Origin of the sequence: Streptomyces sp. NPDC058579 (assembly GCF_042718575.1) — a bacterium.
Taxonomy (GTDB): Bacteria; Actinomycetota; Actinomycetes; order Streptomycetales; family Streptomycetaceae; genus Streptomyces.
Window position 1 is genome coordinate 113,999 of record NZ_JBHXPI010000005.1, and the last position, 110,598, is coordinate 224,596.

At 72.0% G+C, this 110,598-nt stretch carries 105 protein-coding genes and 2 pseudogenes (2 of these 107 only partly in view); 58 read left to right on the forward strand and 49 right to left on the reverse strand.

The window, feature by feature from the left end; all coding sequences use genetic code 11:
• Window positions 1-1,919, forward strand: partial view of a hypothetical protein gene (locus ACFWRO_RS09290; RefSeq protein WP_384506610.1) — the 3' portion only. It extends 1,000 nt beyond the left edge of the window; only the last 1,919 of its 2,919 coding nucleotides appear in the window; its start codon lies beyond the left edge, outside the window; the stop codon is at window positions 1,917-1,919.
• A 31-nt stretch (window positions 1,920-1,950) separates the two neighbouring features.
• On the opposite strand, the gene ACFWRO_RS09295 is transcribed toward ACFWRO_RS09290, so the two are convergent.
• The gene (locus ACFWRO_RS09295; protein WP_384506612.1) at window positions 1,951-2,676 is read right to left on the reverse strand and encodes a PIG-L deacetylase family protein; all 726 of its coding nucleotides are present in this window, start codon (window positions 2,674-2,676) and stop codon (window positions 1,951-1,953) included.
• A gap of 172 nt (window positions 2,677-2,848) precedes the next feature.
• Between ACFWRO_RS09295 and asnB the strand changes: the two genes are divergently transcribed.
• The 6 genes from asnB to ACFWRO_RS09325 all read left to right on the forward strand — a co-directional run bounded on the left by asnB (window position 2,849) and on the right by ACFWRO_RS09325 (window position 9,974).
• A complete protein-coding gene (gene asnB, locus ACFWRO_RS09300; RefSeq protein WP_384506614.1) occupies window positions 2,849-4,696 on the forward strand; it encodes an asparagine synthase (glutamine-hydrolyzing) in 1,848 nt (615 codons plus the stop codon).
• The gene (locus ACFWRO_RS09305; RefSeq protein WP_384506616.1) at window positions 4,693-5,631 is read left to right on the forward strand and encodes a PrpF domain-containing protein; all 939 of its coding nucleotides are present in this window, start codon (window positions 4,693-4,695) and stop codon (window positions 5,629-5,631) included. The genes asnB and ACFWRO_RS09305 overlap by 4 nt, the downstream gene beginning before the upstream one ends.
• Before the next feature lie 92 nt (window positions 5,632-5,723).
• Entirely contained in the window at window positions 5,724-6,470 is a 747-nt protein-coding gene (locus ACFWRO_RS09310; protein ID WP_384506618.1) for an SDR family oxidoreductase, read from the forward strand.
• A 57-nt stretch (window positions 6,471-6,527) separates the two neighbouring features.
• Entirely contained in the window at window positions 6,528-8,093 is a 1,566-nt protein-coding gene (locus ACFWRO_RS09315) for a class I tRNA ligase family protein (protein ID WP_384506621.1), read from the forward strand.
• 143 nt (window positions 8,094-8,236) lie between these two features.
• The gene (gene mshA / locus ACFWRO_RS09320; RefSeq protein ID WP_384506624.1) at window positions 8,237-9,526 is read left to right on the forward strand and encodes a D-inositol-3-phosphate glycosyltransferase; all 1,290 of its coding nucleotides are present in this window, start codon (window positions 8,237-8,239) and stop codon (window positions 9,524-9,526) included.
• Window positions 9,527-9,770: 244 nt separating this feature from the next.
• Window positions 9,771-9,974, forward strand: a complete 204-nt coding sequence (locus tag ACFWRO_RS09325; RefSeq protein WP_384506627.1) for a hypothetical protein — start codon at window positions 9,771-9,773, stop codon at window positions 9,972-9,974.
• A 129-nt stretch (window positions 9,975-10,103) separates the two neighbouring features.
• Here the strand turns inward: ACFWRO_RS09325 and ACFWRO_RS09330 are convergent, their stop codons facing one another.
• From ACFWRO_RS09330 to ACFWRO_RS09360, 7 genes and pseudogenes are all read right to left on the reverse strand, one after another.
• Window positions 10,104-11,201, reverse strand: coding sequence for a LuxR C-terminal-related transcriptional regulator (locus ACFWRO_RS09330; RefSeq protein ID WP_384506630.1), 1,098 nt, complete (start codon window positions 11,199-11,201; stop codon window positions 10,104-10,106).
• 107 nt (window positions 11,202-11,308) lie between these two features.
• Window positions 11,309-12,400, reverse strand: coding sequence for a LuxR C-terminal-related transcriptional regulator (locus ACFWRO_RS09335; RefSeq protein WP_384506633.1), 1,092 nt, complete (start codon window positions 12,398-12,400; stop codon window positions 11,309-11,311).
• Between the two features lie 88 nt (window positions 12,401-12,488).
• Window positions 12,489-12,908 (reverse strand): Fur family transcriptional regulator, encoded by a 420-nt coding sequence (locus ACFWRO_RS09340; RefSeq protein ID WP_384506635.1) that lies wholly within the window; start codon window positions 12,906-12,908, stop codon window positions 12,489-12,491.
• A 90-nt stretch (window positions 12,909-12,998) separates the two neighbouring features.
• A complete protein-coding gene (locus ACFWRO_RS09345; protein ID WP_384506638.1) occupies window positions 12,999-13,883 on the reverse strand; it encodes a class I SAM-dependent methyltransferase in 885 nt (294 codons plus the stop codon).
• A 175-nt stretch (window positions 13,884-14,058) separates the two neighbouring features.
• Entirely contained in the window at window positions 14,059-14,544 is a 486-nt protein-coding gene (locus tag ACFWRO_RS09350; protein WP_384506641.1) for a GNAT family N-acetyltransferase, read from the reverse strand.
• A gap of 136 nt (window positions 14,545-14,680) precedes the next feature.
• Window positions 14,681-15,592, reverse strand: coding sequence for a M56 family metallopeptidase (locus ACFWRO_RS09355; protein WP_384506644.1), 912 nt, complete (start codon window positions 15,590-15,592; stop codon window positions 14,681-14,683).
• Window positions 15,593-15,870: 278 nt separating this feature from the next.
• Window positions 15,871-16,227: pseudogene (locus tag ACFWRO_RS09360) on the reverse strand (BlaI/MecI/CopY family transcriptional regulator); the annotation flags it as partial.
• A gap of 102 nt (window positions 16,228-16,329) precedes the next feature.
• On the opposite strand from ACFWRO_RS09360, the gene ACFWRO_RS09365 reads away from it, so the two are divergent.
• On the forward strand, window positions 16,330-16,485 hold the full coding sequence (locus ACFWRO_RS09365; protein ID WP_384506647.1) for a hypothetical protein: 156 nt from the start codon (window positions 16,330-16,332) through the stop codon (window positions 16,483-16,485).
• A 19-nt stretch (window positions 16,486-16,504) separates the two neighbouring features.
• Here the strand turns inward: ACFWRO_RS09365 and ACFWRO_RS09370 are convergent, their stop codons facing one another.
• From ACFWRO_RS09370 to ACFWRO_RS09380, 3 genes are all read right to left on the reverse strand, one after another.
• Window positions 16,505-16,786, reverse strand: a complete 282-nt coding sequence (locus tag ACFWRO_RS09370) for a metal-sensitive transcriptional regulator (protein ID WP_250766246.1) — start codon at window positions 16,784-16,786, stop codon at window positions 16,505-16,507.
• Between the two features lie 53 nt (window positions 16,787-16,839).
• Window positions 16,840-19,107 (reverse strand): heavy metal translocating P-type ATPase, encoded by a 2,268-nt coding sequence (locus ACFWRO_RS09375; protein ID WP_384506650.1) that lies wholly within the window; start codon window positions 19,105-19,107, stop codon window positions 16,840-16,842.
• 88 nt (window positions 19,108-19,195) lie between these two features.
• Window positions 19,196-19,486: a heavy-metal-associated domain-containing protein gene (locus tag ACFWRO_RS09380; RefSeq protein ID WP_384506653.1), complete on the reverse strand. Its 291-nt coding sequence runs from the start codon at window positions 19,484-19,486 to the stop codon at window positions 19,196-19,198.
• 212 nt (window positions 19,487-19,698) lie between these two features.
• Here ACFWRO_RS09380 and ACFWRO_RS09385 point away from each other — a divergent pair, with 212 nt between their 5' ends.
• Together ACFWRO_RS09385 and ACFWRO_RS09390 are read left to right on the forward strand one after the other, a co-directional pair.
• Window positions 19,699-20,634, forward strand: a complete 936-nt coding sequence (locus ACFWRO_RS09385) for a hypothetical protein (RefSeq protein WP_384506655.1) — start codon at window positions 19,699-19,701, stop codon at window positions 20,632-20,634.
• A gap of 77 nt (window positions 20,635-20,711) precedes the next feature.
• Window positions 20,712-21,401, forward strand: coding sequence for a copper homeostasis protein CutC (locus ACFWRO_RS09390; RefSeq protein ID WP_384506658.1), 690 nt, complete (start codon window positions 20,712-20,714; stop codon window positions 21,399-21,401).
• A gap of 58 nt (window positions 21,402-21,459) precedes the next feature.
• On the opposite strand, the gene ACFWRO_RS09395 is transcribed toward ACFWRO_RS09390, so the two are convergent.
• Complete coding sequence (locus ACFWRO_RS09395; protein ID WP_384506660.1) at window positions 21,460-21,864, reverse strand: ATP-binding protein; 405 nt, start codon at window positions 21,862-21,864, stop codon at window positions 21,460-21,462.
• Window positions 21,865-22,407: 543 nt separating this feature from the next.
• On the opposite strand from ACFWRO_RS09395, the gene ACFWRO_RS09400 reads away from it, so the two are divergent.
• From ACFWRO_RS09400 to ACFWRO_RS09440, 9 genes are all read left to right on the forward strand, one after another.
• Window positions 22,408-23,259, forward strand: coding sequence for a helix-turn-helix domain-containing protein (locus tag ACFWRO_RS09400; RefSeq protein ID WP_384506661.1), 852 nt, complete (start codon window positions 22,408-22,410; stop codon window positions 23,257-23,259).
• 28 nt (window positions 23,260-23,287) lie between these two features.
• On the forward strand, window positions 23,288-23,494 hold the full coding sequence (locus ACFWRO_RS09405) for a DUF397 domain-containing protein (RefSeq protein WP_384506664.1): 207 nt from the start codon (window positions 23,288-23,290) through the stop codon (window positions 23,492-23,494).
• Between the two features lie 92 nt (window positions 23,495-23,586).
• Window positions 23,587-23,814 (forward strand): hypothetical protein, encoded by a 228-nt coding sequence (locus tag ACFWRO_RS09410; protein ID WP_384506666.1) that lies wholly within the window; start codon window positions 23,587-23,589, stop codon window positions 23,812-23,814.
• Window positions 23,792-24,319, forward strand: coding sequence for a DUF6879 family protein (locus ACFWRO_RS09415; protein ID WP_384506669.1), 528 nt, complete (start codon window positions 23,792-23,794; stop codon window positions 24,317-24,319). Before ACFWRO_RS09410 ends, ACFWRO_RS09415 begins: the two co-directional genes overlap by 23 nt.
• Before the next feature lie 20 nt (window positions 24,320-24,339).
• Window positions 24,340-25,194 carry a helix-turn-helix domain-containing protein gene (locus ACFWRO_RS09420; protein WP_384506671.1) on the forward strand — a complete coding sequence of 285 codons (855 nt, stop codon included), beginning with the start codon at window positions 24,340-24,342 and terminating at the stop codon, window positions 25,192-25,194.
• Between the two features lie 223 nt (window positions 25,195-25,417).
• Window positions 25,418-25,651: a DUF397 domain-containing protein gene (locus ACFWRO_RS09425; protein ID WP_384506674.1), complete on the forward strand. Its 234-nt coding sequence runs from the start codon at window positions 25,418-25,420 to the stop codon at window positions 25,649-25,651.
• A 75-nt stretch (window positions 25,652-25,726) separates the two neighbouring features.
• On the forward strand, window positions 25,727-26,194 hold the full coding sequence (locus ACFWRO_RS09430; RefSeq protein WP_384506677.1) for a hypothetical protein: 468 nt from the start codon (window positions 25,727-25,729) through the stop codon (window positions 26,192-26,194).
• Between the two features lie 18 nt (window positions 26,195-26,212).
• Entirely contained in the window at window positions 26,213-27,115 is a 903-nt protein-coding gene (locus ACFWRO_RS09435) for a JmjC domain-containing protein (protein WP_384506679.1), read from the forward strand.
• Window positions 27,116-27,336: 221 nt separating this feature from the next.
• Entirely contained in the window at window positions 27,337-28,134 is a 798-nt protein-coding gene (locus ACFWRO_RS09440) for a VOC family protein (RefSeq protein ID WP_384507188.1), read from the forward strand.
• Here ACFWRO_RS09440 and ACFWRO_RS09445 read toward each other — a convergent pair.
• Window positions 28,103-29,365: a PucR family transcriptional regulator gene (locus tag ACFWRO_RS09445; RefSeq protein WP_384506682.1), complete on the reverse strand. Its 1,263-nt coding sequence runs from the start codon at window positions 29,363-29,365 to the stop codon at window positions 28,103-28,105. The two genes, ACFWRO_RS09440 and ACFWRO_RS09445, sit on opposite strands and share 32 nt — an antisense overlap.
• A gap of 199 nt (window positions 29,366-29,564) precedes the next feature.
• Here ACFWRO_RS09445 and ACFWRO_RS09450 point away from each other — a divergent pair, with 199 nt between their 5' ends.
• A complete protein-coding gene (locus ACFWRO_RS09450) occupies window positions 29,565-30,089 on the forward strand; it encodes a DUF6328 family protein (protein ID WP_384506684.1) in 525 nt (174 codons plus the stop codon).
• A gap of 15 nt (window positions 30,090-30,104) precedes the next feature.
• Here the strand turns inward: ACFWRO_RS09450 and ACFWRO_RS09455 are convergent, their stop codons facing one another.
• Window positions 30,105-30,854 carry an SDR family NAD(P)-dependent oxidoreductase gene (locus tag ACFWRO_RS09455; protein ID WP_384506687.1) on the reverse strand — a complete coding sequence of 250 codons (750 nt, stop codon included), beginning with the start codon at window positions 30,852-30,854 and terminating at the stop codon, window positions 30,105-30,107.
• A gap of 86 nt (window positions 30,855-30,940) precedes the next feature.
• Between ACFWRO_RS09455 and ACFWRO_RS09460 the strand changes: the two genes are divergently transcribed.
• Together ACFWRO_RS09460 and ACFWRO_RS09465 are read left to right on the forward strand one after the other, a co-directional pair.
• The gene (locus ACFWRO_RS09460; protein ID WP_384506690.1) at window positions 30,941-31,894 is read left to right on the forward strand and encodes an aminoglycoside phosphotransferase family protein; all 954 of its coding nucleotides are present in this window, start codon (window positions 30,941-30,943) and stop codon (window positions 31,892-31,894) included.
• Between the two features lie 160 nt (window positions 31,895-32,054).
• Window positions 32,055-32,699 (forward strand): esterase/lipase family protein, encoded by a 645-nt coding sequence (locus ACFWRO_RS09465; RefSeq protein ID WP_384506693.1) that lies wholly within the window; start codon window positions 32,055-32,057, stop codon window positions 32,697-32,699.
• A gap of 29 nt (window positions 32,700-32,728) precedes the next feature.
• Here the strand turns inward: ACFWRO_RS09465 and ACFWRO_RS09470 are convergent, their stop codons facing one another.
• Together ACFWRO_RS09470 and ACFWRO_RS09475 are read right to left on the reverse strand one after the other, a co-directional pair.
• Window positions 32,729-33,058, reverse strand: coding sequence for a hypothetical protein (locus tag ACFWRO_RS09470; protein WP_384506696.1), 330 nt, complete (start codon window positions 33,056-33,058; stop codon window positions 32,729-32,731).
• Between the two features lie 386 nt (window positions 33,059-33,444).
• Complete coding sequence (locus tag ACFWRO_RS09475; protein WP_384506699.1) at window positions 33,445-35,484, reverse strand: HelD family protein; 2,040 nt, start codon at window positions 35,482-35,484, stop codon at window positions 33,445-33,447.
• Between the two features lie 289 nt (window positions 35,485-35,773).
• On the opposite strand from ACFWRO_RS09475, the gene ACFWRO_RS09480 reads away from it, so the two are divergent.
• The gene (locus ACFWRO_RS09480; protein WP_384506702.1) at window positions 35,774-35,959 is read left to right on the forward strand and encodes a hypothetical protein; all 186 of its coding nucleotides are present in this window, start codon (window positions 35,774-35,776) and stop codon (window positions 35,957-35,959) included.
• A 230-nt stretch (window positions 35,960-36,189) separates the two neighbouring features.
• Window positions 36,190-37,533 (forward strand): hypothetical protein, encoded by a 1,344-nt coding sequence (locus ACFWRO_RS09485; RefSeq protein WP_384506704.1) that lies wholly within the window; start codon window positions 36,190-36,192, stop codon window positions 37,531-37,533.
• 70 nt (window positions 37,534-37,603) lie between these two features.
• Here ACFWRO_RS09485 and ACFWRO_RS09490 read toward each other — a convergent pair whose 3' ends face one another.
• A complete protein-coding gene (locus ACFWRO_RS09490; protein WP_384506707.1) occupies window positions 37,604-39,256 on the reverse strand; it encodes a DNA repair helicase XPB in 1,653 nt (550 codons plus the stop codon).
• A 112-nt stretch (window positions 39,257-39,368) separates the two neighbouring features.
• On the opposite strand from ACFWRO_RS09490, the gene ACFWRO_RS09495 reads away from it, so the two are divergent.
• Complete coding sequence (locus tag ACFWRO_RS09495; RefSeq protein ID WP_384506710.1) at window positions 39,369-39,947, forward strand: Uma2 family endonuclease; 579 nt, start codon at window positions 39,369-39,371, stop codon at window positions 39,945-39,947.
• A 21-nt stretch (window positions 39,948-39,968) separates the two neighbouring features.
• On the opposite strand, the gene ACFWRO_RS09500 is transcribed toward ACFWRO_RS09495, so the two are convergent.
• Entirely contained in the window at window positions 39,969-42,515 is a 2,547-nt protein-coding gene (locus tag ACFWRO_RS09500; RefSeq protein WP_384506712.1) for a helicase-associated domain-containing protein, read from the reverse strand.
• 62 nt (window positions 42,516-42,577) lie between these two features.
• Here ACFWRO_RS09500 and ACFWRO_RS09505 point away from each other — a divergent pair, with 62 nt between their 5' ends.
• Complete coding sequence (locus ACFWRO_RS09505) at window positions 42,578-43,582, forward strand: hypothetical protein (RefSeq protein ID WP_384506715.1); 1,005 nt, start codon at window positions 42,578-42,580, stop codon at window positions 43,580-43,582.
• 7 nt (window positions 43,583-43,589) lie between these two features.
• On the opposite strand, the gene ACFWRO_RS09510 is transcribed toward ACFWRO_RS09505, so the two are convergent.
• The 4 genes from ACFWRO_RS09510 to ACFWRO_RS09525 form a co-directional block, all read right to left on the reverse strand.
• Entirely contained in the window at window positions 43,590-45,053 is a 1,464-nt protein-coding gene (locus tag ACFWRO_RS09510) for a hypothetical protein (protein WP_384506718.1), read from the reverse strand.
• Between the two features lie 85 nt (window positions 45,054-45,138).
• Window positions 45,139-45,951, reverse strand: coding sequence for an ABC transporter ATP-binding protein (locus ACFWRO_RS09515; RefSeq protein WP_384506720.1), 813 nt, complete (start codon window positions 45,949-45,951; stop codon window positions 45,139-45,141).
• Window positions 45,948-46,997 carry a FecCD family ABC transporter permease gene (locus ACFWRO_RS09520; protein ID WP_384506723.1) on the reverse strand — a complete coding sequence of 350 codons (1,050 nt, stop codon included), beginning with the start codon at window positions 46,995-46,997 and terminating at the stop codon, window positions 45,948-45,950. The genes ACFWRO_RS09515 and ACFWRO_RS09520 overlap by 4 nt, the downstream gene beginning before the upstream one ends.
• A complete protein-coding gene (locus tag ACFWRO_RS09525) occupies window positions 46,994-47,998 on the reverse strand; it encodes a FecCD family ABC transporter permease (protein WP_384506726.1) in 1,005 nt (334 codons plus the stop codon). The genes ACFWRO_RS09520 and ACFWRO_RS09525 overlap by 4 nt, the downstream gene beginning before the upstream one ends.
• A gap of 117 nt (window positions 47,999-48,115) precedes the next feature.
• Here ACFWRO_RS09525 and ACFWRO_RS09530 point away from each other — a divergent pair, with 117 nt between their 5' ends.
• On the forward strand, window positions 48,116-48,763 hold the full coding sequence (locus ACFWRO_RS09530) for an HAD family hydrolase (RefSeq protein WP_384506728.1): 648 nt from the start codon (window positions 48,116-48,118) through the stop codon (window positions 48,761-48,763).
• Here ACFWRO_RS09530 and ACFWRO_RS09535 read toward each other — a convergent pair.
• The gene (locus ACFWRO_RS09535; protein WP_384506730.1) at window positions 48,760-49,032 is read right to left on the reverse strand and encodes a hypothetical protein; all 273 of its coding nucleotides are present in this window, start codon (window positions 49,030-49,032) and stop codon (window positions 48,760-48,762) included. The two genes, ACFWRO_RS09530 and ACFWRO_RS09535, sit on opposite strands and share 4 nt — an antisense overlap.
• A gap of 201 nt (window positions 49,033-49,233) precedes the next feature.
• Between ACFWRO_RS09535 and ACFWRO_RS09540 the strand changes: the two genes are divergently transcribed.
• Window positions 49,234-49,617, forward strand: coding sequence for a cold-shock protein (locus ACFWRO_RS09540; protein WP_308354918.1), 384 nt, complete (start codon window positions 49,234-49,236; stop codon window positions 49,615-49,617).
• A 24-nt stretch (window positions 49,618-49,641) separates the two neighbouring features.
• Here ACFWRO_RS09540 and ACFWRO_RS09545 read toward each other — a convergent pair whose 3' ends face one another.
• The 4 genes from ACFWRO_RS09545 to ACFWRO_RS09560 form a co-directional block, all read right to left on the reverse strand.
• Complete coding sequence (locus ACFWRO_RS09545) at window positions 49,642-50,529, reverse strand: 1,4-dihydroxy-6-naphthoate synthase (protein WP_384506733.1); 888 nt, start codon at window positions 50,527-50,529, stop codon at window positions 49,642-49,644.
• Entirely contained in the window at window positions 50,526-51,347 is an 822-nt protein-coding gene (locus tag ACFWRO_RS09550; protein WP_384506735.1) for a futalosine hydrolase, read from the reverse strand. Before ACFWRO_RS09550 ends, ACFWRO_RS09545 begins: the two co-directional genes overlap by 4 nt.
• Window positions 51,348-51,354: 7 nt before the next feature.
• Window positions 51,355-51,837, reverse strand: coding sequence for a DUF2771 domain-containing protein (locus ACFWRO_RS09555; RefSeq protein ID WP_384506738.1), 483 nt, complete (start codon window positions 51,835-51,837; stop codon window positions 51,355-51,357).
• Between the two features lie 77 nt (window positions 51,838-51,914).
• Window positions 51,915-53,303, reverse strand: coding sequence for an MFS transporter (locus ACFWRO_RS09560; protein WP_384506740.1), 1,389 nt, complete (start codon window positions 53,301-53,303; stop codon window positions 51,915-51,917).
• A 309-nt stretch (window positions 53,304-53,612) separates the two neighbouring features.
• Here ACFWRO_RS09560 and ACFWRO_RS09565 point away from each other — a divergent pair, with 309 nt between their 5' ends.
• Complete coding sequence (locus tag ACFWRO_RS09565) at window positions 53,613-54,533, forward strand: DUF3027 domain-containing protein (protein WP_384506743.1); 921 nt, start codon at window positions 53,613-53,615, stop codon at window positions 54,531-54,533.
• Window positions 54,534-54,653: 120 nt separating this feature from the next.
• Complete coding sequence (locus tag ACFWRO_RS09570; RefSeq protein ID WP_384506746.1) at window positions 54,654-57,968, forward strand: sacsin N-terminal ATP-binding-like domain-containing protein; 3,315 nt, start codon at window positions 54,654-54,656, stop codon at window positions 57,966-57,968.
• Window positions 57,969-57,984: 16 nt separating this feature from the next.
• Here ACFWRO_RS09570 and ACFWRO_RS09575 read toward each other — a convergent pair whose 3' ends face one another.
• A complete protein-coding gene (locus tag ACFWRO_RS09575) occupies window positions 57,985-58,557 on the reverse strand; it encodes a dihydrofolate reductase family protein (protein WP_384506748.1) in 573 nt (190 codons plus the stop codon).
• 211 nt (window positions 58,558-58,768) lie between these two features.
• Here ACFWRO_RS09575 and ACFWRO_RS09580 point away from each other — a divergent pair, with 211 nt between their 5' ends.
• Entirely contained in the window at window positions 58,769-60,043 is a 1,275-nt protein-coding gene (locus ACFWRO_RS09580; protein ID WP_384506750.1) for a glycosyltransferase 87 family protein, read from the forward strand.
• A 15-nt stretch (window positions 60,044-60,058) separates the two neighbouring features.
• On the opposite strand, the gene ACFWRO_RS09585 is transcribed toward ACFWRO_RS09580, so the two are convergent.
• Together ACFWRO_RS09585 and ACFWRO_RS09590 are read right to left on the reverse strand one after the other, a co-directional pair.
• Window positions 60,059-62,467: an HAD-IC family P-type ATPase gene (locus tag ACFWRO_RS09585; RefSeq protein WP_384506752.1), complete on the reverse strand. Its 2,409-nt coding sequence runs from the start codon at window positions 62,465-62,467 to the stop codon at window positions 60,059-60,061.
• A 105-nt stretch (window positions 62,468-62,572) separates the two neighbouring features.
• On the reverse strand, window positions 62,573-62,848 hold the full coding sequence (locus ACFWRO_RS09590; protein WP_384506755.1) for a DUF2530 domain-containing protein: 276 nt from the start codon (window positions 62,846-62,848) through the stop codon (window positions 62,573-62,575).
• 140 nt (window positions 62,849-62,988) lie between these two features.
• Between ACFWRO_RS09590 and ACFWRO_RS09595 the strand changes: the two genes are divergently transcribed.
• Entirely contained in the window at window positions 62,989-64,440 is a 1,452-nt protein-coding gene (locus ACFWRO_RS09595) for an NCS2 family permease (protein ID WP_384506757.1), read from the forward strand.
• A 3-nt stretch (window positions 64,441-64,443) separates the two neighbouring features.
• Here ACFWRO_RS09595 and ACFWRO_RS09600 read toward each other — a convergent pair whose 3' ends face one another.
• On the reverse strand, window positions 64,444-64,653 hold the full coding sequence (locus tag ACFWRO_RS09600; RefSeq protein WP_384506759.1) for a ribbon-helix-helix protein, CopG family: 210 nt from the start codon (window positions 64,651-64,653) through the stop codon (window positions 64,444-64,446).
• A gap of 132 nt (window positions 64,654-64,785) precedes the next feature.
• Between ACFWRO_RS09600 and ACFWRO_RS09605 the strand changes: the two genes are divergently transcribed.
• Both ACFWRO_RS09605 and ACFWRO_RS09610 read left to right on the forward strand, forming a co-directional pair.
• The gene (locus ACFWRO_RS09605; protein ID WP_384506762.1) at window positions 64,786-65,229 is read left to right on the forward strand and encodes a MarR family winged helix-turn-helix transcriptional regulator; all 444 of its coding nucleotides are present in this window, start codon (window positions 64,786-64,788) and stop codon (window positions 65,227-65,229) included.
• 52 nt (window positions 65,230-65,281) lie between these two features.
• Window positions 65,282-66,619 carry an MFS transporter gene (locus tag ACFWRO_RS09610; RefSeq protein WP_384506764.1) on the forward strand — a complete coding sequence of 446 codons (1,338 nt, stop codon included), beginning with the start codon at window positions 65,282-65,284 and terminating at the stop codon, window positions 66,617-66,619.
• A gap of 70 nt (window positions 66,620-66,689) precedes the next feature.
• Here the strand turns inward: ACFWRO_RS09610 and ACFWRO_RS09615 are convergent, their stop codons facing one another.
• Window positions 66,690-67,205: a GNAT family N-acetyltransferase gene (locus tag ACFWRO_RS09615; RefSeq protein WP_384506767.1), complete on the reverse strand. Its 516-nt coding sequence runs from the start codon at window positions 67,203-67,205 to the stop codon at window positions 66,690-66,692.
• Window positions 67,206-67,316: 111 nt separating this feature from the next.
• Between ACFWRO_RS09615 and ACFWRO_RS09620 the strand changes: the two genes are divergently transcribed.
• Together ACFWRO_RS09620 and thpR are read left to right on the forward strand one after the other, a co-directional pair.
• A complete protein-coding gene (locus ACFWRO_RS09620; RefSeq protein WP_384506770.1) occupies window positions 67,317-69,530 on the forward strand; it encodes an FG-GAP repeat domain-containing protein in 2,214 nt (737 codons plus the stop codon).
• Window positions 69,531-69,589: 59 nt separating this feature from the next.
• Window positions 69,590-70,171: an RNA 2',3'-cyclic phosphodiesterase gene (thpR, locus tag ACFWRO_RS09625; RefSeq protein ID WP_384506772.1), complete on the forward strand. Its 582-nt coding sequence runs from the start codon at window positions 69,590-69,592 to the stop codon at window positions 70,169-70,171.
• Window positions 70,172-70,324: 153 nt separating this feature from the next.
• On the opposite strand, the gene ACFWRO_RS09630 is transcribed toward thpR, so the two are convergent.
• Together ACFWRO_RS09630 and ACFWRO_RS09635 are read right to left on the reverse strand one after the other, a co-directional pair.
• The gene (locus ACFWRO_RS09630) at window positions 70,325-71,314 is read right to left on the reverse strand and encodes an aldo/keto reductase (RefSeq protein WP_384506774.1); all 990 of its coding nucleotides are present in this window, start codon (window positions 71,312-71,314) and stop codon (window positions 70,325-70,327) included.
• An 83-nt stretch (window positions 71,315-71,397) separates the two neighbouring features.
• On the reverse strand, window positions 71,398-71,913 hold the full coding sequence (locus ACFWRO_RS09635; RefSeq protein ID WP_384506777.1) for a MarR family winged helix-turn-helix transcriptional regulator: 516 nt from the start codon (window positions 71,911-71,913) through the stop codon (window positions 71,398-71,400).
• A 79-nt stretch (window positions 71,914-71,992) separates the two neighbouring features.
• Between ACFWRO_RS09635 and ACFWRO_RS09640 the strand changes: the two genes are divergently transcribed.
• A complete protein-coding gene (locus ACFWRO_RS09640; RefSeq protein WP_384506780.1) occupies window positions 71,993-72,463 on the forward strand; it encodes a carboxymuconolactone decarboxylase family protein in 471 nt (156 codons plus the stop codon).
• Window positions 72,464-72,540: 77 nt separating this feature from the next.
• On the opposite strand, the gene ACFWRO_RS09645 is transcribed toward ACFWRO_RS09640, so the two are convergent.
• The 3 genes from ACFWRO_RS09645 to ACFWRO_RS09655 are packed head-to-tail and all read right to left on the reverse strand — an operon-like array spanning window position 72,541 to window position 74,322.
• Window positions 72,541-73,137 carry a hypothetical protein gene (locus ACFWRO_RS09645; protein ID WP_384506782.1) on the reverse strand — a complete coding sequence of 199 codons (597 nt, stop codon included), beginning with the start codon at window positions 73,135-73,137 and terminating at the stop codon, window positions 72,541-72,543.
• Window positions 73,138-73,175: 38 nt separating this feature from the next.
• A complete protein-coding gene (locus tag ACFWRO_RS09650; protein ID WP_384506785.1) occupies window positions 73,176-73,880 on the reverse strand; it encodes a GDSL-type esterase/lipase family protein in 705 nt (234 codons plus the stop codon).
• A gap of 7 nt (window positions 73,881-73,887) precedes the next feature.
• Window positions 73,888-74,322, reverse strand: coding sequence for a DUF6083 domain-containing protein (locus ACFWRO_RS09655; RefSeq protein ID WP_384506788.1), 435 nt, complete (start codon window positions 74,320-74,322; stop codon window positions 73,888-73,890).
• Window positions 74,323-74,488: 166 nt separating this feature from the next.
• Here ACFWRO_RS09655 and ACFWRO_RS09660 point away from each other — a divergent pair, with 166 nt between their 5' ends.
• Window positions 74,489-75,502 (forward strand): WD40 repeat domain-containing protein, encoded by a 1,014-nt coding sequence (locus tag ACFWRO_RS09660; RefSeq protein WP_384506790.1) that lies wholly within the window; start codon window positions 74,489-74,491, stop codon window positions 75,500-75,502.
• Here the strand turns inward: ACFWRO_RS09660 and ACFWRO_RS09665 are convergent.
• The gene (locus tag ACFWRO_RS09665) at window positions 75,465-76,256 is read right to left on the reverse strand and encodes a TetR/AcrR family transcriptional regulator (RefSeq protein WP_384506793.1); all 792 of its coding nucleotides are present in this window, start codon (window positions 76,254-76,256) and stop codon (window positions 75,465-75,467) included. The genes ACFWRO_RS09660 and ACFWRO_RS09665 overlap by 38 nt on opposite strands.
• A gap of 76 nt (window positions 76,257-76,332) precedes the next feature.
• Here ACFWRO_RS09665 and ACFWRO_RS09670 point away from each other — a divergent pair, with 76 nt between their 5' ends.
• Entirely contained in the window at window positions 76,333-77,382 is a 1,050-nt protein-coding gene (locus ACFWRO_RS09670; RefSeq protein WP_384506796.1) for an ATP-binding cassette domain-containing protein, read from the forward strand.
• The gene (locus ACFWRO_RS09675; protein WP_384506799.1) at window positions 77,379-78,200 is read left to right on the forward strand and encodes an ABC transporter permease; all 822 of its coding nucleotides are present in this window, start codon (window positions 77,379-77,381) and stop codon (window positions 78,198-78,200) included. The genes ACFWRO_RS09670 and ACFWRO_RS09675 overlap by 4 nt, the downstream gene beginning before the upstream one ends.
• Window positions 78,201-78,288: 88 nt before the next feature.
• On the opposite strand, the gene serC is transcribed toward ACFWRO_RS09675, so the two are convergent.
• The gene (serC, locus tag ACFWRO_RS09680) at window positions 78,289-79,407 is read right to left on the reverse strand and encodes a phosphoserine transaminase (protein WP_384506802.1); all 1,119 of its coding nucleotides are present in this window, start codon (window positions 79,405-79,407) and stop codon (window positions 78,289-78,291) included.
• A gap of 50 nt (window positions 79,408-79,457) precedes the next feature.
• On the opposite strand from serC, the gene ACFWRO_RS09685 reads away from it, so the two are divergent.
• Entirely contained in the window at window positions 79,458-82,202 is a 2,745-nt protein-coding gene (locus tag ACFWRO_RS09685) for an FAD-binding and (Fe-S)-binding domain-containing protein (protein ID WP_384506805.1), read from the forward strand.
• A gap of 25 nt (window positions 82,203-82,227) precedes the next feature.
• On the opposite strand, the gene ACFWRO_RS09690 is transcribed toward ACFWRO_RS09685, so the two are convergent.
• The 5 genes from ACFWRO_RS09690 to ACFWRO_RS09710 form a co-directional block, all read right to left on the reverse strand.
• On the reverse strand, window positions 82,228-83,196 hold the full coding sequence (locus tag ACFWRO_RS09690; protein ID WP_384506808.1) for a GlxA family transcriptional regulator: 969 nt from the start codon (window positions 83,194-83,196) through the stop codon (window positions 82,228-82,230).
• 299 nt (window positions 83,197-83,495) lie between these two features.
• Window positions 83,496-84,032 carry a DUF4240 domain-containing protein gene (locus tag ACFWRO_RS09695; protein ID WP_384506811.1) on the reverse strand — a complete coding sequence of 179 codons (537 nt, stop codon included), beginning with the start codon at window positions 84,030-84,032 and terminating at the stop codon, window positions 83,496-83,498.
• A gap of 347 nt (window positions 84,033-84,379) precedes the next feature.
• Window positions 84,380-85,645, reverse strand: coding sequence for a multidrug effflux MFS transporter (locus tag ACFWRO_RS09700; RefSeq protein ID WP_384506813.1), 1,266 nt, complete (start codon window positions 85,643-85,645; stop codon window positions 84,380-84,382).
• A gap of 3 nt (window positions 85,646-85,648) precedes the next feature.
• Window positions 85,649-86,293 (reverse strand): NAD(P)-dependent oxidoreductase, encoded by a 645-nt coding sequence (locus ACFWRO_RS09705; RefSeq protein WP_384506816.1) that lies wholly within the window; start codon window positions 86,291-86,293, stop codon window positions 85,649-85,651.
• A gap of 23 nt (window positions 86,294-86,316) precedes the next feature.
• A complete protein-coding gene (locus ACFWRO_RS09710) occupies window positions 86,317-87,069 on the reverse strand; it encodes an MBL fold metallo-hydrolase (RefSeq protein WP_327387315.1) in 753 nt (250 codons plus the stop codon).
• An 81-nt stretch (window positions 87,070-87,150) separates the two neighbouring features.
• On the opposite strand from ACFWRO_RS09710, the gene ACFWRO_RS09715 reads away from it, so the two are divergent.
• The 5 genes from ACFWRO_RS09715 (at window position 87,151) to ACFWRO_RS09735 (ending at window position 92,134) form a co-directional block, all read left to right on the forward strand.
• Window positions 87,151-87,780, forward strand: coding sequence for a helix-turn-helix domain-containing protein (locus ACFWRO_RS09715; protein WP_328965562.1), 630 nt, complete (start codon window positions 87,151-87,153; stop codon window positions 87,778-87,780).
• 670 nt (window positions 87,781-88,450) lie between these two features.
• A complete protein-coding gene (locus ACFWRO_RS09720; protein WP_384506819.1) occupies window positions 88,451-89,599 on the forward strand; it encodes a helix-turn-helix domain-containing protein in 1,149 nt (382 codons plus the stop codon).
• A gap of 96 nt (window positions 89,600-89,695) precedes the next feature.
• Window positions 89,696-90,112, forward strand: a complete 417-nt coding sequence (locus tag ACFWRO_RS09725; RefSeq protein WP_384506822.1) for a hypothetical protein — start codon at window positions 89,696-89,698, stop codon at window positions 90,110-90,112.
• Window positions 90,113-90,459: 347 nt separating this feature from the next.
• Entirely contained in the window at window positions 90,460-91,053 is a 594-nt protein-coding gene (locus ACFWRO_RS09730) for an MBL fold metallo-hydrolase (protein ID WP_384506825.1), read from the forward strand.
• 49 nt (window positions 91,054-91,102) lie between these two features.
• Window positions 91,103-92,134, forward strand: a complete 1,032-nt coding sequence (locus ACFWRO_RS09735) for a hypothetical protein (protein ID WP_384506828.1) — start codon at window positions 91,103-91,105, stop codon at window positions 92,132-92,134.
• Window positions 92,135-92,157: 23 nt separating this feature from the next.
• Here the strand turns inward: ACFWRO_RS09735 and ACFWRO_RS09740 are convergent, their stop codons facing one another.
• The gene (locus tag ACFWRO_RS09740) at window positions 92,158-93,033 is read right to left on the reverse strand and encodes a LysR family transcriptional regulator (RefSeq protein WP_384506831.1); all 876 of its coding nucleotides are present in this window, start codon (window positions 93,031-93,033) and stop codon (window positions 92,158-92,160) included.
• Between the two features lie 145 nt (window positions 93,034-93,178).
• Between ACFWRO_RS09740 and ACFWRO_RS09745 the strand changes: the two genes are divergently transcribed.
• Both ACFWRO_RS09745 and ACFWRO_RS09750 read left to right on the forward strand, forming a co-directional pair.
• Window positions 93,179-94,156: a DMT family transporter gene (locus ACFWRO_RS09745; RefSeq protein WP_384506834.1), complete on the forward strand. Its 978-nt coding sequence runs from the start codon at window positions 93,179-93,181 to the stop codon at window positions 94,154-94,156.
• Between the two features lie 93 nt (window positions 94,157-94,249).
• Window positions 94,250-94,618, forward strand: a complete 369-nt coding sequence (locus tag ACFWRO_RS09750) for a hypothetical protein (RefSeq protein ID WP_384506838.1) — start codon at window positions 94,250-94,252, stop codon at window positions 94,616-94,618.
• A 31-nt stretch (window positions 94,619-94,649) separates the two neighbouring features.
• Here ACFWRO_RS09750 and ACFWRO_RS09755 read toward each other — a convergent pair.
• A pseudogene (locus tag ACFWRO_RS09755) lies at window positions 94,650-94,844 on the reverse strand (hypothetical protein); the annotation flags it as partial.
• Window positions 94,845-95,002: 158 nt separating this feature from the next.
• On the opposite strand from ACFWRO_RS09755, the gene ACFWRO_RS09760 reads away from it, so the two are divergent.
• The 8 genes from ACFWRO_RS09760 to ACFWRO_RS09795 are packed head-to-tail and all read left to right on the forward strand — an operon-like array spanning window position 95,003 to window position 105,342.
• Entirely contained in the window at window positions 95,003-95,794 is a 792-nt protein-coding gene (locus ACFWRO_RS09760) for a TIGR03084 family metal-binding protein (RefSeq protein ID WP_384506841.1), read from the forward strand.
• Window positions 95,791-97,548, forward strand: a complete 1,758-nt coding sequence (locus tag ACFWRO_RS09765) for an acyclic terpene utilization AtuA family protein (RefSeq protein WP_384506843.1) — start codon at window positions 95,791-95,793, stop codon at window positions 97,546-97,548. The genes ACFWRO_RS09760 and ACFWRO_RS09765 overlap by 4 nt, the downstream gene beginning before the upstream one ends.
• Window positions 97,549-97,567: 19 nt before the next feature.
• Window positions 97,568-99,178 carry an acyl-CoA carboxylase subunit beta gene (locus ACFWRO_RS09770; protein ID WP_384506845.1) on the forward strand — a complete coding sequence of 537 codons (1,611 nt, stop codon included), beginning with the start codon at window positions 97,568-97,570 and terminating at the stop codon, window positions 99,176-99,178.
• A gap of 8 nt (window positions 99,179-99,186) precedes the next feature.
• Window positions 99,187-101,142, forward strand: coding sequence for an acetyl/propionyl/methylcrotonyl-CoA carboxylase subunit alpha (locus tag ACFWRO_RS09775; RefSeq protein WP_384506848.1), 1,956 nt, complete (start codon window positions 99,187-99,189; stop codon window positions 101,140-101,142).
• Window positions 101,139-102,275, forward strand: coding sequence for an acyl-CoA dehydrogenase family protein (locus tag ACFWRO_RS09780; protein WP_384506851.1), 1,137 nt, complete (start codon window positions 101,139-101,141; stop codon window positions 102,273-102,275). Before ACFWRO_RS09775 ends, ACFWRO_RS09780 begins: the two co-directional genes overlap by 4 nt.
• Before the next feature lie 46 nt (window positions 102,276-102,321).
• Entirely contained in the window at window positions 102,322-103,899 is a 1,578-nt protein-coding gene (locus ACFWRO_RS09785; protein ID WP_384506853.1) for a 4-coumarate--CoA ligase family protein, read from the forward strand.
• A gap of 22 nt (window positions 103,900-103,921) precedes the next feature.
• Window positions 103,922-104,629, forward strand: a complete 708-nt coding sequence (locus ACFWRO_RS09790; RefSeq protein ID WP_384506856.1) for an enoyl-CoA hydratase family protein — start codon at window positions 103,922-103,924, stop codon at window positions 104,627-104,629.
• Window positions 104,617-105,342 (forward strand): TetR/AcrR family transcriptional regulator, encoded by a 726-nt coding sequence (locus tag ACFWRO_RS09795; RefSeq protein ID WP_384506858.1) that lies wholly within the window; start codon window positions 104,617-104,619, stop codon window positions 105,340-105,342. The genes ACFWRO_RS09790 and ACFWRO_RS09795 overlap by 13 nt, the downstream gene beginning before the upstream one ends.
• On the opposite strand, the gene ACFWRO_RS09800 is transcribed toward ACFWRO_RS09795, so the two are convergent.
• Window positions 105,294-106,955 (reverse strand): FAD-dependent monooxygenase, encoded by a 1,662-nt coding sequence (locus ACFWRO_RS09800; protein WP_384507190.1) that lies wholly within the window; start codon window positions 106,953-106,955, stop codon window positions 105,294-105,296. The two genes, ACFWRO_RS09795 and ACFWRO_RS09800, sit on opposite strands and share 49 nt — an antisense overlap.
• A gap of 298 nt (window positions 106,956-107,253) precedes the next feature.
• Here ACFWRO_RS09800 and ACFWRO_RS09805 point away from each other — a divergent pair, with 298 nt between their 5' ends.
• Complete coding sequence (locus ACFWRO_RS09805; protein ID WP_384506860.1) at window positions 107,254-108,348, forward strand: isopenicillin N synthase family dioxygenase; 1,095 nt, start codon at window positions 107,254-107,256, stop codon at window positions 108,346-108,348.
• Window positions 108,349-108,483: 135 nt separating this feature from the next.
• Here the strand turns inward: ACFWRO_RS09805 and ACFWRO_RS09810 are convergent, their stop codons facing one another.
• A complete protein-coding gene (locus tag ACFWRO_RS09810) occupies window positions 108,484-109,593 on the reverse strand; it encodes a citrate synthase 2 (RefSeq protein ID WP_384506863.1) in 1,110 nt (369 codons plus the stop codon).
• Between the two features lie 228 nt (window positions 109,594-109,821).
• Between ACFWRO_RS09810 and pdxH the strand changes: the two genes are divergently transcribed.
• The gene (gene pdxH, locus ACFWRO_RS09815; protein ID WP_384506866.1) at window positions 109,822-110,493 is read left to right on the forward strand and encodes a pyridoxamine 5'-phosphate oxidase; all 672 of its coding nucleotides are present in this window, start codon (window positions 109,822-109,824) and stop codon (window positions 110,491-110,493) included.
• On the opposite strand, the gene ACFWRO_RS09820 is transcribed toward pdxH, so the two are convergent.
• Window positions 110,485-110,598, reverse strand: partial view of a winged helix-turn-helix transcriptional regulator gene (locus ACFWRO_RS09820; protein ID WP_384506869.1) — the 3' portion only. Its footprint extends 765 nt past the window's final position; 114 of the gene's 879 nt are visible here — the last part of the coding sequence; the start codon falls outside the window, past its right edge — the gene reads right to left on this strand; the stop codon is at window positions 110,485-110,487. The two genes, pdxH and ACFWRO_RS09820, sit on opposite strands and share 9 nt — an antisense overlap.

Consider the following 110,598-nt stretch of genomic DNA (forward strand, 5'->3'; position numbering starts at 1 on the left):
CACAGCCCAACTGCGTGAACATCCTGAACGCCAAGCGCCTGGTGTACCGCTACATGCTCTTCGGCGACAGCTACGCCGAGTACCCCACGTCGGGGGGGATCGCGGAGTACGACGGCGACACTCGGCGGGGTGGCAACGACTTCGTGGTGACGCTCGGCTCCTTCCGCGGCTCCACGATCGACGAGGCCGGTGGGTGGAGGCCCGCCGAAGCCTCCACGTTCATGCACGAGCTCGGACACACCCTGGGCCTGGGACACGGTGGCGGCGACTCCATCAACTGCAAGCCCAACTACCTCAGCGTCATGAACTACACGCTCAATTTCGCGGTCCTGGACAAGACCAGACCCCTGGACTTCACCAGCGCCGCCAGGGGCACCGCCCTCGGCCTGACGGCCGACACACAACTCGACGAGTTCCGTCTCAACGAGAACAACGGGCTCTACGGGACGCCCGGCCCACCCGCCCGGAACACCGTGTACGGAGTCGAAGGCAGGACCAGGGTCCGTCCCGCGACGAACGGCAACATCGACTGGAACGAGTTCAACGGGGACCGGGAGACCTCGGCCATCTCCGACGTCAACTACGTCCAGTCCGCCTGCAATTACCGGGAACCGGGGCAGATCCTCAACGGATACGACGACTGGGCCAACATCCAGTACAACCCCCGTCTCGACGTCGCGTTCTTCGGCAACGGCCCGCGCGGCGAGCTGCCGGTGGAGCTGACCGAGGCGTTGGTCCTGGCCATGTCCCAGAAGGCCGACCTGAAGATCACCAAGTCGCCCGACCGGACCGACGCGGTCGGCGGGGACGCCATCACGTACACCACGACCGTGACCGACCTCGGGCCCGGTACCGCCACCGCCGTCAACGTCACCGACACGCTGCCGGACGGCACCACGCAGCAGCGGGCGCTGCCCGACCTGGCCAACGGCGAGAGCATCACCGTCACACCGGCCTTCACCTACAACGTGCCGTGCGACACCAAGGACGGCACGGTCCTCGCCAACCGCGTCACCGTCACCGGAACCGACACCAACGGCGTGCCCGACCCGTACACCGACGACAACACCGCGCAGGCCACGACCACCGTCCACGCCCCCGCGCTTACGGTGGACAAGACGGGGCCCGCGACGGCCGCGGCCGGCGAGGCCATCACGTACACCCTCACGTACGAGAACACCGGCAGCGGCGCCGCCTCCGGCGTCACCGTGACCGACACGCTGCCGGCCGGCCTCCACTACAGCCCGGAGCTCGACAGCGGCGCCGGGCCGAAGCCGAGCACGGTCACGGTCAACGCCGACGGCTCCCGCACGCTCGTCTGGAACGTCGACGACCTGCCCGGCCGTTCCGGCGCCCAGAAGATCGTCTTCAGCGCCCGGTCGTCGCTCCTGGCCCCCTCGGGCACGGCCTACACGGACACGGTGTCCGTCAGCTACGGGAACGCCGGCGGGTCCTGCGCCTTCACCCCGGTCACGGCCTCGGCCCGGACGACGGTCACGGCCGAGCCGCCGACCCGGAACCCGCTGCCGTACGAGTTCTGGCAGGCCCACCCGGCGATGTGGACCGCCGAACTGCTCGCGCGGATCCAGGCCACCGACCAGCGCTACGACACCGACCGGGACGGGGCCCTGTCGGCCGCGGAGATCCGGGCGGCGTTCGCGGAGGACATGCTGCGTGGGAGCGAGCTGAGGAAGCAGCTCCTGGCCACCTACCTCAACCTGGCCGAGCGGCGCATCAACGCCGGCACGGTCATCAGCCCGAAGCCGGCCCACGACCCGGTGCTCGGCACCGTGCGGGCCGCGGCCCTCTACGCGCAGGAGACCCTGGCGCTGCCGGCGGACCAGCCGGACCTGTCGCGCTACGGGGACATCGTCCACGTCATGCTCGGCATCAACACCAATGTGATCGAGGTGTACTGACGGAACTGACGGAATAGCGGACAGCTGCCGCTCAGTCGATGTGGACGATCTGGAAGGCCTCCGCCATCCGGCCCGGCGGCAGGCCTCCAGCCGTGGCGTGTTCGGCCAGCCAGGTCCGTAACAGGCCCGACAGGTCGTCGAAGTGGGCCGTCTGCGAGGTGTGGATGCGCAGGGCCTCCACCTTGCGGTCGAAGACCGTGGTGACGTCCACGTACTGATTGGGCGTCGGTCCTGTCATCAGCCACAGCTCGTGGACGGTCCACGGCTCCAGGCCCTCCTCCTTGAGGAGGGAGGGGTGCGCGAAGGGGTTGCGGGCCTCCGGGTAGACCGCGCGGAGGCCCGCGTCGCCGACCGCGCGGTGGTCCGGGTGGAGGTCCGCCGCGCGGGCCCAGTTGATCTCGGGGGACGGGATGACCACCCGCTGCGGGCGTACCTCGCGGATGACCCGGCACAGGTCGCGGCGGAGTTCCACGCTCGGCTCCACGAAGCTGTCGGGGTAGCCGAGGAAACGGACGTCCGCGACGCCGCTGAGCTTCGCGGAGTGGACCTGCTCGGCACGGCGCAGGTCCGCCATCGCCTGGCGCGGGAGCCGCGCGTCGTAACCGCCCGCGTCGCCGTCCGTGACGATGCAGTACGTGACGCGGGTGCCGTGCTCGATCCACCGCATGACCGTGCCGCTGACGCAGAACTCGATGTCGTCCGGGTGCGCGGCCACCACCAGCAGGGACTCGGGGGGTGTGCGGTTGAAGTCCTCCATGGGGCCAGCGTGTTGGTGGGGGCGGGGGCGTCGCAAGGCCAAGCCGTGGCGTGAACTGGACATGGCACTTACGCGCCATTCAAAAACTTGGTACGTTCAAATAAGTGGGTGGGACAGGGGTGCATTCCGTGCATGGGATGCATGGGATGCAGACGACCCGGAGGCGACCGTCATGTGCAGGATCTTCGGCTCCTTCGCCGCAGGCGCAGGGGCAGGGGCAGGCGGCGCCGGGGCGGGTGCCGCCATCGCCCGAGCCGCCCGGCCCGACGCGGCCGAACTCGCCGCCGTCTCCGCGCGCCAGCGCCACGGCGGCCCCGACGAACACCAGGTGCTCAGCGGGGCCGGCTGGTCCCTCGGCTGCGACCGGCTCGCCGTCACCGAGCCCTGCGGCGGACAGCAGCCGTACCGGCTTCCGCACCTGCCCGGCATCCTCGCCGTCCTCAACGGCGAGATCTACAACCACACCGAGCTGCGCCCGCACCTCGCCGCCCGGGGCCACCGCTTCCCCGACCGCTGCGACGGCACGGTGCTTCCCGCGCTCTACGCCGAGTACGGCCCGGCGTTCGCCGAGCACCTGGAGGGCATGTTCGCCGTCGCCGTCCTCGACCTCAGGCCCGGCCGGACCCAACTCGTCCTCGCCGTCGACGACATGGGCATGAAACCGGTCCACTGGCACCACGACCCGGCAGACGGCTCCACACGGTTCGCCTCCGAGATCCCGGCCCTGCTCGCCTTCGAGGGCGTACGGATCGCCCCGCGCGAGGACTCCCTCGACACGGTCCTCGCCACCCGTACCTCCTTCTCCTCCCGGACCGCGCTCGACGGCATCGAGGTCCTGGCGCCGGGCGCCACCGCCGTCGTACGGCCGGGCTGCCGCCCGCTCGTACGGCGCCGGGCCCCGCACCGGGGCTCTGTGGACAGTGGGTTCGGTACGGAGGACGTGCTGCGGCGGGAGGTGCGCAGGCTCGCCGAGTCCGAGCTGCCCGTGTGCGCGATCACGAGCGGCGGGCTCGACTCGGGGCTCGTCACGGCCCTCGCCGCCGAGTACGCCCGCGAGACCGACGCGCCGCCGCTGCACACCTTCCACCTCACCTACCGCGGCCGCTGGCCCGACTCCGAGGCCGCCCACGCCCGCTCCGTCGCCCGCCGCGCGCGTACGGTCCACCACGAAGTCGCCCTGGATCCGGACGAGTTCGGCTCGCTCCTGACCCGTACGGTCCGCCATCTCGGGCAGCCCAACGCCGACCCGATCGCCCTCTCGACGTACGCCCTGTTCCGCGCCGTACGGGAGGCCGGCTTCACGGTCGCGCTCGCCGGGGACGGGGCGGACGAGCTGTTCGGCGGGTACGAGCGGATGCGGGCCGCCCTGGAGGCGCCCGAGGGCGAGTGGGTCGGAGGCTACGTCGACGCGCTCTCGGCCGCGCCCCGGCTGCTGCGCGAGCACCTCTACACGCCCGCGTACCGCGCCTACATCGCCGAACACGGCTCCGCCGCCGACCGGATCGAGCAGGAGCTGCGCGCGTGCGGCCCCGACCGGGCCACGGCGCTGACCGCCTTCGAGACGCGCTGGCGGCTGCCCGCGTACCACCTGCGGCGCGTCGACCACCTGTCGATGGCCTGGGCCGTGGAGACCCGGCTGCCGTTCTGCCAGCCCGGGGTCGTCGCGCACGCGCGCGCACTGCCCCCGGGGGCGCTGCGCGGCAAGCGGGCGCTGTACGAGGCGGGGCGCGAGCTCCTGCCGGCGTCGGTGCTCGCCCGGCCCAAGCAGCCGTTCACGCTCCCCGTCGCGGCGATGCTGACCCCGGGCAGCCCGCTCCTCGACACGGTCCGCGACCTCCTCTCGCCGGCCCGCCTCGTCCTCGGCGGGAAGCTCCGCGCCGACCGCGTGCGGGGGCTCCTCGCGCGCCAGCTGGAACGCCCCAACCAGCGGGACGCCCAGGCCCTTTGGGCGCTCGCCGTCCACGAGCTGTGGACGGACGTGGTGCAGGGGATGCGGATCCCGGTGGGTTGCGTGGCGTGAGAGCGGGCCTTTCGTACGGTTCCTCGCTCGTCGAGGTCGCCGTCGTGCGCGCCGAGGATGCGCCCGGCCCGACGCTCGTCGTCGAGGTCGAGCGCCTGCCGCCGGGCGCGCTGGCGGTCACCCGCGAACTTGCTGCCCTGCGGGCCGTTCTGGCCGGCACGCCGTACGCGCGCGTGGACAAGATCGCGCTGTACGGCCCCTCGGTCCGCCCCCGCCCGGGCGCCGACCTCGACTACCGCTTCGTGCAGGCCCTCCCCGGCGGCGGCTTCGACTTCCGCGCCGGGTGCGGCCACTCCCTCCTCGCCTGCGTGGTGGCCGCAGCCCGCCCCGGCCCGGTCACAGTCCATGCGCTGACGACGGGCGACCTCGTCCGCTGCACCCCTGAAGGGCCCGGGGAGACCACCCTCGCCTTCCTCCGCGCCCCCACCGCCCCCGGCACGCTCCCCACCGGCCGCCCGGTCGACATCGTCGGCGGGTTGCCCGTGTCCGTCGTCCGGTACGGGAACCCGTACGTCTTCGTGGACGCCCGGCACCTCGGCGTCCCGACCGGCCGCGCGCTCTTCCGGGCCGGGGAAGACGTCCGCCACGCCCTGCTCGCGCTGCGCGCCCACGCGGCCCGGCTCCTCGGGTACGACGAGGGTTCCGCGCTGCCCAAGGTCGCCGCGTTCAGGGCCGAGGAAAGCGCGCTCGCCGTCCGCGCCCTCACCGTCGGCGGCTGGCACCCCCGCCTCGCGCTCACCGGGGCCGCCGCCCTCGCCGCCGCCGGGGCGCTGCCCGGGACCGTCGTACCCGACCTCGCCGGACGGCCCGTGCGGACGCCCGGCGGGCGGACCGTCAGCGTCTCCGCCGGGGTCGGCCACGTCGCCGTACGGCACAAGCGCGCCACCGTGCTCGAACGGCTCGAACTGCCCTGGCGTATCCACGCAACGGCGTGAATGCGCACCCCTCTCACCGGGCCCGCGCCGCCTTTCCTCTGCCACGCTGAATGACGACCGGAAATCGGTATTCATGGGGAGAGCGGACCAGAATGAAATTCGAGAACCTGCGTGTCGTCGTGACCGGAGCCTCCCGCTATTTCGGCCGCGCCCTCGCCGTCGGATTCGCCCATCTCGGCGCCGAGGTCTATGTGTCGGCCCGTACCGTCGAGGCCGCCGAGCGCACCCGTACGGAAGTCATGGGGTCCGCCCGCGACCGCATCCACGCCTTCGGCTGCGATCTGAGCCGGCCCGCCGAGATCCGCGCGTTCGCCGCCCAGGTCGGCGAGCGCACCGACCGCGTGGACCTGCTCGTCAACAACGGCGCCCGCTGGCTCGACGCCATGGACCTGGAGGCGGCGGGCGACGAGGAGATCGTCGAGACGATCGAGTCGACGGCGGGCGGCACGGTCCTGATGGTCAAGCACTTCCTGCCGCTGCTCCGCGGCTCGCACCGGCCCGACATCGTCAACATGGTGGCCGTCCGCGACGCCGAGGGCGCCTCGGCGGCCACCGGCGGCGCGCACGAGGCGTTCTGGGCGGCGAAGAGCGCGCAGGCGGGCTTCGCCGACATTCTCGCGCGCCGACTGCGTCCCTCCGGCGTCCGCGTCTTCTCCCTCTACCCGCCCGACTTCTCCACCTCGGACCCGAGGTTCGCGGAATGGGAGGGAGTGACATCGGCGGACGGAATAGGCCCCGACGAGAAGCTCACCACGCAGGCCCTTTTCGAATGCGTCGTCTACGCCGTCGAGCAGCCCCGTGACTGCTTCATCCGCTCCTTCCATTTCGAACCCCGCTGAACCGCTGAACCCCGCTGAGCCTCGGAGCAGCACCCAGCAGCTCATCAAGGAGGTCCCATGACCACCCCCGTCTGGATCACCGCGACCCCTCCGGCCACCCACGGCGAACTGCACATCGGTCATCTCGCGGGGCCGTACGTCGCCGCCGACGTCCTCACCCGGTTCCTGCGCGCCGAGGGCGAGCCCGTGCGGTTCACCACCGGCACCGCCGACCACGCCAGCTCCGTCGAGGTCCGCGCGCTGCGGCTGCACCGCAAGCCCGAGGAGGTCGCCGAGGGCTACCGCTCCGCGATCACCGCCGACTGGCTGCGCTCGGGGGTGGAGTTCGACCACATCGTGCGCCCGCGCCGCGACCGGGGCTACGGCCGCTGGGTGCAGGAGCTCTTCAGCCGGCTGTACGCGCAGGGGGTCATCGCGCCCCGCACGCGCCTGCTGCCCTACTGCGAGCCGTGCGAGCGCTGGCTGCACGGCGCCCACGTCACCGGCACCTGCCCGCACTGCGGCGCGGTCAGCGGCGGCGGGATGTGCCACGAGTGCGCGCGCCCCAACGACGGCGGCGACCTGATCCAGGCCCGCTGCTCGCTCTGCGAGACGCCCGCCCTGTCGCGCCGCTGCCGCCGGCTCTACGTCCCCCTCGAACCGTTCCGCGAGGCGCTCGCCGACTACTGGGCCACCGCCGGCCTCCCGCCCCGGCTCGCGGCGCTGTGTGAGTCGCTCGTGGAGGACGGGCTGCCGGACATCGCCGTCGGCCACCCGGCCGAGTGGGGGCTCCAGGTGCCCGTCGAGGGCTTCCCGGAGCACCGGATCGACGGCTGCTTCGAGGCCGCCGCCATGCACCTCTTCGGCTACGACACCAAGGGCCCGCTGCCGCGCCGCACCATCCACTTCTGCGGCTTCGGGCACGCCTTCTGCCACGCCGTGCTGCTGCCGGTGCTGCTCCTGGCCCAGGACATCAAGCTGCCGCAGGACTTCTGCGTCAACGAGTCGTACGTCGTCGAGGAGGGCGTCCAGGAGGGCAACGTCTGGGCGCTCGACCTGCTCACCGAGTACGGCTCCGACACCCTGCGCCGGCACGTGCTCCAGGCCCGCCCGCTGGGCCGCCGAACGGTCTTCCACCGGGACCGCCTCGCCGCGGCCCGCCACGAGCTCGACGAGAGCTGGAACAGCTGGCTCGCCCGGCTCTTCACCGCCGTACGCGAGGAGTGCGCCGGTCTCACCCCGCAAGCGCTGCCCGGCGGCACCGGCTGGGAGGTCCTGGAACGGCGGCTGCGCCGGGCGGTGGAGGACCTGCGCGAGGCGTACGGCCCCGATGCCTTCGACCCGCGCCGCGCGGTCGCCGTCCTCGACGAGATGGTCCGCTCGGTCGCCGACTTCGGCCACGTCAACGCCCACGAACGCTGCCGGCCCAGCACCACGTGCCCCCATCTTCCCGCCCTCGCCGCCCAGTTGGCGGTCGCAGCGGCGCTCTCGGCCTGGGCGCGTCCGGTGATGCCGGAGGGCGCCGACCGACTGGCCGCCGCGCTCAAGACCGAGCCGGGCGGCCCGATCGACGCGACGGCGCTCACCCCACCCGCGCCCGGTACGCGTCTCGCCCCGCCGTCGGGACCGGTCTTCGGCTTCTGACGGCTCACCCGAGTTCCCCAAGCGCCCCCAAGGCAATCCCCTCAAGCGCCCCCCACCCCAGCGCCGTCCCACCCATCCCTGCCGCGTGGACCGTGCGCGCGCGACGCGCGGGGGCACGTGGCCCGCCTCCCCAGGAGCCCCACGTGTCCCTGCGCGTCGCCATGCTCAGCGTCCACACCTCCCCGCTGCACCAGCCGGGCACCGGGGACGCCGGTGGCATGAACGTCTACATGGTCGAACTCTCCCGAGCACTCGCCGAACAGGGCGCCCAGGTCGACCTGTTCACCCGCTGCCGGGGCGAGGGCCGGCCCCCGCTGGTCGAGCTCGCCCCCGGGGTCCGGGTCCGGCATCTGCACGCCGGGCCGCGCCGGGCGCTCCCCAAGGAGGCCATGCCCGGGCTCGTCGTACCGTTCTCGCTCGCCCTGCTCAAGGAGAGCGCCCGCTACGACATCGTCCACTCCCACTACTGGCTCTCCGGGCAGGCCGGGCGCATCGCCTCGGCCGGCTGGCGGATACCCCTGGTCCACACCGCGCACACCCTGGCCCGGGTGAAGAACGCGGCGCTCGCGGCGGGCGACACCCCCGAGCCCGAGCTGCGGATCCGCGGCGAGCACCAAGTGGTGGAGTCCGCCGACCGGTTGATCGCCAACACGGCCGACGAGGCGGCCGCCCTCGCCTCGCTGTACGGGGCGGCGGTACCGCGCACGGAGGTCGTACGGCCAGGCGTCGATCTGCGGACGTTCGGACCCGCCCCGGGCGGCAGGGCCGCCGCCCGGGCGCGTCTCGGGCTGCCCGCCGACGCCTTCGTACCCCTCTACGCCGGCCGCATCCAGCCCCTGAAGGGCCCGGACGTCCTCGTACGGGCCGTGGCGGAGCTGCTGTTCCTCGCCCCGGAGCTGCGCCGCAGGCTCCTCGTCCCGGTGGTCGGGGGTCACTCGGGGGCGTCCCGGGAGGGTTCGGCCTGGCGGCTCGCGCGGGAGCTCGGGGTCGCCGATGTGCTGCGGCCCAGCCCTCCCGTACCGCAGGAGCGGCTCGCGGACTGGTACCGGGCGGCCGATGTGCTCGTGGTGCCCTCGCGCAGCGAGTCCTTCGGCCTGGTGGCCCTGGAGGCGCAGGCGTGCGGGACGCCGGTGCTCGCGGCGGCGGTCGGCGGGCTGCCGACGGCGGTGTGGGACGGGGTGACCGGACTGCTCGTACGCGGCCACGACCCGCTGGAGTACGCCCGCCGGCTGCGGTGGCTGGCGGAACATCCCCGGGCGGGGGCGACGATGGGGGAGGCGGCGGTGGCGCACGCCCGGGGGATGAGCTGGCGGGCCTCGGCCGCGCGGACGGTCGAGGTGTACGAGGCGGCGGTGGGGCAGGGGCGGCGGCACGCCCCTGCCCCGGCGGCCCCTCTCTCCTGGAGGAACGAGAAGGCCGTCGCACGAGTCTAGCATTTGTTTTGGTTGGACCAAAGGTGTGGATAGATCTGGATCGCTCTGGATCGCTCCGGATTCTTCAATTCCGATACGGCGAGCGCGTATTGGCACTTTGACGCATCCACGCCATGGCGGATCCACGCATGGAGAAACTCTGGATCCCTTTCACGGTGCGGGCCAATATGGAGATGTCTTCAGGGAGCTCCCGGCGGCACGGGCCCCCGAAGTCGGAATTCGCATTCCAACTCCTGGAGGAAACATGTCTGCTGCGCGTATAGCGGGTATTCGGAAGACGGTCCGCCAGTTCGCCGTCGCGATCGTGGCCTGTACGGCCGTCGCCGGCGGCGCGGCGCTGGTCGCGGCCCCCGACGACACCGCGCCCGTCGGCCCGCGCATGGTGGCCGACGGTCAGGACAACGGCTGGCCCGTCCCGCCGCCGTCCCCGGCCCCGACCGTCAACTGACCAACCGGCCCACTGATCAACTCAGCACCTGCTGAACGGAATTCGTACCGGGGAGTCGAATCGGGCCCCGCGATCGCCGCGCGCGATTGCGGGGCCCGACCCGTGTCCGGGCCCGCGTAATTTCCTCGGTCAGTCCAGCCAGCCGAGGCGAACCGCGCGCGCACCCGCCTCGAATCGGCTCGACGCGCCCAGTTCCTGCATGAGTTCGGAGATCATCCGGCTCACCGTCCGCAGCGAAACCCCGAGCGTGCGGGCGATCTTCTCGTCCTTCATTCCCGAGGCGAGCATGTGCAGCGCCGCCCGCTGCTGCTCCGAGAGCCCGTCGCCGCCCCGCTCGGGAGCCGCGTCGTCGCCGTACGGCGTGGCCGTGTGCCAGCAGTGCTCGTACAGGCTCAGATACGGCCGTACGAGCGCACTGCCCCGGGCCAGGATCGCGCCCTCGCCGGGGTCCTCCGGGCGGATGGGCACGAGGGCGAACTGCCGGTCGGCGATGATCAGGTTCAGCGGGACGGACGGGGCGAGCCGGATCTCGACCCCCAGCTCGGCGCGCCGGCCGAGGAACTCCGCCATCTCCGGCAGCGCCGCCTCCTGTCGACCGTAGATGGCGCGGACCCGCACCCCGTTGCCGATCTGCCGGCGGTCGCGGTCGAGCATCCGCTCCGGGTTCTGGCGCCCGGGCGTCCCGGGGTGCAGGGAGGCCGAACTCTCCTGCATCACATCGGTGATGTCCTCGATCGCCTGCTGGATGCGGCGGTAGTCGGTGAGCGCCTCGACCTCCGCCTCCGCCCGGGTCAGCGCGTCGGCCCGCAGGAAGGTGCCGGCCAGGGTCTCCAGGGTGCTGTACGCCCGGTCGGCCTCGGCGAGGTGCTCGCGCAGCCGCTCCCGCTCCCGTTCGAGGAGCCGTAGCAGCGCGATCTCGGGGTCGACCGCGGCGACGACATCGGTGTCGGAGCGCCAACTGCCGTCCTGGACGGCGGTGACGGTGGCGTGCGCGGCGCCGGTCGGGACGATCAGGCCCAGCGAGACGAGGGCGTCGCGACATCGCTCGTACTCCTCGGGCGCGAGCCGTAAGTCCGCGTACGCCTCGCCGAAGCCGGACACCCCGCGCCTGCGCAGTTCCTGATAGAGGGTCAGGACGTTGTCATCCCGCCCGGGCGCGTCGATCGCGCTGTCCGCCGCGCCGGTGCCAGTGCCGGCGCCTGTGCCGATGCCCGCGTCCGTGACCATGGCGAAGTGACCCCCTCTTCGTCCTCTTCGTCCGAGTCGCCGCCCCGCCTCACCCTGTCACAGGGCCCGGCGACGAGCCGAGATGCCGATCTTGGATGTGTCCTGCGTCACGCATCGCCCTCGCCGTCGAGCAGCCCGAGCCTGGCCGCCTTCACCCCGGCCTCGAAGCGGCTGGCGGCGCCCAGTTCGTGCATGACCTCGGAGAGCAGCCGGCTGACCGTCCGTAGCGACACCCCGAGGTTCTTCGCGATCTGCTCGTCCTTGATGCCGGAGGCGAGCATCCGCAGGGCCGCCCGCTGCTGCTCGGAGAGCCCGTCGCCGCCGCGCTCGGGCTTCTCCTCGTCGCCGTACCGGCCGGCGGCCTGCCAGCAGTACGCGTAGAGGGCGAGGTACGAGCGGACCAGGCCGGGCCCGCGCGCCAGGAGGCTGGCGGAGTCCGGGTCGTGGGGATCGGTGGGCAGCAGGGCGAAGTTCTCGTCGGCGAGCACCATGTTCATCGGTACGACGGGGGAGAGCCGGATCTCCACGCCGAGCGCGGCCCGCTCCTCCAGGTGCTGCGCCATGTCCGGTACGGAGCTGATCCGGCGGCTGTACATCGCGTGGACGCGCACCCCGCGCTCGCTGAGGGCCCGGTCGCGGGCCAGTTCGGCGGCCATGTCCTCGCGCCGTACCGACCCCGTGTGCATGGAGTGCACGGAGGCGCGGACGGTCTCGCCGAGCGCGGCCAGTTCCTGGCGTACGCGTACGGGGTCGGCGACGACCTCGACGTCGACGGCGGAGCGGGGTGCCGTACCGGCCCGGAGGAACGGTCCTGCCAGCGTCGCGAGGGTGGTCTGGGCCCGGCTGGTCTCGGCGAGCCGATGCTCGAGCCGCTCGCGCTCGCGCTGGAGGAGCCGTACGAGCGCGACATCGGGCTCGACGACGGCTTGACCCTCCGGGGGCTCCGGCGGAGTGGGCCGGGGCTGGGCCTCAGAGGGCTCCGGCGTAGTGGGCTGGGCCTGGGCCTCAGGGGGTTCCGGTGCCGGCTCGATCAGGCCGAGGGCGGTGAGTTCGGCGTGGCAGCGCTGCCGGTCGGTGGCGGAGAGCCCGAGGCCGTCCGCGACGTCGTCGAAGACGGCGGTGGGCCGGGCACGGAGTTCGAGGTAGACCGCGAGAGCCTGTTCGCTTCCCGTACGCGTCCCGGTGGCGTGTTTGGACACTGAGCAGCAGACTCCCCCCGGACCCGTACGGGTCCCGTTGAATCGCCCCGCTAGACCCTGCCACAAAATCGAACGCCCCGCACGGGGTTCAACCGGCCGCGCAGTCGGGGCACAGCCCCTTGAAGACGATCTCGGCGTCGCTCGTCCGCCAGCCGGGCAGGGCGCCGCGCGGGGGCTTGGGGGCGGGCGCGTCGACGTTCTCCACACGGCCGCACCGGACGCAGAGGGCGTGCTGGTGCGGGGTCCCCGACACCTCGAAGACGGCGGGCAGGCCGGGCCGGTCGAACTTGGTGACCAGGCCGGTCTCCTGGAAGTGCCGCAGCATCTCGTACACGGCCTGGCTGGTGAGCGTGCCGAGGCGTTCGCGCGCGGCGGCGGCGATCGCCTCCACGTCGAGATGGCCGGCGGAGGCGAGCACCGTGAGCACCTCGAGGCGGGGGCCCGTGACCCGGAGGCCGACGTCGCGCAGGCGCTGGATCACCGCCTCGCGGTCCGAGAGTTCTTCCACGACTGCCATCTTCTCCGCCCGGCACGGTCGATCGGACCGACCTGGTGACCTGGTCGACCTGGTTGGAACTGGTCGATCGATCTGGTCGGCTCAAACTTTTGTGGGCATCGTACCTCTTGTCTCCCCGGCGCGGCAGATGAGGAGCACGCTCTCGGTCCGTTCGTCGATGCGGTGCCGCCGCCGGCCCTCGATGCGCAGGCCCGCGGAGCGCAGCTCGGCCGCGAGGCGCTCGGGGTCGACGATCCACTTGTCGGTGGTGAGCACGACCCGTTCGTCGGAGCGCTTGCCGGTCCTGGCCGCGTAGTAGGTGATCCGCTCGCTCATCGTGGGCAGGTCGAAGACCTGCCGGGCGACCACCCACTCCTCGACCCCGTCGAACCGGGGGACCTGGAACGTCCAGGTGCGCGACGGCTCGGTGACGAGGCCGTGGCGCAGGTGGGAGGTGTAGTCGAGGGCGAGGGCGCCGCCGGTGTCCAGGTGCGTGGCGATCTCGCGGAGCAGGGTGGGGCGGGACCGTGGCGGTACGGCGGAGACCATGGCGCCGGCCAGGAGCGCGAGGCGGTAACTGCGGTGCAGGCGGAGTTCGGTGAGGTCGGCGCGGGTGGTGAGGACGAGCCGGGCGACCTGGGGGCCGATGCGCCGCGCCCAGGTGTCGAGCCGGGCCAGGGCGGCGGGGTCGCGGTCGACGGCCTCGACGGCGAAGCCGTGCCGGGCGAACGGGACGGCGAGCCGCCCGGCGCCGGAGCCGAGGTCGAGGACGGGGCTTCGGGTGCCATGGGGACCGGTCGTGGTCGCGCGGGCGAGGTCGAGGTAGCGGACGATGTCGGCGCTGTGGGGCCCGAGGAGGGCGTCGTACAGCCAGACGGCGTCCTCGCCCCAGGGGGAGACGGACTCGAGACCCGGCAGGGCGTCGGTGTGGGGGTCGTATCGGGACGGCAGGACCGGCGCGAGCGCGGCGCCGCTCGGTGTGTGCATCGCTCCTCCAGGGGCTCGCTCGGTCCATGCCGTCCGCGAAGCGGGAACCCGTGCCGCCGGGCGACCGCGTCGCGCGTCCATGGTGCCGGGGGAGAGCGCGCCGCTTCCAGGTTCGGCGACGGCGTGAACACGCGATGGCGTTCATCTGCCAGGCGATGGGCCCTGTGAGGAGGAGTTACAGCGGGCGGCCGAGGCGAGTCGGGTTGAGGGGCGCGAAGCCCTGGCTCTCGTAGAAGGGGAGGGACGGGTCCTTGTCCGCGTCCGAGGGGAGCGTCACGCGCTGTGCGAACGCCCCGAACCCGAGCATCCGCTCCGTCGCCGCGCCAAGCAGCGCCGAGCCCACGCCCCGTCGGCGCGAGGACTCGGCCACGGCGAGCGCGTACACCTCGCCCTCGCCCGGCACCGGGACCCCGCCGGCCGCCGCGCCGACGATCGTGCCGTCCTCGCCGGTGGCCACGAGCCAGCCGAGCCAGCCGGGCGCGCCACCCGGAATTTCAATTTCCGCGCGGATGCGCGGAAGTGCGCATTGGGTGGACACGAGTCGGTGCACCGGGATTTCACCGAGGATTTCGTGGTAACTGCCCCGAATGGCATCCGCCAGCAGCCTGGATATCGTCGCCGCGTCGGCGGCCGCCGCCGCCCGCACGTCAGCCAGCTGCATTGGTTCGTACCCTTCGACGTGCCGAGCCCCAGCGTCAACATACCCACACTAGCCGGGAATTCAGGGCCGCGGGACGGATGGTGACCGATGTGAAATCTACGAATTCACTTAGTAATGAGCCGCTGAAACGAGTCGGTTATCCGGGTACGGAACAACACGCGGCGATCAACGGAGCCATCGCCCCGGCGGCCGTCGAGATCGCGAGCATGCCGCGTAGCACGGGGTGTCCCGCGCTGTACGGAGTGAGAATGCGCCGCATCCGCAGCGCGGCCGAGGGCCCGCCCGCCGCGAGGGCCTCGCGCGGTGCCTGGCCGGACGCGAGCGCGTACAGGGCCGTCGCGAGCGCGTCGCGCGAGCAGCGGCGCAACGCCCGGTCGTCGGCGGCCATTTCGAGCAGCAGCGGTACGGCGGTTCCGCCGTGGCGGGCGAGGGGGAGGCGGGGGAAGACGGTGGCGAAGGCCTCCGTCGCCGCGACGAGGAGGTGGTGCCGTCCCGCGATGTGCGCGCGCTCGTGCGCCAGCGCGGCCGCCAACTGCGGTGCGGTGAGGGTGTCCAGGGCGCCGGAGGAGACGACGACGCGCCGGGAGCGGCCCGGCAGGCAGTAGACGGCGGGGCGGGCGTGGTCCAGCACGGTGGCCCGCAGGTCCGAGTCGTACCGCCCGACCAGGCGCAGCACGCCCGCGTGCCGCAGCCGTGAGCGGCGGGCGCGCAGCAGCTCCCGTACGAATCCGGCGGTGGGCAGCCCGAGGACGGCGAGGGCCAGGGCGGCGGCCGTGTACTGGCGGGCGGTCAGGTCGAGGAGGGCGGCGGGGGAGGGGAGGTCGAGCGTGACGACCCGGTCGGTCAGCCGGTGGCTGCTGTCCCCGTCGAGGACGAGCTGGGCGGGCAGCAACGCGGCGGCCCCGGCGAACACGGCCCCGATCACCGCCCACACGGCGAGCCCGAGCCGCGGCACCTGCTGCGCCCAGCGGGCCCGTACGAGGAGGCAGGGGATCAACACCCCACAGACGAACGCGAGCCCGAGCGGCAACAGCACGTGATGACTCACACGCCACCACCGGGCAGGCCGTGGCGGGCCGCGTCGCCGAGCGGCGCGTCGGTACGGGGCGCGTCGGTACGGGGCGCGTCGGCGCCGCGCGCGTCGCCACCAGGGCCGCCACTGCCGGGAGGTGCCTGGCGGGGGGCGTCTGCTCGGGGCGCCTCGCCACCGAGGGCGCCACGACCCGGGCCGCCGTCGGCGGTGTCGCCGCGACCGGGGCCGCCCACCCCGGGCCTGTCCTGCCCCCGGGCCGAAGGCTCTCCGTCCCCTTCCCCGTCCCCATCCCAACCCCCGCGCGCCATCCGCAGCGCGGCGTCCAAGGCGCGCATGTCCTCGGGGGAGATGGTCTCCACGAAGCGGAGGAGGGCGGCCGGGCGGTCGGCGCTGTCGCCGAGGGCGTCCTGCATGAGGGCCGCGGTGTACTCCTCGCGGCTGCGGACCGGTTCGTACAGCCAGGCCCGGCCGGCCTTCTCGCGGCGCAGCCAGCCCTTGCGGTGGAGGATGTCCGCCACCGTCATCACGGTCGTGTAGGCGACCCTGCGCCCCAGATTGATGTCGTCGACGATCTCGCGGACCGTGGCGGGCCGTTGCCAGGCCCACAGCCGGTCCATGATCTCCGCCTCCAGCTCTCCCAGTCGGCGCACGCGCATCCCCTCCCCTCGCGTCCCCTCGCGGGCGGCCCATCGTACGGGCCGTCGAACCGCCGCAGACACCTCAGGCATACCCCCTAGGGGTACAATGACCGGATGTCGACCCTCATGAGGAACCGCCCCTGCGCGAAGGTCTGCGGCCCCGGTCTGCCCGGTTCGGTGGAGCTGACGCTCCTCCGGGCGGTGCTCGGGCTCTGTCTCCGCCTGAGCGTCACCGTGACCGCCGACTGCCCTTCACACAAGGGCGGTTGAGCCCCGCAAGGCGCTGCGGCTACGTCCTGATCAGCCGGGCGATCGCCTTCGACGCCTCACTCACCTTCACCTTCGCCTGGTCCCCGCCCTGGGCGATCGCCTCGGTCACGCAGCAGCTGAGGTGCTCGTCCAGGAGGGCCACGGCGCAGGACTGCAGCGCCGCGTTGATCGCGGAGACCTGGGTCAGGACGTCGATGCAGTACACGTCCTCGTCGACCATCCGCTGCACCCCCCTCACCTGCCCCTCGATCCGCCTCAGGCGTCTGATGATGTCTTCCTTGTGCTGTCCGTACCCGGCCATGGCAGGCTCCTCGGCTACTCGTCCACTCGTCTACTCGCGAGCTACTCGTCGAGCTACTTGTCGGCGGCCTGGAAGCCACGCAGGCGCAGGCTGTTGCCGACGACGAAGACCGAGGAGAAGGCCATCGCGGCGCCCGCGATCATCGGGTTGAGCAGCCCGGCCGCGGCGAGCGGCAGGGCGGCCACGTTGTAGGCGAAGGCCCAGAACAGGTTCGAGCGGATCGTGCCGAGCGTGCGCCGGGAGAGCCGGATCGCGTCGGCCGCGGCCCGCAGGTCTCCCCGTACGAGCGTCAGGTCGCCCGCCTCGATCGCGGCGTCCGTGCCGGTGCCCATCGCCAGGCCCAGGTCGGCCTGGGCGAGCGCGGCGGCGTCGTTGACGCCGTCACCGACCATGGCCACCGAACGCCCCTCCGCCTGCAGCCGCTTGACGACGTCGACCTTGTCCTGCGGCATGACCTCCGCGATGACCTCGTCGATGCCGACCTCGGCGGCGACGGCCTCCGCGACCGCCTTGTTGTCGCCGGTGAGGAGGATCGGGGTGAGGCCGAGGCCGCGCAGCCGGCGGATCGCCTCGGGGCTGGTCTCCTTGACGGCGTCGGCGACCTCCAGAACCGCGCGGGCCTCGCCGTCCCAGGCGACGGCGATCGCGGTCTTCCCGGCCGTCTCGGCGGCCTCCTTGGCGGACTTCAGGGAGGCGGGCAGCTCCATCGCCCACTCCGTGAGCAGCTTCTCCCGGCCGACGAGGACCGCGTGGCCCTCCACGATGCCCTGGACACCGAGACCGGGGATGTTGGCGAAGTCCTCGGGGGTGGGGAGCGTACCGACCTTGGCGGCGGCGCCGGTGGCGACGGCCTGCGCGATGGGGTGCTCGGAGGAGTGCTCCAGGGCGCCCGCGAGGCGCAGTACGTCCGTCTCGTCCGTACCGGCGGCGGTGTGGACCTTGATGAGCGTCATCCGGCCGGTGGTGACCGTACCGGTCTTGTCCAGGACGATCGTGTCGACCTTGCGCGTGGTCTCCAGGACCTCGGGCCCCTTGATCAGGATGCCGAGCTGCGCGCCGCGCCCGGTGCCGACCATGAGCGCGGTCGGCGTGGCCAGGCCCAGGGCGCAGGGGCAGGCGATGATCAGTACGGCGACGGCGGCGGTGAAGGCGGCCGTCAGACCGGCGCCGGTGCCGAGCCAGAAGCCGAGGGTGCCGAGCGCGAGCGCGATGACGATCGGTACGAAGACGGCCGAGATCTTGTCGGCGAGGCGCTGGGCGGCGGCCTTGCCGTTCTGGGCGTCCTCCACGAGCTTGGCCATGCGGGCGAGTTGGGTGTCGGCGCCGACGCGGGTGGCCTCGACGACGAGGCGGCCGCCGGCGTTCAGGGTGGCGCCGGTGACGGAGTCGCCGACGGAGACCTCGACGGGTACGGACTCGCCGGTGAGCATGGAGGCGTCGACGGCGGAGGAGCCCTCGACGACGGTGCCGTCGGTGGCGATCTTCTCGCCGGGCCGGACCAGGAAGCGGTCACCGACCTGGAGTTCGGCCGTGGGCACGGTGATCTCGCGCCCGTCCCGGAGGACGGTCACCTCCTTGGCGCCGAGCTGCATGAGCGCCTTGAGGGCGGCGCCCGCCTTGCGCTTGGAACGGGCCTCGAAGTAGCGGCCGGCCAGGATGAAGGCGGTGACGCCGGCGGCGGCCTCCAGATAGATGTTCCCGGCGCCGTCGGTGCGGGCGATCGTGAACTCGAAGGGGTGGGTCATGCCCGGCGTACCGGCGGTGCCGAAGAACAGCGCCCACAGGGACCACAGGAACGCGGCGATCGTGCCGACGGAGATCAGGGTGTCCATGGTGGCCGCGCCGTGCTTGGCGTTGGTCCAGGCGGCCTTGTGGAAGGGCCAGGCGGCGTAGACGACGACGGGCGCGGCGAGGGTGAGGCTGAGCCACTGCCAGTACTCGATCTGGAGGGCCGGGACCATCGCCATCGCGATGACGGGGACGGCGAGCGCGACGGCGGTGACGAGCCGCTGCTTGAGGGGCCGGAGCTCTTCGTCGGCCTTCTCGTCGTCGGTGGGGCCGTCGCTGCCGTTGGCGGGGCGCTCGGGCTTGGGCTCGGCGGCGGTGTACCCGGTGGCCTCGACGGTGGCGATGAGGTCGTCGACGGAGATGTCGGCGTCGGCGTCGAAGGTGACCTTGGCCTTCTCGGTGGCGTAGTTGACGGTGGCCTCGACCCCGTCCATGCGGTTGAGCTTCTTCTCGATCCGGGCGGCGCACGAGGCGCAGGTCATGCCGCCGATGGCGAGCTCGACCTGGGCGGCGCCTGGGGTGGTGGTGGTCATTTCCTGCTCCTCGGTACTGCGGGGTGCGGGGGCCGGGGCCCATGGGTGGACGGGCCCCGGCGGCCGGAATGGGCGTGGGCCGCCGCCGTCAGACGCGGCCGGTCAGCTCGTAGCCGGCGTCGTCGACGGCGGCGGTGATCGCGGCGTCGTCGGGCGCGCCACCGGTGGTCACGGTCACCAGTCCGCCGGCGACGTCGACGTCCACGGAGATGACGCCGTCGAGGGCGGAGACGGAGGTGGTGATCGCGGTCTTGCAGTGCCCGCAGGTCATGCCGGACACGGCGTAGACGGTGGCGGTGCTCTCGGCGACGGCGGTGGCGGTGGCTGCGTCGGTGGTGTTGGTGGAGCAGCTGCCGTCGGGAGTACAGCAGGAAGACATGGATTCCTCCGTGATGGTGACTGGGATACCCCGAGGGGGTATCTGGGAACGAGTCCATGTATACCCCCCAGTGGTATCCAATGCAAGGGTGCCCCCGACTTGACGAGATACCCCCCAGGGGTATGGTGAGGGAGGTGCTGGACGACATCGGGCCACTCATCGACTCGTCGACTCACCGACTCATCGGGTCACTCACGTACGGGAGAGCAGCCATGAACACCGGAGTGAAGATCACCGCCTTCGCCGCCGCGGTCGCCGCGACGTTCGGGACGGCGTACGGCGTGGGCGTGGGCGTCGGCCCCGTGGGGGAGCGCCCGGCGAAGGCGGCGCACGGCGAACACGCGGAGGCGGGAGCGGCCCCCGCGGCGAGCGCATCCGCCCCCGCGGCAGGGGGCCTCCAGGTCTCGGAGGGCGGCTACACGCTGGCCCTGGAGACGCCGACCCCGGCGCAGGGGAGGAGCGTCCTGAAGTTCTCGGTCAAGGACGCGGGCGGCAGGAAGGTCACCGCGTACACGACCGAGCACGGCAAGGAGCTGCACTTCATCGTGGCCTCGCGCGACCTGACGGTCTTCCGTCACCTGCACCCCGTGCGGGCGGCGGACGGGACGTGGTCGACGCCGGTCGACCTGCCGGCGGCGGGCGGCTACAAGGCGTTCGCGGACTTCAAGCCGGCGGAAAAGAACGCGAAGGGTGTGACGTTGGGCGCGGACTTGTCCGTACCCGGCATGAGCGCACCGAAGCCACTGCCCACACCGACACGGACGGCGACGGTGGACGGCTACGAGGTCGAACTGGGCGGCACTCTGGCCCCGGGCCGGGCGGGCGAGCTGAGGCTCACGGTCAGCAAGGGCGGGAAGCCGGTGACGGACCTGGAGCCGTACCTCGGGGCGTACGGCCATCTGGTCGCCCTGCGCGCCGGCGACCTGGCCTACCTCCACGTCCACCCCAACGAGGGCGGCCCGGGCCCGGACGTCTCCTTCACGGCGACGGCGCCGAGCGCGGGCTCGTACCGCCTGTTCCTGGACTTCCAGCACGGCGGAAAGGTGCGGACGGCGGCGTTCACGGTGCAGGCGGGCCAGGGCGGTGCGCCGGCGATCGCGACGCCGGATGGGACGGGGCACGATGCGGGAGCCCACGAGCACGGCTAGGGTGGGGCCATTGGACTAGACCTGTAGACCGGTAGATCTGCAGACCTATGGCCGTCATTCATGGAGGAATGGGCTCGATGAGCAACCGTGCAGTCCTAGAGGTGATCGCCCTCGACGAGGAGGACGCGGTCGCCGCCCAGGCCGGAGGGGCGGACCGCCTTGAGCTGGTCACCGACATGGCGGCCGACGGGCTGACCCCGTCGCGGACCGGCTTCGCCGCGATCCGCGCCGCCGTGGACATCCCGCTGCGCGTGATGCTCAGACTGACGGACGGCTTCGCCGCGGGCGACATCGACGCGCTCGTGGCCCGCGCGACCGAGCTCCGGGAGGCGGGCGCGGACGAGTTCGTACTCGGCTTCCTCACACCGGACGGCGACGCGGACCTGGTGGCGGTGGAGCGGCTGATCACCGTCCTGGACGGCTGCCGGTGGACCTTCCACCGGGCGATCGACCGCACGCCCGACCGCGACGCCCTGCGCAAGCAGCTCGCCGACCTGCCGGGCCTCGACACCTACCTCACGGCGGGCTCCCCCACCGGCGTCGACGACGGCCTCCCCGTCCTCCTCGCGGAAGCGGCCCGCGCGGGCGAGCCCGGCTACGAGCCCCAGATCCTGGTAGGCGGCGGCCTCCGCCTCGACCACCTCCCCCAACTCCGCACCGCCGGCCTCTCCGCCTTCCACATCGGCGGCGCAGCCCGCCCCAACGGCTGGACGTCCCCGGTCTCCCCGGAAGCGGTACGAGTCTGGCGCGAGGCCCTGGACGCGTAGCCGCACCACCGCGAAGGGACCGCCACCTCTACGGAGGAGGGGCGGTCCCATCGGGTGCCTAGTGCGCAGCTTCGACGGACAGCTCAGCCCATACGAACTTCCCGAACCCCTCCCGGTCGGACACGCCCCATTTCTCTGACAGGACGTCGACCAGCGGAAGCCCCCAGCCGCCGCCCGCCTCGGCAGCAGGAAGCGCCATGAGCGGTCGCACCTCCGACGCGTCGTGCACCTCGACGCGAAGCCCTCTGGGGATCTTGAGGTAGCGGGTCTCGATTTCCCGATCGGGCGCGGTCCGGGCGTGCCTGACCGCGTTGGTCAGCAGCTCCGAGAGAACGAGAGAGGCCGCGTCCTCGATCCGACTCAATCCCCAGGCGCTCAGCGTCGTACGCAACTCCGCCCGCGCCCGACCGACATTCCGGGCGCTGCGGCTCCACCGCAGCACGATCGTGGGCGGCTGATCCATCAAGCCACCTCCACGCCGTGAATCAGCCGCGGCCCCACGTCGATGCCATGTACGGCGAGCCATAGGGCTCGCCGACGCTGCCTCTGTGCTCGGCACGCCTCTCGCAGTTCGTGTGCGGCGAGGTAGGGGCGTACGACTGGGCTGTCCTCGCCGTGAAACACCGGCCAGGACCGGAGCGGGCAAGTGGCGGGCATCGCGGGGTGCGCGATGGGGGCGGTCCACCCCGCCCCCAGGCGGCGCCTGCCGGATGGAGGGAAAAGCAGCCGCAACAGCGGCTCGAAGAGGCGGGCGATAGTGTTCGTCACGTTGACGCTCCTCGAAAGCGTTGGCCATGCCCCCGGACCGGTCGCTCGGTCGCGGGGGTCTTCGTATTGGTTTGCCACAGGTGCAGTCACCCAGCGCTGGCAATGCGTCACGACGGGCTACTGGAACCAGGGTGCTACCGCACATGCTCCATCCGCAACTGAATCAAATGGAAAATGTTCCAACTCGCCAGTGCCGCACTACTCTTGGGGGATCTGAGCGGCTCTGAGGGGGCATCACATGGTCGAAAGTCGACCAACTGTCCGACGCCGTCGACTCGCGGCAACGCTGGTACGGCTGCGTGAGGCGGCAGGGAAGACACCCGATGAGGCGGCTGAGCGCATCGGCTGCCACCGATCGAAGATCAGCCGCATCGAGAACGCACGGCTCGGAATCTCGCTCGGCGAACTACGCGACCTGCTCACGTTCTACGGAGTGGAGGACGCCGCTCTGGTCGAAGGGCTGGTCGGGCTGGCCCGGCGTGGGGGCGAGGCGGGCTGGACGCGTCACCTCGGAGCGACGCTGCCTTCGTACGCGGATCACATCGACTACGAGCAGACCTCCGACTACATCAGGTCGTTTCAACCACTCCTGATCGCAGGGCTGTTCCAGACGCCCGACTATGCACGCGCGCTGTACCGGTCCAATCCGGAGATGTTCAGCCCCGAGCAGACGGACAAGTTCGTCCAGACGCGCATGCAGCGTCAAGAGGTGCTGGAGAGGGGTGACCCGCCGAGGATCGTCGTCATCGAAGGCGAAGCCGCGCTCCGTGGCGAGGTGGGTGGGGGCAAGGTCATGGGTCCCCAGCTTGATCGTCTGCTGGACGTCGCCGAGCGGCCGAACGTCGACATCCAGGTGCTTCCGATCTCCTCCGGAGCCCACGTCGGACTCACCGGGGCCTTCGTTCTCTTCGGCTTCCCTACCCCAGCCTTCTCCGATGTGGTCTGCGTGGAGCACGTCACGGGGACGCTGCACATGGAAACTCCGCAAGAGACCCGTTCCTATACGCTCGCCTTCGACTCGCTGAGATCAACAGCGTTGAGCCCTGCCGACAGCCTCGATCTGATCCAGCAAGTCAGACGAGAGCTGTGACCGACAGGAAGTCGAGGTGCGAACCGTGATGGCCTCCGAGCTTGGCGACACCGTCTGGCGCAAGAGCAGTTACAGCGGCGGAGGGTCCGGCGGTGGCGACTGCGTAGAGGTTGCAGACCTCGTCTGCGGTGCAGCCGTACGGGACAGCAAGTGCGCGAGCGGGCCGTTCTTGCGCTTCGACGCCGGATCGTGGCAGGCATTCCTTGAGGAAGTGCGGGCACCGAGAAGCGCGTGATGCTGCAAGTTGGTGCAAGTTCCGTGCGATGACGGATGAGTTCGGTGCAAGCTCGGCCACAGGCATCGTCAGCCCCGAGCGAGGAGGACATCGTGGCCCTGCGCATGCTTGGCAAAGACCCGGAGAGCAAGGACGGCGCTTCTCCGACGATCTACCTGGACGACGAGACCGACACCTACTTGGTCCAGGGATACAAGGTCAGCGACGGCGAGCGTCGGTCGCTGATGGACATCCCCGATCACGAGGATGTCATCGAACTGCCCAGGCGCATGGTCCAGTTCTTCCTGGAGGTGAAGCGTGACGAAGGTTCCGACGTTTGAGGAGCTGCTCAGCTCGGCTCGTCACTCGGCTGTGCATCTGGAGATGCGCGACACGTACATGGAGTCGGACCCGAGTTACGTCGCGTGGAAGGCCGGCGTGCGGAACTCCGCCGAGGACAACGACCCCGAACTCAGGCCATGGCTCAAGTGGGTCCGCGATGCTACGGACCGGGGTGTGTCGGTCCGTCGCGCCCGGGTCTTCTCGGTTCCGGAGTCGGACTACGTCAAGTTCGAGCACCACGTCTCCGAGGCCAACATCAAGGCGGGAGAGGCGATCCGTTGGCTTCCCCGGAGGAGCGCCACTGACATCGCGTTCCCAGGGAACGACTTCTGGGTCTTCGACAACGAACTCGTTCTCGTACTCCACTTCGACGGCAACGGTGAGTGTGCGCCGGGCGAGTGGATCGAGCTGACGACTGATCCAGTGGTCCGCGATCTCTGCATGGGATCGTTCGAGGCTGTGTGGAATCGCGCAACCCCTCACGCGGAGTACCGGCCGGTCTGATCGACCCCACCGAACAGGCCATGCCAGTGCCATCCTCACCCTTCTCCGCTGTCCAAGAGGAACGCGTAGCGCTCGGGCGCCAGCTCCGGGAGATCCGCAGACCGACCGGCATGACGGCACGGGCCTTCGCGGCTCGTGCCGGCTGGAGCGAGTCCAAGGCTTCCCGTATTGAGAACGCCCGTACATCGCCCTCGAACGACGACATCCGTCTGTACTGCGAGCTGTGCGGTGTCCCTGAGCTGTACGCAGACCTCATGGCCAGGGCGCACAACATCGACGAGATGTACGTCGAGTGGCGCAGGATGCAGCGAGATGGACTGCGGCGAGGCCAACAGGCGCATGTGCCTCTCTACGAGCGAACCCGTCGCTTCCGTGTCTACGAGCCGGGGGTCATCCCGGGGCTACTGCAGACAGCCGACTACGCCCGGGCGATCATGGGCCGGATCGTCGACTTCCGGCAGATCCCCGACGATTCCGAGGCCGCAGTCACCGTGCGCGTCGAGCGCCAGCACGTGCTCCGCGACGCGAACCGCCGCTTCGGCTTCCTGCTGGAGGAATCCGCGCTGCGGTCCAGGTTCGGGAGCCCCGAGGTCATGGCGGCCCAGCTGGGCCACCTCCTCGCCGTCGCCTCTCTGCCGCAGGTGAGCCTGGGCGTGATCTCTATGTCCGCCGATCGGGTCATGTGGCCTCTGGAAGGCTTCTGGATCTTCGACGACCAGCAGGTCGTCATCGAGCTGGCCACGGCGCAGGTCACCGTGAAGCAGCCGAGTGAGATCGGCGTGTACGCGAAGATGTTCGCCGAACTCGCCGCGATCGCCTCCTACGGGCCGCGGGCGCGGGCGCTGATCACGGAGGCGATCAACGCCCTGGGGTGAAGATCTGCAAGCGCGTGCAAGTTTGTTGAGCGCGCCGAGCGGCTCGGCCGATCCTCTACGAAGCGTCACCGATGCCGCTTCGTCCTACGGATGCGGCCAGGCTCGCCGAGTGGATCGAGGAGCACCGGTGACGAGTCCCGGCCGCGGCCGGGCGCTGTGAACGCTCCACGGCGCGGGGACCGTCTCCCCGCAGTTCAGGTGTGACCGAGGAGGCCTCCTCCCCATGGACGATCTCTACAACCGGCCTATCGAAGGCGCGGAATTCGTGAAGTTCTGCGGCGGCAACCTGGGTGGCGAACACGAGTCGTGCATCGAGTTCGCGCTGATTCCGGGGACGACCGACGGCTTCGTTCTGCACGACACCAAGCCCGCCGGCGCGGGCCTGGAACTGCGGGCCACCAGGACCGAGCTGGACAACTTCGCTCTCGGGTGGGTGAAGCAGCGGCGTCTCGTCTAGCTCCGTACGGACAGCGCAGGGGCCGCCCCCATGCAGCTGGGGGCGGCCTTTTCTGAACCACCTGGAGACATACCCATGGGCGCGAAGGTCCACTTCCACGGATACGGACCGTGGATCGGCAGCAGAGACGCCTACGGCGTCGAAAGCCAACGCCGCCCGGGTCGCGATCCCAGCGACATGCAGACCAGGGAGTTCCTTTCCTCTCGTCTTCCGCCCATACAGGTTCGCCACTGGCTGATGCGCAGAGAACAGACCGCGCGTGAGCGAACGTGGACGCGTTCCCTGGACGCGATCGCATGGCTGCGAAGCGTCTACGAGGAGAACCCGCCCTTCATCCGTGACGACTCCGGCCAGGCCTACATCTCCCTCGAAGCGAAGGTGGCCGCCGCTCTGGACGCCCTCAGCCGTGGGTCGGACGCGGTGTGGGTGTACTACACGAAGGCTGCGACCTTGGCGTCCTTCTCGGTGGTGTCCTGCCCGCACCGAATCTTCAGTGAGATCGAGAAGACCTCGGTCATCCCGTGCCCGCTACCGCCGACGTAGATGGAAGGGAAGGACGTCATGTCGCTCCACCTCTTACTCCCAGAAGAAGCCGTCACCGCCCTCATGAGCGCCTGGCCGGACGAGCCTCGCGTGTACGTGCGCGGCCGTACGGAACTCGACCGACGGATCAGCGCGGCAGCGCTCAACGCGTATGTGGAGACCGGATGCGTACCGGCGAACGAGATCGCCGTCGTACGCGCTCCGCACCCCTCGCTGAATCAGAACGCCCACATGACGCACGGCCGTACCGACCCGGCGAAGCTGCGCCGGCTCCACGACGGTGGGCACACGATCCGGCTGGGGAACCTCCAGCGAGTCATCCCGCTCCTTGCCGAGGCTTCCAGAACCATCCAGCAGGAAACCGGCTACTCGAACTACGTCCACGCCTTCCTGACACCGCCCGGACGGCAGGGCCTTCGTCACCACTGGGACCAGCAGATGGCCGTGATCGTGCAGACGGCGGGAACCAAGAGGTGGCAGTTGTGGAGGCCGGCTGTGGAAGCGCCGATGCGCGAGTTCAACGAGAGCTGGCGGGTATGGCGTGACGAATACATCCCGGCCTGGGAAGCGGCTGGGCCCGACATCGAGGTCGATCTGCGAGCGGGCGAATCACTACTGCTCCCAAGAGGGTGGGTGCACAACCCGCACGTAGTCGCCACGGACGAAGCGAGCGTCCACCTCACCTTCGCCCTGCGCGAGCGCACGCCATTCTGGCTGGCGGAAAAGCTGATCGCGGGTGCGATCGAGGACGCGACGTTCCGCCGCATCCTCCCGCCTGGCGACGTCAAGGGGAGCCGCCTGGCCAAGAGCCTCAGGGGCACCCGCGACGACCTCGTGAAATACCTCGAAGCCCTGGACATGGAGCTGTTGGCCCCGAGCGTCCGCGCAGCAGCGATGACCGAGCTGGAGTACACGACCTGATGGGACTGATCGACCTGATTGACCGGCGAAGGCTCGATGTGCCGCCCGTTGAGGGTCCCGACGTGTGAGGCGGCGGCCGTGGGCCGCGCACGGGCCGACGTCGCACCTGCTCCAGGGACCCCGGGTGTCGCCTGAACGGCCCGATTTCGGGCGGTGGGTCCGGGTATGGGTGGACCGTCCTTTCCCCCCGAGCGTTACCGACGGAGGCACCCGTGCCCGAGATGCAAGGTCCCTACAAGCCCGGCACCCCCTGTTGGGTCGACCTGATGGTTCCTGACCAGCAGGCGGCCCTCGACTTCTACTGTGACCTGTTCGGGTGGCAGGGCGAGGTCGGGCCGGCGGAGGCGGGTGGGTACTCCGTCTGCACCCTCCAAGGGAAGCCCGTCGCGGGGATCATGAAGGCGATGAACCCGGACGGGACGGTGCCCGACCCGATGCCGCCGACGGTGTGGACGACGTACCTCGCGACCGATGGCATCGACTCGACCGTCAAGTCCGTCACCGACGCGGGCGGCACGGTCATGGTGGAGCCGATGGGCGTCATGGACCTCGGGCGGATGGCTGTGGTGGCCGATCCGACCGGTGCCGTCGTCGGGCTCTGGCAGGCCGACACCTTCGGCGGCGCGGGCATCGTCAACGAGCACGGCGCCCTGATCTGGAACGAGGTCGTCACCAGCGACCTCCCCGCCGCCTCCGCCTTCTACTCGTCGATCCTGCCCGTCACCACGGCGCGGTCCGAGATCCCCGGTGCGGAGGGGTACATCGAGTACCAGGTCGACGGCCGCGCGGTGGGCGGGATGATGGACCTGAGCACGTTTCCGCCGGGCGTGCCGCCGCACTGGCAGCCGTACTTCCACGTGGACAGCGTGGACGACGTCCAGGCCGCCGCCGTCCGCGCGGGCGCCACGGTCCTGGCCCCGGCCTTCGACATGGTGGCCGGCCGCATGGCCGTTCTGGCCGACCCCCAGGGCGGCTCGTTCTCCATCATCACGTCGTCGACGCAGGAGCAGCCGGCCTGACCTTGTCCTGGCCGAGTCGGAGCGTGAGAAGGCCCAAGTAGCACGCCAGGAGAAAGCGGTGGTCCTCCAGGGAGCGGGCCGTGAGGTGTTCGATGCGGCGGAGGCGGTTGAGGACCGTGTTGCGGTGGCAGTAGAGGCGTTCGGCCGCTAGTGGCGCTGAGCGGCCTGTCTCGTACCAGACCGCCAGCGTTCGTAGCAGCATCTCCCGTTCCGTCGGCGGTTGCGCTAGCAGCGGGCCTAGGGCGCGTTGAGCCAGTCGTTGCGCCAGCGCGGGGCTGGAGACGATCAGGGCCTCGGGGAGCCGTTCGGCGATCCAGACGACCTGAGGCCCGTCGCCCGGTGTGACGGTACGGGTCGCAAGCTCGGCCGCCCGGTACGCCTCCGGGATCTGGTGCAGCGCTACGAACGGGTCCGAGACGCCCGTCCGGCCGACCGGGTGGCGGCGCAGGGCGTCGAGGAGTCGCTGCACCGGGGCCTCCGCCTCGCCGAGGGCGACGATCCCGATCTCGCGGTCGCCCCGGATCCGCCAGGCGGCCGGGAAGGAGTAGGCGGCGCAGGTGTCGCGGGTGGCGCCGAGCGAGTGCTGGGCCGCGAGGTCGAAGGTGGCCACCACCATGACGTACGGACCCGTGGCGGGCAGCCCGAGCGCGTCGACCGCCCCCGCGGCGAACTGCGGGTCGCTGCCCCGCCCTTCGAGCAGCGCGTCGAACGTGGCCTGCTGCCGCTGCGCGTCCCGGAGCAGCAACTCCGCCTCCGCGCGCCGGTAGCCGTCCACGACGGCCTCCGAGTGCCGGTCCATCACCTTCATCACCGCCGAGGTGACGTCCAGGAAGGCCGCGAGCTCGTCGTACGGCCGGCCGCGCACCTCTGCGAGCAGCGAGCCGAGGACGAGCTCGGTGGCCAACCGGTAGGCGCGCAGGACCGCTTCGAGCGGTACGCCCTGCTCGGCGCGGCGCCTGCCCGTCGTACGGGCCACGGACAGCTCCTCCTCCGGCGCGCGGCGCACGCCCGCGAGGGCTTCGAGGATCCTGCGCACATTGCCGTCCACCGACTGGGTCAGCAGCCCGACCGGGACGGCGCCCCGAGCCTGGTAGGTCGGCTCGTTGGCCACGATCAGGCGGACGATCTCCCTGGTCAGGGGGTCTATCCGGGTCAGTACGCGGGTGGCAAGGGCGGTCAGGACCGCGTTCGACTCGGCGGAGGGGGGAGGCGAGGGAGGGGAGGTGGGCATGGGCGGGGAGGGTAGCCGGTGATGGGCCGTGAGTGAACTGTGCGAGACCGTCATGTCACTTACCGCACACGGTAGTTGAATCGCTGCTGAACTGCGGCCGCACAGTTGGTGTCCTGCAGTGCTGTGCGCCGGACCAGAGCCCGGCGCGCCTCCCGTCCGTACGTTGAATCGCCCGAGAGCCGACCAGGAGGCGATTCCCGTGCCCGAGACCCATGAGATGTTCCCAGCGATCGCTGCTGCCCCGCCGGTCACCTACTTACCGCAGCCCGGCGAGTCGCGCGCCGCCCGGCTCGACCGCGCCTACGCCGAGCTGCTCCAGGAGGTACGGATCGCCCAGTGCGGGATCCAGATCCTCTTCGCCTCGCTGCTCTACCTGGGCGTCGCCCCCGCCTTCGCCGGGGCCACCGCCGCCGAACGCGCCCTGTACTGCGTCTCCCTCGCCGCCTCGATCGGGGCTGCCGGGGCGCTGCTCGCCCCGGCCGCCGTCCACCGGTTCATGTGGGACCACCGGGTCAAGGACGACCTCGTCCGCTCGGCCCACCGGTGCCTGGTGACCGGCCTGTCCTTCCTGGCCCTCGCCCTGACCTCCGCCCTGGCCCTGATCCTGAACATGGCGCTGGGCCCCCTGGAGGCCTCGGTCGGCGGGACGGTCGCCCTCTCCTGGTTCGCCACCCTGTGGTGGCTGGGGCCTGCGCGCCGCCGCCGGGCCCGCCGGCGCGGCTGACGGTGTGGAGCGGTCTCAGCGACCGCCCGCCACCCGCAGGATCGTGCCCGTCGTGTACGAGGCGTCGGCGGACAGCAGCCATGCCACCGCCGCCGCGATCTCGTCCGGGCGGCCCGGCCGGCCCAGCGGGATCGTCGCCGCCGCCTTCGCGGGGCGGTCCGGGGCGCCCATCGCCGCGTGCATGCCGGTCTCGATGATGCCGGGCGCCACCGCGTTGACCCGGATGCCGTCCGGGCCCAGCTCCTTGGAGAGGCCCACGGTCAGCGCGTCGGTCGCCGCCTTCGTCGCCGCGTAGTGGACGTAGTCGCCGGGGCTGCCGAGCGTGGCGGCGGCGGAGGAGACGTTCACGATCGCCCCACCACCCCGGGCGGCCATGTCGCGGGCGGCGCGGCGACAACAGAGCAGGTAGCCCAGGAGGTTGACCTCCACCACGCGGCGCAGGTCCTCCGTCGTGGCGTCGGCCAGGCGCCCCAGCGGGCCGGTCACACCCGCGTTGTTCACCAGGCCGGTCACCGGGCCCAGTTCGGCCTCCGCCGTGTCGAAGAGCCGTTCCACGTCCGCCTCTTGCGACGTGTCCACCCGTACGACCACGCACCGCGCGCCCGCCGCCCGGACCGCCGCCGCCGTCTCCTCGGCGGCGGCCGCGTCCCGTACGTACCCCAGCGCCAGATCGTGCCCCTCGGTCGCCAGCCGTACGCAGGTCGCCGCGCCGATCCCTCGGCTGCCGCCCGTGACGACGGTGACGGCGTCGGTCCTCCGTGACATCGTGGTTCACCCTCTCGCTCGGTCGCGCGCCGCCCCCACCGTAAAGCGCTGGCCCTGCCTGTCGGCCGCTGGCTACCCTCCCCGCCATGGCCGACCCCGTACGCAGCGACCGCACCGTCCGCACTCTCATCGCCGCCCAGTTCCCGCAGTGGGCCGGGCTGCCCGTCAGGCGCGTGCCGTCGGCCGGTACCGACAACGACATGTACCGCCTCGGCGACAGCCTCGCCGTCCGGCTGCCCAAGACCTCCGAGAACGCCGGGTCCATCGCCAAGGAACAGCGCTGGCTGCCGCGCCTCGCCCCGCACCTGCCGCTGCCCGTACCTGTGCCGGTGGGCCACGGCGTGCCCGGGGACGGCTTCGACCTGCCCTGGTCGGTGTACGACTGGCTCGACGGTGCCAACGCCTACGACGAGCCGATCGCCGATCTCGCCCACGCGGCCGTCGAGTTGGGGCGCTTCGGCGCGGCGATGCGCCGCGTGGACGCGACGGACGGCCCGAGGTCGTTCCGGGGCGGCCACGTCACCGAGTGGGCGGAGGGGGCGATGGAGGGCGCGATCCAGGCCCTCGGCGCGGACGGAACCCTCGGCGCGGACGGCGCCTTCGACGCGGACGGAACCCTCGACGCGGACGGCGCCTTCGACGCGGACGGACTCCTTGGCGCCGACCGGGTCGCGGCGGCCTGGGAGTCCGTCCTTCGGCTGCCGCAGTGGGACGGCCCGCCCCGGTGGGTCCACGGCGACCTGCTGCCCGGCAACCTGCTGGCCCGGGACGGCCGGCTGAGCGCCGTCATCGACTTCGGCGCGGTCGGTACGGGCGACCCCGCCTGCGACATGATGGCCGCCTGGACCCTCCTCACCGCCGAGACCCGCCCGCTGTTCCGGGCGGCGGCGGAGGTCGACGACGCGACCTGGGCGCGCGGGCGCGGCTGGGCCCTGTGCTGGGGCGTGGTGACGGAACACGAGTACCGCGGTACGAATCCGGTCCTGGCGGCGGTGGCCCACCGTGCGTGGTCGGAGGCGCTGGCGGAGTACGGCGCGTAGTGCCCCAGGCGGGGCGGCGGTCATGAAGTTTTCATGGTCACGGGGCTGTTCATCGCGGCCCGCCGACCCCACCATGCTCCTCACTACTCGTGCGTAACACCTCGTAGGGGGAAGCGTGTTGAGTCTCCGTGTCCGTGTCAGCTTCGTTGCGCTGCTCGCTTTGCTGGCGTCTGTCTTCGTCACCGAAGCCATCCCGGCTCAGGCCGTGGCCCGTACCCCCGTCGTCTTCGTCCACGGCTACAACGCCGACCCGGGTGTCTGGGGCGGCCTGCGCGAGGACCTCAAGGCGGACGGCTACACCGACGCCGAGCTCTTCTCCTTCGGCTACGACACCCACCGCTCCGTCAACGAGGCCATCGCCGGCGAGCTGGCCGCGTACGTCGCGGACGTCAAGCGGCGGACCGGCGCGAGCCGGGTCGATCTCGTCTCGCACTCCTTCGGCAGCCTCGTCTCGCGCTGGTACGTGAAGTTCGACGGCGCCGGCCAGTCCTCCGTCGCCCACTGGGTCTCCCTCGCCGGGCCCAACCACGGCACCAGCACCGCCTGGGCCTGCGCCCTGTGGGACCAGGCCTGCCGCGACATGACCCCGGGCTCGTACGTACAGAAGAAGCTCGCGGAGGGCGACGAGACCCCGGGCGCCGTCCGCTACGCCACGTGGTGGTCGAACTGCGACGAGGTCATCAACCCCGACAACAGCGTCCCGCTGACCGGCGCCGCCAACAACGCGGCCGGCTGCCTCGACCACAACGCGCTGCTCGGTGACGACGGGGTGTCGCAGGGGGTGCGGGCGTTCCTCGCGTCGTAGCCGCTACCAGTGGCTACGAAGCTACGGTGCTACGACGCCCGCCAGACCGTCAGGTCCCCGGCCAGGAAGTTGACCCCGCTGTCCGGCAGGGCCGTCGACTTGATCTGGACGACGAACAGCGCGATGTCTCCGGAGGGGTGCTTCACGCAGATCTCGCTGCCTGCCGCCGCCGTGAGCAGGGAGAGACGGCGCATGGGAACGACCTCGACGGCCACGCGGCAGTCGTCGAGGGTCGCCCCCGGCTTGCCGACGTGCATGCTCATCAGGGTGGTGTCGCTCTGCAGGTCGCACAACTCCTTGCAGACCAGGCGGATGTCCCCCTTGCGGTCCTTGCGCTCGACCGGCTCCTTGATGCTCAAGGAGTTCTTTTCGTCGAGCCTCTGGAAGGGGTACGCGACGGCTTGAGGCTTCTTGGGCGCGACCGGGGACGGGGTCCGCGCCGGGCGACGGCCTCGGCCAGGGAAGGCCCGGGTACGTACAGCGTCGCCAGCCACGGCGGTGCGGCGTCCGCGTCGGCGTCGATCAACTCGGCGGTGTACGCGCCCCGGACCCGCTGCGCCGCCTTGAGCGCCCCACCACCGGCGGATCGTCCGCCTGCAGCGGCTGGAACACCTCGGTCGCGTACTCCATCTGAACCAGTCCCCCCGAACCCGAACGGAACCCCGAACCGAACCCCGCGGCCGGCAGCCTAGGACCCGCAGAGCGCCGGCACCCGCCGCGAGGGTTGGCGATCACCTGGGACGTTCTACGGGTTCAACTGCTCCGGCAGCGCCGAGGAGTGAACGACCGTCAGCCCCGACACCGCACGCGTCAGGGCCACGTACAGCCGCCGCAGCCCCGTCCGCTCGTCCGGTTCGCCGTCCACGACGGCCGCCGGGTCGTCCAGGACCACGTAGTCGTACTCCAGGCCCTTGGCGAGCGAGGCCGGGACGAGGGTCAGGCGGGACTCGGCCGTCGTCTCCTCGCCGGGCGAGAGGTACGCGTGACCCGCGGCGGCCAACGCCTCGGCGAGCGGCGCGATCCGGGCGTCGGCGGCGATCAGGCCGACGGAGCCCTCGTGCTCCAGGGCCTCCGCGCACGCGGCGACGACCGCCGCGTCGAGCTCCGCGGGCTCGCGGTGGCGGATCGACAGCGAACCCGGGTTCTCCCGGACCGACTCGACGGCCGCGAGCCCCGGCGACATGTGCGGCAGCAGCCTCGACGCGTACGCGATGACCTCACGCGGCACGCGGAAGCCGGCGGTCAGCTCCTCCACCACGGCCTCCGGTTTGCCCAGGTGCCCGAGCGCCTGCGCCCAACTCCCGGTCGCCCAGGGCGTGGTGCCCTGCGCGAGGTCGCCCAGGATCGTCGCCGAACCGGTCGTGCAGCGGCGGCCGACGGCCCGGTACTGCATCGGGGACAGGTCCTGCGCCTCGTCCACGACCACGTGCCCGAGCGAGTGCGTCCGCTCCACCAGGTCCTTCGTCTCGTCGATCAGGACCGCGTCCGCCGACGACCACTTCGCCGACTTCGCCGACCGGCCCGGCTTCGCCCACAGCAGCAGCTTCTGCTCGTCGTCCGTCAGGACGCCGTCGGCGTGCTCGGCGAGGAACTCGGCGTCGCTCAGCAGCCGCAGCACGAGCTTCGCCGGGTCGACCGGCGGCCAGAGCGTCTTCACGACCGCCTTCACGGCCGCGTTGCGGGCCACCGCGTCCTGCACCCGGTCGTCGGGCGCCTCGCCCGACTGCTCCATGCGCACCAGGACCGTGTGCGCGATGCGCTGGGGGAGCGCGTCGCGGGCGGCGCCGTAGCGGATGTCCCGGTCGAGCAACTCGCGGACGATCTCCTCCAGTTCGTACGCCGGGATCCGCCAGCGGCGCGAGCCGCGCACCACGACGAGCGGCTCCGTCGGCATGGTGACGTGCGAGCGCACGGCCCGCCGGAGCACCTCCGCCATTCGCGCGTCGCCCTTGACGACCGCCGTCGCCGCCTCGTCCGCGCCGCGGACCTCGACGTGCGCGACGAGGTCGTCGACGGTCGCCTGCTGGACCTCCAGCTCGCCGAGGGCGGGCAGGACCTGCTCGATGTAGTGGAGGAAGGACCGGTTCGGCCCGATGACGAGGGTGCCGGTGCGGGCGAGCCGCTCCCGGTGCGCGTAGAGCAGGTACGCGACCCGGTGCAGACCCACGGCGGTCTTTCCGGTGCCGGGACCGCCCTGCACGCAGACGGTGCCGCCGAGCCCGGACCGTACGATCTCGTCCTGCTCGGGCTGGATGGTGGCGACGATGTCCCGCATCGGGCCGACGCGGGGCCGCTCGATCTCCGCCTGGAGCAGCTTGCTGGTCCGCTCCAGCTCGGCCGGGTCGGAGAGGTGCTCGTCCTCGTACGCGGTCAGGTCGCCGCCCGTGTACCCGAACCGGCGCCGGAGCCCGACGTCCTGCGGGTCCTTCTTCGACGCCCGGTAGAACGGCTGGGAGACCGGCGCGCGCCAGTCGATCACCATCGGGTCCCCGTCGGCGTCGTGGACGTGCCGGCGGCCGATGTAGAAGCGCTGGCCCTCCTGCGTGGTGTGCAGGTAGTCGAGCCGCCCGAAGAAGAGCGGGGTGTGGGAGAGGTCGGCGAGCGCCTTGATCCGGTCCTCGATCTGCCGGCCGAGGACGGCGGCGTTGACCCAGTTCGCGGTGACGTCCTTGATGTCGAGCGCCTCGACGTCCTCGCGCATCGAGCGCAGTGCGGCACGCGAGTCGGCGAGATGGGAGCGCTCACGCGCGAGCGGGTCGACGAGCGGCTCGACGGGCGTGGACATGCGGAAGCCTCCAGATGTGCGTGAGCGTGACTGGGCGGCCGCCGGTTTCCGACCCGGGCGGCACGAGAGGGGCTGCCCGAAGGGCATCGGTTGAGGGCGGTGGTGGGAGACGGGAGGGCGCGCTCCGACGAGGGAGGCGGGGAAGTCGGAGATTGTAGCTCCGTGGGACGGGTGAGGCGACCGAATATTCCGGGGGACGACCCGTAGGGGGTGGTGTCCGACCTGAGGGGGACGAGGGTTCCATCCCCAGCCTGATGTGTTCGGAATGTCCGGATTCCATCATGGAGACATGACCACCGCGACCTTCACCCCGGACCACACGATCCCGCGCTCCCGCCGCCTGGGCCTCGCGCTACGGGCGATACGCGCCTACGGCTCGGCGGCCGTCGCCGTCGTCGTCCTCGGCGACCACGGCCCGTACGGAGAGCGCACGGGCGTCCGCGACCCACGGCCCCGATACGTCGGACGGCCTTGATACTCCGGGCGGGCGACGCACGGCCGGCTCGACGACCGGCGACCGGCGACCGGCGACCGGCGACCGGCGACCGGCGACCGGCGACCGGCGACCGACGACCGACGCACGGCTGACTCGACGACCGACGACCCGGCGATCTTCCCGGCCCCCGGAGCGCAACCCTTCCCCGCCCTCACAGGTCTCCTCATCGCACCGCCGTCTCCCCACGGAGCAGAGGAACAGAGGAGATCATGGGAATGCCTTTCGCCGGCCGCGTCGCGCGGCTTGGTGCCTGCCTCACCGCCGCAGGTCTGGTCACGGTCGGACTGACCGCCACCCCGGCCGCCGCCGACAGCGACCAGCTCTGGATCGTGTCGCCGTGGGAGGTGGCGCTGCCCAAGGCCGTCGCCGGCGGGCAGGCCCCGGCCACCACCGTCGCCCTCGGCCTCTACCACGACAACGCCAACTACCGCGTGACGGACGGCCGGCTCACCGTCGACGTCTCCGAGCTGACCGGTGTCGCCGACATCACCTGGCCCGAGAACTGCGCGCCGACTGGCGCCACCGCCGTCTGCTCCCTCCCCGAGGTGCCGCTCACGGGCGAGTCCCCGGTGGAGCTGAAGCTCCGCGCGGCCGCGGGCGCCGAGACCTCGGTCAGCGGCCGGATCACCTACGCGGCGACTGCCACGACGACCGCGCCCGAGGGCACCCTCACGGCCTCCGAGGGCTGGAGCACCGTCCGGGTCGCCTCCGGCCCCGACCTCGTCCTGAGCCGGATCCCCGCCGTCACGGGCGCCGCCCCGCGCTCCACCGTGGCCGTGCCGTTCTCCGTGGTCAACAACGGCAACGAGGCCGCGAACGGAGTCCAGGTCACCCTGTACGTCACGCGCGGCCTCTCCATCGGCACCGTCGCCCCGCAGTGCGTGAGCACGCCCGAGGGCGAGAGCGTGCCGGCCCCGCTCACCAAGGTGGAGTGCCTCTTCGACGAGGTCGTCGCACCCGGCTCCACCTTCACCCTGCCGGCCCCGCTCCGCGCGAAGGTCGCCCGGTACGCCCTCGCCGAGCGGATCGACATCGGCGTCGCGGCGCGCGGCGGAGCCGAGGACCTGACGCCCGAGAACAACGGTGAGGTCGCCTCGATCGGCGTCACCAACACGGCCGACTTCGCCGTCGGCGGCGTCCGGGCGAGCGGCGCCGCGGGTGAGACCGTGGCCGCCGCTCTGACCTTCCGCAACCGCGGCCCGGCCTGGGTCGCCAACCTGGGCTCCGGCGACCCCGTCGGCGCGGTCGACCTGACCGTCCCCAGGGGCGCCACCGTCACCTCCGTACCGGAGAGCTGCGAGCCCCGCACGGCGGACGGCGGCTGGTGGGAGAGCGAGACGCGGACCGGCGCCCCGCGCTACGTCTGCCACCTGCCGATCTGGGTGGCCGAGAAGCAGACCGTGACGTTCCCGTTCGAGCTGCGGATCGACACCGCGATCCGCGGCGCGAAGGGCGCGATCACGCTCAAGCCGGCGTACGGCGACGGGCCGTTCCCGTTCGACCCGAACGCGAAGAACAACCAGGCGAAGCTGGTCCTCAACCCGGCCGCCTGAGCACGTCGTACGACGAAGGGGCCCCGTCCACGCCGGACGGGGCCCCTTCCGCGTACGAGTACGAGTGCCGTCAGCTCGGCGAATCGCCCGCGAGCAGCTCGTCCGCGTCCACGATCCGGTACGCGTACCCCTGCTCGGCCAGGAACCGCTGGCGGTGCGCCGCGAAGTCCTGGTCGATCGTGTCGCGCGCGACGACCGAGTAGAAGTGCGCCTGGTGGCCGTCGGCCTTCGGGCGCAGCACCCGCCCGAGCCGCTGCGCCTCCTCCTGCCGGGACCCGAAGGTGCCGGAGACCTGGATGGCGACCGTGGCCTCGGGCAGGTCGATGGAGAAGTTGGCGACCTTCGAGACGACGAGGACGCTGATCTCGCCCTGCCGGAACGCCTCGAAGAGCTTCTCGCGCTGCGCGTTCGGCGTCTCGCCCTTGATGACCGGCGCGTCCAGATGCTCGCCGAGCTCGTCCAGCTGGTCGATGTACTGGCCGATGACGAGGATCTGCTGACCGGCGAACTTCCGCACGATCGCTTCCGTCACCTTCCGCTTCGTCGCCGTCGTGGCGCAGAAGCGGTACTTCTCCTCCGTCTCGGCGGTCGCGTACGCGAGCCGCTCGGAGTCCGTGAGGTTGACCCGGACCTCGACGCAGTCGGCGGGCGCGATGTACCCCTGCGCCTCGATCTCCTTCCACGGCGCGTCGAAGCGCTTGGGCCCGATGAGCGAGAAGACGTCCGACTCGCGCCCGTCCTCGCGCACGAGCGTGGCCGTGAGCCCGAGCCGCCGCCGCGCCTGCAGGTCGGCGGTGAACTTGAAGACCGGCGCGGGCAGCAGGTGCACCTCGTCGTAGACGATGAGGCCCCAGTCGCGGGAGTCGAAGAGCTCCAGGTGCGGGTAGATGCCCTTCCGCTTGGTCGTCAGCACCTGGTACGTGGCGATGGTGACCGGCCGGATCTCCTTCTTCGTACCGGAGTACTCGCCGATCTCGTCCTCGGTGAGCGAGGTCCGCTTCACCAGCTCGTGCTTCCACTGCCGGGCGGACACGGTGTTGGTCACGAGGATCAGCGTGGTGGCCTTCGCCTGGGCCATCGCCCCGGCGCCGACCAGCGTCTTCCCCGCGCCGCAGGGCAGCACGACGACACCGGAGCCGCCGTGCCAGAAGCCCTCGACGGCCTGCTTCTGGTACGGGCGCAGGGCCCAGCCGTCCTCGGCCAGCTCGATCGGGTGCGCCTCGCCGTCGACGTAACCGGCGAGGTCCTCGGCCGGCCAGCCCAGCTTCAGGAGCGTCTGCTTGATCTGCCCGCGCTCGGAGGGGTGCACGGCGACGGTGTCCTGGTCGAGCCGGGCGCCGACGAGCGGCTGCACCTTCTTCGACCGGAGGATCTCCTCCAGGACGGGCCGGTCGGTGCTGGTCAGGACGAGCCCGTGCGTGGGGTGCTTGGAGAGCGTGAGCCGCCCGTACCGGGCCATCGTCTCGGCGACGTCCACGAGCAGCGCGTGCGGCACGGGGTACCGCGAGAACTCCACGAGCGCGTCCACGACCTGCTCGGCGTCGTGCCCGGCCGCGCGCGCGTTCCACAGCCCGAGCGGCGTCACGCGGTACGTGTGGATGTGCTCGGGCGCCCGCTCCAGCTCCGCGAACGGCGCGATGGCCCGCCGGCAGGCGTCCGCCTGCTCGTGGTCGACCTCCAGGAGCAGCGTCTTGTCGCTCTGGACGATGAGTGGTCCGTTCACGTACGTACATCCCTTCCGCACGGCCAAACATCCAGTGTGCCTGAGGTCCGGCGGTTGTCGGTGGGGGCCGCCACACTGAAGGCGACCGGTTCCACGAGAGGGAGGTGGCGAGATGAGCGTCGCGCACGATCCGCACTACGGGCCCTGGACCATAGAAGAAGTCCTGGCATTGGGGGAGGACCGTGGTCAGCGTCGTGAATTGATGGGGGAAGCGCTCATGCTGTCTCCGGCTCCGGGAACCAAGCACCAGCGGGCGTCGCTCAGGCTGGCGTCCTTGCTGGACCGCACCATCCAGGAGGAGGGCGTGCCCGCCGAAGTCCTGGAGGCCATCAATCTCGTGCTGCCCGACGGGCTCTTCATCCCGGACATCGTGGTGGTCGAGGCGGCCGCCGCCGCGGAGAACCCGGTGACGTGCGACGCCGACGACGTGCTGCTCGTCATCGAGATCGTCTCGCCCTCGTCGTCCGGTCGCCGTACCGACCGGCTGCTGAAGCCGCCGTACTACGCGGAGGCGGGCATCGAGCACCTGTGGCGGCTCGAGCTGGAGCCGGTGCCGACGCTGGTCGTCTGTGAGCTGCAGGACGGCCGCTACGTGGAGCGGACGGTCGCAGAGGCGGGGCGGACGACACTGATCGAGAAGCCGTTCCCGGTGGAGGTCGATCCGGCGGCTCTCGTCAGCCCGAGGTCCTAGGGGCCGGTCGGCAGGCTGTCGCTAGACCTGGTCCTCCGCCAGTTCCGCGACGCCCGTGATGCGGTGCAGGGGGTACGTGCGGACTTCGTCCGCCGTGTGGTCGTAGCCCGTCACGAAGCCGCCCTCCACGCGTACGGGGGCGATCACGCGCTGGCTGGCGGCGCCCTCGGCGTTGACGTAGCCGATCCAGACGGCCGTGCCGGTCAGCGCGGCGGCCTGGACCGTGGCCAGGGTCTCGGCGGGGGAGGTGCGGGGGAGCGCGCCGGCCGCGCGGGCCGGGGTCTCCGGGGTCTCGGGGCGTTCCTTGCGGACGGCCGTCGCGGCCAGGTCGCCCGCCCGGATCGCGCGGACCGCCGCGCCGAGCAGCGTCGCGTCCGGGGAGGGCGGGCCGTCGGGGACGGGCGCGGGCGCGGTGCGGGCGCCCGTGCGGTAGGCGTCGGCGCGGGTGATCAGGACGTCGCCGGCCGCGGACTCGGCGGCCGGGGCGTACCCCATCGACCGCAGCCCGTCGAGCAGCGCCGCCGGGTCCGTCTGCGCCGCGAGGACAGTCGGCGCGAGGCGGCGCAGCCGCAGGGACGCGGACCGCTTGTCGGCCAGGATCTCGCCGAGGACCGTGTCGTCGTCGCAGCGCACGTACGCGGAGGCGGCGCCGATCCTGAGGTGGCCGTGCCTGCGCGCCACGTCGTCGATCAGGTACGAGAGCGGCTGCGGCACCGGCGTACGGGAGTGGGCGGTCAGGAAGTCGTGCAGGTCGGACGCGCTGCGTCCGGCGTCGAGCGCGCGCCGCACCGAGCCGGGCGTGAACCGGTAGACCGTCGCGCCGCCCTTCGACTCGACATCCGCCAGGACCGAGAGCGTGTCGGCGAGCGGGCGCCGCAGCGGGCCCGGGGCGACGGCGGTGAGGTCGGCCTGGAGGAGGACGTGGTCGACGGCCTCGGGCAGGAGCGGGCCGAGCAGCGTCGCGGCCCGCGAGGCGGCGACGGACAGCTCGACCCCGTGCTCGGCCACCGGCTCCGGGGCGGCCTCGGCGAGCGGCAGGTTGAGCAGCGCCCGCGCGGGAGAGGCGAGGGCGCCGCGCCCGGTGATCCCGAGCAGCTCGCCCTCGGTGAGGGTCCAGTGGGCGAGCCGGGAGCGGAGGTCGCCGCCGGCGTTCGACGGGGATGTCGTACCCGCGCCGCGCAGCGGGCGTTCCCACCGCAGCCGGGTCAGCAGGGCCTCCGGGTCCGCCGCGGAGCCCGGCGGCAGCGTCGCCTGCAGGGTGAGGACCCGGCGCCGTACCTCCGGCGCGGAGCCCCGGTCCAGGTCCGGGCCGAGGACCGAGAGGGTGCGGCCCTTCGCGTCCTGGCCGCCGACAAGCCCGGCCGTCCTCGTCCCCATGAGCCAGGTCGTGGCGAGCCGGGACCAGCGCTCGGCGGGCGGCAGGTCGAGCCAGTCCTCGTACGCGGGCGTCGGCGCGTACCGCTCGTCCGCCTCGCCGTCCGAGGCGAGCAGCCCCGCCCCGTACGTCAGCTCCAGCCAGAACGCCGCGACCGGCTCGGAGACGTCGAGCGCGACGGCGGTCCGCTTGAGGTCCCGTACGGACATCCCGCCCGCGCGGAGCACGGCCGGGCCGCCCTGGTCCCAGCTCTTCAGCAGCTCCTCGACCGTCGAGAGCGCCGCGTGCGCCTGGCCGGCCGCGGCGTTGTCCACAACCTGGGGACGGTACTCGCGCAGAACGGCCAGCTCGGGAGGCTGAGGCTCCGGCGAACGGTGCGCCCGGCCGCCGCGCAGGTGGAGCGCGGCCTCGCGGGGCAGGACGACCGTACGGGGCGAGGCGGGGAGCAGCAGGCCGCGGTCGCGCAGCCACTGGACGGGCGGGGCCGGGTTCGCCGTCACCTCGCCGTACGGCGGACCCCACACCAGCCGGTCGAGCACGGCGAGTGCCTCCGTCGGCGCGGTGTCGAGCAGCGCGCCCATCCGGTCCCGGTCGGTGAAGAGCCCGGTGAGCGCGGTGACGGCGGAGACCGGGTCGTGCGTCGCGGGCAGCCCGGCGGCGGCGATGATCTCCTGGATCCGGCCCGGGGACATCCCGGCCGTCGCCTCGGAGACGGTCGGCCCGAGACCGGTCGGGGACGGGTGCTGCGGGGAGGGCGCGAGCAGCTCGCGGGCGGTCCGTACGAGCCGCAGCCGGTCGTCCTCGCCCCAGACCAGGGCCTGTTCGCGCAGCACCTCGACGGCGCGGGGCAGGGCCTTCTCGACGCCCGGGTGGCCGTCGTCGCCGGAGAGCAGGGCGAGGAGCACGGCGTACGGGGCCGGGTCCGGGGCCACGGCGAGCGCCTCGGCGGTCTGGAGGGTGAACCGGTCGAGCCGTTCGAGCGCGCGGACGACGGAGCCGCGGGTGCCGGCCCGGGTGGCGAGCTGGGTCAGGTCGTTCGGTACGGGGGAGAGCAGGTCCGGGCGTGCGCGCAGCAGCGCGGCGAGCCCCTCGTCGCCCCGCGCGCGCAGCGCCTCCGCGAGCGTGCGCGGCGCGGCGGCGGCGTCAGTTCCTCCGGGCACGTACGCCTCCCGATCGAGCTCACCGATCCCCATCCGGACCACGTTAGCCCCTGCGCGGGCGCTAACGTCGGGGCGTACCGGCCGTGGAGGGGACTGTGGGGATCGAGAGCGACCAGTTGGTCTTTGACTATCTGAGCCGGGTGGGCGATCTGGCCCAGCAGCGGCAGCTTCCGTCGGGGGACCGGATGAAGCTCGTCTCCTCGCTCCGGGGCGAGATCGACCGTCGGCGCGCCACGTTCGGCCAGGAGAGTCCGGCGGCGGTACGGAGCCTCCTCGACGAACTCGGCTCACCGGACGAACTCGTGGACCGCGCGGCGGGCGGCGCGGGCTTGGATCTGCCCACGCAGCGGGTCGGGGAGGGGGCCGGGGCTGGGACTGGAGCTGGGGCCGGGAGCGGGGCCAGGGGTGGCCGCCTGCGGAAGCGGAAGTCACCGGTACCGAAGCCGCGCGCTCCCGAGGCGGCGGCCTGGCCCACGCCTCCGCACCTGGCGGGCACGGACGAGGTCGGTTCGGCGGACACGGACCCGGACTGGTGGCGCCTGGACGCCCTCGACATCGAGGAACCCCTGCCGGGGGACGACCTGGTGCCGGGGTTCCGGGGCGGGGTGGAGATCCCGGAGCTCCTGAAGCCGCCGGTGACGGAGGAGGACGAGGAGGACGACTACGCCGAGGAGGAGGCGGAGGCGGCCGCCCGGAGGCCCTTGTGGCGGCGGATCGTGCGGAGGCGACCGACGGCGGAGGACGGGGAGCCCGGCGGCTTCCGACTGGGCAGCCCGGGCGTGGTCCTGGCCGCGCTCCTCCTCCTGGGCGGCGCGATCTTCGGCTCCCTGATCGCCGTGGCCCTGGGCTGGCTCCTCGCCTACGCCTCGCGCCGCCTCTCCCGTACGGAGAGCCAGTGGGCGGTCATCATCCTCCCGGGCCTCACGGCGGCGGCCGGCGTGGCCTGGCTCTGGGGCCGCGTGGAGGGCCACTGGGGCACCCCGGTGGCCCAGGGCGGCGAGGCGATGGGCGCGGCGATCTCGGAGACCTGGCCCTGGACCCTGAAGGCGGCGGCGATCGCCTCGGCCCTGTTCCTGCTGTGGCGCGCGCGGAGGGCCTGAGGGCGGGTCAGGCGCGGGGCGCGTTCGCGACGGCCGCGAAGGGGAGGGCGGCGTCGCCGGTCACGACGAACAGGTCGAACCGGTCCGATTCCTTCGCGGCCTCCACGTCCTTCTGCCAGTTCCGGATGAATCCCTTCCCCTGGAACGTGGTGATGAAGGCGCCCGAAAGGGGACCCTCCGGAGCAGCTCCCCACCAGGCGGTCACATAGCGGGGCTTTCGCGTGACGTTGACGAGGTTGTTGTTGTAGCGGACCCTCGCGTGATGGATGGCAAGGTCGGGGCACTCCTCCGGAGGGCAGTAGAGCGGCGACTCCTCGTCCCATGACAGCCATGCTCCGCCGAATTCGGCTACGTCGATGCGCCCTCGGTCCATCCTCATGACATCGGCTGCCAGGTCGGCGTCCAGCATGTCGTATTTCGCGTTCCTCGGAATCTGGACCACTTTCTCCTCGCTGTACTGCTCACCTGGTTCGAACCAGCTCCCGGCCCCCGCGAACGGGCCCGCGGCGAGGGTGGAGAGCTCGACGGATTCGACATGGCGTGACATGTCCATCTCGAGGCCGTACTCCAGCTCCGCCCGACGGTCCCTCAGCTCCGCGCTCTTCTCTACGTACGTTCCCGTGCGCCCGTACAGCGCCCAACTGTCGCTGAGGATGTACACCGGAACGCTGCTGGTGTTCTCCAGCTGAAGCGTGAGCGGAAGATGGACGATCGGCCGCTCGGGGTCCATGCGCGGGACGCCGAACCGCACCTTGAAGGACAGGTACGCCGGTGCGGCAGTGGGCTGGTACAGCGAGGAATAGGCGATGTTCACGGCGGCGAGGAGCACCGTGGCCAGCACCCCCGCCGCGATCTTCGTCGGGTGCGGCGTACCCTGCCACACCTTCTCCCGGACGCACACGGACAGTGCCCACAGCGACCAGGCGAAGAGTGGGAAGACGGCCAGCATGTAGTGCGTGTATTCCAACTCCTGGAACCACAGGAAGACCAGCGTGGTCGTGACCGTGAGCGCGACGAGGACGCCCAGGAAGACGATCGCTCCGGAGACGCGGAGGCTCCGCTTGCCCCAGTGGTCGAAGACCGCCACGGCCGCCGCGACCTCGACCACGCCCCCCAACAGGAACACGAATCCCGTGATCCGCCCCGCGAACGTCAGCGCGTCGAAAGCGTCCGGGATGCCGACGGAGGTCATCAGGGCCCAACCGCCCGCGAGCCCCGCCACCATCAGGACGATCGTCGCGCGCCTGATTCGTGTGTGGTCTGGCCAGGTGTCGCTGCCGCCTCCCTGCCAGCTGACGGAGGACCGGTCCTCCAGGTCCAGGTCCTTCGGGTAGCCGTGGCGGCTGAGTACGCGCCGCAGATCTCGCAGAGACCAGGCGCTTCCCGCCGTCTCGGCGCCGATGCGCACCTCGCGCAGGCCCCGGCTGTCGGGCGGACCCACCGTGACCTTGACCTTCGTCCGGTCTTGCATGCCCTCCAGCGTCGTGTCGGAAGGCGTCCGCCGCAGGCGGTGGGACCCCATTGGAGTGCCGGCCCAGCCCCGCTGGAGGGTCGACCTACCCCCGTACCCCCGCCTCCGTCACCGCTCCCCACGGCGCCCCCGGTACCACCAGCGGTGACCCCGTCACCGGGTCCGGGACCACCACCGCGTCGAGGCCGAAGACGTCGCGGACCAGGTCCGCCGTGACGATCTCCGACGGCGGGCCCTCCGCCACGATCTCGCCCGACTTCATCGCGACCAGGTGGTCGGCGTACCGCGCCGCCTGGTTCAGGTCGTGGAGGACTACGACGACCGTGCGGCCCCGCGAGACGTTCAGGCGGCGGACCAGGTCCAGGACCTCGACCTGGTGGGCGATGTCCAGGTACGTCGTCGGTTCGTCGAGGAGCAGCAGGTCAGTCTCCTGCGCGAGGGCCATCGCGATCCAGACCCGCTGCCGCTGACCGCCCGACAGCTCGTCCACCGAGCGGTCGGCCAGAGCGGCGACGTCCGTCGAGGCCATCGCCTCCACGACCGCCCGCTCGTCCGCCTCCGACCACTGCTTCCACCACGCCTGGTGCGGCTGCCGCCCCCGCGACACCAGGTCGGCGACCGTGATCGCCTCCGGCGCGACCGGCGTCTGCGGCAGCAGTCCGATCGACTGCGCGATCCGCTTCGTCGGCAGCTTCGCGAGCGACTCCCCGTCGAGCAGCACCGCCCCGCCCGCCGGCTTGAGCAGCCGCCCGAGCGCCCGCAGCGTCGTCGACTTCCCGCACGCGTTCGGGCCGACGATCACGGTCACCTTGCCGTCCGGTACGGCGAGGTCCAGGTCCTTCACGACCGTACGGTCCTCGTACGCGAGCGTCAGCCCGCGCGCGGTCAGCCTGGTCACTGCGCTCCTCCTACGCTTCGGCTCCGGACGATGAGCCAGATCAGGTACGGGGCGCCCACCGCCGCCGTCAGGACGCCCACCGGCAGCTCGGTCGGTGAGAACAGGCGCCGCCCCAGCAGGTCCGCGAGGACCACCACGAACGCGCCCGTCAGCGCCGAGGACAGCAGCGGAATCTGGGCCGTACGGGTCATCCGCCGCGCGATCTGCGGCGCGAGCAGCGCCACGAAGTCCACCGGGCCCGCCACCCCCGTGGCCACCGACGCGAGGACGACGCCCACCACGACCAGGCCCAGCCGGACCCGCCCCAGCGAGACGCCGAGCGCCGTCGCCGTGTCGTCGTCGAGCGACACCGTGCGCTGCGCCCGCGCCGCCCACAGGATCGCGGGGAGCAGCAGGAGCAGCGTCCATTGGATCGGCGCGGCCTCGTCCCAGCCGCGGCCGTTGAGCGAGCCGGTCATCCAGACCTGGGCCTGCTGGGCGACCAGGTAGTCGCCCTTGGTCATGAACAGGGTGATCAGCGACCGCAGCGCGATCGCGAACCCGATCCCGATGAGCACGAACCGCGTCGCGTGCAGCCCGCCGCGCCAGGCGACGGCGTACACGAGCGCGGCGGCCGCGATCCCGCCGACGATCGAGAGGTACGGCAGGACGGTGTACGAGGTGAGGCCGAAGGTCATCGCGCCGACCGTCAGCGCCCCCGCGCCCTGGCTGATGCCGATGATGTCCGGGCTGGCGAGCGGGTTGCGGGCGACGGTCTGGATGAGGGCGCCCGCGATCCCGAACGCGGCGCCCACCATCAGCCCGACCGCGAGCCGCGGCATCCGCAGCTCCTCGACGACGAACGCCGAACGCGACTCCTGCCCGAAGACCACCCTCAGGACCTCGGACGGTTCCACGAACTTCTCGCCCACGCAGAGGTACGCGACCGAGACGGCCGCCAGGAGCACCACCAGGCCCACGGCCACGGCCAGCGAGCGCCGGTGCAGCAGGAACGAGCCCCGCCCGGCGCGCACGACCCCGTACCCCGAAGGAACCACGGCCGTCATGCCGGCACCGCCTTCCGGCGTACGAGCGTCACCAGGAACGGCACCCCGATGAGCGCCGTCATCACCCCCGCCGGGACCTCGCCCGGCGGGAAGAGCACCCGGCCGATCACATCGGACACCAGCAGCATCACGGGCCCCACCAGCGCCGCCATCGGCAGCACCCAGCGGTGGTCGCCGCCCACGATCGCGCGGGCGATGTGCGGGACCGCGAGGCCGACGAACGCGATCGGTCCCGCCGCCGCGACCCCCGCGCCGGTCAGCACGGTCGCCCCGATCCCGCCCACGATCCGTACCGTCGCGACCCGCTGCCCGAGCCCCTTCGCCACGTCCTCGCCGAGTGCGAGCGCGTCCAGGCCCCGGGCGACGCAGAGCACGAGCACCGCGCCGAGCAGCAGGAAGGGCCAGATCTGGCCGACGACCTCGGTGTCCCGCCCGTCGAGCGAGCCGATCTGCCAGAACCGGAACTCGTCGAGCGCCGAGGCCCGGGTCGTGAGCACCCCGGTCGTCACGGAGAGCAGCAGCGCGTTGATCGCGGCGCCGCCGAGCGCGAGCTTCACCGGGGTCGCCCCGCCGCGCCCGCTGGAGGCGATCGCGTACACCGCGACCGAGGCGAGCGCCGCGCCCGCGAAGGCGAACCACACGTACCCGGTCAGCGAGTGCACGCCGGCGAAGGCGATCGCGAGGACCACGCCCACCGAGGCGCCCTGGCTGATGCCGAGGATGCCGGGGTCGGCGATCGGGTTGCGGGTGATGCCCTGCAGGGCCGTGCCGGCCAGCGCGAGCGCGGCGCCGACCATCAGCCCGATGAGCGTCCTGGGCACCCGCATCTGCCGTACGACCTCGGCGTCGGCGCTCGTCCCGCCGTGCAGCAGCGCGTCGAGGACCGTGGACGGGGCGATGGCCCGGGCGCCCACGACGAGGCTCAGCAGGATCGCGACGAGGAGGGCGATGACGGCTACGGCGATGGCCAGAACGCGTCTGGAACGGAAGGCGGCGGTCATCGAGGCCCATCAGGAGGTGCGAGGTGCGAGGTGCAGGCGTTGCTCAGGCAGTTGGTCAGGTAAGGCGTGGCTCAGTCTAAGCAGCGCCCCGAAGCCCGATTCGAACATGTGGGCACAATGTCCTCCATGGCTACCCCTGGCATCCCCACCGTCGGCTTCGACCTCGACATGACCCTGATCGACTCCCGCCCCGGCATCAAGGCCACGTACCAGGCCTTCTCCGCGCAGGTCGGCGTCCCGATCGACGCCGACCTCGCCGTCTCCCGGCTCGGCCCGCCGCTGGAGCACGAGCTGGCGAACTGGTTCCCGGCGGCGGAGATCGCGGAGCGGGTCACCCAGTTCCGCGCGCTCTACCCGACGTACGCGATCGAGCCCTCGCTCGCGCTGCCCGGCGCCAGGGATGCGATTCAAGCCGTTCGCGAGGCCGGCGGCCGGGCGATCGTCGTCACCGCCAAGAACGAGCCGCACGCCAAGCTGCACCTCTCCCACCTGGGCATCGACCCCGACGCCGTCATCGGCGGCCTGTGGGCCGAGGGCAAGGCGCAGGCGCTGCGCGAGTTCGGCGCGGGGGTGTACGTCGGCGACCACACCGGCGACGTGCGCGGCGCCGCGCACGCGGGCGCCCTGTCGGTGGCCGTGGCCACAGGACCGTGCGACGCGACCGAGCTGCGCGAGGCCGGCGCGGACGTCGTCCTGCCCGACCTGACCGGGTTCCGTGCCTGGTGGGAGGCGTACCAGGGCCGTACGGAGGCCGACCGGGGCTAGCTCCCGCCCGCCGCGGCCGTCGTCCTCGCCTGGCGGCGCTGCGCCGCGATCGAGCGCAGCACGCCGGCGCCGGCGACGAGGAAGCCGACGCCCATCAGCATGCACACGCCGTACGCGATCGGCGGGAACGGGTCGGTGCCGAGGAAGAGCGGCGCGACCGTGACCAGGGTGGCCACCGCACCGATGATGAAGACAATCGCACCGGCACGGACGAGACCGTCACCCGGCGCGCTCTCGTCCGACGTGGCCGAAGGGGTTTCACTACGCATTCGGCCAGGGTAGTTCCCAGGCCGTATGAACAAACCGGCGACGTCTTGTCACCGGCCGGAAGCCCATTAGCCTTGATCGGGGGTCCCCCCTGCTCGAGCGGAGTCGAGAGCTTGGGGGAGGGTCGGGGCCCGCTTTTTTAGCGTTTCTCCCAAGAGCCGGATTCCCGGCGCATTCCATCGAGTACGAGGACGAGGACAGACGTGCCTACCGGCAAGGTCAAATGGTTCAACAGCGAGAAGGGCTTCGGCTTTCTCTCCCGGGACGACGGCGGCGACGTCTTCGTCCACTCGTCGGTGCTCCCTGCCGGAGTCGACGCCCTCAAGCCGGGGCAGCGTGTGGAGTTCGGGGTGGTCGCGGGCCAGCGCGGTGACCAGGCCCTCTCCGTGACGGTCCTCGACCCGACCCCTTCCGTCGCCGCGGCGCAGCGCCGTAAGCCCGACGAACTGGCGTCCATCGTGCAGGACCTGACGACGCTCCTGGAGAACATCACGCCGATGCTGGAGCGCGGCCGCTACCCCGACAAGGCGCAGGGCGCGAAGATCGCGGGCCTGCTGCGGGCGGTCGCGGACCAGCTCGACGTGTAGCTCGACGTGTGAGGCGCCGCGTTCCTACGGGAACGACAGCGCGTCCGGGCCGAGGGGCGGCACCAGCCCCTCGGCCGCCGCGCGCGTGAGCAGCCCGCGCACGGCCGCGTAACCGGCCTCGCCGAGGTCGGCCGTGAACTCGTTGACGTAGAGGCCGATGTGCTGATCGGCCACCTTCGGGTCCATCTCCTGCGCGTGCTCGAGTACGTACGGGCGTGAGACGGCCGGGTCGTCCCAGGCCATCCGGACCGACGCACGGGCCGCGTCGGCGAGGCTCCGCAGCACGTCGGGGCCGAGCGAGCGGCGCGCGATGATCGCGCCGAGCGGGATCGGGAGGCCGGTGGTGTCCTCCCAGTGGGCGCCCATGTCGGCGAGGGCGTGCAGACCGTAGTTCTGGTACGTGAACCGGGCCTCGTGGATGACGAGCCCCGCGTCGACCTTCCCGTCCCGTACGGCGGGCATGATCTCGTGGAACGGCATGACGACGACGTCGCCGACACCGCCCGGTACGACGTCCGCCGCCCACAGCCGGAAGAGCAGGTACGCGGTCGAGCGCTCGCTCGGCACCGCGACCGTCTTGCCCCGCAGGTCCACGCCCGGCTCCCGCGTCAGCACCAGGGGGCCGCAGCCGCGCCCCAGAGCGCCGCCGCAGGGCAGCAGGGCGTACTCGTCGAGGACCCACGGCAGAACGGCGTAGGAGACCTTCAGGACGTCGTAGTCGGCCGTTCCGCGCTCGGCCCAGCCGTTGGTGAGGTCGATGTCGGCGAACGTCACGTCGAGGCGCGGCGCGCCGGGGACGCGGCCGTGGGCCCAGGCGTCGAAGACGAAGGTGTCGTTCGGGCAGGGCGAGTAGGCGATCTTCAGCTTGGACTTCAGCGAGGGCTGGGGCTTGGGCTGGGACTGGGACGTCATGGGGCGGGCTCCACGAGGACGGAGTGGCTGAGCTGCTGGAACGTGGACCGCAGAGCGTCCAGGGCCTCGCCGATGCGCCAGGCGGCGCGGTCGCGGGGGCCGACGGCGTTGGAGACGGCCCGGATCTCGACCACGGGCACGCCGTGGGCGGCGGCGGCCTCGGCCACGCCGAACCCCTCCATCGCCTCGGCGGCGGCGCCGGGGTGCCGGGCCGCCAGCTCGGCGGCGCGCTCGGCGGTGCCGGTGACGGTGGAGACGGTGAGGACGGGGGCGACGGTGTGGCGCGGCTCGCCGAGGGCGAGGGCGGCGGAGACGCGCCCGGTGAGGGCGGCGGCGACCGGGTGGCTGGAGCGCCCGAAGCCGAGCTCCTCGACGGTCAGGTAGCCGTCGGGCGTCTGCGCGCCGAGGTCGGCGGCGACGATCGCGTCGGACACGACGACGGAGCCGATCGGCGCGAGAGGCTGGAACCCGCCGGCGATCCCGGCGGAGACGACGAGGCCGTAGGGGGTGGCGGCCGCCGCGAGCGCGGTGGCGGCGGCGGCGGCGACCGAGGCGGGCCCGACACCGCCGACGAGCACGTCGACGACGGCACCGGCGGGGTGGCGGTGGCGGCGGAGTACGTAACCCCCCGGGAGCGGGACCTCGACCGGCTCCGGACCGTGCTCCCGGCCCGGACCGTGCTCCTGGCCCGGACCGTGCTCCGGGCCCGGACCGTGCTCCGGGCCCTGGCCCGTACCTGGACCGCCGAAGGGAAGGCCGCGTACGACGGAGTCCGCCTCCGCCGCCACGGCCGTCACGATCAGGGTCCGGAGGGTCACCGGAGGATCAGGAGTCCTTCTTCAGCTCGAAGTGCCAGATGCCGGTCAGCTTCTTGCCGTCGTTCTCGACGATGGTGACCTGGGTCTGGTTGGTCGCCTCGCCGGTCTGGGAGGAGAAGAAGGCGCTAGCCGGGATGGTCCGGTACGTCTTCTTGTACGGCTCCGGCTCGGCGTTCTGGCCACCGAGGAAGATGGTCCAGCCGTTCTCGGCGATCGACGGGTCGACGCCGAAGCGGATCTTGTCGTCCGCGGCGACCTTGATGGTCTTCTCGGCCTTCCTGTTGAGGCACTCCTGGATCTGGGACTCCTTGATGGCGTCGCCGTCGTTGTAGCAGGCGGCCTCGGAGTGGATCGAGTTCGTCCCCACCGTCAGCGTCGCGAGCGGAGTCGGCTTTTCGCCGCAGGCGGAGAGGGTGAGGAGCCCGACGGAGACGGCCCCGAGGGCGGCGGCGGCCCGGCGGCGCGAGCCGGTGAAGAACGCTACGGTCATGGCCCGAAGGCTATCGGGCCCACCGAACTCCGCCACGCGGGGGTGCGGCGCGCCGCGTTTTCGGTACCGAGCGCGCCCTACTCCTCCGTGCTCTCCTGCTTCCGGGTCTCCGCCCGGGCCGCCGCGACCAGGCCCCGTACCGCGAGCAGGGCGCCCAGGCCCAGGATGCACGCGGCCACCGCCATGCCCATCGGGCCGCTCAGCGGCACCGAAATGCCGATCGCGCCGCCCACGACCCAGGACATCTGCAACAGCGTCTCCGAACGGGCGAACGCGGACGTCCGCACCACCTCCGGCACGTCCCGCTGGATCAGCGCGTCGAGGGACAGCTTCGACAGGGCCTGCGTCAGGCCCGCCACCGCGCCGAGCACGGCCACCATCGCCCCGCTGAAGAAGACCGCCGCGAGGACCGCCGCCCCGCACACGGTCGTGATCATCGTGGCGATGATCACCTCCGGCGCGTGGCCGCGCTCCTTCAGGAGCGAGCCGACGGCCGTCCCGCACGCGTTGCCCACGCCCGCCGCCACGGCCACCATCGCCAGCGACACCGCCGCGCTCTGCCCGGAGAGCGGATGCTCGCGCAGCAGGAACGCCAGGAAGAAGATCAGGAACCCCGACAGCATCCGCTGCGCCGCGTTCGCCTGGAGGCCGTGGAGGACCGAGGGCCCCACCGTCCGCAGGCTGGGCTTCTTCTCGCCGTGGGTCAGCAGGTGCGCCCGCCGTTCGCCCTTCGCCGAGTCGACCTTGTGCGGCATCCGGAACGCCCAGTACCCGCCGAGCAGGAACAGCGCGCACGCCCCGTACAGCGGGTACGGCGGCCCGATCTGCTGGAGCCCGGCACCGATCGGCGCCGCGATCCCGGTCGCGAGAAGGCCCGCGAGGGTGACCCGGGAGTTGGCCTTGACCAGGGAGAAGCCGTGCGGCAGCAGCCGTGGCACGACCGCGCTGCGGACGACTCCGTACGCCTTCGAGGCCACGAGGACCCCGAGCGCCGCCGGATACAGCTCCAGGCCGCCCGTGGCCACCGCGCCCGACATGGTGATCGCGAGGACCGCCCGGGTCCACATCGCGGCGGCCATCGCCGCGCGCCGCCCGTGCGGCAGCCGGTCCAGGAGCGGGCCGACCACGGGGGCCAGCAGGGTGAACGGGAGCATCGTGATGCCCAGGTACAGCGCGACCCGGCCGCGGGCCTCGTCCGTCGGTACGGAGAAGAAGACCGTGGAGGCGAGCGCGACCGTGATCATGACATCGCCGGCCCCGTTCACGGCGTGCAGCTCGATCAGTTTCCCGAGCCCCGACTCGCCCGCGCCGTGCGCGTGGGTCGCCTTGCGGATGCCGCGCGCCGTGCCGGTGAACGGCAGATGAAGGGCGCGCCCCACCGTCCGGCCCACTCGGCGGAGCGGCCCGGCAAGATCGTGGGATCGTGCGGACGACCGTGCGGCTGCCACTCCGTCATAGTGCCCCACGCCCCTGACTTGTGAACCGTGGCACGGCGGCCGGAGGTCCACGATCCGGGCCACTTGGGGCGGGCAGGTGGGCGGCGGGCGGCGGAGGGGGTAGCGTGCGTAGCGCGCCACCGGCGGAAGATCTCGGCCGCGCGCCTCTTCGGCATCCCGCAGAATGGATGACGATAGGTGTGCCCGAGAGACGCGAGACGAGGTCGGGCGCGGACGTCGATGCGGCCCTCTGGTCCGCTCCGCCCGCCGCCCGGGTCTCTTCGCTCCCGCTCCTCGGCCGGCGCACCCGTGAGACGGCGTAGGAGAGAAGCGAGACCTGTGAGTGCTGCGACGACGCGAAGCCGTACCCCGCGTACCCCGCGTACCCCCGACCGCCTGTGCGCCGAGGCGGTAGACCTGGCGAGGGAAGCCGCCGAGGAGGCCGCCGCTCCCGGAATCGTCGGCGCCCATGTGGAGACCGTCGCCGAGGGCGACCGGGTCGTCACGCACTTCTTCGAGTGCAAGGAGCCGGGCTACCGGGGCTGGCGCTGGGCGGTGACGGTCACCCGGGCGTCCCGGGCGAAGAACGTCACCCTTGACGAGACCGTCCTGCTGCCCGGCTCCGACGCGCTCCTGGCCCCCGAGTGGGTGCCGTGGAGCGAGCGGCTCCGGCCGGGCGACATGGGCCCGGGGGACCTGCTGCCGACGGAGCAGGACGACCTGCGGCTCGAACCCGGGTACACGGGCGAGGACGTGCCGCCGCCGAACTCGCCGGTCTCGGACGAGATGGTGGACCACCTCGACGTCGAGGACGCCGAGATCACCTCCCTTACGCCGTCCAGGGGCTCGATCGCCTCGGTCGCCGAGGAACTCGGCTTGCGGCGCGCGCGGGTGCTGTCCCGGTACGGGCTGCACGTGGCTGCGGACCGCTGGGAGGAGTCGTTCGGGGCGAAGACCCCGATGGCGCAGGCGGCGCCCGCGTCGTGCGACACGTGCGCGTTCCTGGTGCCGCTGGCGGGGTCGCTGAAGCAGGCTTTCGGCGTCTGCGCGAACGAGTTCTCGCCGGCGGACGGGCGCGTGGTGTCGCTCTCGTACGGCTGCGGCGGGCACTCGGAGGCCGCGATCATGCCGAAGCCGCCGCGTCCGGCGCCGCCGGTCCTGGACTCGATGGGCGCGGACGCCTTCCCCCTCCGCCCGGCGAAGGACTCCGGCTCGACGACGGAACCGGACGGCACGTCGGAAGACCTGGGCCACTCGTAGCGGCAGGCGCCGGCCTCCACGTGGGGCCGGCGCGGGTGACCGCTCACCTGGGGTGATTGCCCGCGCGCGGGGCGGGAAGGCGCAGGGGGCCGAGGGGCGCGTCCGCGTGGGCGGGTCCACATGGAGGCGCGGCGCGTCGCTGGTGAGGGGCGCGGTACCTTCGGGCACCCGGCTTGTTCATCCCGCCCGCAGAGTGGAGCAGACGTGAGCGTCAGCGTCAGGACGTCGACCGACGGAGCCGACCCCTTCGGCACCGCCCGGCTGCGGAGGGGCGTGCTCGATGCCTGGGGGGCCGGGCCCGCCCGGTTCCGGGAGGACGCCAACGCCGAGGAGGACCTCGCCCTCGGCGGCTACCGCGACCGCCTCGTCGTCGAGCTGGCCCAGAACGCCGCCGACGCCGCCCACCGCGCGGGCGTCACCGGACGCCTCCGGCTCACTCTCCACGACGCCGGCCCCGACGCGCCCGCCGTCCTCGCCGCCGCCAACACCGGCGCCCCGCTCGACGCGACCGGCGTCGAGTCGCTCTCCACCCTCCGCGCCTCCGCCAAGCGCGGCGAGAACGACACGAACGCCGTCGGCCGCTTCGGCGTCGGCTTCGCCGCCGTCCTCGCCGTCTCCGACGAGCCCGCCGTACTCGGCCGGCACGGCGGCGTCCGCTGGTCCCTCGCCGAGGCCCGCGAGCTGGCCGCCGACGCCGCCCGGCACAGCCCCGGCCTCGGGGACGAGCTGCGCCGCCGTGACGGCCACGTACCGGTGCTCCGCCTCCCGCTGCCCGCCGAGGGCACCGCCCCCGACGGCTACGACACCGTCGTCGTCCTCCCGCTCCGTGACTCCGCCGCCGTCGGCCTCGCCGGGCGGCTCCTCGCCTCCATCGACGACGCGCTGCTGCTCACCCTCCCCGGCCTCGCCGAGATCGTCGTCGACACCCCCGAGGGCGTCCGTACGCTGCGCCGCTCCGAGGCGGACGGTTACGTCCACATCGCCGACTCCGCGACCGGCACCCACCGCTGGCGGACCGTCACCCACGGCGGCCCCCTCGAACCCGCGCTCCTGAAGGACCGGCCGGTCGAGGAGCGGTTGCGCCCGTTCTGGTCGGTGACCTGGGCCGCGCCCGTGGACGCCGAGGGCGCCCCGCTGTTCCCCCGTACCGCGCCCGTCGTCCACGCCCCCACCCCCACCGACGAGCCGCTCGGCCTGCCCGCGCTCCTCATCGCCTCCTTCCCCCTCGACACCGCCCGGCGCCACCCTGCCCCCGGCCCGCTCACCGACTTCCTGGTCGGGCGCGCCGCCGAGGCGTACGCCGAACTCCTCGGCGACTGGCAGCCGGTGACGGTCGCCACGATCGACCTGGTGCCCGGACCGCTCGGCAAGGGCGCCCTCGACGGGGCGCTGCGCGAGGCGATCCTCCAGCGGCTGCCGCGCGTCGCGTTCCTGGCGCCCGAGGTGCCCTCGGAGGACGTGCCCGCGCTGCGGGCGGTCGAGGCCGAGGTCGTGGAGGGCGCGGGGCACGAGACCGTCGCCGTCCTCGCGGAGGTCTTCCCGACCCTGCTGCCCGCCGGGCTCGAACGGCGCGTGGAGCTGCGGACGCTCGGCGTCGGCCGCGTCCCGCTGACCGAGGCGATCGACCGGCTCGCCGGGGTGGACCGGGCGCCGTCCTGGTGGTGGCGCCTGTACGACTCGCTGGCCGGGGTGGACCCGGACCGGCTCACCGGCCTCCCGGTCCCGCTGGCGGACGCGGGGGCGGGCGGCGAGGGCCCTGACGCCGGGACATTCGGGGCCGACCTCGCCGAACTCGCCGACCAGGCCGATGACGCCGACAGCGCCGACGGCGCCCGCGGTGCCACCCCCACCCGTACGACCATCGGCCCCCGCCACGTCCTCCTGCCCCAGGACCGCACCCCCGCCGACCTCACCCGCCTCGGCCTCAAGGTCGCCCACCCGGACGCCGCCCACCCCCTCCTGGAGAAGCTGGGCGCCCTCCCGGCCACGCCCCGCGCGGTCCTGACGACGCCCCAGGTCCGGGCGGCGGTCGCCGGGTCGCTCGACGCGGGCGAGATCTGGGACGAGGACGCGGACGCCCTGGACGCCGACGAGCTGGCCGAGACCGTTCTCGCGCTCGTACGGGACGCGGAGCTGGAGCCCGGCGACGAGCCGTGGCTCGGCGCGCTCGCCCTCCCGGACGAGGACGGGGAGCTGGCGCCCGCCGGCGAACTGGTCCTGCCCGGCAGCGCCTTCGCCGCCGTGATGAGCGAGGGCGAACTCGCCCTCTGCGACGCCGAGCTGGCCGACCGCTGGGGCGAACAGCCCCTCGCCGCCTGCGGGGTGCTCGCCGGCTTCACGTTGGTCCGGGCCACCGACCTGGTCCTCGACCCGGACGAGATGGAGCCCCGCGACGGGGACTTCGCCGAGCCCGACGACGCCGGGCTGCTCGACGCCGTCGACGTCTGGTGCGAGGACGTCCTCGACCGCCTCGCGGACACCCCGGTGCCGCCGGTGGCGACCGAGATCGTCGCCGTACGGGACCTGGACCTGGTCGACGACGACGCCTGGCCGCAGGCGCTCGCCCTGCTCGCCCAGCCGCCCCTGCGGGACGCGCTCACCCAGCCCGTACGGGTCCTGATGCCGGACGGCACGACCGAGACCGTACGGTCGTACACCGCCTGGTGGCTCCGCGACCACCCGGTCCTCGACGGCCGCCGCCCGGCCGGCCTGCGGGCCGCGGGGACGGACCCGCTGCTCATCGGCCTGTACGACTCCGCCGACGCGACCGGCTTCGAGGACGAGCAGGTCCTGCGGGCCCTGGGCGTACGCACCTCGGTCCCTGCGCTCCTCGACGAGCCGGGCGGCGCGGCCGAACTCCTCGGCCGCCTGGCGGACCCGGACCGGGAGGTGTCCGGCGCCCAACTGCACGCCCTGTACACGGCCCTGGCCGACCTGGATCCCGAGCAGGTCACCCTCCCCGACGAGCTGCGCGCGGTCGTGGACGGCGAACTCGTCGTGGTCGACGCCGCCGAGGCCCTGGTCGCCGACGCCCCCGACCTCCTGCCGCTCGCGGGCGGCCTGCCCCTGCTCCCGGTCGCCCCGTCCCGCGCGGCCGACCTGGCGGAGCTGTTCCAGGTCCGGCGGCTGAGCGAGTCCGTCGAGGCGGAGGTGACGACGGTCGGCGAGGAGCACGAGGTCCCGGCCTCGGTCCACGCCCTCCTCGGCCCGGCGACCCCGGACGCGTACGTCGAGCACGAGGAACTCCGCGCGGCGGGCGTCGAACTGGACTGGCGCCGTACCCCCGACGGCACGATCCACGCCGCCACCCTGGAGGGCGTCGCCGCCGGCCTCGCCTGGGCGGCGGGCCAGTGGCCCCGCCGCTTCGAGGTCGCGGCCCTCCTGGAGGACCCGTCGCGCACGGCGGAACTGGCGCGCGACCGCTGGTTCGACTAGGCGGAGCTGCCGCCGGTCAGCGGACGACGTCGAAGACCTGCTTCTGCAGGCCGTTGGCGTAGGTCTCGTGCTCGACCAGCTTCAGCTTCTGGACGTCCTTGTCCGTGGCGCTGAAGAGCCGCTTGCCCGCGCCGAGCAGGAGCGGGAAGACGAGCAGGTGGTAGCGGTCGATCAGGCCGGCGTCCGAGAGGGCCTGGTTCAGGGTCGCGCTGCCGTGGACGATGATCGGGCCGCCCTCGGTCTCCTTCAGCGCGGCGACCTCGTCGAGGGAGCGCAGGATCGTGGTCTCGCTCCAGTTGGTGACGAGGTCGTCCTCGGTGAGGGTGGTGGAGACGACGTACTTCGGCATCCGCTTGTAGTCGGCGAACTCCGCCATGTCGGGCCAGACCGCGCTGAAGGCCTCGTAGCTGGCCCGGCCGAGGAGCATCGCCGAGGCCTCCTTCTGCTCACGGCCCTTGATCTCGTACGCCTCGGGGAGGAAGTCGATGTCCTTGAAGGTCCACCCGGAGTTCCGGTAGCCGGGCTCGCCGCCGGGGCCCTCCATTACGCCGTCGAGGGAGATGAAAGCGGTGCTGATCAGGGTGCGCATGATGGCTTCCTAGGTGTCTGGTGTCGGGCGGTGTCCCCGGTTCGTTCATGATCTATGACTGTGAACGACGGAGGAACTCATCGGTCGTCGTCCGCGATCTCGTCCCGGCGGGGCCACCTGGCCCTCTGGGTACCCGCCCGACGGGGGACGTGGGCGGGCGTGGCCGGTGCGTTCGTGGAGACGGGGGTCGTATCGGCCTACCTTCCGGTCCATGACGCAGCAGAAGGCCGGCCTTCTGGTCGGCGCCCCTCCTGAGGAGGCCCAGAACCCGGCGGGCTCCGCCCCGGCGGCCTGGGACGCCGTCCGGTCGTTCGGGACGTCCCGTACCGCGATCGCGGCGGTCTGGGCGCTGACCCGGATCGTGATGGTGTACCTGCTGGTCCAGGACGACATCGGGGTCAGCAACGTCTCGTCGGAGGTGGAGTTCCTCTACCCGCGCTGGGCGGAGCAACTGGCCGGCGGCTCGTACCCGGTCGGCGACGTCACCTGGCAGTACCCACCGGGCGCGGGCCTCCTCTTCCTCTCCCCTTCCCTTCTCCCCTTCCTCGACTACTTCGCGGCGTTCCTCGTGCTCACGCTCGTCGCCGACGCCGTGGTCACGCTGGCGCTGGCCCGCCCGGGCCGCCGGTTGGCGGGGGTCTGGCTGTGGACCGCGGGGCTGCCGCTGCTCCTGAACCTGCCGCACGGGCGGTTCGACATCCAGGTGACGGCCCTCGCCGTCCTCGCGCTGCTCGCCGGGCGCCGCAGCCCGCGCCTCGGCGGGGCGCTCGCCGCGTTCGGCGCGCTGATCAAGGTGTGGCCGCTGCTCACCCTGGTGGGTCTGGAACGGGGCCGTACGACCAAGGACGCCTGGGTGTCGGCCGCCGCGGCCGCCGCGGCGCTCCTGACCGTCCTCGCCGTCGCCTTCCGGCACAGCTTCGACTTCCTCCAGCAGCAGGGCGCGAGGGGCGTGCAGATCGAGTCGCTCGGCGGCACGGTGCTGTCGCTGATGCGGGCGGCGGGGCTGCCGATCTGGGTCGAAACGCGGTACGGCGCCCTGGAGTTCGCCGGTGAGCACGTGGCGAGCGTCGCGCAGCTGTCGCTGATGCTGACGGCGGCGGCCTTCGGCTGGCTGATGCTCTGGCGGGGCCGCGCCTCGCGCTGGACGGAGGCGACCCCGTTCGACGCGGCGCTCACCGCGGTCCTGCTGTTCACGGTCACCAGCCGGGTGATCAGCCCGCAGTACATGGTCTGGCTCCTGGGCCTGGCCGCGGTCTGCCTCACCTCCCGCCACACCACGCAACGCCCGGTCGCCTGGGTCCTCCTCGCCGCGACGGCGGTGACGGCCCTCGCCTTCCCGACGTACTACCTGGAGGTCATGCAGGGCACGCCCCTGGGCAACACCCTGATGGTCCTCCGCAACGGCCTGCTGCTCGCGGCGGTCGTCCTCTCCTGCCGACGCCTGTGGCGGGCGACGGCAGCAGACTCCGGCCGGGCTCCGGAGTGAGGCCCACGTACGTGATCAGGCCGGGAACCTGTGGTCCACCCAGCGGAAGGTGAGTTCGATCAGGGCCGCGCCCGCCGCCGCGATCGCGACCGCCGTCCACGGCATCGTCACGCCGACGAGCTTCAGGGCGAAGAAGTCCTGGAGCCAGGGCACGACGAGGACCAGGAGGAAGGCGCCGCCCATGGTGGCGACCAGGGCGATGCGCCACCAGGTGTAGGGGCGGGCGACGATCGCCAGGACCCACATGGAGACCAGGAACAGGGTCAGCGTCGCCGCGCTCGTCTCGGCGTCCAGGGCGCCCGGGCCGCTGTAGTACGAGCGGGCCACGAGGTACGTGGCGAAGGTGGCCGCCGCCGCGACGATGCCGCCGGGGATCGCGTACCGCATCACCCGTTTCACGAAGTGCGGCTTCGCGCGCTCCTTGTTGGGGGCGAGCGCGAGGAAGAAGGCCGGGATGCCGATCGTCAACGTCGACAACAGGGTCAGGTGCCTCGGTAGGAAGGGGTACTCGACCTGGCTGCACACCACCAGGACCGCGAGCAGCACCGAGTAGACCGTCTTCGTCAGGAAGAGGGTCGCGACCCGGGTGATGTTGCCGATGACCCGGCGGCCCTCCGCGACGACCGACGGCAGTGTCGCGAAGGAGTTGTTCAACAACACGATCTGGGCGACCGCCTTTGTCGCTTCCGAGCCCGAGCCCATCGAGACGCCGATGTCCGCGTCCTTCAGCGCGAGCACGTCGTTGACGCCGTCGCCCGTCATGGCGACCGTGTGGCCGTGGGACTGGAGCGCGCCGACCATGTCCCGCTTCTGCTGCGGGGTGACCCGGCCGAAGACGGTGTTGCGGTCGAGCTCGTCGGCCATGGCCGCCCGGTCCGCCGGTAGGTGGCGGGCGTCCACCGTGTGTTCGGCTCCCGGCAGGCCCAGCTTTCCCGCCACCGCCCCGACCGAGACCGCGTTGTCGCCCGAGATGACCTTGGCGGCGACGTTCTGGTCGGCGAAGTAGGCGAGGGTTTCGCCCGCGTCGGGGCGTAGGCGCTGCTCCAGGACGACCAGGGCCGTCGGGCTCGCGTCTGTGGCGACCTCCGGGGAGTCGAGCTCGCGCGCCGTGCGGGCCAGGAGCAGGACGCGGAGCCCCTGCTCGTTGAGGTGGTCGATCTCGGCGAGGGTCGGGTCACCGGCCTTCAGGAGCACGTCGGGCGCGCCCAGCAGCCAGGTCGAGGCGTCGCCGTTGCCCTCGCTGAAGGCCGCGCCGCTGTACTTGCGGGCCGAGGAGAACGGCAGCGACTCGGTGCAGCGCCAGTCCTCCGCGTCCGGGTAGGCGTCGATGATGGCCTGGAGGGAGGCGTTGGGGCGCGGGTCGGACTCGCCGAGGGCGCCGAGGACCTTCCGTACGTACGTCTCGTCGCTGCCGTTGAGCGCGCGCAGTTCGGTGACGTCCATGCCGCCTTCGGTGAGCGTGCCCGTCTTGTCGAGGCAGACGACGTCGACGCGCGCGAGGCCCTCGATGGCCGGCAGTTCCTGCACGAGGCACTGCTTGCGGCCGAGCCGGATCACGCCGATCGCGAAGGCGACGGAGGTGAGGAGGACGAGCCCCTCGGGGATCATCGGGACGATGCCGCCGACGGTCCGGGCGATGGACTCCTTGAAGTCGGTGTCCTTGACGACGAGCTGGCTGATGATGAGGCCGATCGCGGTCGGGACCATCATCCACGTCACGTACTTGAGGATCGTGGAGATCCCGGAGCGCAGCTCGGAGTGGACGAGGGTGAAGCGGGAGGCCTCCTCGGCGAGCTGGGCGGCGTACGCCTCGCGCCCGACCTTGGTGGCGGTGAACGCGCCGCCGCCCGCGACCACGAACGAGCCCGACATCATCGTGTCACCGGGCTTCTTCACGACCGGGTCGGCCTCGCCGGTGAGCAGTGACTCGTCGACCTCCAGGCTGTCGACCTCGGCCACCTCGCCGTCGACGACCACCTTGTCGCCCGGCCCGAGTTCGATGAGGTCCCCGAGGACGATCTCGGAGGTGGAGACCTCGGTGGCGGCCCCGTCGCGGCGAACGGTGGGTTTGGCCTCGCCGATGACGGCGAGCCCGTCGAGGGTCTTCTTGGCGCGGAGTTCCTGGATGATGCCGATGCCGGTGTTGGCGATGATCACGAAGCCGAACAGGCTGTCCTGGATCGGCGCGACGAAGAGCATGATCACCCAGAGCACGCCGATGATCGCGTTGAAGCGGGTGAAGACGTTGCCGCGGACGATGTCGGCGGTGGAGCGCGAGCTGCGGACGGGTACGTCGTTCACCTCGCCGCGCGCGACGCGTTCGGCGACTTCGGCGGAGGTCAGTCCGGCGGCCCGGTGGACGACGGGTGGTTCGTCCGCGGGGTTCTCGCTGCCGTCGGTGTCGATCTTCGCCCGCTGAGTCATGTTTCCGACGGTACGACCGGAATCGAGCGTTCACCTGCTGGGCAGGGTGAACATCAGACCGCGGGAGGACCGAAATCGTTCCCCGGTACTACGGCATCCCCGGTGCTACGGCATGGGTGACTCCGAAGCAGCGCCCGCCGCCTCCGCGCGCTTGATCGCCGCGTCCCGCTTCCGTACGTACCAGATGCCGATCAGCCCGAGGCCCGCCCCGGCCAGGCACGTCCAGACCCACCAGGTCAGGTCGCGGTCGTCGAACCAGCCGTAGAAGGGGACCTGGACGAGGAAGAGCACGAACCAGAGGATCGTGCCGCCCGTGATGGTGGCCACGACCGGCCCCTCCAGGGGCTGGGGTGCCTCGTGCTTGGGGGTCCACTTCGCCATGCGGTCAGTCTAGGCGTCGATTCCGGGGGTCTACGCGCGGAGATGGACGCTCGCTCGTTCATGTGTTCATACTGAAACGGTTTGCTTCTGGCGGGTTTCCTTCGTATGAACCGCCAATCACAACCCCACGAGGAACCCCCATGAGCACCACGGCCACCGCCAAGGCCATGCCCCCTGCCCCCGAGGACCGCCCCCCGTCCTCCGGAGGACTCGACCGCTTCTTCAAGATCTCCGAGCGCGGCTCCACCGTCGCCCGCGAGGTCCGCGGCGGTTTCGCCACCTTCTTCGCGATGGCCTACATCATCGTGCTGAACCCGATCATCCTCGGCAGCGCCAAGGACATGTACGGGCACCAGCTCGACAGCGGACAGCTGGTCACCGCGACCGTGCTCACCGCGGCCTTCTCCACGCTCCTCATGGGCGTGATCGGCAACGTCCCGATCGCGCTCGCGGCCGGTCTCGGCGTCAACACGGTCGTCGCGCTCCAGCTCGCGCCCCGGATGTCCTGGCCGGACGCCATGGGCATGGTCGTCCTCGCCGGCATCGTCGTGATGCTGCTCGTCGCGACCGGGCTGCGCGAGCGCGTGATGAACGCGGTCCCGGTCGGCCTGCGCAAGGGCATCGCGATCGGCATCGGCCTCTTCATCATGCTCATCGGCCTCGTCGACTCGGGCTTCGTCTCCCGTATCCCCGACGCCGCGCACACCACCGTCCCGCTCCAGCTCGGCGCCGACGGTCACCTCACCGGCTGGCCGGTCCTGGTCTTCGTCCTCGGCACGCTGCTCACGCTCGCGCTGATCATCCGCAAGGTGCCGGGCGCGATCCTCATCTCCATCGTCGTGATGACGATCGTCGCGATGGTGATCAACGCGGTCGCGACCGTCCCGTCCTGGGGTCTGACCACCCCGACCTGGCCCGGCAATCCGGTGGCCTCGCCCGACTTCGGGCTCGTCGGTCAGGTGAGCCTCTTCGGCGGCTTCGACAAGGTCGGGATGCTGACTGGCGTCCTCTTCGTCTTCACCGTGCTGCTGTCCTGCTTCTTCGACGCGATGGGCACCATCCTCGGCGTCGGCGACGAGGCGAAGCTGATGGACAAGGACGGCAACTTCCCCGGCATCAACAAGGTCCTGCTCGTCGACGGCCTGGCGGTCGCCTCCGGCGGCGCGACCTCGTCCTCCGCGACCACCTGCTTCGTGGAGTCCACGGCGGGCGTCGGCGAGGGAGCCCGTACCGGCCTGGCCTCGGTGGTCACCGGCGCGCTGTTCTCGGTGGCGCTGTTCCTCACGCCGCTCGCCACGATGGTCCCGTCCCAGGCGGCGACGCCCGCGCTGCTCGCGGTCGGCTTCCTGATCCTGGCCGGTTCGGTCAAGGAGATCGACTGGAGCGACTTCACCATCGCGGTGCCGGCGTTCCTGGCGATGGTGATGATGCCGTTCACGTACTCCATCACGAACGGCATCGGCATCGGCTTCATCGCGTTCACCGTGCTGCGTCTCGCCGCCGGCCGGGGCCGTGAGGTCCCGGCGGCGATGTACGTCGTGTCGGCGGTCTTCGTCTTCTACTACGCGATGCCGGCGCTGGGCCTCACGTAGCCCTCAGGCTGTAGGAGCCGTGTCCGCGGGCTTCCCCAGCCCGTAGAACTTCTCCGTCTCGTCGACGGCCGACTTGAACCGTTCGTCGAAGTCATCGCGGATGAGCGTCCGGACCACGTAGTCCTGGACGCTCATTCCGCGTTTGGCGGCGTGTCCCTTGAGACGGTCGAGCAGCTCACCGTCGATGCGCAGGCTGAGCACGGTCGATCCCATGCCAGTCAGGGTCGCGGCACAGACGGGCCCGGTGCGTCACTTTCCGGATTCATCTCACTCGTTTGGGTGACAGATTCGGTCACCGGCATTCCGGGTGGTATTTAGTCCGTCTAATGAGTTAGGCTAAGGAACATGCCTGACCTGTCCCACGGCACCGCCGACGATGTCGCCGCCGTGAACGCGCTCCGCTCCGCCGTCATGCGCCTCAGCCGACGACTCAAGCACCAGCGCGTCGACGAGTCGCTGAGCCCGACCGAGATGTCGGTGCTCGGCACCCTCGCCCTCTGCGGCTCGGCCACCCCCGGTGAGCTGGCCCGCAAGGAGCACGTCCAGCCGCCGTCGATGACCCGCATCGTCGCGCTGCTCGAAGCCAAGGGACTGGTCCGGCTCGAGCCTCACCCCGACGACCGCAGGCAGAAGGTCGTCAGCCAGACCGAGCGGGCCGAAACCATGCTCGAAGAGTCCCGCCGCAAGCGGAACGCCTGGCTGGCCACCCTCGCCGAGGGCCTGGACGAGGACGACTGGGCCAAGCTGCGCGCCGCCGCCCCCGTCCTGGAGAAGCTCGCCCACCTCTAGAGGCTGTCCGCCGGACAGCCTCTGACCCCCTACGCCGAGGAGGCGACGCACTTTGAGTACGGGACCCGGAGCAGACTCCGCACCCGTCCACAAACCCGATACCCACACCCGCGGGCGGGGGGAAACCTTCTCCTCACTCCGCATACGCAACTACCGGCTGTTCTTCACCGGTGCCATCGTCTCCAACACCGGCACCTGGATGGCCCGCATCACCCAGGACTGGCTGGTCCTGAGCCTCACAGGATCCGCCACCGCCGTCGGCATCACGACGGCGCTCCAGTTCCTGCCGATGCTGCTCTTCGGCCTGTACGGCGGTGTCCTCGCCGACCGCTACCCGAAGCGGCAGATCCTCCTGATCACCCAGGCCGCCCTCGGCCTCTGCGGACTCGCGCTCGCCGTCCTGACGCTCTCCGGCCACGTCCAGGTCTGGCACGTCTACCTGGTCGCGTTCCTGCTCGGCATGGTCACCGTCGTCGACAACCCGACCCGGCAGTCCTTCGTCTCCGAGATGGTCGGCCCCGACCAGCTCCGCAACGCCGTCTCGCTGAACTCCGCGAACTTCCAGTCCGCCCGGCTCGTCGGCCCCGCCGTCGCCGGTCTGCTGATCGCCACGATCGGCAGCGGCTGGTCCTTCCTCCTCAACGGACTGTTCTTCCTCGCCCCGCTCACCGGCCTGCTGCTGATGCGCCCCGCCGAGTTCCACAAGGTGGAGCGCGCACCGCGCGGCAAGGGCCAGCTGAGAGAGGGCCTGCGGTACGTCGCCGGGCGGCCGGACCTGATCTGGCCGATCGTCCTCGTGGGCTTCATCGGCACGTTCGGCTTCAACTTCCCGATCTGGCTCACCGCGTTCTCCGAGGAGATCTTCCACGTGGGCGCGGGGACGTACGGCTTCCTGAACACGCTCCTGGCGGCCGGCTCCCTCGCGGGCGCGCTCTACGCGGCGCGGCGCGGCTCCACCCGGCTGCGGACGCTGGTGGTCGCGGCGGTGGTCTTCGGCGTCCTGGAGATCGTGGCGGCGCTCTCGCCGGCCTTCTGGCTGTTCGCGCTGCTGCTCGTCCCGATCGGCATGTTCGGCCTCACGGTCAACATCACCGCCAACTCGGCCGTCCAGCTCGCGACGGACCCGGCGATGCGGGGCCGGGTCATGAGCCTCTACATGATGGTCTTCGCGGGCGGTACGCCGTTCGGCGCGCCGCTGCTCGGCTGGATCACGGACACGTACGGCCCGAGGGTCGGCTTCGCGACGGGCGGCCTCGTCTCGCTCGTCGCGGCCGGCACGATCGGCCTGATCCTGGCCAGGGTCGGGGGCCTGAAGATGGCCCTGGGCTGGCACCACGGCCACCCACGGGTCCGCTTCGTACCGCGGGAGCGGCTGGCGACGGCCGCGTAGAGCGGTTGGTGGGCGGCGGGGCGATCCCGCCGCCCACACCCGGCTCAGAACTGCCGCTCGTACCTGCCGCTCAGACTCGCTGCTCCAGCACCTGCCCCGGCCAGCCGTCGCCCACCGTGAAGGACTCCGTCCTCCTGAAGCCCTGGCGCTCGTAGTACTCCACGAGCCGTCCCTCGCTGCCCGCGAAGCAGTCCACGCGCAGCAGCGAGAGGCCCTGGCGGCGGGTCTCCTCCACCGAGTGCGCGAGCAGCGCCGCGCCCACGCCACGGCCGTGGAAGCGCCCGTCGGTCGCCAGGATGTGGACGTACACCTCGGGCTCGTCCGCCGGCGCGACGTACGACGCCGGGTGCGGGGTCAGGGTCAGCGTGCCCGCCGGTACGCCGTCGATCTCCGCGATCCACGGGGTGCCCTCGCCCACGATCCGCTCGACGAGGCTCACCGCCTTCGGACGTGTGGACCACGGCTCGGTGCCCCACTGGTCGGCGATGCCCCTGCCGTTCAGCCAGACGACGGCGCTGTCGAGCAGCGCGAGTATGGCGGGGACGTCCTCCGCCCCGCCCTTCCGGATGTTCAACCCGCTCTTCATCCCGCCGACATTAGCCGTACAACCCTTCGGTGGGGCGGGGGGTCGTAAGGGCATTCGATGTGGTCGGGGAGGAAGAGAATGCTGCGTACGAGGTTGTCGCATCGTGTCGTGATGTCGGTGGGGGTCGTTCTGGCGGTGGTCGCCGCCACGCCGCTCGCCACACCTGCGGCCACGGCCGCTCCCGCGTCGACGGGCGCGTCGGCCGCCGTGGCTTCCACCGCGCCGATCAAGGTGCCGTTCCTGGCGTCGGGCGGACAGGTGCTCGGCGCCGGGAAGACCGGATTCCTCAGCAGGGACGCGGACGGCGTCGAGCGCTGGACGCGGTACGCGGACGGCGTCTCGAAGGTCGTCGGCACGGGGTACGGCGTCCTCGGCTCCTCCTCGGACGTGGTGGTGCTCACCAAGGACAGGCTCCAGCGGTACGGCACCGAGTCCGCGACGACGTACGACATGGCGACCGGCGCGGCTCCCGTCACCTTCGGAGGGTTCGGCGGCCGGGCCACGGCCGCGGTGGGCACCGCCGTCTTCGACGAGGGCCTCGACGGCGAGATATGGCTCGTCGGCAAGGAGGCGGGCGGCCGCCCCGTGGTGGGGCTCGAGGACCTGAATCCGAACGGCTCGTTCTCCGTCGTCGACAGCCTGCCGGGGACCGCGCTCGCCAGCCGGTTCGACGGCACCACGCGGACCACGCGGCTGGTGGTCGTCGACATCGCCAGTGCCCGCGTCAGCCAGTCCTACCCCCTGAGTGCGGGTGTCTCCATGGGGGCCGCCACCATCACCGCGGACCGTGTCGCGTGGGTGGAGACGGCGGACGGGAAGACCGTCCTCGCCACCGCCGCACGTGGTTCGTCGGAGGTGACGCGGGTGCCGCTGCCGTCGGACGGCGGCAGGGCGGTCTCCGGCGGTCTGCTCGGCGACTGGCAGCTGTTCCACGGCGGCGCCCCTGACCAGGGATTCATGGCCCACTCCCTGACGGACGGGACCGCGGTCGAGCTCCTCGACAACGCCGAGAGCGTCCACAAGTCGGTCGACGGCACGGTGCTGGCCCTCGGGACCACCGCCGATCGTGGACCGGGCGTCTACCGGATCGCCCTGGGCGCGGACGGAAAGCCGGCCGCCGAGCTGATCGCCTCCACCGGCGAGCCGCCGGCGCCCACCACCCCGGTCAGCTTCACGAGCGCGGCCGTCCCGGCCACCCTCTCTCTCGACGGCGTCGCCAAGACACCCATGAGCTGGAAGTTCTCCACCACCAAGATCGACCTCAAGATCGAGTTCAAGCGCCGGGACTCGCCGGGGGACTGGTCGGCGCCCTTCGTGACGGACGTCCGCCCCCGTGCCACCGGCACAGGTGTCCTGCCCGACGGTTCGCTTGGCATCGACTGGGCCGGGGAGATCGGGTACGACGGCGAGCACAGGGAGGCCGCTCCCGAGGGCACGTACGACTGGAAGGTGACGGCCAGGCCCTGGAACGGGATGCCGCCCGCCACGGCCACCGGGACCTTCGAGGTGAAGCGTTCGCCTCAGTTGCACGACTACACGGCCAACGGCTCGCCCGACCTGTTCGCCCGCCTCGCCGACGGTGACGTCGACGTGGTGGACACGCGCTGGGACGACGCCACGGGACGCCTCGTCGTCGGCTACAGGTACTCATCGGCGATCTGGTCGGGCGACTGGAACACCTACGACCGCGTCGAGGCCACGGGTGACATCGCGGGCACCGAGGTGTTCGACACCGTCGCCCGCGACAAGGCCGGTGTGCTGTGGCTGCACGAGGGCGACGACCTGTGGATGACCCACTCGCCCCGGCGGATCGGTGCCGGCTGGGGTGTGTACGACCAGCTGGCCGGTGGTGGCGATCTGACCGGAGACGGCCGGGCGGACCTGGTCGCGGTGGACAAGGCCGGCGACCTGTACTTGTACAAGGGGACGGGCTCGGCGTCGGCGCCGTTCGCCCCGCGGGTGAAGAGCGGCTGGGGCTGGGGGATCTACAACCAGATCACGGCCGTGGGCAACGTGGCCGGGGCTCCCGCGGGTGACCTGGTCGCGCGCGACAAGGCGGGCGTGCTGTGGCTCTACCTCGGCAACGGGGACGGCACGTTCGCGTCCCGCGTCCGGATCGGCGCCGGCTGGAACGAGTACACCGACCTGGTCGGAATCGGCGACGCGAACAAGGACGGGCGCCTCGACCTCTTCGTCCGTGCGAACGGGACGAACAAGGCGTACTTCTACGCGGGTACCGGTAGCTGGCGGGCCCCCTTCGCGCCCCGTGCCGCGACCCAGGCCGGAGTCCACACGTTCGGGCAACCGTACAAGCAGGTCTTCTGACCGGACCGGGGTGAGCGGCGGGGCCTCCGCCGCTCACCCGGGCCTGCCAGACTTCCCGCATGAGGCTTTTCGCGGCCGTTCTGCCGCCCGAGGAACAGCTGACCGAACTGGCCAGGGTCCTGGACCGCCTGGACCGTCTGCCCGGTGCCGACGCGCTGCGCTGGACCTCCCGGCCCGGCTGGCACTTCACGCTCGCGTTCATGGGGGAGGTCGACGAGGAGCTGCTCCCCGACCTCCACACGCGGCTCGCCCGCGCCGCCCACCGCACGGACCCGTTCGGCCTGCGGCTGCACGGCGGCGGCCACTTCGGGCGGGCGGTGCTCTGGACGGGCGCCGCGGGCGACCTCGACGGGATGCGGCTGCTCGCCGAGCGCGCCGACGCCGCCGCCCGCCGCGCGGGCGTCCCGATGGACGAGCACCGCCGCTACCAGGCCCATCTGACGGTCGCCCGCTCCCGCGACGGCCTCGACCTGCGCCCGTACGTCGACGCGATGGCCCCGTTCGAGGGCACCCGCTGGCAGGTCTCCGAGCTCGCCCTCGTCCGCAGCAACCTCCCGGCCGGCGGCGTACCGGGGGAGCAGCCCCGCTACGAGACGGTCGGCACATGGCCCCTGGGCGGGACTGGGGAGCCTCCGGGTTAACCTCGTTGTGTGGACCCGAAGACCCGTAACCGGATCATGGCCGGTGTACTCGTGCTGATGTTCGCGATCGTCGCGCTGTCGTCGGTGCTCGGCCTGTAGCCCGGCCGAGCACCCGACGACTGCGGCGGCGGCCGAGGCAGCGCGCCCGACCGTCTACCAGGCGAAGGCCTCCGGAGAGGGGCCCGGGCCGGGGAAGATCTCGTCGAGGCCGGTCAGTACCTCCTCCGAGAGCTCCAGCTCGACCGCGCGCAGCGCGCCCTCCAGCTGCTCCGCCGTGCGCGGCCCGACGATGGGGCCGGTCACCTGGGGCCGGGTGAGCAGCCAGGCGAGGCCCACCTCGCCCGGTTCGAGACCGTGCTTCTCCAGCAGGTCCTCGTACGCCTGGATCTTGGCCCGCGAGGACGAGTCGGCGAGGACCTCGGCGGCCCGCCCGCTCGCGCGCCGGCCGCCCTCCTCCTGCTTCTTGATGACGCCGCCGAGCAGCCCGCCGTGCAGCGGGGACCAGGGGATGATCCCGAGGCCGTACTCCTGCGCGGCCGGCAGCACCTCCATCTCGGCGCGCCGCTCGAAGAGGTTGTACAGGCACTGCTCACTGACGAGGCCGACCATGCCGCGCCGGGCGGCGGCCTCGTTGGCCTGGGCGATCTTGTAGCCGGGGAAGTTGGAGGAGGCTGCGTAGAGGATCTTGCCCTGCTGGATGAGGACGTCGATCGCCTGCCAGATCTCCTCGACGGGGGTCAGGCGGTCGATGTGGTGGAACTGGTAGACGTCGATGTGGTCGGTGCCGAGCCGCTTGAGGGAGGCGTCGACGGCGCGGCGGATGTTGAGGGCGGAGAGCTTGTCCTCGTTGGGCCAGGTGTCGCCCTCGCGGGACATGGAGCCGTAGACCTTGGTGGCGAGGACGGTCTTCTCGCGCCGGCCACCGCCCTGGGCGAACCAGCTGCCGATGATCTCCTCGGTACGGCCCTTGTTCTCACCCCACCCGTACACATTGGCCGTGTCGAAGAAGTTGATGCCCGCGGCGAGCGCGGCGTCCATGATCGCGTGGCTGTCGGCCTCGACCGTCTGCGGGCCGAAGTTCATCGTGCCGAGGACGAGTCGGCTGACCTTGAGTCCGGTGCGTCCGAGCTGCGTGTACTTCATGGTCCCCAAGCCAAGCCCTTGGAGCGTGCTTCAGGCAAGGGGGTTCCGCGGAGCGCTTGTTGCGCCCAGGCGGCTGTCCCGGCTCACGTGCCGCCGAGCCAGCTCGTGGCGTCGAGGCGGTAGGTGGTCTCGGCCGGGACGACCTGGCGGAGGGCGGTCTCCAGGTCCCGTACGCGTGTGGCGCCCAGGGTGCTCGTCCACTCCGCGCGCAGTTCGTCGAAGATCGCGGCCGAGCGGGCGAGTGCGTCGAGGCCGTGCGGGGTCAGGCGGACGAGCTTGCGGCGGGCGTCGGTGGGGTCGTCGGCGCGCTCGGCGTAGCCGACGGCGAGGAGGCGGTCGACGGTCTTCCCGGCGGCCTGCTTGGAGACGCCGAGGTGGCGCCCGATGTCGCTGGCGGTCGCGCCCCGGGGGCCGCCGGCGGCGATGGCCTGGAGCGCGAAGCCGTGCGCCGGACGGAGGTCGGGGTGGCCCTGGCGCGCGAGTTCGGCGTGGAGCCGGTCGATGAGGGTGCGGAAGCCGGCGAAGAGGAGGAGCGGGAGCTCGAATCCCGGCACGGAATCCGCGGATCCCGCAGATCCCACGGATTCCCCCTTGCTCATATCGACAACCTGGTTTACGTTTCTCTCGTTCGCATGGTCAACCATGTTGTCGATTCTATCTCTTCCTTTCGGAGTCGCTTTGTTCGTCGATCACACCGTTGAGACCGCCCCCGCCGCCTCCCGCCGCTCCATGGAGCGCGTCGCCGGGGCCTGGGGGCACCTGCCGCAGGCCGTGGCCCGCATGGCCGAGTCCCCGCACGCGCTGGACGGCTTCCTGAAGCTGAGCGCGATGTTCGAGGACACGACGCTCGACCCGCACTCGCGCGAGACGGTGATCCTGACGGTCGCCGTACGCAATCAGTGCCATCTCTGCATCCAGCTCCACGAGGCGAAGCTCGCCAAGCTGGGACCGGCCCCCGAGCCCGAACGACTGGAGGGAATACGGCAGTTCACGCACCAGGTCCTCGCCGCTGCCGGAGCTGTGAGCGACGAGGAGCTGGAGAAGTTCTTCGGTTGGGGCTACACCCGTCAGAACGCCCTGGAGGTCGTCCTCGGCATCGGCGCCTACACCCTGTCGACCCTGGCGAACCGGCTGACCCGCTCGGCGTGAGCCGTGTGAGCCGTGTGAGCCGTGCGAGGCGTGCGAGGCGTGTGAGTCGTGTGAGCGTCACAGGAGGCCGTGCCCGGTCAGGCGACGGCGATCGCTGCCAGCGCGAGGGCCGAGCCGCAGAAGACGATCGCGTGGCGGATGTTCTGCTGGATCCGGACCCAGCCCGGGAAGGCGTTCTCGGCGGCCTTGAGGAAGGCGGGGACGTCGATGCGGGTCAGCTCGGGGTCGCCCTTGCGCTCGAAGGCGGTCCGGACGGAGGAGACGGCGGTCAGGTTGCTGTAGAGGATCAGGCCGTTCATGACGATGACGAGCGACTGGAAGATCCAGGTCAGCGTCTGACCCCAGTCGCTGCCCGCGAAGTTGAGGGCGGCGAGCGCGGTCATGACGACGGCGACGGAGACCGGGGCCCACGTCTCGTGGCCGCTCGCGTCGAAGGAGATGTCGTTCTCGGCGAGGACACCGGGCCGGATGCCCTGCCGGTCCAGCTCGCGGTCGGCGGCGGTCAGGGCGGCCGGGCCGAAGCGGGCCCGGACGATCGGGATGCTGACGAAGGCGAGGGCGATGAGGAGCTGCATGACGGCGGCGAGGTCGGTGTTCATCGGGGTTCGTCTCCTGCGGTTCGGTGTCGTGTCCTCGTTCCTGACGAGGAAGACGATGCCGAACCGCGCTGACACCCCGCCGACCGTCGCCTGACAGCCGCGCGCGGGACCTGTCAGGTCGCCTGGCGGCCTGTCAGCGGCCCTCCGTACGGGGCCCCGAACCCCCACGCCTGGTGCATCGCCGAGACGAACGCGGCCGCCAGTTTGTGCTCGCCCGACGGGCCGGGGTGGGTGCCGTCGTAGGTGTCGAGGTCGAGGTCGTACGACTCCGGTGTCGTCGCGAGCAGCAGCGGCGACGCGGCCGTGTCCAGGTCGGCCACGGCCTTCGCGAGCAGCTCGTTGAAGCGCTCGCACTCGGCGGCGAAGGGCGCGTCGTAGGTGGCGCGGACGTTCGGGATGACCGGCAGGACGACGAACCGGACGTGCGGGTTCGCGGCGCGGGCGGCCGTGACGAAGGCGCGTACGTTGTCGGCGGTCTGGGAGCTGTTGGTGTAGAAGCCGAGGTCTATCAGGCCCAGGGAGACCAGGAGCACGTCCGCCCGGCTCGCCGTGACCGCATCGCCGATCAGCGGCGCCATGTGCAGCCACCCCTCGCCCCAGCCGGCCAGGTGCCGGCGCGCGGGCGCGGGGAAGCCGGGGTCGGCGTAGTCGTGCGAGAGGGGCGCGTCGGCGCCGGAGTCGTACAGCTCGGTGCGCGGGCCGACGATCTCGTACCGCCCGGGCAGCGTGGCTTCGAGGTGCTGCCACATCCGGTAGCGCCAGGTGTGGTCGCCGGCCCGTCCGATGGTGCAGCTGTCGCCGACGAACATGAAACGCATGGTCACATCATCGCGGAGCCCGCCCGGCGCCTGCGACGTGATCCCGGCCACCCTGGCGGCGGGCGTGCTCGCGTCGCAGGGCTTGCAGGGTGGGTGAGCCGGTAGGTGGTGCGGGCTGCGCGGGGCACACGTCGAAGTGGCAGATCCGGCAGGTGTCGGACGGCTGGGCGCCGCCGAGGTTGACCGCCGTCCCGTCGCCCGCGACGCGCCAGCGTCTGCCCGCAGGGACGGAGCCGACCGGCCACTCGCCGACCTCGATCAGGATCCACTTGCCCCGGACCGTGCGGTGCCAGTCGGCACGCGCGCCGCACCGACCACAGGTCGCTGTTCCGGCCCCGGCCCCGGTGTCCCGTTGCGCCGGTACACCCGCGTCCACAGGTGCGCCCGCGTCCAGCACCGCCATCCCCGTCAGTACCTCCCCGACGAGTACCGGATCACCCATACCGCCACAACCTCCCCATCCTGTGCGTCCCTCACAGTGAACGCCCGCGTGGAGTCGGGTGATCCGAAAAGCATGGAACACCCCCCGAACGAGTGGACGACCGAACACGGTCCGACCGGCGGCGGTCTTTCCCGGACTTGCCCGTGGCCGTGGCAGGCTGGACGGTATGCGATCACTGCTGGGTGCCTCCGGGGCCGCCGCTCTCGTCCTCCTCTCGGGCGTCCTCCTGTCGGGGCCCGTCGCGTTCGCCGCCGACGGGGCGGACCAGGACTTCACGATCAAGGACCCCCGGATCACGGAGTCCAGCGGCATCGCCGCCAGCCACGCCCACCCGGGCGTCTACTGGACGCACAACGACCAGGACGCCCCGCTGATCTACGGCATCGACTCCCGTACCGGCGAGACCGTCGCGACGCTCACCATGAAGGGCGTCGGCACGCCCCGCGACATGGAGGCGATCTCCGTCGGCCCGGACGGCGACATCTACGTCGGCGACATCGGCGACAACAAGGACGGCACCTGGGACCACGTCTGGATCTACCGCTTCCCCGAGCCGAAGCAGCTCAAGAGCCAGACGGTCACGGCGAAGCAGTACGACGTGAAGTACGCCGACGGCCCGCGCAACGCCGAGGCGCTGATGGTCCACCCGAAGACCGGCCGGGTCTACATCGCCAGCAAGAACGAGAACACCGGCGGCCTCTACGCGGGCCCGGAGCGGCTCTCCACCTCCGGTACGAACGTCTTCCGGCGCGTCGGCGACGTGCCGTGGGTGACCGACGGCGCGTTCTCGCCGGACGGCGACCGGCTGCTCCTGCGCGGCTACTTCAGCGCCAAGGAGTACGCGTGGAAGGACGGCCGCCTCGACGGCGACGGTACGAGCGTGGGGGCGCCGTTCCAGGGGCAGGCGGAGTCGGCGACGTACACGAAGGACGGCTCGGCGCTGATGTTCGGCTCGGAGGGCGCGAACAGCGGTGTCGTCCGGGTGGACCGGCCCGAGGCCGACCGCCCGCCGGAGAAGGCCCCGGGCTCGTCGCCGGCGAAGGAAGGCTCGAAGGAAGGGTCGAAGGATTCGGGCACCACCGCCGAGGAGCGCGGCAACTTCACCGTCGGCGTGATCGTCCTCGGCATCGCGACCGCGATCGTCATCGGCGGGAAGCGCCTCCTGCGTCGCGGCCGCTGACGTCGTCGCCTCGGCCGCTGACGAGCGTTTCGAAGCCGTCGAGCAGGCGGTCGAGGCCGAACGTGAAGTGGTCGAAGTCGCGGGCGAAGGTGTCCTCGGCGAGCGCCGCCATGAGCGGGTAGTCGCCCGAGGCCATCGCCCGCTCCAGGAAGGGCTGTTGGCTCCTCCAGAACTCCTCGTCGCTCACGCCCGTCTCCTGCGCGGCCTCGACGGCCTGGCTCTCCATCCGCGCGATGCCCACGACATAGCTCTGCACGGTGATGATCACGCTGATGGTCTCCGGGTCGCTCAGTCCCATCCCGTGCGGCCCCTTCAGGCCCGAGAGGCAGAGTTCGAGACCGCGCAGCGCGCTCGGGCCGAGGACCGAGCGGGCCTGGTTGACCCTCAGGAGCCAGGGGTGGGCCTGGTAGAGCTCGCGGTAGGAGCGCGCGAGCTGCTCGACGGTGTCCCGCCAGTGGGTGGGGACCGGCGGGTCGTCCTCGTACGACTCGCCCTGCACGCGGTCGAGCATCAGGTCGAGCAGCTCCGTCTTGCCGGGGACGTACCGGTAGAGGGACATCGTCCCCACGCCGAGCTCCGTGGCCACGCGCCGCATGGAGACGGCGTCCAGACCCTCCGCGTCGGCGACGCCGACGGCGGCCGTGACGATCCGGTCGAGGGTGAGGCCCGGCTTGGGGCCGCGGCTGGGGCGTTCGCCCGTGCCCCACAGGAGATCCAGGCTGCTCGTCGTCGCGTCCTTCATGGCCTCACTCATGGCCTCACTCTAAAACTGGGTACGGCGTACTCTGATTAGGGTACGGTGTACTCAGTTTCGCTGAGCGGAGGTTTCCATGTACGAAAACGCGGTCCTCGTCGAGGGCCTGCGCAAGCACTACGGCAAGGGCAAGAGCGGGAGCCGTAAGAGCGCGAGCGGCAAGGGCATGAGCACCCTCGCCCTCGACGGCTTCGACCTCGCCGTCCGGCCCGGCACCGTCCACGGCCTCCTCGGCCCCAACGGGGCCGGCAAGACCACCGCCGTACGCGTCCTCGCCACGCTCCTGAAGGCCGACGGCGGCCGCGCCGAGGTCGCCGGGATCGACGTCGCACGCGATCCGCGCGGCGTCCGCGCCCGCATCGGCCTCGCCGGTCAGTACGCCGCCGTGGACGAGGGCATCAGCGGCCGGCAGAACCTGGAGATCTTCGGCCGCCTCTTCCACCTGGGCGCCCGCCGGGCCCGCGTCCGCGCCGGCGAACTCCTCGACCGCTTCCAGCTCACCGAGGCCGCCGACCGGAACGCGGGCACCTACAGCGGCGGGATGCGCCGCCGCCTCGACCTGGCCGCCTCGATGATCCTCGCGCCCGACGTCCTCTTCCTGGACGAGCCGACCACGGGCCTCGACCCGCGCGGCCGGGGCGAGGTCTGGGACGCCGTACGCGCCCTGGTGGCGGGAGGTACGACGGTGCTGCTCACCACGCAGTATCTCGACGAGGCCGACCGGCTCGCCTCCCGGATCACCGTCATGGACCGGGGCCGGGCCATCGCCGACGACACCCCCGACGGCCTGAAGAACCGGGTCGGCGGCGACCGGATCGAGGTCGTGGCCGCGGAGGCCGCCGACCTGCCGGCCGTACGGAAGGTCCTCGCCCGGGTCTCGGCGGCCGAACCCGCCGTGGACGAGGACGACCGGCGCGTCCACGCCCCCGTCACCGACCGGGTCGCCGCCCTCACCGAGGTCGCGCGCACCCTGCGGGACGAGCGGATCGCCGTCGAGGACCTGGGCCTGCGCCGCCCCAGCCTGGACGACGTCTTCCTGACCCTGACGGGCCGCCCGAGCGCGGACGACGCGCCCACGACCGACGCGACCACCACCGACGCCACCGAAGGAGCCGTAGCCGCATGACGACCGTCGTCCCGACGAACCGGCGCGCCCACCACGCCTACTGGGCGCTGGCCGACTGCGCCACGCTCGTCCTCCGCACCCTGCTCAACTACCGCCGCCAGCCCGTCGCCATCCTCTGGCAGCTCGGCTTCCCCATCGTCTCCGTCCTCCTCTACGGCTTCGTCTTCGGCAGCGCGATGCAGGTGCCCGGAGGCGGCGACTACAAGGACTTCCTCATGCCGGGGATGTTCACCATGACCATGACCTTCGGGCTCATGAACACCGCCACCGCCGTCGTGGCCGACTCCGGGCGGGGAGTCATGGACCGGTTCCGGTCCATGCCGATGGCCCCCTCCGCCGTCACCACCGGCCGGGGCGCCTCCGACCTGCTGGTCGCCGCCGCCGAACTCGCCATCCTCGCCGCGACCGCGCTCGCCATCGGCTGGACCTCGGAGGGTGGCGTCGGCGGCACGCTGCTCGCCTTCGGTCTGCTGCTCCTGCTGCGGTTCAGCCTCATCTGGGTGGGCGTGTGGTGCGGGCTCGTGCTGCCGAACACGGAGGCGGCCGGCGCGCTCTACGCGGTGATCTTCCCGATCACGATGATCTCCAGCGTCTTCGTGGCGCCCTCGCTGATGCCCGGCTGGCTGGCGCCCGTGGCGGCCTGGAACCCGATCTCCTCGACGGTCGCCGCCACCCGCGAGCTGTTCGGCAACCCGGGCGCGGCCGGCGGGAGCTGGGTGGAGCAGCACGCGCTCCTGATGGCCGCCCTCTGGCCGCTGCTCCTGACGGCGGTCTTCCTTCCGCTGGCGGTACGCAGGTTCCAGCGCCTCAGCCGGTGATTCCACTGGGGTACGCACGAGGGCCCGGCATCGACCATGTCCGATGCCGGGCCCTCGTACGTACGGAGCGGGGATACAGCCTCTTGAGTTACAGCTTCTCGATCACGTAGTCCACGCAGGCCGTCAGGGCCCGCACGTCCGCCGGGTCGATCGCCGGGAACATCGCGATCCGCAGCTGGTTGCGGCCCAGCTTGCGGTACGGGTCGGTGTCCACGATGCCGTTGGCGCGCAGGACCTTGGCGACGGCGGCCGCGTCGATGTCGTCCGAGAAGTCGATCGTGCCGATGACCTGCGAGCGCTTGGCGGGGTCGGTGACGAACGGCGTCGCGTACTTGGACTCCTCGGCCCAGGTGTACAGCGCCTGGGACGACTCCTTCGTCCGGGCCACGGCCCAGTCCAGACCGCCCTGGCCGTTGATCCACTTCAGCTGCTCGTTGAGCAGGAAGAGGGTCGAGAGCGCCGGGGTGTTGTACGTCTGGTTCTTCAGCGAGTTGTCGATCGCCGTCGGGAGCGAGAAGAACTCCGGGATGTGCCGGCCGGACGCGTGGATGCGGGCCGCGCGCTCCAGGGCCGCCGGGGAGAAGGCGGCAAGCCACAGGCCGCCGTCGGCGGCGAAGGACTTCTGCGGGGCGAAGTAGTAGACGTCCGACTCGGTGATGTCGACCGGCAGGCCGCCCGCGCCGGAGGTCGCGTCGACCAGGACGAGCGCACCCTCGTCGGCGCCCGCGACCCGCTTCACCGGGGCCGCGACACCGGTGGAGGTCTCGTTGTGCGTGAACGCGTACACGTCGACGCCCGCCTCGGCCACCGGCTCCGGGTGGGTGCCCGGGTCGGCGGAGATCACGGTCGGCTCGGCCAGCCAGGGGGCCAGCTTCGCGGCCTTCGCGAACTTGGAGGAGAACTCGCCGAAGGTGAGGTGCTGCGACTTCGACTCGATGAGCCCGGCGGTCGCGATGTCCCAGAAGGCGGTGGAGCCGCCGTTGCCCAGGATCACCTCGTAACCCTCGGGCAGCGAGAAGAGGTCGCGCACGCCGGTCCGTACCTCGCCGACCAGGTTCTTGACCGGAGCCTGGCGGTGGGACGTGCCGAGCAGGGAAGCGCCGGTGGCGGCCAGGGCGTCCAGCGCCTCCGTACGCACCTTGGAGGGGCCCGCGCCGAAACGGCCGTCGGCGGGCTTGATGTCAGCGGGAATCTGGATCTCAGCCACGAGGCGGAGCGTATCGGGTCGCACCGCACACGGCCGACGATGTCCGCCGGATGAGACGCCAGGTGAGACATCCTGACCTTGTGCGAAAACACCACGGGCACCAGGAGCGGTCGGATCTCGAGGCGGCGCTGCGCGCGGTCGTGGCGGGAGACGTGGACTTCGGCGCCACGGCGAGAGCCCTGACGACGATGGACGCGTCCAACTACCGACGGGTGCCGGTGGGCGTGGTCGCGCCCCGGGACGCCGACGACGTGGCGGCGGCGCTCGCGGTCTGCCGGGAGCACCGGGTGCCGGTGGTGGCGCGGGGCGGCGGCACGTCGATCGCGGGGCAGGCGACGGGGACGGGCGTGGTCCTCGACTTCACCCGCCACATGCGCGCGGTCGTCTCCGTCGACCGGGAGGCGCGGACGGCGGTCGTCCAGCCGGGGCTCGTCCTTGACCGGTTGCGGGACGCGGTGCGCCCGTACGGCCTGACCTTCGGCCCGGACCCGTCCACGCACAGCCGCTGCACGCTCGGCGGCATGATCGGCAACAACGCGTGCGGCGCGCACTCGGTGGCGTGGGGGACGACGGCCGACAACGTGCTGGGTATGGACGTCCGGACGTACGGGGGCTCGTCCCTCGTCCTCGGCCGGGACTGGCAAGGGGCTCCGGCGGGGCTGCGGGAGCTGGTGGACGGGAACCTGGCGCTGCTGCGGACCGGGTACCCGGAGGGGCTGCCGCGCCGGATCTCCGGGTACGCGCTCGACGCGCTGCTGCCGGAGCGGGGCGGGGACGTGGCCCGGCTGCTCTGCGGGAGCGAGGGGACGCTGGGGGTGGTGACGGAGGCGACGGTACGGCTGGTGGAGCTGCCGGCCGCGCCGGTCCTGGTGGTCCTCGGGTACGCGGACGAGAGCGCGGCGGCCGACGCGGTGGCGGGGCTGCTGCCGCTCGGCCCGCTGACGGTGGAGGGGATGGCGGCGGACCTGGTGCGGGACGCGGTGGCGGGGCTGCCGCGCGGGGGCGCGTGGCTGTTCGTGGAGGTGGACGGGGAGGACGCGGCGCGGGAGCTGGCGGCTGCGGCTTCGGCGGACGCCCTCGACGCGGCCGTCGTCGTCGACCCGGCCGGGCAGCGGGCGCTGTGGCGGATCCGGGAGGACGCGGCGGGGACGGCGACGCGGATGCCGGACGGGGTGGAGGCGTGGCCCGGGTGGGAGGACTGCGCGGTGCCGCCGGCGCGGCTCGGTTCGTACCTGCGCGAGTTTCGCGCGCTGTTGACGGAGTACGGCCTGCGGGGGACTCCGTACGGTCATTTCGGCGACGGCTGCGTCCATGTCCGTATCGACTTCGACCTGTACTCGGCGGCGGGGGTGGGCCGCTTCCGGGACTTCTCGGAGGCGGCGGCGGACCTTGTGGTGGCGCACGGGGGCTCGCTGTCGGGGGAGCACGGGGACGGGCGGGCGCGGGCGGAGCTGCTGCCGAGGATGTACGGCCCGGAGCTGGTGGGCCTGTTCGGCGCGGTGAAGGACGTCTGGGACCCGGACGGCGGCCTGAACCCGGGGATGCTGGTGCGGCCGGGACGCCTTGACGAGGGGCTGCGGTTCAAGGGCCTGCCGGTGGAGGCGCGGGAGGTCGCGCGGTGCGTGGGCGTGGCCAAGTGCCGGGTGGAGGGGCCGACGTCGGGGCCTGGGGTGATGTGTCCTTCGTACCGGGCGACGGGGGAGGAGCGGCACTCGACGCGGGGGCGGGCGCGGCTGCTGCACGAGATGGCGCTCGGTGAGGTGATCACGGACGGCTGGCGCTCGGAGGAGGTGCGGGAGGCACTCGACCTGTGCCTGTCGTGCAAGGGGTGCAGGAGCGACTGCCCGGTGGGCGTGGACATGGCCGCGTACAAGGCGCGTTTCCTGGACCGGCACTACGCGGGGCGGCGGCGGCCGTGGTCGCACGTGACGATGGGCCGCCTTCCGGAGTGGCTCCGGCTCTTCGGCCCGGCGCTGAACCTGGCGCGGGTCTTCCCCTCGCGGTTCGCGGGGGTCGCTCCGGAGCGGGAGCTGCCGAGGGTGGCGTCGCGGACGTTCGTGTCGTGGTTCGGTTCGCGTCTGGAGACGGTGTCGGACGTGTGGCTGTGGCCGGACACCTTCACGAACCACCTGGCGCCGCAGGTGGGGCGTTCGGCGGTACGGGTCCTGGAGGCGGCGGGCGTACGGGTGGGGCTGCCGCCGGGGCGGGTGTGCTGCGGGCTCACGTACGTGTCGACGGGGCAGCTGGACCGGGCCCGGAAGGTGATGCGCGGGACGCTGGACGTGATGGAGCCCCAGCTCGGCCATCCCGTGGTCGTCCTCGAACCCTCCTGCGCGGCGACCCTGCGGACGGACCTCCCGGAACTCCTCCCGGACGACCCGCGAGCGCGGACGCTGGCCTCGTCGGTACGGACCTTCGCGGAGGCCCTGGAGGAGTTCGCGCCCGAGTGGGAACCCCCGCGTCTCGACCACCCGGTGGCCGGCCAGACCCACTGCCACCAGCACGCCGTCCTGGGCGACGGGCCGGACCGCCGCCTGCGTGAACGGATGGGCCTGGAGGGCGAGTTGAGCGGGGGCTGCTGCGGCCTCGCGGGCAACTTCGGCTTCGAGCCGGGCCATTACGAGGTCTCGGTGGCCTGCGCGGAGGACCAGCTGCTGCCGGCGGTGCGCGCGGCGGACGACAACGCGGTGCTTCTGGCCGACGGCTTCTCCTGCCGTACTCAGCTCGACGACCTGGCGGGCCGGCGGGCCCGTCACATCGCGGAGGTGCTGGCGGAGGCGATCGAGGAGCAGTAGTCCGGGGCCTCAAGTCGGGCGGGGTCTAGGTCTCGACGGCCGCGGTCCTGGTGAACGTACGCCGGTAGGTGCGGGGCGGGACGCCGCGGCGGCGGACGAACTGTTCGCGCAGGACCGCGGCGCTGCCATAGCCGACGAGGCGGGCGATCTCCTCGACCGGGAGGTCGGTCGTCTCCAGGAGCTCCTCCGCCCGGCCGAGCCGCTGGCCGAGGACCCAGGCGTGCGGAGTGGTCCCGGTCGCGGCGGTGAAGCGGCGGGCGAAGGAGCGGCGGCTCATCAGGGCGCGGCGGGCGAGTTCGGCCACGGGCAGCGGCTCGTGGAGGTGTTCGCGGGCCCACGCGAGGACGCCGCCGAGCCGTTCGTCCTCGCAGTCCTCGGGTACGGGGGCGGTGACGTACTGCGCCTGGCCGCCGTCGCGGTGCGGCGACAGGACGAGGTCGCGGGCGACGGCGTTCGCGGCGGCGGCCCCGTACTCGCGGCGCAGCAGATGCAGACAGAGGTCGAATCCGGCGGCGGCGCCCGCGCCCGTGAGGATCCGGCCCTCGTCTACGTACAGGGCGTCCCGCTCGACGGTGACGGACGGGTGGCGTTGCGCGAGCAGGTCGGCGAACCGCCAGTGGGTGGTGGCCCGCAGCCCGTCGAGCAGCCCGGCCGCGGCGAGCGCGAACGCGCCGACACAGTGCGACCCGACGAGCGCCCCGCGCGCGTGGGCGGCCCGGAGCGCGTCGAGCACGGGCGCGGGCGGCGGGGTGCGGAAGTCGGCCCAGGGGAGGACGAGCACGAGATCGGCCGAGGCGAGCCGGTCGAGCCCGTGGTCGACGGTGAGCGGCACCCCGAGGTCGGTGGGGACCTGCCCGGGGACGTCGCCGCAGAGCGCGAAGTCGAAGCGCGGAAGCCCCGCGGGCGGCGCGGCGAACACCTCGGACACCAGCCCGACGGCAAGCATCCCGACACGGGGCGGGGCATAGGCGGCGACGCTCAGGAAGGGCGGCATGCGGGGGAGTGTGGCACGGGGGCGGTACGGGGGGCGACGGGCCGGGGGCGGGGGTGGCTCCCGCGCGGGGGTGTGGCTCCGTGACGGGGTGGTGGCTCCGGCGCGGGGGTGTGGCTCCGGCACGCGGAAGATCCGGCTATCGAGGGTCCGGTACCGGCCATGGGACTGGTAGACGCGTATGTTGAGGTGTCGCGTATTCGTCAGCCGAGGCGTGTGCATGGCCCGATGAGATGACCGACAGTGATCCGGGAGTCTCGTTCTCCGCTGTTGGACCTCGTCTTGTGACTGCGAGCTTCCGCTTACTCCAGATAGAGAGCTGCCAAGCGGGGCAGTCGGCGGGTCACTTCGTCGTGGTCATCGAAATCGAAGTTCCAGGTGGGGTCCAGCTCCCGGTAGCGGATGGTGGGTGGGCTCGCTGGGAGCTGATCACCGGTCGCCGAGATGTGTGCGTTCCAGGCGATGCCCAGCATGTCCTCACCCTCCAGGTCGACGCCGTCGGCTGCGGAGGCTTGAACGATGGGCAGTTCTGCCAGGGCATCGGGATCAGCGACTACGCGCTCGAATACTTCACAGCCCTGAGCGATCAGCCAGCCGCGGAAGTAGTCGAAGCCGTCGTCAGAGCACCCACCGTTGGCAAGGTAAGCAGCGGCCCAGAGAGGATTGCTGTAGGAGTCAACCATCAGGTCCCACAGAACCTGCTCAGCTGCGACGATCTCCTCGACCGGCCGGGAGGCCAGCAGCGAGGTCGCCTCGCGAGCGACCGCTTCGCCGTCGCTCGGGTTGGACGCCTGATTGCGGGCTGCCTCAATGAGCTGCCAGAACTGCTGCTTGTTCATGGAGGCAGAGCCTGCCACCTGGTACTGACATCGGGCCGGTCGCGGGAGCTTGGCTCACCAGAGCAGCCACGTCGCTCCTGTCAGCGTGTGTGGTCGCCAGGTGCATATCGACTCCAGGTTCCTCCGGCTTCGGTGACCAGGCGGGTGGCGGTCTTGTCGTGGTAGCCGAGTGCCTTCGCGGTGATGGGTGCCGGGGCTTGGAGGACGAGCCGGCGGATCGCGGAGGTCCTGCCTCGTTGCGGCGGGACGCCGATCTTTCGCGTTCCACGCGTCGCCGCACCCGACCGTCGTCGTACGTCTGTGACGCTGATCGCGGAATCACCCTGTTCGCCAGACGCCGGCCCGATTCACTGGATGCCGGCTCGTCTGCGATCGATGTGCCGGCGCGGTCGCCGGTGCCCGGCAGGTCCTTGGCGAGCCAGCCTGCGAGTGCGCTCACCGGGCATCGACCGGGTGAGGACGCCGAGTGTGAGCAGAGCGAGCGCCGGCAGCACGGCGACGATGATTCCCATCGGCAAGGCGTCGGTGGTGCCACCCGCGCCGGCCAGCGGAGCAAGTGCCCCGCCGAACATGAACTGGCTGAAGCCGAGCAGAGCGGCTGCCGACCCGGCGTGTCCGCCGTGGTCGGCCAGGGCCTGGGCCGCGGCGTTCGGCATGACCAGGCCCACGCTGGAGACCAGGACGAACAGGCCGATCAGGAGCACGGGCAGGGGTGCCCGTGTCAGCACCGTGCCCAGGACCGCGGTGCCACCGGCTGTCGCGCCCAGCAGACCGGCGAGCAGCAGCACGCGGGCGCCGGCCCGGGCCACCAGCCGGCCGCTGATCTGGGCGGCCGCGATGAGTCCGGCGGCGTTGACGGCGAACACGGCGCTGTACTGCTGCGGTGACAGGCCGTGGATTTCCTGCAGGACGAACGGCGAGCCGGAGATGTAGGCGAACATCGCCGCGAAGACCAGGCCGTTGGCCAGGACGTACCCGGTGAAGACCCGGTCGCTGAGCAGCTGCCCGACGACAGCCGGCAGCGGCTGGCGTGACGCGGAGGACCGGGTCTCCGGCAGTCCTGCGGCGGAGGCCGCCAGCATCACGGCGCCGAGTACGGCCAGGCCCACGAAGATCCCCGGCCAGGCCGTGACGCGCAGTAGCTGGCCGCCGAGGACCGGCGCGAACACCGGCGCCAGGCCGGTGATCAAGGTCAGTGCGGAGAAGAGACGTGCGGTGCGGGTTCCGGAGGTGCGGTCGCGGACCATGGCGTTGGCGATGACGATGCCGAACGCCCCGCCGATGCCCTGGACCAGGCGTAGGCCGATGAGTGTCCGGACGTCGGGTGCCACCGCGCAGAGCGCGCTGGCGATCGTGTAGAGGGCGAGGCCCGCCAGCAACGGACGCCGCCGGCCGTAGGTGTCGCTCAGCGGCCCGGCGATCAGCTGCCCGATGGCCAGCCCGGCCAGGCAGGCGGTGATGGTGAGCTGGGTGGCCGCGGCGCTGGCGCGCAGGTCGCCGGCGAGGTCCGGCAGTCCGGGCAGGTAGCCGTCGATGGACAGTGGTCCCAGGGCCACGAGCGCTGCGAGCAGGACGATGAAGCGGGTTTGCCGGCCGGCGGCGTCGTTGCTCATGGCTCAGTACGCCACGGTGATGCGGCGGCGGATCGCGGTGCCGCTCTCGATCGTGTCGGCCAGGGCGATCGCGTAGTCGGCGTACGAGATGCGGCTGTTGCCGTCGTCGTCGGTGAGCAGGGTGTCCCCGGCGCTGCGGTAGGCCCCGGTCCGCTCGCCCGCTCCGATGACCGCGGCGGGCGACACGTACGTCCAGTCGAGGTCGTGCACGCCGCGGTAGAGGTCGAGCGCTTCGGACTGGGCCTCGGCATTGGCCTTCCACAGCGCGGGGAAGTCCGGGTCGTCCATGACCCGGGCACCGGTCGGCGTGCGCAGGCTACCGGCACCGCCGATGGTGACCAGGCGGGTGACGCCGACTCGGCGGAGTCCGTCGATCAGCGCACGGGCGGCACCGACGATCGTGGCGCGGTCGTTCTCCTGGCCGATCCGGGGGCCGACGGCCGACAGTACGGCGTCGTGGGAGGCGGCGAGGCCGGCGACCGCGGCGGCGTCTGTGACGTCACCGGTGGTCACGGTCAGGGCCTTGTGCTTGAGTCCGTCGACGTGGCCGGCTCGGGTGACCGCGGTGACGGTGTGGCCGCGACGCAGTAGTTCCTCGGTGGTGGGCCGGCCGATGTTGCCGCTGGCACCGAACAGGACGATCTTCATGTGTTGCTCCTTGTTTCTGATGCTCAGAGGACGGGCTGGCCGTCGGCGATGATGGCCGCGGTGATGCCGCGCTCGTCGGCGGCGTGCTGGAAGCGCTGCTCGATGTCGGGTTGTTCGGTGTAGAACGGCGGGTTGTGGAACAGGCCGTAGTGCATGGCGCAGACGGTGCCGGCGCCGAGTGCGACGGCGGCCTCGACGCCCTGCTCGGGGGTCATGGTCGCCGGGACGTTGGCCGCGTAGCCCTCGAAGTGGGCGATGACGCCGTTGACCGGGACGAACGCGACGTCGAACGGGCCGTGGTCGCGGGCGATCTGCCACCAGCTGCCGTGCCACTGGGTGTCGCCGCAGTGAATGACCCGCCGGCCGGCGCCTTCGACGACCCAGGCGACCTGGTCACAGTCGTTGCCGCGCCAGTCCAGCGAGGTCACCGGGGTGACGGTCAGCTCTCCGATGCGGCGTGACTGGCCCAGGTCCTGGGCAACGGGGGTGATGCCCACCTCGTGCAGCGCCGCCGCGCTCGGGGTGTGGCAGCCGATCGTGCCGGTGGCCGCGATCCGGGCGATCAGGTCGTGGTCGTAGTGGTCGGGGTGCAGGTGGGTGATGAGGGCGTGGGTGCCGGGCGGGGTATCGACCGGGTCGACCGGCCGGTGCGGCGGCCCCATCACCGGCGCCAGCGGAGCGACGTTCTCGAGCGGATCGATCAGCAGGCGGGTGTCGCCGAGACGGATCTCGACGCCGGCCCAGGCCAGCCGACGCACGGAAAGGGTGGGGGTCATGGGCAGCGACGCTAGACCGATGTTGTTGAGAAAGTCAACAAGAGAGTTTTGAATCTCAACACCACGATGTAGGGTGGTGGCATGCGCACCTACGGGCAGTACTGCGGCATCGCGAAAGCACTGGACACCATCGGCGACCGATGGACCCTGCTGATCGTCCGTGAACTGTTCGCCCTGGGTCCGTGCCGGCACACCGACCTGCGCAACGGGCTGCCCGGGATCGCCAGCAACCTGCTGGTCGACCGGCTCCGCGAACTCGAGGAAGCCGGCCTGATCCACCGTGAGGCCGCCCCGCCGCCGGTGGCCACCACCCTGTTCTCCCTCACCGAGCGTGGCCGCGAGCTGGAGCCGGTGCTGCGGGAGCTGAGCCGGTGGGGCGTGCCGCTGTTGCGTGAGCCGGGCGGCAGCGACACCTTCCGCACCCACTGGCTGGACATGCCCGCCCGGGCACTGACCGACCACCGCCCCGACCAGCCGGCAATCGCCCTGCAACTGCACGCCGACGGCAGCGAGGACCTGGTTATCGAAGTCAAGGACGGCTCGGTGCACACACACGCCGGCCGGGTCGACCACCCCACCGCGTCACTGACCGGACCGCCGCACCTGCTGGCCGCGACCCTGCTCGGCGACCTCGATCTGAGCGCCGCAGTACAGCAAGGCCTGCGGCTCAGCGGCGAACGCGAGGCAGTACTGCGCATCCTGCCCCGCTGATCCGGGTGTGAGACTGGTAGGACCATCGGTACAGCCGTTGGCGCTAAGCACTTGATCGCTGCCGTCAGCTGCGGATCTCCGCGTTCGGATGGGGCTGGGCCTGGAGGCCCTCGCGGAGGTCGATCTCCTCGGGGGGTGAGCGGGTCCTCGGGCCTGCGGATGCGTACGGGCTTGGGCCGCAGCGGCAGGCCGTCGTCCACCTCGGCGGCCTCGGCTTCCGCGAGCGCCCGGTAGAGCGAGGCGACCGAGGGGGACTTGCCCGCGTTCTTCCCGACCTTGAGGGTGAGCTTCTTCGCGATGCCGGGGACGGGGACGCCCTTGTCCTTGAGGGCGACGGCGAAGGTGAGCATGTCGTCGTCGATGACCCTCGGTCGTCCGCCGTGGTTGCCCTTGGAGGCGGCGATGACCTGGCCTTCGAGGGTCTTCTCCCGGATGTAGTTGCGCTCGATCTGCCCGGCGAAGGCGAGGACGGCGAAGAACATGGCGCCCATGCCGTTGGGGTCGTAGATCCCGGTGAGCGGACCGGTGAGGAGTTCGAGCCTGGCCACCGGTGCCCTGCACACTGGAGCGACTCCCTCGCCGCAACCCGCGCCGAGCGCTGCTCCCCCACTGGGTCTGACCGGGTCCGCAGCGTGGACGAAACGAGCATGCGTCCGAAAGAACGTGTCTGATGATTGATCACGTGGCGGTGGGGGTGGGCACGGCTGTGCGACGAACCGGTGAGGGGCTGGATTGCCGCCACGTCGAGGAGCGGGGGGATCGCATGGGGTTGCTGATTGCGCCGGATGCTGTCGGGGAGGGTGAGGACGGGTTCGATTGGTTCTGCGAGACGGTGTCCAGCGCCGTGATGCCCGTCATGATCAGCACCCGCCGTGCCGCCGGCTTCCGGGCGAGCATCACGGACCTGGATCTCGGCGTGGTACGGCTGACTGCTTTGACCTGCTCACCGGTGCTCTCGCGGCGCACCTTGACTCATGTCCGTCGTGGCGATCCCGAGCACGTGCAGCTGGCGCTCCTCACACAAGGTGCTTTCAGGATCTCCCAGCGGGGCAACGAATCGTTGGTCGCGGGGGGACTCGTGCTCACCGACACCTCACGGCCGAGTGAGGGGGCATGCATGGGCGGACAGGCCGAGTCGGTCGTCATGCAGATTCCCCGTCAGGCCCTGGCACTGAGGTCGGACCGGGTGGACCGCCTCCTCGCACGGAGCTTGGCGGCAGACGTGGGGTCAGGGGCGATCCTCGCGGACTTCCTGAAGACGCTGCTGGCACGCGGCCCGCGCTGTCGCCCGGAGGAGCTGCGCGCAATGGGGTCCGTCACTCTCGACCTGGCCACTGCGTTTCTCGCGCGGCAGCTCGGTGACCCTGGTGAGGCGCCTGCCGAGGCCCGTGCGCAGGAGACGCTGCAGCGGACCTACCGCTTCATCGAGACCAACCTCGGCGACCCGAGCCTGACTCCTCAGATGATCGCTGACCGGCACAACATGTCCCTGCGGAGTCTCTACGCCCTCTTCGCCGACCAGCCCCTGACCATCGCGGCACACATCCGCCGAAGCCGGCTGGAGCGCGCCCACACCGACCTCGCATCCCGGGAACTGAGCGGTCAGCCCGTTCAGGCGATCGCGGCCCGCTGGGGCTTCTCCAGCGCTACCAGGTTCAGCCGGGCGTTCCGCGAAGCCTACGGAATCCCCCCTACCGAACACCGTGCGCTCTCCCTGGCCGCCCCACGGCACGCAGAGCACAGAAACCCTGCACGCCATGAACACCACCGCACGCTCCTCGGGCCTAGATTCTCCGCTGGAGACAGCGCCACAGCGTGAGTTGGGGAGGCCGGTCGCCCCGCCCTGAGCAGGGCGACCGACGGCTACTCATGGTGTGAGTGCCGATCGGCAACCATTCATCAGGGGAGACATCGCATGGCTGGAAAGATCAGCAAGTTCGCGGCCGCGGCGGCCGCGGCGACGGCGGTCGTGACGCTCGCGGGGAGCCCGGCGAGCGCGGCCGACACGGCGTACAACACGCGGAGTGTGTGGCTGGACGGCGAACCGAGTGGGGCAAACGTCAGCGCGTGCACCACCAGGAGCATGTACCTGGCCAGCGGCACCTACACGTGGACGCAGATCCTCGGGGGCACCCGCACGCCGACCCGCGACATCTACCTGGCCACGGGCACCTACACGTGGAAGGACTGCATCGTCCCCCACAACGGCTACTACGAGCAGACGTCCAGCCTGTCCAAGCCCGGTTCGGCGACGGCGTACCTCACCGACCCGAGCTTCCTCCAGCCGTCGGGCACTTACACCTTCGGCTCGCTGCTCGACCCGCACTTCTGATCGACCGCCCGGGCATCGCCCCGATCCGCTGAGGCGCGCCGGCCCCAAGCAGCGGGCGACCACCGACACCAGCGCGGCGTGTGACCGGTTAAGGAACATCTGCCACCACCTGACCCACCAGGCATAGTCACCGCCACGAAGCTGTGCCACTCCGGCCGGACGAGCGTGGCGTCGGCACCCCACCGAAGACCACGCGCACGGTCCGGCGCGCGCACGGACCGGCTCGTGAGTTCCGGCACGCACGTGCGCGCCCCGTCCCGCCCGCGCCGCAGGCTCTGGCACAAAACCCGCGATGGGTGGCAGTACGGCCACTCGTCGGCGATCTTCCGCCGGGCGAAGCTGAGGACATGACAGACCAGCCGCGCGGAAACACCGCCACCTACACCGTCCTGACCACCGGCTACACCACCTCCACGGGCCCGGGCGTCGCCGCCACCGTCTCGTACGTGACCGACGGCGACCGCCATGTGATCGTCGACCCCGGCATGGTGGCGAGCCGTGACCGGATCCTCGGACCGCTGGCCGAACTGGGCCTGGGCCCGGACGACATCACCGACGTCGTGCTCAGCCACCACCACCCCGACAACACCATGAACGTCGGCCTGTTCGGCCGGGCGCGCGTCCACGACCACAAGGCCGAGTACCTGAACGACCAGTGGACCGACCGCGACGCCGAGGGCCATGAACTGACCTCGTCCCTGCGGCTGATCCGCACCCCGGGGCACAGCCCCGAGGACATCACGCTCCTCGCGGGCACGGCGGACGGCGTCGTCGCCTTCGTCGGCGACCTCTGGTGGCGCCCGGACGGCCCGGCCGAGGACCCGGTCGCCCCCGACCGCGACCAGCTCCGCACCTCCCGCCTGCGGGTCCTGAAGACCTCCGACGTGATCGTCCCGGGTCACGGGGGACCGTTCCCGGCGGGGGACGAGGCAGTGCTCTAGCCGTACGCCCGCTTCCGTACCGTCGACCGTCACACAGGGGGACCCCACCATGTCGTTGCCCGATCCCGCCCCGCCCGGCCCCACCCCCGCCGCCGACGCGCGCCGCAGCCGCCCATGGCACCGCCCGTTGACGGTGTGCGCCGTCCTGTTGGCCGTCCTCACGGTCGTCAGCGGGGTCGGCGTGGCCGTGGACGACCGGACCCTGCTGGGGGAGCCGGTCTGGGTGAAGCCGCTGAAGTTCGGCTTCGCCTTCGCCCTCTACTCCGCCACGCTGGCCTGGCTGCTGGCCCGACTGGACCGTGGCAGGCGGCTCGCCTGGTGGGTGGGCACCGTCTTCGCGGTGGCCGCCGTCACCGAGGTGGGCGCCATCACCGTGCAGGCGGCGCGCGGCACGTTCAGCCACTTCAACGCCGACCGGACCGACCCGGTCACCCTGGCCCTCGTACCGATCCTCACCTTCGGCGTGATGGTCATCGTCATCGCGCAACTGATCGTCTGTGTCGTCGTGTTGAGGCAGCGTACGGGCGGCAGGGACCTGAACCGGGCGATCCGCGCGGGGCTCGGACTCGCGACCTTCGGCATGCTCGTGCCGCTCTACTGGATGGTGACCGGGGTGCACCCCCGTACCCTCACCGACGCCAACGGCGACGCCATCCCGATGTACCAGGGCCACGGCATAGGCGACCCCGACGGCCACGGCATGGCCCTCACGAACTGGAGCGTGACCGGAGGCGACTTCCGGGTCCCGCACTTCTTCGCCCTGCACGGCATCCAGGTCCTGCTGCTGCTCACGGTGGTGCTGACCGCGCTGTCGGCCCGGCACGTCCGGCTGCGGGACGAGCGGGTCCGCTCCCGCCTGGTGGGCTGTGCCGCGCTCGGCCTCTGGGGTCTGGTCGCGGTGGTGACCTCGCAGGCGGCCCGGGGGCAGTCCCTGATCCACCCGGACGCGGTGACCCTCGGCGCCTTCGCGGGTGTCCTCGTCCTGACGGCCGCGGTGACGGCGCGCGTCGTCGTCGGCGCCAGGTCCCGGCCGGGGGAGGCTGGGGAGGCTCTGGAGCGCGACCACGCGTCGCGGTGGTGAGGGGGCGGGGTGCGCGTGCGTTCTCACGCTTCCCGGGCGATCTCCCGGGCCAGCTCCACGAGCAGCCGCGTCGCCGGGTGGGGGGAGGTGTCGCGCCAGGCCAGGAGGACCGGGATCCGGGGGGCGTCGGGGAGGGGGCGGTAGGTGACGCCCGGGTGGGGGTGCATGGCCGCCGTGGAGGCCGAGGAGACGCCGACGCCCCGGCCGGCGGCGATCGCGGTGAGCCAGTCGTCGGTGTTGCCGACCGTCAGGGTCGTGGCCGGGCGCTGGGGCGCGGGCCAGAGGGTCGGGGTGGTGGTGCCCGAGACGGTGTTGAGGACGATCGTCTCGCTCGCGAGGTCCGCCAGGGTGAGGGACGTACGGGACGCCAGCGGGCTGTCCGTCGCCACGGCGGCCACCCGGTCCTCGGTGGCCAGCTCCTCGGTCGCCAGGCCGGGCGCGTCGACGGGGCCCCGGAGCAGCGCGGCGTCCACCTCGCCCCGGACGAGGCCGGCCGTGCGGTCGTCGATGCGGAGGAGTTCGAGCGGGGTCTCGGGGTGCTCGCGCTGCCAGCGCCGTAGCAAGGGGGTGGTGTACGGGCCGTACGCGGACCACGCGTGCCCGAGCCGCAGCGGGCGGTGGCGCAGCCGGGCGGGGTCCAGGGCCGCGTCGAACGCGGCCACGGCCGCCGCCGCGCGGTCGTGGAAGGCGCGGCCCTCGGCGGTGAGCGCGAGGTGGTGCGTGGAACGGTCGACGAGCCGGACGCCGAGGTGTTTCTCCAGGGCGGCGAGGGTGCGGGACATCGCGGGCTGGGTGAGGTGGAGCCGGGCGGCGGCCCGGGTCACGTTCCCCTCCTCCGCGATGGCGAGAAAGGCGCGAAGGTGGCGGAGCTCGATGCCCGAGCGACTCCCTTGACTCATGCGTCCGGAGCATAACCGCAGCCCAATCGGCATTTCACGCGCCGCGCGGGACGGCTTAGCGTGAGTGTCGGAGCCCTCTTGACGGGTCCACTATCCTGGACTGGTAAGTCCAGTCTGATGAACCATCCTGCAGGGGAGTGAGCCGGTGGACAGCCCGGTCAAGGAGACGACGGCGGGCGCGACGACGGCGGCCGCGCGGACGGGGGGCGCGCGGACGGCGACGGGTGAGCGCACGCCGACTGCCCCGGCTCGCGCGACCCGCCTGGGCCCGGTGGCACTCGTCGTAGCGGGCGGCCTGTCCGTCCAGTTCGGCTCGGCCGTCGCCGTCCTGCTGATGCCGCGCGCCGGCGCGCTCGGCGTGGTGACGCTGCGGCTCGTCCTCGCCGCCGTGGTCCTGCTGATCGTCTGCCGCCCGAAGGTCCGTGGCTACAACCGGGCCGACTGGGGCACGATCGTCGCCTTCGGCACCGCGATGGCCGGGATGAACATCTTCATCTATCAGGCCGTCGACCGGATCCCCCTCGGCGCCGCCGTGACCCTGGAGGTCCTCGGCCCGCTGCTCCTCTCGGTCATCGCCTCGCGCCGCCTCTCGAACCTCATCTGGGCGGGGCTGGCGCTCGGCGGCGTCCTCCTGCTCAGCGGCATGCTCACCGGCGGCGGCTTCGACCGCCTGGACCCGGTCGGCGCCGGCTTCGCCCTGGCGGCGGGCGCGATGTGGGCGACGTACATCGTGTTCAGCGCCCGGACCGGCCGACGCTTCCCGCAGGCGGACGGGCTGGCGCTCGCGATGGCCTTCGGCGCGGTCCTGAGCCTGCCCTTCGGCATCATCGAGGCGGGCGACAAGCTCCTGGTCCCCTCGACGATCGCCCTCGGCCTCGCGGTCGCCCTGATGTCCTCGGTCCTCCCCTACACCCTCGAACTCCTGGCCCTCCGCCGCCTCCCCGCCCCCACCTTCGCCATCCTGATGAGCCTCGAACCGGCCATCGCCGCAACGGCGGGCTTCCTCGTCCTGAGCCAGGGCCTCTCCCTCCTGGACGCCCTCGCCATCGCCCTCGTCATCGCGGCAAGCATGGGCGCGGTCCGCACCCAGACGAAGCGGATCGGGCCGGTCCCGGAGGCGTAGACCGCGGGCGCATCCGCGGGGTGGGCGCAGCTCGCGGACGTACCGCAGCCAGCGGGCGTGCCGCGGCTCACGGACGTACCGCAGGATGGGGGCGTGCTGCCTCCTCGACTGCTGTGGTGCGACCCCCGGCCCATCCCCCGGTTCAACCGGCAGGAACCGGTGACCACGGTCGTTCGCGATCCCGGCTTCTACGAGCCGGCCGAGGAGGACGACTGCTGGAGGTTCACGTACTTCTGCCAGACGCATGACCGCCCCTACTGGCACGAGGCCTGCGGGGAAGGGCCGCATGTCATCGCCCTGCACTGCGACGAGCACGGGCCGGAGAACATGTGGCCGCAGTCGACGATGCTGATGTTCCCGGGAGGGTTCGCCCCCTCGCTGACCGACGCGCAGTTGGCCTGGGCGGAAGCGGAAGCGGAAGCGGAAGCGGAGGCGCAGGCGGAGGGGAGCGCCGGCGCCTAAGTGGCTCCTCGCCTGGCCGCAGAACGCGGTCTCAGTGGCGGGCGTGGCGGATTTTCAGGCGGCCGAAGCCGATGGCGCCGGTGATGTGGATGGTCGGGCCCGTGGGGCGGGAGTTGCGGTGGGGCTTGTGGAGGGTGGGCTTCCAGCCGGTCTGGAGGTCCTCCAGGTCGATGATCGCGTCGCGCGGGACCGTGATCTTGGCCTTGCCGGTGCCGAGCTGTAGTTCCCCAGATCCGCGCCAAGGGCGTTCGCTCGTACGGGAATTGGCTGGCCCGGACGAGCCCTCGGGGGGAATTTCCGGCAGTACAAGCAAGCATGCTTGATTGTTTCTCCCGCCACTGACATGCTCCTCCGCACACGCCCGTGTCCCGAGGGGAGCGCACCGTGTCCGACCCCGCCGTCGTTCTCGACGACCTACGCCGTGAGAGCGAGGAAGTCGACCGGCTCGTCGCTGAGTTGAGCGACACGAGATGGGCCGCGCCCACCCCCGCCGCCGGCTGGACCGTCGCCCACCAGATCGCCCACCTCGCCTGGACCGACCGCGCCGCGCTCCTCGCCGTCACCGACGCCGAGGGGTTCCGCGTCGAGGCCGAGAAGGCGCTCGCCGCGCCCGAGTCGTTCGTCGACGACGGCGCCGCCGAGGGCGCCGCGCTCGCCCCCGCCGACCTCCTCGGGCGCTGGCGCGTCGGCCGCGAGCGGCTCTGGACGGCCCTGGCCACCGCCCCGCCCGGCGCCCGTTTCCCCTGGTACGGGCCGCCCATGAGCGCCGCCTCGATGGCGACCGCCCGCCTCATGGAGACCTGGGCGCACGGCCAGGACATCGCCGACGCCCTCGGGGCCGTCCGCCCGCCCACCGCCCGCCTGCGCCACGTCGCCTGGATCGGCGTCCGCGCCCGCGACTACGCCTATCTCGTACGGGGGCTCCAACCGCCCGCCGAGGCGTTCCGGGTCGAGCTCGTCGGACCGGGCGGTGAGGAGTGGGCTTACGGACCCGAGGACTCCGCCCAGCGGATCACCGGCCCCGCCCTCGACTTCTGCCTCCTCGTCACCCAGCGCGTCCACCGCCACGACACGGCCCTCGCGGCGGAAGGCGCGGACGCCGAGCACTGGCTCACCATCGCCCAGGCCTTCGCCGGACCCCCCGGCGGCGGGCGGCCGGCGAAGGAGCAGGCGTGATCCTTCGTATCGGCAACGCCTCCGGCTTCTACGGCGACCGCTTCGACGCCGTCCACGAGATGCTCACCGGCGGCGAACTCGACGTCCTCACCGGCGACTACCTCGCCGAGCTCACCATGCTCATCCTCGGCCGCGACCTCCTGAAGGACCCGAAGGGCGGCTACGCCAAGACCTTCCTGCGTCAGATGGAGGAGGGCCTCGGCCTCGCCCACGAGCGCGGTGTCCGCATCGTCACCAACGCCGGCGGCCTCAACCCCGCCGGCCTCGCCGATGCCCTCCGTGCCCTCGCCGACCGGCTCGGGCTGCCCACCCGGATCGCGTACGTCGAGGGCGACCGGCTCCCGCCCCGCGACGGCATCCTGACCGCCAACGCCTACCTCGGCGGCGCCGGCATCGCCGCCTGCCTGGCCGCCGGCGCCGACGTCGTCGTCACCGGCCGCGTCACCGACGCCGCCCTCGTCACAGGACCCGCCCAGTGGAGGTTCGGGTGGGGGCCGGAGGAGTACGACGCGCTGGCCGGCGCGGTCGTCGCCGGGCACGTCCTGGAGTGCGGTACGCAGGCCACCGGTGGCAACTACGCCTTCTTCACCCACCACGACCCGCGCGACCTGCGCCGTCCCGGGTTTCCGCTCGCCGAGATCCACCCCGACGGCACCTCCGTCATCACCAAGCACCCCGGCACCGGCGGCGTCGTCGACCTCGGCACCGTCACCGCGCAGCTCCTGTACGAGACGGCCGGCGCGCGGTACGCCGGGCCCGACGTGACCGCCCGGCTCGACACCGTACGGCTCACCCAGGACGGGCCCGACCGGGTGCGGATCGACGGCGTACGGGGCGAGGCCCCGCCGCCCACCCTCAAGGCCGGGCTCACCCGGATCGGCGGCCACCGCAACGAGGTCGTCTTCGTCCTCACCGGCCTCGACATCGAGGCCAAGGCCCAGCTCGTGAAGGAACAGGTGGAGGACGCCTTCGAGCGCGCCAAGTCCCGGCCCGCCGACGTCCGTTGGGAGCTGGCCCGGACGGACAAGAGCGACGCCGACACCGAGGAGACCGCAAGCGCCCTCCTCCGGCTCGTCGTCCGCGACCCCGCCCCCGAACCCGTCGGCCGCGCCCTCACCGGCGCCGCGATCGAACTGGCCCTCTCCAGCTACCCCGGCTTCCACGTCACCGCCCCACCCGGCAAGGGCGCCCCCTACGGGGTCTTCGAGGCCGCGTACGTCCCCGCCTCCGACGTACCGCACACCGCCGTCCTGCCCGACGGGACCCGCGTCACCCTCCCCGTACCCGTAGGGCCCGTACGGACTCGGGATCTGGAGCCCGTCGCCGAACCGCCGCTGCCCGCGCCCCTGCCCGACGGCGGGCCGACGCGCCGCGCGCCGCTCGGGCTCGTCGCCGGGGCCCGCAGCGGCGACAAGGGAGGCGACGCGAACGTCGGGGTGTGGGTGCGTACGGAGGCCGCGTGGCGGTGGGTCGTTCACGCCCTGACCGTCGACGCGCTGAAGCAACTCCTCCCGGAGGCCCGGGACTTCGACGTCGTACGGCACGTCCTGCCCAACCTCCGCGCCCTGAACTTCGTCGTCACCGGCATCCTCGGCGAAGGCGTCGCCTCCCAGGCCCGCTTCGACCCCCAGGCCAAGGCCCTCGGCGAGTGGCTCCGCGCCCGCGAACTCGACGTCCCGGTGGACGTCCTGGAAAGCAGCTGTGACCGCCCCGGAGGAACTCCTGTGAACGACGTACCGGAGGAACTCCTGTGACCGACCCGGAGGAACTGCTGTGACTGTCCTCGCCTCCGCCCTCGACACCGGCGGACCCGACTACGCCGCCCACCGCGCCGCCATGCTCGACAAGCTCGCCGCCCTCGACACCGAGCACGCCAAGGCGCTCGCGGGCGGCGGGGAGAAGTACGTCCAACGGCACCGCAAACGCGGCAAGTTGCTCGCGCGGGAGCGGATCGAGCTGCTTCTCGACCCGGACACGCCCTTCCTGGAGCTCTCCCCGCTCGCCGCCTGGGGCAGCGACTACCCGGTCGGCGCGTCGATCGTCACCGGCATCGGGGTGGTCGAGGGCGTCGAGTGCCTGGTCACCGCCAACGACCCGACCGTACGCGGCGGCGCCTCCAATCCATGGACCCTGAAGAAGGCCCTGCGGGCGAACGAGATCGCGTACGCCAACCGGCTCCCGGTCATCTCGCTCGTCGAGTCCGGCGGCGCCGACCTGCCGTCCCAGAAGGAGATCTTCATCCCCGGCGGCGCGCTCTTCCGCGACCTCACCCGGCTCTCCGCCGCCGGCATCCCCACCATCGCGGTCGTCTTCGGCAACTCGACGGCCGGCGGGGCGTACGTCCCCGGCATGTCCGACCACACCGTGATGATCAAGGAGCGGTCGAAGGTCTTCCTCGGCGGTCCGCCGCTGGTGAAGATGGCGACGGGAGAGGAGAGCGACGACGAGTCGCTCGGCGGAGCCGAGATGCACGCCCGTACGTCCGGTCTCGCCGACCACTACGCCGTCGACGAGACCGACGCGCTGCGCCAGGCCCGCCGGATCGTCGCCCGCCTCAACCACCGCAAGGCGCACCCCGATCCGGGCCGCGACGGCGCGATGGCAGAGCCGCCGAAATACGACGAGGACGAGCTGCTCGGGATCGTGCCGGGGGACCTGAAGACCCCCTTCGACCCGCGCGAGGTCATCGCCCGCATCGTCGACGGCTCGGACTTCGACGAGTTCAAGCCGCTGTACGGGCCGAGCCTGGTGACCGGCTGGGCCGAGCTCCACGGCTACCCGGTCGGCGTCCTCGCCAACGCCCAGGGCGTGCTGTTCAGCGCCGAGTCGCAGAAAGCGGCGCAGTTCATCCAGCTAGCCAACCAGCGCGACATCCCCCTGCTCTTCCTGCACAACACCACCGGCTACATGGTCGGCAAGGAGTACGAGCAGGGCGGCATCATCAAGCACGGCGCCATGATGATCAACGCGGTGTCGAACAGCCGGGTGCCGCATCTGAGCGTGCTGATGGGCGCGTCGTACGGCGCCGGGCACTACGGCATGTGCGGCCGGGCCTACGACCCGCGCTTCCTCTTCGCCTGGCCGAGCGCCAAGTCGGCCGTCATGGGCCCGCAGCAGCTCGCCGGTGTGCTCTCGATCGTCGCGCGGGCGAGCGCCGCCGCGAAGGGGCAGCCGTACGACGACGACGCGGACGCCGGGCTGCGCGCGATGGTCGAGGCGCAGATCGAGTCGGAGTCGCTGCCGATGTTCCTGTCCGGGCGGCTGTACGACGACGGCGTCATCGACCCCCGCGACACCCGCACGGTCCTCGGGCTGTGCCTGTCCGCGATCCACACGGCACCGGTCGAGGGCGCGCGCGGCGGCTTCGGCGTCTTCCGGATGTGAGGCCACCCATGATCGGAACCCTGCTCGTCGCCAACCGGGGCGAGATCGCCTGCCGGGTCTTCCGCACCTGCCGCGAACTCGGCATCGCGACGGTCGCGGTGTACTCGGACGCGGACGCCGGCGCGCTGCACGTACGGGAGGCGGACGCGGCGGTACGGCTGCCGGGGGCGGCGCCCTCGGAGACGTACCTCCGTGGCGACCTGGTCGTGAAGGCGGCGCTCGCGGCGGGCGCGGACGCGGTGCACCCGGGGTACGGCTTCCTCTCCGAGAACGCGGAGTTCGCGCGGGCCGTGCTCGACGCGGGCCTGGTGTGGATCGGGCCGCCGCCGGAGGCGATCGAGGCGATGGCCTCGAAGACGCGGGGCAAGGAACTCCTCGGGATCCCCCCGCTCGCGGCCGCCGACGTCACCGAGGCGGACCTGCCGGTCCTGGTGAAGGCGGCGGCGGGCGGCGGCGGGCGCGGCATGCGGATCGTCCGCGAACTCGCCGCACTGGACGGAGAATTGAAGGCGGCCTCGGCGGAGGCGGCGAGCGCGTTCGGGGACGGCGAGGTGTTCGTCGAGCCGTACGTGGAGAACGGCCGCCACGTCGAGGTCCAGATCCTGGCGGACGGGCAGGGCGCGGTGTGGGCGCTCGGTACGCGCGACTGCTCGCTCCAGCGCCGCCACCAGAAGGTCATCGAGGAGTCCCCGGCGCCGGGACTCGCGCCCGAACTCGTCGACTCCCTGTACGCCCGGTCCGTCGCCGCCGCGAAGGCGGTCGGATACGTGGGCGCGGGGACGGTGGAGTTCCTGGTCGCGGACGGGCGGGCGCACTTCCTGGAGATGAACACGCGGCTGCAGGTGGAGCACCCGGTGACGGAGGAGGTGTACGGGGTGGACCTGGTGCGCCTCCAGCTGTCGGTCGCCGAGGGCACCCCGCTCCCGCCGGAGCCCCCGGCCCCGACCGGCCACGCCATCGAGGCCCGGCTCTACGCGGAGGACCCGGCGTCGGGCTGGACGCCCCAGGCGGGCGTGCTGCACGCGCTGGAGGTCGTCCCGGCCGCGACGCGTGTCGACGCCGGCTACGGCTCCGGCGACGCGGCCGCGACGCGGGTCGATGCCGGCTACGCCTCAGGCGACACCATCGGTGTCCACTACGACGCCATGCTCGCCAAGGTCGTCGTCCACGCGCCCACCCGCCCCGAGGCGATCCGCAAGCTCGCACGCGCGCTGGAGACGGCCCGGGTGCACGGTCCTGTCACCAACCGGGAGTTGCTCGTCGGGTCCCTCCGGCACCCCGAGTTCCGGGATCCGACGCGGCTTGACACCGGGTTCTACGAGCGGAATCTCGACGCGCTCACCCAGGCGTCGCCCGGCGAGGCGTACGCCGCCGTCGCCGCCGCGCTCGCGGACGCCGCGCGGCGGCGGGGCCGGTTCGGGGGCGGGTGGCGGAACCTCGCCTCGCAGGACCAGGTCAAGACGTACGGCGAGCACGAGGTCCGGTACCGCCCCACCCGCGACGGCGGGTACGCGGTCACCGCGCCCGAGGGCGTCCGGGTCGAGTCCGCCTCGCCGGACCACGTACGCCTTGAGGTAGACGGCGTGGTCAGGTCCTTCGAGGTCGCGACATACGGCGACGACAGCACCACCGTCCACGTAGGCCGCCACCGGCTAACGGTCCACCCCCGCTTCCCCGACGCGGCGGACCAGCGCGAGCCCGGCTCTCTCCTGGCCCCCATGCCCGGCACCGTCGTCCGGGTCGCGGAGGGTCTCACGGTCGGGGACCGGGTGACCGCCGGGCAGCCGCTCCTCTGGCTGGAGGCGATGAAGATGGAGCACCGCGTCACCGCCCCCGCTTCCGGCACGCTGACCGCGCTCCATGCGACCCCGGGCCGCCAGGTGGAGGTGGGCGCCCTGCTAGCCGTAGTACAGCAGTCCGAGCAGTCCGTGCAGACCGAAGCACAGGAGGACCAGACCGCATGAGCAGCACGATGATCGAAAGCGAAGAGCTGACCGCGCTCCGCGCCGCCGTCGCGGCGCTCGGCCACCGCCACGGCCCCGGGTTCGACCGTGCGGCGCTGTGGGCGGAGGCGGGCAAGCTCGGCTACCTGGGCGTGAACCTGCCCGAGGAGTACGGCGGTGGGGGCGGCGGCATGGCCGAGCTGTCGATCGTCCTGGAGGAGGCGGGGGCCGCAGGCGCCCCGCTCCTGATGATGGTGGTCTCGCCCGCGATCTGCGGCACGGTCATCGCCCGCTTCGGCACGGAGGAACAGAAGCGGAGCTGGCTCCCGGGTCTGGCGGACGGCTCGCTCACCATGGCCTTCGGCATCACCGAGCCGGACGCGGGCTCCAACTCCCACCGGATCACGACCACGGCCACGAAGACGGAGGACGGCTGGGTCCTCAACGGCCGCAAGGTGTTCGTGTCGGGTGTCGACATCGCCGACGCGACCCTGATCGTCGGCCGGATGTCGGACGCCCGGACGGGCAACCTCAAGCCCTGCCTGTTCATCGTCCCCCGTGAAGCCCCCGGGTTCGGGCGTCGGCAGATCGAGATGGAACTGGACGCGAACGAGAAGCAGTTCGAGCTGACGCTCGACGACGTCCACCTCCCGGCCGACGCGCTCGTCGGCGACGAGGACGCGGGGCTGCTCCAGCTCTTCGCCGGGCTCAACCCGGAGCGCATCATGACGGCGGCGTTCGCGATCGGCATGGGCCGCTACGCCCTCGCCCAGGCCGTGAAGTACGCGAAGGAGCGCCAGGTCTGGAAGACCCCGATCGGCGCCCACCAGGCCATCGCGCACCCCCTCGCCCAGGCCCACATCGAGCTGGAGCTGGCCCGGCTGATGATGCAGAAGGCCGCGCAGCTCTACGACGCCGGCGACGACATCGGCGCGGGCGAGGCCGCCAACATGGCCAAGTACGCGGCCGGCGAAGCCTGCGTGAAGGCCGTCGACCAGTCCGTCCACACCCTCGGCGGCAACGGCCTCACCCGAGAGTTCGGCCTGGCCCGCCTGATCGCCGCCTCCCGCGTGGCCCGCATCGCCCCGGTCAGCCGGGAAATGATCCTGAACTACGTGTCCCACCAGTCCCTGGGTCTCCCCAAGTCGTACTGATCCGGTCCATCCTGGCGACCACCTTCCACCTCTCCAGGGGGCACACATGGTGTTTCACAGCGAGTACGCGGATGTTCCGGCCGTCTCCCTTCCCATCCATGACGCCGTCCTCGGCCGGGCCGCCGAGTTCGGGGACGTTCCGGCGCTGATCGACGGGGCGGGGGAGCTGAGCCTCACGTACGCCCAGGTCGACGCGTTCCATCGGCGCGTCGCCGCCGGGCTTGCCGAGGCGGGGGTGCGGAAGGGGGACGTGCTCGCGCTGCACAGCCCCAACACCGTGCTGTATCCCGTCGCGTTCTACGCGGCCACCCGGGCCGGCGCGTCCGTCACCACCGTGCATCCGCTGGCGACGCCCGAGGAGTTCGCCAAGCAGCTCCAGGACTCCTCAGCGCGCTGGATCGTCACCGTCTCCCCGCTCCTGCCGTCCGCCCGCCGGGCGGCCGAACTCGCGGGTGGCATCGAGGAGATCTTCGTCTGCGACCAGGCCCCCGAGGGCGAGGGGGTTCGGTCCCTGCAGTCGATGCTCGGCTCCTCCGCCCCCGAGCCCGTCGTCGTGATCGATCCGGACGAGGACATCGCCGTCCTGCCGTACTCCTCCGGCACCACCGGAGTCCCCAAGGGCGTGATGCTCACGCACACGTCCATCGCGACCAATCTGGCGCAGTTGTATCCGCTGATGCCCATGCGGCCGGGGGATCGCATCCTTGCCGTGCTGCCGTTCTTTCATATTTATGGGCTCACCGCGCTGATGAACGCGCCCCTGCGGCACGGCGCCACCGTCGTCGTTCTTCCGCGCTTCGAGCTCGACACCTTCCTCGCCGCCATCCAGAACCACCGCATCAACGGCCTGTACGTCGCCCCGCCCATCGTCCTCGCGCTCGCCAAGCACCCTGCCGTCGCCGCGTACGACCTGTCCTCCCTGGAGTACATCGTCAGCGCCGCCGCCCCGCTCGACGCCTCGCTCGCCGAGGCGTGTTCGGCGCGGCTGAAGCTGCCGCCGGTCCGGCAGGCGTACGGGATGACCGAGCTGTCCCCGGGCACGCACGTCGTTCCGCTCGCCGCGCAGAACCCGCCGCCCGGCGCCGTCGGGCAGCTGCTGCCCTCCACCGAGATGCGGATCCTGTCCCTGGACGACCCGTCGAAGGACGCCGAACCGGGCGCGGAGGGCGAGGTCGCCATCCGGGGGCCGCAGGTCATGAAGGGGTACCTCGGGCGGCCCGACGCCACCGCCGCGATGATCGACGCGGAAGGGTGGGTGCACACCGGCGACATAGGCCGCGTCGACGAGAACGGCTGGCTGTTCGTCGTCGACCGGGTCAAGGAGCTCATCAAGTACAAGGGCTTCCAGGTCGCCCCCGCCGAACTCGAAGCCCTCCTGCTCACCCACGAGTCCATCGCCGACGCGGCCGTCATCGGCGTGACCGACGAGGACGGCACCGAGATCCCCAAGGCGTACGTCGTCCGGCAGGTGGGCGCGGACGGGCTCAGCGCCGAGGACGTGATGGCGTACGTGGCGGGGAAGGTCTCCCCGTACAAGAAGGTCAGGCGCGTGGAGTTCATCGACGGCGTGCCGCGCGCCGCTTCGGGGAAGATCCTCCGTCGTGAGCTGCGGGATCGGGAATGACAGCCGAGATGAAGGTGGACTCTTGAAGTTGGATCTAGGTATCGCCACGCTTACGCTCGACTCCCCTGAGAACCGCAACGCCCTCTCGGCCGCCCTGGTCGCCGAGTTGGCGGCGGCGTTCACGGAGTGCGCGCAGGACCCGGCGGTACGGGCGGTGGTGCTCACGCACACCGGCTCGACGTTCAGCGCGGGCGCGGACCTGAAGGCGCCGCCGAGCCCGTACGCCTTCGTGGACCTGCTCCGGCAGATCGTGGAGCTGCCGAAGCCCGTGGTGGCCGTCGTCGACGGGCACGTGAGGGCCGGCGGGCTCGGGCTGCTCGGGGCGTGCGACATCGTGGTCGCCTCGGAGGGCTCCGACTTCGCGCTGACCGAGGCGCGGATCGGGGTCGCGCCCGCCGTCGTCTCGCTGACGCTGCTGCCGAAGCTGGAGCCCCGGGCGGCGGCGCGGTACTACGTGACGGGGGAGCGGTTCGGTACGGCGGAGGCGGTCGCCATGGGGCTCGTCACCGCCACGGCGGATTCCCTCGACGCGATCCTCGACGGGCTGCGCCTGGGCTCCCCGCAGGGGCTGGCCGAGTCGAAGCGGCTGGTCACGGCTAGAGTCCTGGAGACCTTCGAGCGCGACGCGGAGGACCTGGTCCAGAGGTCGGCCACGCTCTTCGCCTCCCCCGAGGCGCGCGAAGGGATGACGGCCTTCCTCGAACGACGGGACCCCGAATGGCGGTTGTGACCGGCCCCAACCAAGGCCCCAGCCAAGGCCCCAGCCAAGGCCCCAAGCAAGGCCCCAAGCAAGGCCCGCAGCAAGGCCCCAAGCAAGGCGCCCCCAAGCAAGGCCCGCAGCAGGACAGGAGCCGCGCCACCCGGCAGCGGCTCCTGGAGGCGGCGGTGGCCTGCCTGGCCGAACACGGCTGGGCGGGCTCCACCGTCGCCGTGGTCGCCGAGCGGGCCGGCGTCTCGCGGGGCGCGGCGCAGCACCACTTCCCGACCCGCGAGGACCTCTTCACGGCGGCCGTCGAGTACGTCGCCGAGGAGCGCTCCCAGGCCCTGCGCGGGCTCCCGGCGCGCGACCGCCGCGAGGCCGTCGCCGCGCTCGTGGACCTGTTCACCGGGCCGCTCTTCCGCGCCGCCCTCCACCTCTGGGTCGCGGCCGCCCACGCGCCCCAGCTGCACGCCCGCGTCACGGAGTTGGAGGCCCGTGTCGGTCGCGAGTCCCACCGGATGGCCGTGACCCTGCTGGCAGCCGACGAGTCCGTCCCGGGGGTACGGGAGACGGTGCAAGGGTTCCTGGACATGGCCCGTGGTCTGGGGCTCGCCACGCTCCTCACGGACGACGCGGGCCGCCGCGCGCGGGTGGTGGCGCAGTGGTCGGTCCTCCTGGACGAGGTCCTGGGCACTCAGAGCGGCGCCGGTGCCGTTTCCGGTACGGAGAGCGCCGCGAGGTAGCCGGTCAGCGCGGCCGCCGTGCCCGCCAGCGGGAAGCGGGCGCCCAGCTGCCCGTCGGGGCGGACGAGGAAGCCCGTCGGGCCGTCCGGATGGTAGAGCCGCGCGAACTCCCCGCCCGCGTCCCGGTATTCGGGCACCTCGCCTTGTACGCGTACGTCGTCCCCGCCCACGCGCGCCAGCACCGCGACGGTCGTCGGCCGGTCCCCGCCCACCGCCTCGGCGACCACCGCGACCGCCTCCGCAGCCCTCGCGAGTTCGGCGGCCTTGTCCGCGTACAGCAGCAGGACGTGCCCGGTGCGGCCGCGCAGGACGTCGAGCAGCCGCAGCGGGTAGGCGGCGAGGGGAGTCGTCAGGCCGGCGCAGTCCGGGGCCCGGTCGCCGGGCTGGGGCGCGTCGTCGGGGCCGTACGGATGGTCCGCGAGCGGGCCGTCCCGGTAGGAGACGAGGAGTTGGGCCTCCCGCATCATCAGGGTCGTCGGGTCGTCGGGGTCGGCCTCCATGCCCTGCCTCGCGTGCCGGACGGTACGGCCCACGACCTCCTCGCCGACCGGGCGCCGCTCGGCGTCGTAACTGCTGAGCAGCGCCGGTCCGGCCTCCCCGCGCAGGATCAGGGCGAGCTTCCAGGCCAGGTTGCAGGCGTCCTGGATCCCGGTGTTCATGCCCTGGGCGCCGGTCGGCGGGTGGATGTGGGCGGCGTCGCCCGCGACGAACACCCGGCCCTCGCCGTACCGGTCGACGATCCGGTGGCTGATCCGGAAGACCGACGACCAGCGCAGTTCGGAGACGCGGGCGGGCACGGGGGCCAGCCGGTCGACGACGGCCTGGATGTGCGAAAGGTCGGGCGCCCGGCCGCCCTCCAGACCGTGTGCCACCCCGTCGCCCTCGCTGTGGGTGGAGAGCTCGGGCGGGACCGTCATCGACATGCGGTAGCGGCCCGTCCCGGGCAGCGGGATGCAGACCAGAAGGTCGTCCGTCGAGCCGTCCTGGCCGACGTGCATGGACCGGATGCCGTACCCGTACGGCATGTCCCAGTCGGCCTCGACGTCGCCGAGCATGTACTCCTCCGGGAACGCCCCGCCCTCGAAGCCGAGCCCGAGGCCCTTGCGTACGGTGCTGTGCGCGCCGTCGCAGCCGATCAGGTACCGGACCCGCAGCTCCTCCTCCGCGCCGGACGCGGCCCGCAGCCGCGCCGTCACCCCGTCCGCGTCCTGCGCGAACGACACCAGCTCCGTGGAGCGCTCGATGACCGTGCCCAGACCGGCGACGTACTCCTCCAGGAGGCGTTCGGTCTCGTACTGCGGCAGCGCGGCGAAGCCGTACGGCACCTCCGGCGGCAGTTCGAGCTCGATCCGTCCCCGCTCCTGGCCGTTGACGTAGATCAGCTGGCCGCGCATCGGGACCGCGGCCTCCAGGACGGCCCGGGCCAGGCCCATCCGGTCCCAGATCTCCAGGGTGCGCGGCTGGACGCCGACGGCCTTCGCGTACGGCAGGCGGGCCGGCAGCCGGTCGACGAGCCGGCAGCGCACGCCGCGCCTGCGCAGTTCGGCGGCCGCGCTGAGGCCTACGGGCCCGGCGCCCACGATCAGCACGTCGGTCGGCGCGTCGGTCGGCACAGCGCTTGTACGGGTGTCTGCCACGGGTTCCTCCCAGTGCGACGGGCCCCCGGACCGCTCCCGGACACCATGGTCACCCGGCGACGTGACCCGCGCCACATACGTACGGCCCGCCCCGCAGTACGCTGGTCGCATGCTTTCGCTCGTACGCCGCCGCCACGTGGACTTCCTCCGCGTCACGAGCATGGGCTGTCGGCGCTCCGCCTGACCTCGTAGCCCCCCTCTCTTCAGGCACCCGCGCCCCCCGCCCCACCCCTGGCGGCGCGCCCGGGCCCCGGACACCCCGCGGACGCACACCATGACGCACAGCACCTCCTCCACCCAGCAGGCGTACAGCTCCCAGCAGCCGGACAGGCCCGAGCAGCCGTACAGCTCCCAGCTGCCGATCGTCGACCTCTCCGCCGCCGACCGCGGCCCGCAGGCCCGGCGACTGCTCCACGCCCAGCTGCACTCCGCAGCCCACGACGTCGGCTTCTTCCAGCTCGTCGGGCACGGCGTCACCGAGGCCGAGACGAGGGCGCTGACCTCCGCGATGAAGGCCTTCTTCGCCCTCCCGGAGGCCGACCGGCTCGCGCTCGACACCACCAACTCGCCACACTTCCGCGGCTACACCCGCATCGGCGACGAACGCACCGGCGGCTCCCGCGACTGGCGGGACCAGCTCGACATCGGCGCCGAGCGCCCCGCGCGCGTCCCCGGCCCCGGCGAGGCCCCGTACTGGTGGCTCCAGGGCCCCAACCAGTGGCCCGCCGCCCTCCCCGAGCTGCGCCTCGCCGCGCTGAACTGGGTCGAGCGGCTGAGCGGCGTCGCCGAGCGGCTGCTGCACGAGCTGCTCGCCTCGATCGGCGCGCCCGAGGGCTTCTACGACGACGTGTTCGGCGACCGGGCCCACCCGCACCTGAAGCTGGTGCGCTACCCCGGCAGCGCGGGCGACGGGGCCGATCAGGGCGTCGGCGCCCACAAGGACTACGGCTTCCTGACGCTGCTGCTCCAGGACCATGTCGGCGGCCTCCAGGTGGAGCGCGAGGACGGCCTCTTCCACGACGTGCCGCCGCTGCCGGGCGCGTTCGTCGTGAACCTCGGCGAGCTCCTCGAAGTGGCGACGAACGGCTACCTGCTCGCCACCAACCACCGGGTGGTCTCGCCGCCCGCGGCGACGGAACGCTTCTCCGTGCCGTTCTTCTACAACCCGCGCCTCGACGCCCGGATCGCCCCGCTGGCGTTCCCGTACGCCTCGACGGCGCCCGGGGTCACGACCGACCCGGCGAACCCGCTGTTCGCCGAGTACGGCCGCAACGAACTGAAGGGCAAGCTGCGCGCCCACCCGCTGGCCGCGGCCCGCCACCACGCGGACCTGCTGCTCGCGGAGGCGCGCCCGCTCACGGCGGCCTGAGGCGGCCCGAGGCGGCCTGAGACAGGCTGAGACGGCCTGAGGCGGCCTGAGACGGCCTGAGACACGCGAGGACCCGGGGCCGCTGTGCGGGCTGCCCCGGGTCCGTCGTCTGTTGCTTCCCGCTTCCGTCTGGACTCAGCCCGCGAACGACGCCAGGTCCGCGTAGCCCGCGATCTCGCGCGGGTCGCGCTGGCCCGGGCCCGTGTAGCGGGCGCTCGGGCGCACCAGGCGGCCCGTGCGCTTCTGCTCCAGGATGTGCGCCGACCAGCCGGCGGTACGGGCGCAGCTGAACATCGACGTGAACATGTGCGCCGGGACCTCGGCGAAGTCCAGGACGATCGCCGCCCAGAACTCGACGTTCGTCGCGAGCACGCGGTCGGGGCGGCGGTTGTGCAGCTCCTCCAGGGCGGCCTTCTCCAGCGCCTCGGCGACCTCGAAGCGCGGCGCGGCCAGCTCCTTCGCCGTACGGCGGAGCACGCGGGCGCGCGGGTCCTCGGCGCGGTACACGCGGTGGCCGAAGCCCATCAGCCGCTCGCCCTGGTCCAGGGCCTTCTTCACGTACGCCGTGGCGTCGCCGGTCCGCTCGATCTCCTCGATCATGCCGAGGACGCGGGACGGCGCGCCGCCGTGCAGCGGCCCGGACATGGCGCCGACGGCGCCCGAGAGCGCCGCGGCGACGTCCGCGCCGGTGGAGGCGATGACGCGGGCGGTGAAGGTGGAGGCGTTCATGCCGTGCTCGGCGGCCGAGGTCCAGTACGCGTCGACGGCCTTGACGTGCTTCGGGTCGGGCTCGCCGCGCCAGCGGATCATGAACCGCTCGACGACCGACTGCGCCTTGTCGATCTCGCTCTGCGGCACCATCGGCAGGCCCTGGCCGCGCGCCGACTGTGCGACGTACGAAAGCGCCATGACGGCGGCGCGCGCGAGGTCGTCGCGGGCCTGCTCGGCGTCGATGTCGAGGAGCGGCTTGAGGCCCCAGACCGGCGCGAGCATGGCGAGCGCGGACTGCACGTCGACGCGGATGTCACCGGAGTGGACCGGGATCGGGAACGGCTCGGCCGGCGGCAGACCCGGGTCGAACGCGCCGTCGACCAGCAGGCCCCAGACGTTGCCGAACGAGACGTGACCGACGAGATCCTCGATGTCGACGCCGCGGTACCGAAGAGCGCCGCCCTCCTTGTCGGGTTCGGCGATCTCCGTCTCGAACGCGACGACTCCCTCGAGCCCGGGTACGAAGTCGGACATCAGGCGGCTCCTCTATCGATGATCAATCATCCAGCGGTGGGCGGGACCTGTCGGCCAGGACCTTCGGGGGCCTTTGGGGACCTATGGTCGGGAAGCAACAGTCATCCAGCCCAAGAGTCTGTACGGTTCCGATGATGCGGGGAAGCGTGACATCCGGCACACTGCGCCGATCCGGCGACGAAGGGTTAACGGCCCGCGATGCCGGGCAGACTGCGCCTCTGCGGCAGGATGAACCCTGTGACCGACGCTCTCGATCCCGCCGACATGCGCGAGCAGTACCGCACCACGGAGCTGACTGTGGCCGATCTCGCCCCCGAACCGATCGAACAGTTCGCGCGCTGGTTCACGGCGGTCGCCACGAGCCCGGCGATCCACGAGCCGAACGCGATGGTCGTCTCGACCGCGACGCCCGACGGCCGGCCGTCCTCCCGCACGGTGCTCCTGAAGCACTACGACACGGCGGGCTTCGTCTTCTACACCAACTACTCCTCCCGCAAGGGCGGCGAGCTGGCGGCCAATCCGTACATCTCGCTGCTCTTCCCCTGGCACCCGCTGGCCCGCCAGGTCATCGTCACGGGCCGGGCGGTCCGCACCGGCCGGGACGAGACCGTCGCGTACTTCCGCACCCGCCCGCACGGCTCCCAGCTGGGCGCCTGGGCCAGCCACCAGTCCTCGGTGATCGCGTCCCGCGAGGAGCTGCTCGCCCGTTACGAGGAGCTGGCCGCCCGCTACCCGGCGGACGAGCAGGTGCCGGTGCCGCCGGAGTGGGGCGGCTTCCGGGTCGTCCCGGACACGGTGGAGTTCTGGCAGGGGCACGAGAACCGGCTGCACGACCGGCTGCGGTACGTACGGGCCGAGGACGGCGCCGACAAGTGGCGGGTGGAGCGCCTCTCACCCTGAGAGCCGTGATGCCTGGCTGAGCGCCGTCTCGACCGCGTGCGGGATGTCGGTCACCGGGAACTGGACGTGCCGCACGGCCCGCTCCCGGTCCAGGACGAGCACGGC

Bases quoted from the DNA above. Each gene is read 5' to 3' on its own strand.
- ACFWRO_RS09295 (WP_384506612.1), bottom strand. From the start codon at position 2,676: ATGGAGGACTTCAACCGCACACCCCCCGAGTCCCTGCTGGTGGTGGCC.
- asnB (WP_384506614.1), top strand. From the start codon at position 2,849: ATGTGCAGGATCTTCGGCTCCTTCGCCGCAGGCGCAGGGGCAGGGGCA.
- ACFWRO_RS09310 (WP_384506618.1), top strand. From the start codon at position 5,724: ATGAAATTCGAGAACCTGCGTGTCGTCGTGACCGGAGCCTCCCGCTAT.
- ACFWRO_RS09315 (WP_384506621.1), top strand. From the start codon at position 6,528: ATGACCACCCCCGTCTGGATCACCGCGACCCCTCCGGCCACCCACGGC.
- ACFWRO_RS09325 (WP_384506627.1), top strand. From the start codon at position 9,771: ATGTCTGCTGCGCGTATAGCGGGTATTCGGAAGACGGTCCGCCAGTTC.
- ACFWRO_RS09330 (WP_384506630.1), bottom strand. From the start codon at position 11,201: ATGGTCACGGACGCGGGCATCGGCACAGGCGCCGGCACTGGCACCGGC.
- ACFWRO_RS09345 (WP_384506638.1), bottom strand. From the start codon at position 13,883: ATGCACACACCGAGCGGCGCCGCGCTCGCGCCGGTCCTGCCGTCCCGA.
- ACFWRO_RS09350 (WP_384506641.1), bottom strand. From the start codon at position 14,544: ATGCAGCTGGCTGACGTGCGGGCGGCGGCGGCCGCCGACGCGGCGACG.
- ACFWRO_RS09365 (WP_384506647.1), top strand. From the start codon at position 16,330: ATGTCGACCCTCATGAGGAACCGCCCCTGCGCGAAGGTCTGCGGCCCC.
- ACFWRO_RS09370 (WP_250766246.1), bottom strand. From the start codon at position 16,786: ATGGCCGGGTACGGACAGCACAAGGAAGACATCATCAGACGCCTGAGG.
- ACFWRO_RS09375 (WP_384506650.1), bottom strand. From the start codon at position 19,107: ATGACCACCACCACCCCAGGCGCCGCCCAGGTCGAGCTCGCCATCGGC.
- ACFWRO_RS09380 (WP_384506653.1), bottom strand. From the start codon at position 19,486: ATGTCTTCCTGCTGTACTCCCGACGGCAGCTGCTCCACCAACACCACC.
- ACFWRO_RS09385 (WP_384506655.1), top strand. From the start codon at position 19,699: ATGAACACCGGAGTGAAGATCACCGCCTTCGCCGCCGCGGTCGCCGCG.
- ACFWRO_RS09390 (WP_384506658.1), top strand. From the start codon at position 20,712: ATGAGCAACCGTGCAGTCCTAGAGGTGATCGCCCTCGACGAGGAGGAC.
- ACFWRO_RS09395 (WP_384506660.1), bottom strand. From the start codon at position 21,864: ATGGATCAGCCGCCCACGATCGTGCTGCGGTGGAGCCGCAGCGCCCGG.
- ACFWRO_RS09400 (WP_384506661.1), top strand. From the start codon at position 22,408: ATGGTCGAAAGTCGACCAACTGTCCGACGCCGTCGACTCGCGGCAACG.
- ACFWRO_RS09405 (WP_384506664.1), top strand. From the start codon at position 23,288: ATGGCCTCCGAGCTTGGCGACACCGTCTGGCGCAAGAGCAGTTACAGC.
- ACFWRO_RS09420 (WP_384506671.1), top strand. From the start codon at position 24,340: ATGCCAGTGCCATCCTCACCCTTCTCCGCTGTCCAAGAGGAACGCGTA.
- ACFWRO_RS09425 (WP_384506674.1), top strand. From the start codon at position 25,418: ATGGACGATCTCTACAACCGGCCTATCGAAGGCGCGGAATTCGTGAAG.
- ACFWRO_RS09430 (WP_384506677.1), top strand. From the start codon at position 25,727: ATGGGCGCGAAGGTCCACTTCCACGGATACGGACCGTGGATCGGCAGC.
- ACFWRO_RS09435 (WP_384506679.1), top strand. From the start codon at position 26,213: ATGTCGCTCCACCTCTTACTCCCAGAAGAAGCCGTCACCGCCCTCATG.
- ACFWRO_RS09440 (WP_384507188.1), top strand. From the start codon at position 27,337: ATGCAAGGTCCCTACAAGCCCGGCACCCCCTGTTGGGTCGACCTGATG.
- ACFWRO_RS09445 (WP_384506682.1), bottom strand. From the start codon at position 29,365: ATGCCCACCTCCCCTCCCTCGCCTCCCCCCTCCGCCGAGTCGAACGCG.
- ACFWRO_RS09455 (WP_384506687.1), bottom strand. From the start codon at position 30,854: ATGTCACGGAGGACCGACGCCGTCACCGTCGTCACGGGCGGCAGCCGA.
- ACFWRO_RS09460 (WP_384506690.1), top strand. From the start codon at position 30,941: ATGGCCGACCCCGTACGCAGCGACCGCACCGTCCGCACTCTCATCGCC.
- ACFWRO_RS09475 (WP_384506699.1), bottom strand. From the start codon at position 35,484: ATGTCCACGCCCGTCGAGCCGCTCGTCGACCCGCTCGCGCGTGAGCGC.
- ACFWRO_RS09480 (WP_384506702.1), top strand. From the start codon at position 35,774: ATGACCACCGCGACCTTCACCCCGGACCACACGATCCCGCGCTCCCGC.
- ACFWRO_RS09485 (WP_384506704.1), top strand. From the start codon at position 36,190: ATGGGAATGCCTTTCGCCGGCCGCGTCGCGCGGCTTGGTGCCTGCCTC.
- ACFWRO_RS09495 (WP_384506710.1), top strand. From the start codon at position 39,369: ATGAGCGTCGCGCACGATCCGCACTACGGGCCCTGGACCATAGAAGAA.
- ACFWRO_RS09500 (WP_384506712.1), bottom strand. From the start codon at position 42,515: ATGGGGATCGGTGAGCTCGATCGGGAGGCGTACGTGCCCGGAGGAACT.
- ACFWRO_RS09510 (WP_384506718.1), bottom strand. From the start codon at position 45,053: ATGCAAGACCGGACGAAGGTCAAGGTCACGGTGGGTCCGCCCGACAGC.
- ACFWRO_RS09520 (WP_384506723.1), bottom strand. From the start codon at position 46,997: ATGACGGCCGTGGTTCCTTCGGGGTACGGGGTCGTGCGCGCCGGGCGG.
- ACFWRO_RS09525 (WP_384506726.1), bottom strand. From the start codon at position 47,998: ATGACCGCCGCCTTCCGTTCCAGACGCGTTCTGGCCATCGCCGTAGCC.
- ACFWRO_RS09530 (WP_384506728.1), top strand. From the start codon at position 48,116: ATGTCCTCCATGGCTACCCCTGGCATCCCCACCGTCGGCTTCGACCTC.
- ACFWRO_RS09535 (WP_384506730.1), bottom strand. From the start codon at position 49,032: ATGCGTAGTGAAACCCCTTCGGCCACGTCGGACGAGAGCGCGCCGGGT.
- ACFWRO_RS09545 (WP_384506733.1), bottom strand. From the start codon at position 50,529: ATGACGTCCCAGTCCCAGCCCAAGCCCCAGCCCTCGCTGAAGTCCAAG.
- ACFWRO_RS09555 (WP_384506738.1), bottom strand. From the start codon at position 51,837: ATGACCGTAGCGTTCTTCACCGGCTCGCGCCGCCGGGCCGCCGCCGCC.
- ACFWRO_RS09570 (WP_384506746.1), top strand. From the start codon at position 54,654: ATGGAGGCGCGGCGCGTCGCTGGTGAGGGGCGCGGTACCTTCGGGCAC.
- ACFWRO_RS09575 (WP_384506748.1), bottom strand. From the start codon at position 58,557: ATGCGCACCCTGATCAGCACCGCTTTCATCTCCCTCGACGGCGTAATG.
- ACFWRO_RS09580 (WP_384506750.1), top strand. From the start codon at position 58,769: ATGACGCAGCAGAAGGCCGGCCTTCTGGTCGGCGCCCCTCCTGAGGAG.
- ACFWRO_RS09585 (WP_384506752.1), bottom strand. From the start codon at position 62,467: ATGACTCAGCGGGCGAAGATCGACACCGACGGCAGCGAGAACCCCGCG.
- ACFWRO_RS09590 (WP_384506755.1), bottom strand. From the start codon at position 62,848: ATGGCGAAGTGGACCCCCAAGCACGAGGCACCCCAGCCCCTGGAGGGG.
- ACFWRO_RS09595 (WP_384506757.1), top strand. From the start codon at position 62,989: ATGAGCACCACGGCCACCGCCAAGGCCATGCCCCCTGCCCCCGAGGAC.
- ACFWRO_RS09600 (WP_384506759.1), bottom strand. From the start codon at position 64,653: ATGGGATCGACCGTGCTCAGCCTGCGCATCGACGGTGAGCTGCTCGAC.
- ACFWRO_RS09605 (WP_384506762.1), top strand. From the start codon at position 64,786: ATGCCTGACCTGTCCCACGGCACCGCCGACGATGTCGCCGCCGTGAAC.
- ACFWRO_RS09615 (WP_384506767.1), bottom strand. From the start codon at position 67,205: ATGAAGAGCGGGTTGAACATCCGGAAGGGCGGGGCGGAGGACGTCCCC.
- ACFWRO_RS09620 (WP_384506770.1), top strand. From the start codon at position 67,317: ATGTCGGTGGGGGTCGTTCTGGCGGTGGTCGCCGCCACGCCGCTCGCC.
- thpR (WP_384506772.1), top strand. From the start codon at position 69,590: ATGAGGCTTTTCGCGGCCGTTCTGCCGCCCGAGGAACAGCTGACCGAA.
- ACFWRO_RS09630 (WP_384506774.1), bottom strand. From the start codon at position 71,314: ATGAAGTACACGCAGCTCGGACGCACCGGACTCAAGGTCAGCCGACTC.
- ACFWRO_RS09635 (WP_384506777.1), bottom strand. From the start codon at position 71,913: ATGAGCAAGGGGGAATCCGTGGGATCTGCGGGATCCGCGGATTCCGTG.
- ACFWRO_RS09650 (WP_384506785.1), bottom strand. From the start codon at position 73,880: ATGCGTTTCATGTTCGTCGGCGACAGCTGCACCATCGGACGGGCCGGC.
- ACFWRO_RS09655 (WP_384506788.1), bottom strand. From the start codon at position 74,322: ATGGGTGATCCGGTACTCGTCGGGGAGGTACTGACGGGGATGGCGGTG.
- ACFWRO_RS09660 (WP_384506790.1), top strand. From the start codon at position 74,489: ATGCGATCACTGCTGGGTGCCTCCGGGGCCGCCGCTCTCGTCCTCCTC.
- ACFWRO_RS09665 (WP_384506793.1), bottom strand. From the start codon at position 76,256: ATGAGTGAGGCCATGAAGGACGCGACGACGAGCAGCCTGGATCTCCTG.
- ACFWRO_RS09670 (WP_384506796.1), top strand. From the start codon at position 76,333: ATGTACGAAAACGCGGTCCTCGTCGAGGGCCTGCGCAAGCACTACGGC.
- ACFWRO_RS09675 (WP_384506799.1), top strand. From the start codon at position 77,379: ATGACGACCGTCGTCCCGACGAACCGGCGCGCCCACCACGCCTACTGG.
- ACFWRO_RS09685 (WP_384506805.1), top strand. From the start codon at position 79,458: ATGAGACGCCAGGTGAGACATCCTGACCTTGTGCGAAAACACCACGGG.
- ACFWRO_RS09690 (WP_384506808.1), bottom strand. From the start codon at position 83,196: ATGCCGCCCTTCCTGAGCGTCGCCGCCTATGCCCCGCCCCGTGTCGGG.
- ACFWRO_RS09695 (WP_384506811.1), bottom strand. From the start codon at position 84,032: ATGAACAAGCAGCAGTTCTGGCAGCTCATTGAGGCAGCCCGCAATCAG.
- ACFWRO_RS09700 (WP_384506813.1), bottom strand. From the start codon at position 85,645: ATGAGCAACGACGCCGCCGGCCGGCAAACCCGCTTCATCGTCCTGCTC.
- ACFWRO_RS09705 (WP_384506816.1), bottom strand. From the start codon at position 86,293: ATGAAGATCGTCCTGTTCGGTGCCAGCGGCAACATCGGCCGGCCCACC.
- ACFWRO_RS09710 (WP_327387315.1), bottom strand. From the start codon at position 87,069: ATGACCCCCACCCTTTCCGTGCGTCGGCTGGCCTGGGCCGGCGTCGAG.
- ACFWRO_RS09715 (WP_328965562.1), top strand. From the start codon at position 87,151: ATGCGCACCTACGGGCAGTACTGCGGCATCGCGAAAGCACTGGACACC.
- ACFWRO_RS09720 (WP_384506819.1), top strand. From the start codon at position 88,451: ATGATTGATCACGTGGCGGTGGGGGTGGGCACGGCTGTGCGACGAACC.
- ACFWRO_RS09725 (WP_384506822.1), top strand. From the start codon at position 89,696: ATGGCTGGAAAGATCAGCAAGTTCGCGGCCGCGGCGGCCGCGGCGACG.
- ACFWRO_RS09730 (WP_384506825.1), top strand. From the start codon at position 90,460: ATGACAGACCAGCCGCGCGGAAACACCGCCACCTACACCGTCCTGACC.
- ACFWRO_RS09735 (WP_384506828.1), top strand. From the start codon at position 91,103: ATGTCGTTGCCCGATCCCGCCCCGCCCGGCCCCACCCCCGCCGCCGAC.
- ACFWRO_RS09740 (WP_384506831.1), bottom strand. From the start codon at position 93,033: ATGAGTCAAGGGAGTCGCTCGGGCATCGAGCTCCGCCACCTTCGCGCC.
- ACFWRO_RS09775 (WP_384506848.1), top strand. From the start codon at position 99,187: ATGATCGGAACCCTGCTCGTCGCCAACCGGGGCGAGATCGCCTGCCGG.
- ACFWRO_RS09780 (WP_384506851.1), top strand. From the start codon at position 101,139: ATGAGCAGCACGATGATCGAAAGCGAAGAGCTGACCGCGCTCCGCGCC.
- ACFWRO_RS09785 (WP_384506853.1), top strand. From the start codon at position 102,322: ATGGTGTTTCACAGCGAGTACGCGGATGTTCCGGCCGTCTCCCTTCCC.
- ACFWRO_RS09795 (WP_384506858.1), top strand. From the start codon at position 104,617: ATGGCGGTTGTGACCGGCCCCAACCAAGGCCCCAGCCAAGGCCCCAGC.
- ACFWRO_RS09805 (WP_384506860.1), top strand. From the start codon at position 107,254: ATGACGCACAGCACCTCCTCCACCCAGCAGGCGTACAGCTCCCAGCAG.
- ACFWRO_RS09810 (WP_384506863.1), bottom strand. From the start codon at position 109,593: ATGTCCGACTTCGTACCCGGGCTCGAGGGAGTCGTCGCGTTCGAGACG.
- pdxH (WP_384506866.1), top strand. From the start codon at position 109,822: ATGAACCCTGTGACCGACGCTCTCGATCCCGCCGACATGCGCGAGCAG.